Origin of the sequence: Wolbachia endosymbiont (group A) of Sympetrum striolatum (assembly GCF_947250715.1) — a bacterium.
Taxonomy (GTDB): domain Bacteria; phylum Pseudomonadota; class Alphaproteobacteria; order Rickettsiales; family Anaplasmataceae; genus Wolbachia.
Genome location: NZ_OX366342.1, coordinates 576,714 through 692,056, shown reverse-complemented (window position 1 = coordinate 692,056; position 115,343 = coordinate 576,714). Strand labels below are relative to the sequence as shown.

Here is a 115,343-nt window from a genome sequence, read left to right as displayed (position 1 = left end):
AGAAACAGAAGTAAAAAAATAGCAAAAGATCTAGGCATAGATGGCAGTATGTTAAGTAAATGGGTAAGAAAATATGATGGAAAAATGTCAGAAGCATACGCATTTCCAGACAAAGGCTCCTTATGACAAAGAAAGATTTGATCTAAAAAAAGAACTAGCAAGAGTAACAAGAGAAAGAGACATTTAAAAAAAAGCCCTGACCAAACAAAAAGAGTAAAGTATTCTTTTATATAGAAATTGCTATAAAATACAGGAACTATGTAGGGTTTTAGACATATCTGCTGGTGGTTATTATAAATGGGTTGCTAAGGGAAAAAGCAGTAAGGAATTAGCAAGAGATGGGCTTCTAGCAGATATTCAAAAAAAGCATCCAAATGCAGATCCCTAAAATTCATGCTGAATTAAAAGCTTTAGGCAAAAATTAAAACAGTACAAAGTGTTATGCAGAAAAATGGTATTCGGGCTATATTGAGAAGAAAATTTAAAACTAAGAAGCAACAAACGGACAATAGAGTCGTAGCTCTCAATATATTAGACCAAAACTTTATTGTCGATCAACCAAATAAAATATGGGATTACTTATATAAAAACCAAAGAAGGATGACTATATTTGGCAGGATCTATATTCACGCATGGTAGTTAATGAGCAGTTCAATAAATAAACAATTGGTTGTTGACTCTTTATTGATGGCCGTTAATAAGCGCAAACCCGATAAAAATCTGCTGTTACATAGCGATCAAGGGTCACAGTATACCTCTCAAAATTACCAATTTCTATTGAATACAAAAAACATCATTTCCAGCATGAGCCATAAGGTATGTTGTTACGATAACTCTGTTGCAGAAAAGTTCACTCAAAAGGGAGCTGCTTATTGATACTTCTCGCTCAACAAACCAGAACTGCCATATTTGAATACATAGAAATCTTTTATAACAAACAACGTAGGCATTCTACTATTAATTATTGCATTCCTGCACAATTTGATGCATCATTCTCATGACAAAAACGTCTTAATTTTCTTTCCACTTTTTCTGGGTAAGGTCAGTCTGAAAGAACGAGAAAATTAATAGAAAGTGTTGGATGTAAAGTTTTATTTTTGCCGCCATACTCGCCTGATTTAAATCCAATTGAGAAGTTCTGGTTTGCCATCAAGCATGCCATAAAAAAAAGCGCTGCCAAGCTTTTGGCCCGATATCAATTCGGCTATTGATTTTGTTTTTCAGCACTCGGGGAAACCTTACTTAGGTTAGCTATATACAGCATATTTATAAGTATAATAAGATTATATTAAAATTTACTTACTTATTAATATGCTTGATTAGATATAAGTAAAATGTCATATGGGATGGCTTTGTTAGCTGCTTTAGGTGGTGATAAATGGATAGTCAAGCAAAATTACATTTGTAACTTTACTTGACTTGTCCGTTTTTTTATATCTTTATTACAATCATAACCTCTAGCCCTAAATTACACCTCTTGCTGTATTAGATGGACGTAGAACAGGACCCAATTTTGTGTTTAGTTGTTCTGGAAGACTTTCTAAAAGATCCATAACTAGTTTTGGCTGCTCAGGCTCAGCAGAATCAAGATTACTGCTTGGTTGTGAATCTTTCGGTTGCACGGTAGAGCAAGCTTCTTCGTATGATGGTGGTTGTTGTACTTCTGAAAGATTTGGGTACAATCTTGGCTGCTTAGGTCCATCGTATGGTGGTGCCGAAGGTTTTTTACCATAATCGCCTACTTCTGTTTCTTCTTGTTCTAATTTCTTCACATCTTCAGTATTAGTTGCTTTATCTACATATTTTGGTCCTTCTATAAAGTCTTGCATTTCTTTTGCAAAACTATGCTCTAGATAACAACTTGCTAAGTAAGCTACACCTGCTATTATAAGCGTTAATGCCATAACAATGAAAGGTGAAACTGCTATATACCTAAAAACCGTTACTTCATGCATACTCATATGAGTGGGTGGGTTAATGGCTATTATTATTGGGAGAAAGAAGAATACAGAAGTAAGCATTAATATTATAGCAGTGATACCTAAACATCCTAATGCTACTTCTTTTAATAATCCTCCGTTTTTCTTTTTATTATTAAGGCTTTGATATATTTCATGAATGTTAGTGTTGTTAGTATAGTCTTCTAGTTCTTTTGAAATCTCAGCCTTTAATTCTTTAACCTCATTTTCTAGTATAGAATAGTATTTTTGCTTCAATTGATCACTCAATACTGATTTACCGTCACTAAGAACATTTAAAATTTCTTGTTTGCATACCTCAATTTTTTTAGAAATTTTAGAATTGTTTTGTAGCTCCGCTTCTTGTATATCTTGATCCATTTTGGCCTGTAATTTTTTACTGATCTCATCAAAATCTTTAGATAAATTCCTGTGAACAAGGTATTTTAATATAATAGGTAAAGCTAGTGCATTTCCTCTATAAAGTGAAGATAAAAGCTGCAAAGCGAAAGAATTAGGTATTGCTTCTCTTGGTAGAGTTAAAGTTTCATTGTATCCATGTTCGATAACTAACTTTACTGAAGGTTCTTTGAACCTTTTTCTATCATCTATATGAAATACCCCTTTAGCAAAGAAGTTTTCTAATTTCTCAAAAGGACAACAGTTTTTCTCTAATTTTACTTTTATAATACTGCTTAACATTGCAACCTCACTAATTATTTTATGCACGCAGTTTAACACTATTTTAATTATTTGTCAAAAGAGTGTAATTATTAACTATAATATTTAATTAATAAGGCTTTGTTTTTTTTAATAAGAAGCAATCTAAGATAGACGGCTGCTATAGCTAAAGTGGCTTAGGTTTACCGATAATTTGAAAAACAACAAATTTGTCATTCCGCTACTTGTTAGCGGAATCTATCCTTGGCGGTATGACGTAGGAAAACCTTTCTTGGGTTAGGTGTGCCGTAGAGACACAAAGAATGTTCAAGTAAGAGCAAACTAAGTGCAAAAGCTACGCAATAGATGAGGGTGGGCCCCTCGGAGCCGGTTTACAAGAGCAGGCTTCAAACAACTATAAGCTGCTTTGGCAAGGTAGTGAGCGTTATGGAAAAGGCACAATTATATGTCATGTAAGGAATGGAGAGATGAACGAAAGTGAACCACTGATGAAGTGTCGAAACCTTTTAAATGACGTCGAAACCAGGGGTCTAACTTAACCTGGGATAAATCTATCGGGAGCTTGTTTACCGGATAGGTGGCGTCCGGCATAGAGGTGGCGTGAATCTATTTTGGGCTATTGCGTGGAACTGCGGGAACCTGTCGTTTCGATGATAAGGGAGAAATCCAAGGAGCTAAACTCCAAGGGTGAGAGTACCGATGCGAAAAACAGGGGCGCGTAGTAGTGAAGAAGTCTCTGTAATGGAAATGGAGCGAAGGGATTTAGTTTTAATTGTTTTGTCAACCAGAAATGGGATGAGCAATTGATTAAAACAGAGTCCTTGATTATGCTATAATTAGTAGCAAGGGCCGAATAATGGGAGCTGTGTGAGTCGAGAGGGTGCGCCGTGGTACGCATTAAGAAATACTTAGCAGAGCTAAGCGGGGTTCAGAATAAATGGCCTCGAGGTGAACAACTAACTTTAACCCGAAAGGGAAGGAGGACAAGAGCATGTATGTAAAGCGAGAGTTATCTGAAGATGTGTAAGATAACGGCTTGCAACACCTGATCAATATGGTTAAAGCTAAACTGCTTGAATTCTAATCTTCAGGGGTGGGACTTCACATCCATGGGTATCGCATTTAAAACCCCATGTCTACGGTAAGCACAGATTAAACTTTCGTTTGTGTGACATTCTGGCTGTAGAACGATAAGTAGTGAACTTATTTAAGAGGATGAATGGAAAACCTAAGTTGATCTAGAACAGTTCTTAGTGACGGAACATGGGATGACCTAAGGAACGCGAGTTCTATGGTTACGGAGTCATCGTAGTAGTCGTGAAAGTAACGAATCACCGGGGAGCGTGGGAAAGCCACATACAGGGCAAAGGGTGACAGATAATTGAATGTTGAAATTGGGAGGTACGCAAGATGCGGAAAGCTGAAACAATACTTAACATTATACGTGAACGTGGACAAAGAAATTTGCCGGTTAAAAACGTATATCGCCTACTTTATCAGCGTGATCTTTACCTTCGAGCGTATGGCAAACTTTGTCGTAATAAAGGTGCTATGACAGAAGGTGTGACAACTGAAACAGTTGATGGTATGTCTTTGGAGAAAATCGATAAAATCATAGAGGATTTACGCTATGAGCGATATCGGTGGACACCAGTAAAACGTATCTATATTTTAAAGAAGAGTGGTAAACGCAGGCCGTTAGGATTGCCAACATGGTCAAATAAGTTACTTCAAGAAGTAATCCGATTAATATTGGAAGCCTACTATGAGCCTAAATTTAGTGAATGTTCACATGGATTTCGACCAAAGCGTGGATGCCACACTGCATTAAGAGCAGTAATGCAAAAAGGCAGAGGTACAAAATGGTTTATAGAGGGAGATCTCAGTGCATGTTATGACTCAATTGATCATACTATGTTGTTGAAAATACTGAGTGAAAGCTTCCAAGATAACCGTTTTATTCAGCTAATCAATCGACTGCTAAAAGCAGGATATATGGAAAATTGGAAGTACAATAAGAGTCATAGTGGGGTACCACAAGGTTCTATTATTGGTCCAATTTTGAGTAACATATTACTCGATCGGTTAGATAAACATGTGGAACATATACTAATACCAGCAAATAACCGAGGTAAGCGAAGAAAGACAAATCCAAAATATTTAAGGTTAACCATGCAAGTATCGATGATGAGAAAACAAGGGAACTGGGATCAAGCAAAACAACTGCGTCAATTAGTGCAGGGTATGCCATCTAAGGATTCTTGTGATCTAAATTATCGACGTCTTTGGTATGTTAGGTATGCTGATGATATTCTGGTAGGGTTTGCAGGACCAAAAAATGAAGCTGAACAAATTAAAAATGAGATTGCTAAATTCCTCAATGAGGAGCTCAAACTTATGCTTAATGAAGATAAAACGCTTATTACACACGCGTGTGATAGCAAAGCCAATTTTTTAGGTTATAAAATACACGTCTTGCATGCAGATGATAAACATGATCATCGGACACAACGATGTATTAACGGTAGTATTGGGTTACGTGTACCACATCATATAAAGCAGAAAAAGTGTTCTGAATATATGCGTTGTGGAAAGCCTATACATTTACCTCAACGTACACTTGATACAGCTTACAGTATTGTTGCTCAGTATCAAACTGAATATCGAGGAATTGTACAATATTACAAAATGGCCTACAACCTTCACACACTAAGTTATTTGAAGTATGTGATGGAAGTATCATTAGTAAAGACTTTAGCATCTAAATACAAAACAACTTGCAGGAAAATTTATAGAAAATTTGGTGCAATGATTGAAAACGACGAAGGTGAAAAACGAAAAGTCATCCAAGTCAGAGTAGATCGTTTACCATCAAAGATACCATTAATTACACACTTTGGTGCTGTGTCACTAAAATGGAATAAATGGGTAAGTATAAGTGATAACCTTATACCAATATGGAATAAGCGTAGTGAAATAGAGCAAAGACTATTGGCACAAACTTGTGAATTATGTAAATCACAAGAGCAGATTGAAGTACATCACGTACGTAAACTTGCTGATTTGCTAGGTAAACGTAATACTGAGCTACCGAAATGGAAAAAGAGAATGATTGAACGACAGAGGAAGACTCTTGTTGTTTGTCATGAATGCCATAAGAAAATCCAATATGGAAAATATGATGGTGACTCCTTAAAACGTTAGATTATTGGAGAGCCACGTGATACGGAAACTATCATGCGTGGTTCGGAGAGGGGTTGTTGGAAAAGTACTTAACAAGTAACTCGCTGGCTGCCCACTCTACCTCACGTAGGGTTCTGTGAGAGGCTGGCGGGGAAGGTCCGCTGGTCTACTCTCCCTATAGAAACTCTCATCGCTGCCTTTTTGTTAACAGTGGTATTAGACTTCAAGTTACTGCAAAAAATGTTTTAAAACATAATTGACTTTATCTAGTTAATACTCCAAATTATAAAAAACAGATAGTTCTATGATGACAAGTCTATTACAAGGCAAAAAGGGGTTAATAACTGGAATAACAAATAAGAGATCGATAGCATGCGGTATAGCAAAAGCTCTCTCAGAGCACGGGGCAGAACTTGCAATCACCTACCAGAATGAAATAATAAAAGAAAAACTATCACCAATAGCAGATGAATTAAATGTGGAGCTAATATTACACTGTGACGTTTCAAATGAAAAAATCATAGATAACGCTTTTGAAATAATAGAGAAAAAATGGGGTACTCTTGACTTTTTGGTGCATGCAATAGCATTCTCCGATAAAAATGAGTTAGATGGTAAATATGTCAATACTTCACTGAATAACTTCCTCAATGCAATGCATATATCGTGCTATTCTTTCACTGCTTTAGCGCAAAGAGCTGAAAAAATGATGTCAGGTGGTGGTAGTTTACTTACTTTATCTTATTATGGCGCTGAAAAAGTTATGCCAAATTATAACGTTATGGGTTTATGTAAAGCAGCACTTGAAGCAAGTGTAAAATATATAGCATGTGATCTCGGGCCACAAAATATCAGAGTAAATGCAATTTCCGCTGGTCCAATCAGAACTTTAGCATCTTCTGGAATAAGCGATTTTCACTTCATATCAGAATGGAATAGAAATAATTCTCCGCTTAGACGCAATGTTACAATAGAGGATGTTGGCAAGGCAGCGTTATACTTATTAAGCGACTTAAGTAGTGGCACTACTGGAGAAATTTTGCACGTCGATTCAGGATATAACGTTGTGGGAATGAAGGTGGTTGACTAACAAAGCACTAGTTCCTTCGGGTTCATACACAACTCTATCAGGAGTTTTGTGACTGTGATTGCAGAAAACATCGAACATAAAATTCCTATTGATAAAGTGACAGAAAAGCCTCTAATTGCTCCGCTGCCAATAATGAACATTATTCCTGCAGCAATGAGTGTTGTGATATTTGAATCCAGTATTGTCTTTATAGCGTTTTTAAACCCTTCTTCAATAGCACGTTCCACTCTCTTGCCAGATTTGATTTCCTCGCGAATTCGCTCAAATATTAAAACATTTGCATCCACCGCCATACCGACAGTGAGTGCAATACCTGCAATTCCAGGTAAAGTTAGAGTTGCTTCAAGCAGAGTGAGAATTGATAATATAAGAATTACATTAGAAAAAAGCGCAACAGAAGCTAATATACCTAATTTGCCGTAAGTGATAATTATAAATAAAGCCACGGCTATAATAGAGATTGTTGCTGCCATTTCCCCTGCCTTTATTGATTCTTCTCCAAGGCTTGGGCCAATGTTTTTTTCTTCAATTATTTTAAGTGGTGCTGGCAGTGCTCCAGATTTTAAAAGTATTGCAAGTTCGCTTGCTTGTTTTTCAGTGAAATTACCGCTAATTTCTCCCTCTCCATTTAAAATTGGCTCACGTATTGTAGGTACTGTTAAGACTGTGTTATCCAGAACAATTGCAAAAGGTTTTCCCACATTTTCTTTAGTGATTTTCGCGAATCTTTTACTCGCTATGCTGTCAAATTTAAAATGCACTGTTGGTTTACCTAAGTGACCAAATCTAACTGATGCGTTAACCAGCGAATCGCCACCTATTTCAGTTTTGCGGAATATTGGATAAGAATTACCTAAAGAATCCTTGAGCATGACAGTAGTTTCGTGATCTATATCCTGCACCTTGGCTATGTTAGTGTTTGCCAAATGAAAAGCTAGCTTAGCAGTTTTGCCAAGCAGAGATTTTATCTGCTCGGTGTCTTCTACTCCAGGCACCTGCACTAATATTTTATTCTGCCCTTGTTTTTGAACGCTGACTTCCTTTGTGCCAAGTTTGTCCAAACGGCGCTGGACATTTTTTATTGATTCTGCAGCTACTTCACTGATCAAAGAATTTTTATAATGGGGTTTATACGAAATGAGAATTGAAGAATCTTTTCTATTTAGCTCTAAATTTGGATTTATCGCATTAATCAACACAGATGCTTTTTTATAATCATCAATATTATTTAAAGTTACAATTACTTGTTCGCTATTTTGTACGTTAGATTCAATATTTTTTGTTAGCAATGTCTCTTTTATCTCACCTGCTAGCATGCCTAGCTTTTCCTTAAAATAGAAGTCTAAGTCTATGTTTAGAAGCAAAGATGCCCCTCCTTTCAGGTCAAGGCCTAAGTTTATTCTTTTTTTCGAAATAAAAAGCTTATTATCAAAGAAATTTGGCAGTGTTATGTATAAAGCAAATAAACAGATGCATAATACTGAAAAAGATTTGACTATAAGCCTGTTGTACATAAGTTGTAGGTTTAAAATTGCAGTGTAAGTTAAAAATAGATTTTTGTAAAATTCTCTATTGCCCAAATAACCTATCCAAGTAGCTATAAAAACAAAAAAACTTCCTTGACACACTCCGCCAGCCCCCTTATCATGGTACTGAAGGTATTCAGTTATCTTCATCTGTGCAGATTAAACAGCAAGAAAACAACGTAGTTGGCGTCTTATTTTTAATTTTTTGCACTATGTGCACCTTATGTCTTCACAACATTTCTAGGTTTTTACCCACACAAGCTGAAACGCGCTTATAAGTCGTTTAAGACAGTATAGTACGCCAATTTGCAGGATTAGAGAGTGAACACTAATTACCACGGGGTTTCTTTTGCCTTTTTTTCTGCTTAGTAAATTTCTTAAACATTTTAGTTAAGGTTAGTTGCACTTAAAAGCAGCTAAATTGCAGTGTTTAAGACTTAAAAAACGCCAATACTGAAAGTAGACAATGGCTAGGGCTTCTTTTGCCTTTTTTTTCGTTTGGTAAATTTCTTAAATATTTATGGCTAAACGACAACCGTCATCCCGCTACGTGTTAGCGGCTAAGAGATACCGCGGCGGTATGACGGTGTAGATAGTAATTCGTCATCCCGCTACGTGTTAGCGGGATCTCTTGTTAGCGGCTGAGATACCGCGAATGAATCGCGGTATGACGGTTAAGTAGGGTGTCATTCCAGTCTGGGATCCAGTCTTTATTATGCAGCCACTTGGTTAAAATTAAGTTTTCTGGATCCCAGTGTCTGGGCACTGGGATGACAAGAAAGAGGCTACTTGGATGACACCCTGACAATCGTCATCCCGCTGCTTGTTAGCGGGATCTATGTGAGATACCGCGGCGGTATGACGTAGGACTGCTGTCATGCAAGTACTAGAATCCAGTAAGCTTATTTATGCATATAAAAGGTTATTATTTTGTAAAGGCAAAGTTGCTTTTGGTTTTAAGTTAAAGTACAATAAATGCAAAGGCTCATATGATGAATTAAACTCGATCCAAGTAGTCAGCTACTCGGATGACATCAGAGAGATGGTAACCGAAGTTCATGCGATACACGCTACCAAAGTGTTTAAATAATTAATTAGGTTAAGGTTTGGTATTCAAACAGTCATACATATGCTAGTCAAAATAGGTACCAGAGGAAGCAAGCTTGCAGTTGCCCAGGCTTTGGAAGCAAAACAAAAGTTGCTGGACTCTTTTCCTAACTTATCTATTGAAATTGTTAAGATAAAAACTTCTGGAGATAAGTATGCAAACGCAAATCTTGCTGAAATAGGAGGTAAAGGATTATTCATTAAAGAAATTGAGGCTGAATTGCTCGAAAATAATATAGATATGGCAGTTCATTCGCTAAAGGATGTGCCTGCGTTTTTCTCAGGGGGTTTAACAATTCCTTGTGTTTTAGAAAGGCTAAGTCCATGCGATGCGTTTATTTCTCATAAACACAATAGCCTTGAGTCTTTGCCACAGCAGGCTACTATTGCCACTTCTTCAATAAGAAGAAAAGTTCAGTTGTTAAATGTTAGACCAGATCTAAATATAATATCGCTACGTGGAAATGTAACAACTAGATTGCAAAATCAAAGTTTTGATGGAATAATTCTAGCTGAAGCAGGACTCATAAGATTAGAAAAGAATCACTTAATTACAGAGGTATTGCCACCAAAAGTTATGTTAAGTGCAGTGGGACAGGGAGCGATTTGTATTCAATGTAGAAGGAATGATGTAAAAATTATCGATCTTGTAGAGAAAATTAATAATAATATGTCTTTTATAAGAGTGAAATCAGAGCGCAGTTTTATGAAGACAGTGAATGGTTCATGTTTTACACCACTTGCAGCTTTGGCTGAATATGTGAACGAAAATATGCTACACCTTTGTTGTATGTTAGCAAGTGGAAAAAATATATACTTCACTGAGCGCACTTCATTTATAGAAGATGCGGAGAAAATGGGTATGGATGCAGGACTAGAGTTGAAATCAAAATGCTTATAAGCTTACCTAAAGTACGTGGAATCTATCGTTATGACATCTTAATGTCTAAAGCGACATGGTTAAACGTCGGTGGACGAGCTGATGTGTTATTTAAACCATGTGATATTGAAGATTTAACATACTTGATTAAAAATACTGAACTGCCAGTTAGCGTTATTGGTGCAACATCCAACATAATAGTACGAGATAGTGGCATTCGAGGAATAACAATAAAATTAGGTAAGGAGTTTGCATATATTAAAAGTAAGGGTAACAACTCCATTGTTGCAGGTGGTGCTGCGCTGCTCAGGAACCTTGCTTACTTTGCAGGAGAGCAACAAATTAGTGGACTCGAGTTTCTAGTTGGAATTCCAGGAACAGTTGGTGGCGGAATAGAAATGAATGCAGGTGCGTATGGTAGTGACATCGCAAGCGTTGTACAATCCATAAAAGCAGTGAACCTAGAGGATGGAAACCTATATGAGTTCTCCAGCAAAGAAATGGGATATTTTTATCGTGGACATAGCTTAAAAGGAAATTGGATTTTTGTTGAAGCTGAGTTTAAAGGAGTAAACTCAGAGCATGAGCTTATATTGCAAAGGTTAAAAGAAATTGTTGAGAAAAAAAATAAAAGCCAGCCAATAAGAGGAAAAACTGCTGGGTGCATATTCAAAAATCCAAAAAACTACCGAGCATGGGAGTTAATTGATAAATCTGGCTGCCTAGGGTTAAATATTGGTGGAGCTAGAATCTCTAAGAAACATTGTAACTTCTTGCTCAATTACGATAATGCAACTGCATCTGACTTGGAAAACCTTGGCAACAGAGTAAAAGATGCAGTGAAGGATAAATTTAATGTTGAACTTGAGTGGGAAATAAGGGTTTTGGGTGGCTATTAAACAGTTTTTATAGCTGCTGTATATTCTAATCTTTCCTAATGACTCAGCATGATCGTAACCTTTCACACTTAATTAAACAGACTAAATTCTGTAATTTTGGGATGTTGAAAAATTTACCTTACGTTGTTATTCCAGCGCATAACGCTGAAATCCAGATTTATAGAAACGAAAAAACTTGCTTGACAAGTTTCGCCGGCCCCCTTATTATGACAATGAAGGTATTCAGTTATCTTCATCTTTGCAGATTAAACAGCAAGAAAACAACGTAGTTGGCGTCTTATTTTTAATTTTTTGCACTATGTCCACCTTATGTCTTCACAACATTTCTAGGTTTTTACCTATATAAGCTGAAACGCGCTTATAAGTCATTTAAGACAGTATAGTACGCCAATTTGCAGGATTAGGAAGTGAACACTAATTACCACGGGGTTTCTTTTGCCTTTTTTTCCATTTGGTAAGTTTCTTAATGTTTGTAGCTAAACGACAACCGTCATCCCGCTACGTGTTAGCGGGATCTCTTGTTAGCGGCTGAGATACCGCGAATGAATCGCGGTATGACGGTTAAGTATCCCGCTACGTGTTAGCGGCTAAGAGATACCGCGGCGGTATGACGGTTCGCGGCAGCATGACGATAAGCTCGTCATCCCGCTACTTGGATGACAGCAGATCACCTCTTCACAAAAATTTTATCAGTAATACGCATATCAATAATACTCCAATCGCTGAAAGTAAAATCAGTTGTATTGTGCAAGTGGTTTAAATAGTCCCATGCACTAGAAGGGTTATCTTCAGGCAGTTTCACTGTGGAATCGTTATCAAGTATGATATTCCATCTTCTATTCCCTATATAAGCAAAAGAAGAAATGTGGTTACTTAATTGAGTTTTACTCTCTAACACATCTCTAACAAATTCTAGGTTTGATAACGAGTTTTGTCCTGTAATTACAACAAGATCATCTACTGGATAGTCATCTACGATCACTTTGCCTTCGAAATCAATTACCGAGGTTTTGTTATTATCTTTCCAGAGAGCAAACGGTTTATGCTCATCTATATTAATATGTAGGGTATTGGGCAAAATTCTGTGAACTCCTACGTATTTTATCCATCTGCTTACGGATTGTATGTTACCGGCAAGTTTTGAAAGTGATATATACAGGATAGGTTGCGTTCTATCTGTCAAACTTAGAATGTCCTTTTTGTTTGTAAATTTGTTGCCGCTCACGACTACTTCATCGATTGAAAATCCATTGCTGAGTAATAAACTGGATAGGCACTCATTACACCAAGTAAAGTAGTAATTAAATCGATTTATTATTTTATCAAGTGAACTATAAAGTACTAATGTAAAAAAAAGCGCAGTTATAATAACGAAAGCGCACTTGCGCAAAAAACTCCTTTGGCTTCTAGTAATACTGCTCAACATGACTTAAATCCCTAATATTTTTGTGCTGCAAACTATCTTCAATAATAATTTTAACTAATTCATTAAAATTGATTCCTTTTGCCAATTTTGCAATTTCTGGCACTAACGATAACTCAGTAAAGCCAGGATGTGTATTAATCTCAAGCATTTTTAAAGTGTTATTTTTGGGATTATAACGGAAATCTGAGCGGGAAATAGTTTTACAGCCTAAAAATTGATGAATTTTCAGTGCGTGTTCCAAGGTCATTTTATATATATTGTCAGGAATTTCAGCAGGAAATATATGTTCTGCAAATCCATCTGTATACTTTGCTTCATAATCATAGAATTTATTTTTTGGTCGTATTTCCATAGTGCCAATTGCTTCATCTAGCAATACAGCAGTATGTAACTCTATTCCTGGGACATATTCTTCTATGATCATCAAGTCTCTTGTCATAGAGGTAGCTGACACTGGTTCTTTTTTCTGGATTCCAGTGTCAGCTACTTGAATGACATCAAGTATGATAGCGTCATTTTTAAATTTTAAATGGTCTTCATATGAGGAAACAATATGCACTCCGATGCTAGAACCTTCGTTAATTGGTTTTAAGACGTACGGATAATCGATTTTAATATTATTTTTTAGTAGATCTTCTTGGCTAATTACATAACCTTTTGGAGTGTCGATACTAAGGGATCGAAATATATGCTTTGACATCACTTTATTCATAGCAACAGCAGAAGCCATAACTCCTGAGTGTGTATATTTTATACCTAAGATTTCCAATAAACCTTGAATGCAACCATCTTCACCATAAGGTCCATGCAGAGCAATAAAAGTAAGCCCCGGATTAATCTTTTTAAGCTTTTCAACAATGTTGCTGTCAACATCTATTTCTATTGCATTATATGAAAGGCTATCAAGTGCCTTCTTTACGGCTTTTCCGCTCATAAGCGACACTTCTCTCTCGCAAGAAAATCCACCACTTAAAATTGCTATAGTTGGAATCATGGGCATTCTATGTTTTGCTATATAGCATATAGAAGATACTTTTATCTTCAATAAAAACCTGCTTCTATAGCTAAAAATTTATCAATGAATTAATATTAACTTAGTATTAAATAATATTAAAAACTTAACATTATGATTATTTTCAGCAATAAAAACTAAAGGTTGTGAGAACCGTTCATTTTGGAATCTGTATACCTATCCTCAAAAGATTATGAACAGGTTCTCACGACTATAATTCATCTGGCGAGTGATCAGATAACATCTTGCTCCCTCTAACCCTTTTTCCTGATTAATTTTTGCTAGCGCTACTTGCTAGCCTATTAAGTGATAATCATGATTATAATCATCTAGCGGGTGATCAGTAGTTGTTATAACATCTTGTTGATCAGATTCCTTTAATTCTTTTTCCTGTTTCTCCTGATTAATTGTTGTTTTAGGTCTCTCTTCTGTATTTAACTCTCCTTGATTATCGTCTAATCCAATGTTTTTTAATTCTTCTGCTACATCTCTTATAAATTCGCCTCTTGGGAAAGAAGTGCCGTAATTTTTCTCATTATACAAATTTAGAGTAACATAAATCATTGTTGTCAAATCATTAGCTATAGACTCACTGTGATAATGGTATTCGTGATAATCCGCGGTAATAGAATCATAATCATCGTCAGACAAATTTGCTAAGTTGTTATATGTAAAGCCTTTAACAGTATGATCTGTGTTCATATCTAAATCATATCTCTCTTGGTAGGCATGAAAAATATAATTAGCGTATTTTTCAATCGTAAGGAGATCTTTCTCATCTAATTGATCGTAATGTATTTCATACTTAAATTTTGTTCCTTCAATATTGATTGTTTTTGAGTTTGGTAATACTACTTTATGCTTTGTTGGGTTTATACTCTCTTTAGCGTGATTTTCCATTTTGATGCCTCTAAATTTTATAATACTGTCATCCTACTAAAAGTTATATAATAATTCGTTAATTCTATATTTAACATAATCTTTCGTTGTTTCCAAGTAGATTATTATTAATCTAATATTAAATATTACTAAAAACCTAAATAATGCGACCATTTTCAATAACCAAAGACAAACAGGATAAGATATAAAAGAAGTTTCTTCCTCTTCAGCAGTATTACTCTAAATTTTCATCAAAATAAGCTGTTTTATCCTTTTTTTCCTTATACTCTTCTGCAGTATAGAGAGGTTGCTTTTTAGCTGTAATGTTTGGCCATTTTTGTGAGTATTCTACATTTATATCGTAAAATAACTTGAAAGTTTTTTGTTCGCTGCTCAGTAATTCTTCATCTAATTCTAAAATATCTTTTATGGAATCATCAGTTACAATTGCATCTACTGGACACTCAGGTATGCACACTCCGCAATCAATACATTCATCTGGGTTAATCACGAGCATGTTTTTACCTTCATAGAAGCAGTCAACGGGACATACTTCCACACAGTCCGTATATTTACATTTTATGCATTTATCTGTAACAAAATGCGTCATAAAACACTGTATATTTGTATTATCTTGGGTACACTAAATTGATAAGAAATTCAAGCCTTTTATGAAGATAAATAAATTGAACAACAAAGAATTAGAAGTATGGTTAAGCTTGGCTAGAACTATAGGACCAATAAAGTTTTTTAGTATACTAAGAACACATGGATCGCTAGATGAGGTGCTAAAATATCTCAATAGGGTGGCTAATAATAAGGTGTATGGCATTCAAGATGCACGAGAAGAAATCAATAATGCAGAAAGAATTGGAGCTAAAATTATACCCGCATGTGACCCAGATTACCCTGATCTTTTAAGAAATATCTCTAGTTGTCCTCCTATAATAACTGCGTTTGGTAATATATCATTATTAAGCCGTGAGATAATTGCAATAATCGGTGGGCGCAACTCTTCGATGAATGGAAGAAATTTTGCCAGTAAACTAGCACTTGATTTAAGCGAAGCTGGTTTTGTTATCGTTTCTGGACTTGCAAAAGGAATCGATACCGCAGCAAACAGTGTAATATACAAAAATCATCCCACTATTGCTGTTACAGCAAGCGGAATTGATATGGTGTATCCAAAAGAGAATTTTGATCTATACAAAAAAATCACTGGGAACGGTGGTTTAGTAATTACTGAGCTTCCATTTGCTACTAAACCAAAGCCTCAGTATTTTCCTCAAAGGAATCGAATTATATCTGGTCTATCGCTGGGTGTTGTAGTGATTGAAGCATCGAAACGTTCTGGCTCTCTAATAACAGCAGATTTTGCTTTAAATCAAGGGAGAGAGGTATTTGCAGTTTCTGGTTTCCCTTTAGATTCACGCTGTAGTGGTAGTAATTATTTAATTAAAAACGGTGCTAAGCTTATCGAGTCCGCTGATGACATAATAGAAAGTGTTAGGTTTAGTTTACCTCCGCAGCAAAAAAACCTATTTAATGTTGAGCACTATGCTGTTAACCAAAAACAAGAAAAATTACAACAGGCAAAATCTGTTATAGTTGATCATATTAACTCTGTACCTGTTGATATAGATGAACTTATATTAGCAAGCGGACTTTCTGCCAACATAGCTCTAATGGCTCTTTTAGAACTAGAGTTGGAAAACAAAATAGAGCGTTCACCGGGGAATAAAATATCGTTAATTTTCTAGATTACTTTAGCTATAGCTAACCCAAGAAAGGTTTTCCTACGTCATACCGCCGCGGTATCTTGGCATAGATTCCGCTAACAAGTAGCGGAATGACGAATTTTTGTTTTTCAAATTATCGGTAAACCTAAGTCACTTTAGCTATAGGTCAGTATGTCGTTTTACTAGATGTTCGTACAGATATATGCTTGACACTGGAATGATGCCATTTGCTATAGGATTCTTAGTTGCTGATTTTAGAATTGATAAGAGAAAACTTTTTTTCAACTTGTTGTATGATTTTATAAAAGTGATCGAAATCTAAGCTTGCACTGCCAATTAAAACTCCTGATAAATTTGAAATATTTAACAAATTTTCTATATTTTCTGAACTGACTGAACCACCATATGTAATGTGTTTTTTACCAGTACACAATTTTATTACCTCTATCACCTCAGCAATTGCATCATTATTTGGCACATGACCTGTGCCTATTGCCCATATTGGCTCATATGCTACGGTATATTCACCTTGTGTTGGCAAACGGTTTTTGCATTGATATTCTATTACTTCTTTTGTTTTTTCATTCTTATAATCTTCTGAATTTTCACCTACACAGATAATTGGGTGTAAGCCTGATTCTATTGCTATTTCCGACTTAAGTTTTATTTCACTATCTGTTTCGTTAGCCCTTTCAGAATGCCCAAGTATTACGTAAGTACACCCTAATTCCTTTAACATTTCTGCGCTAATTTCACCTGTGTAAGAACCAGATTTTTTATAATGGCAATTCTGTGCTCCTATATTAATATTATCGCTCAACTCTATACTGTCTGAAAATGCGGTAAATGTTGGACAAATCACTAGTCTAGAAGTAATCTCATTGTTCTTGTTATTAAGTTTGCCTATAAAGTCAACAAATGAAGACCGTGTTCCATTCATCTTCCAATTTGCTACTATTAAAAAGGACATCAACTTTACTTATATGGGCGAGAGTGCCGGCTGTCGGACTTGAACTGACAACCTACTGATTACAAGTCAGTTGCTCTACCAATTGAGCTAAGCCGGCGTTAAACACATTAATAATATACAATTATCAATGGATTTTAGTCAACTGATTTTTAAAATACTGTATAATGAAAATAATATGAGAAAATTTTTACTGAAGCCAAAAAAGAGTCTAGGGCAAAATTTTATTTTATCGAGTGAGATAATAAAAAGAATAGTCGTTTTAGCTGGCAATCTAGAGAATTTTAACGTCATTGAGATTGGTCCTGGATATGGTGCATTAACAAGAGAAATATTGGTGCATAATCCAAAGTCTCTACTTTCTATAGAAAAAGATAGAGATTTAGTAAAACACCATGACCAACTGCTAAATGAGCATCAAGGAAAGTATAGAATTATAGAAGCGGATGCACTGCATGTTATAGAAGAAGAGCTGATAGAGCGCCCAGTCAAAGTTATTGCTAACTTGCCTTACAATATCTCGGTAGCGTTATTTTTAAATTGGTTAAATAATATAAAATTTTTTACGAACTTGACATTAATGTTTCAAAAAGAGGTAGCAGATCGCATTACGGCAAGACCCAATTCTAAAGATTATGGTTCCTTATCAGTGCTAAGCCAGTTACTATGTGATATAAAAAAGGAATTTGATATTGAACCTAAAGAGTTTTTTCCAAGGCCAAAAGTACATTCTTCAGTAATTACAGTAAATCCTTTGCCTACCCCAAAGTTTGCAGTAAATTTGGAAACCTTAACAAGATTAACACGTGCCGTTTTTGCTCAAAGAAGAAAGATGCTGAGAAATAGCTTGCAAAATATAACGAACCACGCTGAAACTGTCCTTGAAAACGCTAAATTGAGTGGAAACGAACGTCCAGAAAACTTAACTATTGAGCAGTTTTGTTTGCTGGCAAATAATGTAGAATGCTTATTTTGCAAAAGTCCTATTGCAATTTAATTAATTGGCGTATAAGCTTTAAATAAAGCCTATGAAAAAATGGAAGCTTGTTATTCGTTTGACGATATACTTCTTTTGCCAGCCTATTCTAATATATTGCCTTGCGATGCAGATACAAAAACTTATTTAACAAATAATATAGAACTAAATATCCCTCTCATATCCTCTGCAATGGATACTGTTACTGAATCGGGCTTTGCAATAGCTATTGCCCAACATGGAGGGATAGGTTGCATACATAAGAATTTATCAATAGATGAACAAGTTTTAGAAGTAAGAAGGGTGAAAAAATATGAAAGTTGGATCGTGTATAACCCAATTACGATTTCACCGGATAAAACAGTTGCGGAAGCAATTTCATTAATGAGAGAGCACAATTATTCTGGCATTCCTGTAGTCGATCAACTCAAGTTAGTTGGAATTTTAACTAACCGAGATGTGAGGTTTATTGAAGACCAGAACATGAATGTAAAAGTTTCCGAAGTGATGACAAAAGATAAGTTAGTGACAGTGCGGGAGCAGGGAGTGAATAGTGCCTCAGCAATGAAATTGTTGCATGAAAATAGAATAGAAAAGCTTTTGGTCGTAGATGAAAATTCTTGTTGTATAGGTTTAATTACGGTTAAAGACATTGAAAAATACAATAGATACCCAAATTCATGTAAAGACAGTAAAGGGCGGCTCAGAGTTGCCGCTGCAATTGGCACTGGTAAAAAAGATGGTATAGAAAGATGTGAAGCTTTGATCGGAGAAGAAGTTGATGTAGTTGTTGTGGATACTGCTCACGGTCATTCCGAAAACGTTATCAATACCATTAGGGAAATAAAAAAGATGTATCCTAATACGCAATTAATTGGCGGAAACATTGCAACAAAGGAGGCTGCTGAAGCGTTGATTGATGCGGGTGTTGATGCAGTGAAGGTCGGAATAGGACCAGGATCAATCTGTACAACCAGAATAGTTACAGGTGTTGGTGTGCCACAATTCTCTGCAATCAAGAATGTTGCAGAGACGTGTAGAGCAAGAAACGTCAGACTAATTGCTGATGGTGGGGTAAAATACTCAGGAGATGTTGCAAAAGCTATTGCAGCTGGTGCTGACTCTGTGATGATTGGTTCGATTTTTGCTGGCACTGACGAAAGCCCAGGTGAGATTATCATGTATAAGGGCAGAGCATATAAAGGCTATCGAGGAATGGGATCTATTAGTGCAATGAAACGAGGTTCAGCTAGCCGTTATTTTCAAGATAAAGATTCAAAACTAAAATTAGTTCCACAAGGAGTGGAAGGAAGAGTTCCATTCAAAGGTCCAGCTTCAGGAGTAATCCATCAGTTGATTGGCGGATTGCAAGCTGCAATGGGGTATACTGGTAATAGGAATATAGAAGAGATGAAAAAAAATTGTAAATTTGTTACTATTACTGCATCAGGATTAAGAGAGAGTCATGCTCATGATGTAGTCATTACACAAGAAGCTCCAAATTATGCTTATCAAGCGTCCAATTTGTCAACCGATTCAGAGTAGTGACCGTTTATTATTTTGCACCCCAGTCTTTTTCAAATATTGCTAGCCCTTGGTCAGTAAGTGGGTGATTAATTAATTGTCTAAGTACTTTTGCTGGCACAGTAATTGAATCAGCACCAAGCCTTGCAGCTTCTATTACATGTGCTGGGCTTCTCACTGATGCAACAAGAACTTTAGTATCAAAACCGTAATTAGAATATATAGTACATATATCTTCTATTAGCGATAAGCCATCATAGCTTATATCATCAAGGCGACCAACAAAGGGAGAAATAAAACAAGCACCGGCCTTAGCGGCAAGCAGTGCTTGTCCAGGAGAAAAACATAATGTGATGTTAACAGGTATTTTATGCTCTGTCCACAACTTTTTACAAGAAATTAATCCTTCATATGTAAGGGGCAATTTTACCACAACATTATCAGCGATTTTCGCTAACTTAAGGCCTTCTTTAACCATATCTGCATGGTTATTTGCAACAACTTCAACACTAACAGGCCCCTTGATAATAGAGCATATTTCACGCACTAAATCCTCGTATTTATCTTTACGCCCGGACTTTGCTATTAAAGAAGGATTAGTTGTTATGCCGTCAATGAACTCCTTTAGTTCTTTAATTTCATTTAAATCAACGCTATCAAGAAAAATTTCCATATTAATCTCCCATAAAAAAAATACCCTTGCAAAATCTTGTCATCCAAACGCCCTCCTTTGTCATCCAAGTAGCTGACACTGGGATCCATCTTTTTTTTATTATGAACATTATATGCTCCTAGAATCTATTACCCATTGCATAATTTACAAATATTTTTACACCTAGATCCCAGTGTCACGCACTGGGATGACAAAGATGAATACTGGGATGACAGGGAAGAGAATACTGAATGACAGAAAAAAAAGCACTTGGATGACAAAAGTTGGGCTACTTGGATGACAAGACCGACTTTTTGCCTAAAATAACTAAGAAAGAAATTTCTCATCAAGATAACTTAAATATATACTAATTCTCTTATTTTTAAACGATTTCTCATCATGAATTGCACGATCAAAAACCTGAATTTGACTTGTTATAATGCTACAATTATTATTTGCAACTTCTAATACGCCACTATCAATTACAACCTTCTTTTCTGTTTGGTTACTCATTTTAACAGTAATCATACCAGGCAATAAATAAATTAAGTAAGGAGCATGGTGAGCTAAAATCATAAGCTCCCCTTCGAGCCCAGTTACTGAAAGAGAAACCACTCCACTGAATGAAATTTGATCATCAGGAGAGAAAAATTGCACTTTAAAAGTATTCATAATCTTTAACTTTTATTTAGCTTCAGCTTGTATTAATTCAGCCTTTTTTATTGCTTCATCTATATTCCCCACCATATAAAAAGCAGCCTCTGGTAAGTGATCATATTTACCTTCAACAATCTCTTTAAAACTGGAAACAGTATCAGAAAGTGAAACAAATTTACCAGGCATACCAGTAAATATTTCTGCAACGTGAAAAGGTTGAGAAAGAAATTTCTGAATCTTACGAGCCCTATCAACAATAATTTTATCTTCATCAGATAGCTCATCCATACCAAGTATTGCGATAATATCCTGCAGTGATTTATAAGTTTGCAATATACGTTTCACCTCAGAAGCTACCTTATAATGTTCTTCACCAATGATTTCAGCAGATAAAGACTGAGAAGTTGAATCAAGTGGATCAACAGCAGGGTATATTCCCATTTCAGCTATTTGCCTTGACAACACTGTGGTGGCATCAAGATGAGAGAATGTAGTTGCTGGGGCTGGATCAGTTAAATCGTCCGCAGGAACATATATAGCTTGCACAGAAGTAATAGAGCCAGAAGTTGTTGAAGCTATTCTTTCTTGCATTGCACCCATATCAGTTGCAAGGGTTGGCTGATAACCAACAGCTGACGGTATTCTTCCAAGTAAAGCAGAAATTTCAGAACCAGCTTGTGTAAAACGGAAGATATTATCCACAAAAAATAGAACATCTTGGTTTTCACGGTCACGAAAATACTCTGCCATAGTAAGTGCTGTTAAAGCAACTCTAGCCCTTGCTCCAGGAGGCTCATTCATCTGACCATAAACCAAAACAGCTTGAGATTTTTCATGCTCATTTATATTTATTACATTTGAAGTGATCATCTCGTGGTAAAGATCGTTACCTTCACGCGTTCTCTCCCCTACCCCGGCAAACACAGAAAATCCTTTATGAGCTTTTGCTATATTATTAATTAATTCCATTATCAGGACTGTTTTACCAACACCGGCTCCACCAAATAAGCCAATTTTTCCTCCTTTAAGATAAGGTGCAAGAAGATCTATAACTTTTATTCCCGTAACTAAAACTTCTTCCTGTATTCTCTGTTCAGTAAAACTTGGAGGTGCTCTATGTATAGGCTCTAAGTTATATTTTCCCTTCAGTGGACCACACTCATCTATAAGCTCTCCAACAACATTAAAAATCCTTCCTAAAGTTGAACCCCCAACCGGAACTGATATTGGTGCGCCTGTATCAACAAATTCATCCCCCCTTGACATGCCATCTGTGCTATCCATAGCAATACAACGAACTATATTGTCACCTATATGCTGCGAAACTTCTAAAACCAGCTCCTTATCCTTATATTTTAGTTTGCTTTTTAAAGCATTAAATATTTTAGGCAATTCACCTTCAAATTTTATATCAACAACTGCTTGAGTTACCTTAATCGCTCTACCTATATTCATCTCTTTATTTTTATCACCCAACACTATAATTCCATAAAAGAACTTCTAAAGAAAATAAATCTTATATTATTAATAGAAATTTTGCAACATTAAAACGCTTACTAGTTACGCTTCATTACAAACAATGCAAATGCATTTAATAGCCAAGTAATAATAAACAATACTAAACTAAGCGCATAAGCAGCAAGAGTTTGTACACTATTGAAATCCTGATCTCCGGTAAGTAATGTAGCGATCTGCACGGTAATGGTAGTAACTGAATTAAGAGGGTTAAAAGTCAAATTTGCGTTGATTCCCACAGCCATTAGCACAATCATTGTTTCACCTATCACTCTTGAAATTGACAATAAAATTGCACTTAAAATTGTAGGCATTGCATAAGGTATTGTTATATGCCATATAGTTTCCGCTGGAGTTGCGCCAAGTGCCATGAAGCCATAACGCAAGCTTTTTGGAACAGATCTTATGGCATCTTCGAGTAAAGAAATAATAAAAGGAAGAATCATTATCCCAATCGATAAACCGGCAACTAAGGCACTTTCTGAGTGTATACTTAAACCAAAAAAATTTGCTACCTGCTTTATAAAGAAAGACAAGAACACAACCGCAAAATATCCATATACAACCGTAGGAATAGCAGATAAAACTTGCAAAGTTGTATTAACAATATAACGCACTTTCTCACTCGCATATTCACTAATATATATTGCAGAAAATAAACCAAGCGGAACGACAACTAACATTGCTATAATAGTTATAAGTAATGTACCTACTAAAAGCGGCGCTATACCAAAATATCCTATCTTCTCTTCATTGACAGTGACTACATTGTGGCCCCATTTCAAGCAAAACAAGAATTCTGAAATAGCTACTTTATTAAAAAAATTAATGGATTGAATAAAAATAGATAGCATTATAAATAAAGTGATAAAAAATGATATGGCCAAAGCCACAAATAACGAAAGTTTTATTATCTTATTTCTTTTATTTTTAAAGATAAAAGCAAGCATGAAAAAAAGTAACGCTATAGAAATAAAAGTTACAAAACAATTATTATAGAGTACTAACAACCAAGTTAGCATCCATACACAACTAAGATATAGATAAGATTTAACCTTATTTACTTCTTGAAACCTACTAAAACAAAATAAAAGGATTAGTAGGACAGGTATGACTATCACCGAATTCATTTTCCCATGCATCAAATTTTATTCTACGAAAATGTCATACAAGTTCACCATCATTTGACAATAAAGTAAAACAATTTAAAATAAATAATTATATTAATATAAAAACAATGAAGAGAACATTTCAACCAAAAAATTTGATAAGAAAGCGCAGACATGGATTTCGTTCACGTATGGCAACAAGAGCTGGAAGAAAAATCCTTAATAGGCGCCGTTCATTAGGGTGTAACAAATTATGCGCATAGTAAGTATAAAAAAAAAGATTTTTCCTTTGCTTTCAAAAATAAGTTAGCACTCAGCAGTCCTTTTTATCGTGGGCTTTATATATCACTGTACGCCATAAAAGAAAGAGAACCTGAAAAGTACACTCATACTATTAGAGTAGGTCTGGCTATCAGTAAAAAAGCCGGAAAAGCAGTAAAAAGAAATAAAATAAAAAGGCAATTACGAATGCTTGCTAAAATTAGCATTTTAAATATAAGCAATATAGGGCACTACTACATAATACTAACTCATAGAAACATTATGCAAGCAAATTATAAAAACTTACAAAAAGATCTAACTATTTGCTTAAAAAAGATAAAATAAAAAAAATCTCAATTAAGGTATTTACAACTATATTTTTTATGATAACATAAGTAAAATTTTTAAAATAAATTAACGGTTGTGGGTGTTTAATGGTAGAGAGTAGAAAAGAACAAGATAAAAATCTCAATATAAATACAAATAATGTTAAAGAAGATTTTTATAAATATAAAGAATTTAATTATCGTACACAATGGGAATTAGCATTTGAGCAAAGTCGATACTTAGAGCAGAATAAGAATAAGCCTAGACCACAATTATTAGATTTGAATATAGAAGCGACTTCTCGTAATAAAAGAATTATTAAAAGGCGATAAAAAGAAATTTTTATAAACTTGGCTGCGACCTACTCTCCCTTTTCAAGTACCATCAGCGCTAAAAAGTTTCACTTCCGAGTTCGAGATGAGATCGGGTGGTTCATTTTTGCTATAGCCACCAAGTCAATAAAAATTTCTAACTTAACAATTTTAACTTAATATTTAACACTGCATACACACATATAGAAAGCAAATAAATCAATCAGGCTATTAGTACTAGTTAGCTTCACATGTTACCATGCTTCCACACCTAGCCTATCAACGTGGTAGTCTTCCACGGCCTTAATTGGGAAATCTTTTTGAAGAGGGTTTCTTGCTTATATGCTTTCAGCAATTATCCCATCTATACATAGCCACCCAGCGATGCTATTGGCATAACAGCTGGTACACCAGAGGTATATCCATCTCGGTCCTCTCGTACTAGAGTCAGACCTTCTCAAATTTCCTTCACCCACGGCAGATAGAAACCGAACTGTCTCACGACGTTCTAAACCCAACTCACGTATCACTTTAATCGGCGAACAGCCGAACCCTTGGGACCTTCTTCAGCCCCAGGATGTGATGAGTCGACATCGAGGTGCCAAACGGTGTCGTCGCTATGAACGCTCGAACACCATCAGCCTGTTATCCCCGGCGTACCTTTTATCCGTTGAGCGATGACCCTTCCATACAGAATCACCGGATCACTATGACCGACTTTCGTCTCTGCTTGGCTTGTCAGCCTCGCAGTCAGGCAAGCTTATGCCATTATACTATCAAGCTGATTTCCGACCAGCTCTAGCTTACCTTCGCACGCCTCCGTTACTTTTTAGGAGGCGACCGCCCCAGTCAAACTACCCACCATACAATGTCCTAGTTCCAGATAATGAAACATAGTTAGATATCAAAAGTGTAAAGGGTGGTATCTCAAGGTTGACTCCATTATAGCTAGCGCCATAACTTCAAAGTCTCCCACCTATCCTGCACATCACACTTTTAATAGCAATGTAAAGCTATAGTAAAGGTGCACGGGGTCTCTTCGTCTAACCGCGGGTACCCCGCATCTGCACGGGGAATTCAATTTCGCTGAAGTGATGTTGGAGACAGTGGAGAAATCGTTACGCCATTCGTGCGGGTCGGAACTTACCCGACAAGGAATTTCGCTACCTTAGGACCGTCAGTGTTACGGCCGCCGTTTACTGGGGCTTCAATTTAGAGCTTGCACCCCTCCTATTAACCTTCCAGCACCGGGCAGGCGTCAGACCCTATACTTCCACTTACGTGTTTGCAGAGTCCTGTGTTTTTAGTAAACAGTCGCTACTCCCTATTTTGTGCCACCTACTCATAGTTGCCTAAAAGCAGGTTACCCTTCTTCCGAAGTTACAGGTATAATTTGCCGAGTTCCTTCAACATCATTCTTTCAACACCTTAGTATACTCTACTCATCCACCAGTGTCGGTTTGCGGTACGGCCTCATAAATATAAGTGCTATTTCCTGGAGCTTCTTTTAAGCATAGATCAATCCAATAAGATCTATACAAATACGAAACCCGTCACACTTAAGAGGTTTAGGAATATTAACCTAATTGCCATCGACTACTCCTTTACGGACTCGCCTTAGGAACCGACTAACCCTACGCAGATTAACTTAACGTAGGAACCCTTAGATTTTTGGTGAGAGTGTTTTTCACACTCTTTTACGCTACTTATGTCAGCATTCTCACTTCCGATATCTCCAGCAGTTTTCACAAACCACCTTCACAGACTTACGGAACGCTCCGCTACCGCGCCTATTGATCGAAATCAATAAGCACTCACATCTTCGGTATACAGCTTTAGCCCCGGTACATTTTCGGCGCAGAAAAACTTATTTAGACAAGTGAGCTGTTACGCTTTCTTTAAAGGATGGCTGCTTCCAAGCCAACCTCCTAGCTGTAATGGTTTTTCTACTTCCTTCCCCACTTAGCTGTAATTTTGGGACCTTAGATAGTGATCTGGGTTGTTTCCCTTTCCACCACGGACTTAGCACCCGTAGTGTGCCTGCTGTATAATTAATTGTTGGTATTCGGAGTTTAGTTAGATTTGGTAAGACGGTGAATCCCCCTAGTCTATCCAGTGCTCTACCCCCAACAACATACATACAACGCTCTACCTAAATAGATTTCGCGGAGAACCAGCTATTTCCAAGTTTGATTGGCCTTTCACCCCTAATCACAACTCATCCAATAATGTTGCAACATTAACTGGTTCGATCCTCCAGTGTGTTTTACCACACCTTCAATCTGGTCATGACTAGATCACTTGGTTTCGGGTCTAATCCATAAAACTAAAACGCCCTATTCAGACTTGCTTTCGCTACGCCTACACCTAACGGCTTAAGCTTGCTTCATAGATTAACTCGCTGACCCATTATGCAAAAGGTACGCTGTCACTCTAAATATCAATAAATTGATATAGAGCTCCAACTGTTTTTAAGCACTTGATTTCAGATTCTATTTCACTCCCCTCCCGGGGTTCTTTTCACCTTTCCCTCACGGTACTTGTTCACTATCGTTCGTTAAGGAGTATTTAGGCTTGGAGGATGGTCCCCCCATATTCAAACAGGATTTCACGTGCCCCGCTCTACTCAAGGATTTAAAAACTTTCTACTTATACAGGACTATCACCTTCTATGGTTACTATTTCCAGAGTATTCTAATTCTTATTCTTAAATCACTAGCCTTTTCCGCTTTCGCTCGTCACTACTAACAGAATCTCGGTTGATTTCTTTTCCTTTGGCTACTTAGATATTTCAGTTCACCAAGTTTGCTTTACATACTTAGTATGTAATAACTAGCCAAGCTAGTTGGGTTTCCCCATTCGGAAATCTGCGGATCAAAATTTGTTGACAATTCCCCACAGCTTATCGCAGCCTGCCACGTCCTTCATCGCCTCTTAACGCCAAGGCATCCATCAAGTGCTCTTAATAATTTATTTATCCGACTATATGCAGAATATGCAGAGTTAAATATTATTAAAATTGAATTGAGATTAAATTAATCTCTACCATAAAACTTGTCAAACATCTAAAAACTAAATTAATCTTTATATTATAACCTAATAAATAATATGTCAACGCCTTTTTGCACAAAACATTTACTTATATTATCAACAACAATATACTAGCAATCCTAAACAGTACAATCTGAGAAATATGCGGTAAACTTATATATACAGTAAAAATTAATAAAAAAGATATTTTGTAAGATAAAATGTGTTAAAATCAATTGCCTAAAAATGATAATGAACATTCGGAGTATTTCTCATGTATGAAAAGTAATCTCTCTTTTATAAAAAACGTTGCTTTAAATTGTATGTCTAAGCTCATTGGTGTATTAAATATTAAGAAAGTAAAACACTTCATTGTGAATAAATATAATACTCTTCATAAAGAAATGACAGTGCTTCTTAAAAAATCTAAGAACCTGTTAAATACCAACACTGAAATCGGTTTATATCACTTTTATAAAGGTAGCATATCAGATGCAAAGTTACGATTTTGGTTAATTAGCATATTTTACCCCCATTTACCCATAGTCTGGTATAACATCGGAAGGTGTCATTTTGCGGTAGGGAATACTAATAAAGCTTATAATTATTTAACACAGACACTAAAATTAGATAGTGATCACGAGGAGGCATCTTACTATATAAAAAAAATGACAAACTCAGCGCCTATTACAGAATTGCCAAAAAACCTCATAAGACAATATTTTGATTACACAGGTGAATATTTTGTTGAGCATTGGTTGATTGCTAAACAGTATAGAGGGCATGAACTTGTACACATGATAATTACAAAAATCTTCAACAACTCCACTTCTGAGCTCAATATACTTGACCTTGGTTGTGGGACTGGAATATGTGGTCATTTCTTGAAAATAAATAGTACTGGAAGCCACATAACAGGAATTGACATTTCAAGTAGAATGCTAAATATCGCAAGAGGATGCTTTATAAAAGGTAAGCCTGTTTACAATGAATTAATACATATGGAAATGAAAGAGTTTCTTAAACAAAAGAAAAACCAGCAGTATGATGTAATTATCTTTGCTGAAGTGCTACATTATCTACATGACTTTCAAGAAGAATTGGAATTAGCAAAAAGATCTACGAGCAAAAAAGGGGTTATTATATGTTTAATAAGAAGAAAGGAAGGTGAAGGTATTGACTTTGTAAACAAAGGAGACTATTTTCGTCACTCAGAAAGTTATGTTCAACATGTTGCAAAAAAAATAAATATGCAGATAAGTTATATGAGTTACTGTAAAATATATGGCAGTCAGGTTGACGGTATCTTGTTTGCATTACAGCATCAACAAGAAAATCCGAAAAACCTAACTTAAAAATCGCTCAAAGTGGCTTTTAAGTATCTATATATAATAAAAGAATAAAAGGAATTTTATGAATAACATTACTATTAATTACGCAAAGGATAGCAAATTAACCGATTTTGGAAAAGCAGTTCTATCAGACAGGTATTTAATAGAAAATGAAAGTTACCAAGACCTCTTTGCACGTATTGCTAATTACTATTCTGATAACAAAGAACATGCGCAGCGTCTTTATGACTACATGAGCAACTTGTGGTTCATGCCTTCAACACCAACACTCAGCAATGGTGGCACCAAGAGAGGGTTGCCTATCTCTTGCTTTCTTAATGAAACCGAAGACAGCTTGCAGGGAATAGTTGACTTATGGAATGAAAATGTTTGGCTTGCTGCACGTGGAGGAGGCATAGGTAGTTATTGGGGAAATTTACGTTCAATTGGTGAAAGTGTAAAAGGTAGTGGTAAAACATCAGGAATTGTACCATTTATTGTGGTGCAAAATGCTCTAACGCTCGCAATTAGTCAGGGATCCTTAAGGCGAGGAAGTTCAGCAGTCTATCTTCCTGTATCTCATCCGGAGATAGAAGAGTTTCTGGATTTGCGCAAGCCAACAGGCGGTGACCCAAATCGCAAAGCGTTAAATATACATCATGCTGTAATAGTAACAGATAAATTTATGCAGGCTGTTGAGAATGATCAAGAATGGAATTTAATAAGCCCTCACAACAATAAGGTTATTTCAACTGTAAAAGCGCGGGATATATGGATCAAAATATTAACAGCAAGAGTTGAAACTGGAGAACCTTACATTATTTTCCTTGATGCAACAAATAACAATAAGCCAGAATCTTACAAAAAGCTCAACTTAGACATCAAGATGTCAAATCTATGCAGTGAAATAACTTTAACTACAGGTTATGATCACCTGAATAAGTCACGCACTGCTGTGTGTTGTCTATCATCCGTAAACCTTGAGTACTACGAAGAATGGAAAGACAATAAACTCTTCATAGAAGATATAATGCGCTTTCTTGATAATGTATTGGAAGATTTCATAAATAAAGCACCGAATGAAATGCAGCGAGCAAAATATTCTGCAGCCAGAGAACGCAGTATTGGTCTTGGTGTGATGGGTTTTCATTCATTTTTACAAAGCAAAATGGTTCCTTTTGAATCAGTAATAGCACAACAATGGAATAAAAAAATATTTAAGTATTTACGTGAGCAAGCAGATATAGTTTCTAAAAAATTAGCAGAGGAAAAGGGGGCATGTCCTGATGCCAAAGAAGTTGATCTAATGGAAAGGTTTACACACAAGCTCGCTATTGCTCCAACTGCCTCAATCTCCATTATTGCAGGCAATACCTCTCCTGGAATAGAGCCATATGCAGCAAACGTATTCATACAAAAGACACTGACAGGCTCATTTGTAGTGCGAAATAAATTCTTGCAAAAACTATTAGCAGAAAAAAATCAAGACAATGATAAAATATGGTCTTCAATTTCGACAAACGAGGGTTCCGTTCAGCATTTAGATTTTCTTAGTGAGCATGAAAAATTGACATTTAAAACAGCGTACGAGCTTGATCAAAGATGGATTATAGAACATGCAAGTGATAGAACTCCGTATGTTTGTCAGTCTCAATCAGTCAATCTGTTCTTGCCTGCCAACATACACAAACGTTACTTGCATAAAATACACATGCTTGCCTGGAAAAAAGGATTGAAGAGCTTATATTACTGCAGATCACAATCAATGCAGAGAGCTGACAAGGTTTCGCATGACATATTCAAAAAAAGTGAAATATTGCAACACAAAACAGATATTGACTACGATGAATGTTTGTCATGCCAATAGTGACCTTATTCAAAAAAAGTAGAGAGAAAGTTAAGCAAATGGGTAAGGAAATATAATAGACTTCTTGCATAACCATATAACGAACTTTTCTTGGGAATAGAAACGAAAAAACTTCCTTGACAAACTCCGCCAGCCCCCTTATCATGATAGTGAAGGTATTCAGTTATCTTCATCTGTGCAGATTAAACAGCAAGAAAACAACGTAGTTGGCGTCTTATTTTTAATTTTTTGCACTATGTGCACCTTATGTCTTCACAACATTTCTGGGTTTTTACCTATATAAGCTGAAACACGCTTATAAGTCGTTTAAGACAGTATAGTACGCCAATTTGCAGGATTAGAGAGTGACAACTAGCTAACACGGGGTTTCTTTTGCCTTTTTTTCTGCTTAGTAAATTTCTTAAACATTTAAACTAAGGTGAGTTGCATTTAAAAGCAGCTAAATTGCGGTGTTTAAGACTTAAAAAACGCCAATACTGAAAATAGACAATGACTAGGGCTTCTTTTGCCTTTTTTTTCGTTTGGTAAATTTCTTAAATATTTATAGCTAAACGACAATCTTCATCTCGCTGCTTGTTAGCGGGATCTATGTTAAGAGATACCGCGAATGAATCGCGGTATGACGTAGGACTGCTGTCATCCCAGTGCCCAGACACTGGGATCCAGTTTTCTTTACAAATTCACCAAAAGTGCTTCATTTTATAACGCAAAACCCATACTCACCAAACCCAATGCATTACTTACAATTAAAATTCCTGGATCCCAGTGTCAAGCACTGGGATGACAGGAGATACCGTCTTGTTAGTCAACAAAAAAATTATAAAATTTCCCAAGTTGCATCATAAAATCAAAAAATACTTCCAATTGTGTAACAGTACACAGATTATAGTTAGTGGATATGTTGATAAGTAAATTAGTTTTATACGCACAAAACAGATGAAGTTTACTTATCAACATATCCACTAACCAACAACATTCAATAAATTTGTGTAAGATACCACTTTACATAAGATAGATAGGAAGCATTTTTGATTTTAAAGTACTAAACCTTCAGTCAACCTCCTAGCCCTGTAGTTTTTGATATGGTTAGGATCAAAAGCACTTTTGGATGTCAGAATACCGAAAATGATATGGAGTAGCTTACGCATTGCAGCACCAACGATGGCCATATTATGCTTACCCTTTTCCTTTAATCTTTGGCAAAAGCTCATAATGATAGGATTGTGATTCTTAGCTACTATGGCAGGAAAGAAAAGTGCCTTACGTAATGTTTGTGAACCGGATTTACTTAATCTGGGTTTGGCATATACAGAGGAACCTGACGTCATATTTCGTGGTATAACTCCTGTATATGCTGCCAATTGCCTGGCATCTCTAAAAACCTCTATATCAGAAACTTCAGCTAAAATAGCTATTGCTGATTCTTCTCCTATGCCTGGAATAGTCAATAGAAGTTGAAAATTTTCCAACAATTCTTTGTGTTGATTTAATAGTTCACGTACGGAGTTTTTTATTGTTTCTATTTTTTGAGCTATATTCATTGCAAGGTCTTCCCAAGCATTTGCAACTTCTTTAGGCAGTCTCTCTTTTTTTTCTAAGTGGTTATTTACTAATGTTAACTCATCTTTTAACGCAACTGAGCAACGATAAAGATGTTTTAATTTTTTCATTTCAGGAGAAGGTGGTGTCCAACTAGAAGGTTCCTGTCTTTGGCAATAATCAGCAATAACTTCTGCATCGGTCTGATCATTCTTTTGTCGTATCAGCTTACTCCTTGCATAAGATTTTATGCAATAAGGATTTACAACACTTACAAAATGTCCAGCATTGTGTAGAAATTCAGCCAGTGCTTCGCTATAACAACCATTAGATTCCATGCAGGTTTTTACTTTTTCTACATTATGTTTGTGTAGAAAATTCAGTAGACTTTGAAACCATCGTTCTTAAAGCTTCTTTTTCTAGTTTCACGCTTTCCTTTTTTGCTTATAAATGAGAGAAAAACATCAAAGCGATCTTTTGATATATCTATGCCCAAAAAGTTGTTGATCATATATAACCCCATACGTTACCATTAAAAATGAAAAGTAAGGCTAGTCTTGTGAATACAGAATTAGAACCATTCAGGTCTTTCTACGATACCGTCCAGCCTATACTTTTGAGAAGGGAATTCTTATCTCCTCTACAGATTTTATATCTAAGAAGAAGCACAGAGTTCCTCCCTTCTCCACCTAATGCTTAAGCTTAAAACATTAGATGCTTTTGACAAGATACAAGTAGAAGGCACTGGGATGACATCATAGAGGCGCTGGGATGACACCCGGACAATCGTCATCCCGCTGCTTGTTAGCGGGATCTAGAGATACCGCGGCGGTATGATGGTTCGTGGCGGTATAATGAAGCTTGAAAGCGGATCACCTTTCACGACCTGTATTTACTTCAGGAGTATTAACAGGTGTTATCGTTGGGTTTTCAAGCTTTGTTGCCTGCTTCAAACCCTCGCTTATACTTTGGTCCTGATTTAAAATTTTATCAAAGTGCTTACTCTTTTGTTGCTCTTCGTTATTTGACGTATCTCTTTGAGCATCTTCTTTTATGCCACGAGCATTTTCCATACTCTTTTCATCCTCACCTAAAAGTTTTTCTAATATTTTCTTAACAAAGCGCTTCAGAAGACTCAAAAACCCTTCTTCTTTTTGATTTTCTTGTGGTTGAGGTGTGGTATCTTTTTTGCCTGGCTCAGTGTTGGGCTTCTCTTTTACAGAACTCTTGCTCACTGAGGGACTAACGATGTGCTCTGATGGCTGTGTATCTGTTTGTACAGAAGCCTCAGAAGTCTTTTTTTGTCCACTCTGTTCAACGCTTTTACCTTCTGCTGTAGTTTCTCTAAGAGTGTTGGCTGCTTCTTGAAATTTTTTGTCATTTTTTGATTCTGCAACTTTTTCACTTGTGAAGATGCCCTTCCCTTTATATTGTTGGTCAAGCTCAGCAATTCTTTCAAAATCTTGACGTATTTTTTCATCTGTACGCCTTTTTTGACTTTCAAATTTCTGATTCAATTCTGCAACGCTTTTCATTTTGTTTTCGAGCTCTTTACTTTTCATAGCCTTTAGAGCCTTTGTTCCTTTTGCAATATAATTAACCTTCTCTTCTAACGGAGTACCTTCTGGAAAAGCACCTGGAGAACGTTCAAAGACACCTTTAAACTTTTTTTCAACACTTTCTTTAGATGTCTGGGCCATACCTGTTACCTATTAAAACATATCATATAACCAGTATATTAGCTAATTATATAAAAAACAGTTAACATAACTTGTGGTAAAGAGTAAGAGCGTCCTATTTATATTTTTTTTATTAAAATGCTATTTACTTATTAAGTTGAAATGTATAACCATATAAGAGATGAAGGATAGTCAATTAGCAGTAGTATTCGATTGGGATAATACCTTAGTTGACACTCAAGATAACATTTTTAATGCTATTAAGCATACCATAAACTCAATGGGGTATAGTAATAAAGCTGCTGATAGAAATTCCCATGAGTCGAGAAAGAGCTATATGGTCAATTTATTTGGCGATCAGTGGAAAAAAGCGAACCAGATATATCAACAATATTTAGACGATGCACTATTGCAAAACATTGCTCTGAATCAAGGAGTAGAGAAAATGTTGCAGACACTGAAAAGCCACAATATTTATCTAGCAATAGTAAGTAATAAGAAAAATACTAATTTACGTAAAGAAGTTGCCTATTTTAAACTAGATTCTTACTTTGAAAGAGTAGTTGGGTCATGCGATACCGCGGAAGATAAACCATCTGCAACCCCACTGCTATTTGCACTAGAAGAGAGTACGTTGCCTATAAATAGAGAAAATGTGTTTTTCGTTGGTGATAGCATCACAGATGTTCTGTGTGCACAAAATGCCAATTGTTTACCTATTATATACGGTCAATCAATAAGCGGTTATGAAGATTTGTCATGTTTTCAACATTTTGATAAACTTACAGATTTTATAATAAAGTATTTAGAAGATAGGTAATGACCGCTGTTACAGAGATTGCCAGTATACAAAGGCGCTTTTGCGCATATTTAATAGATGTAGCAATTTTATTAATTCCAACTTTATTAATTATACTGCTATTAGAGGATTCTCCGTTGATCTTACATCTATCATACATGTGTGTAAATTGTAGTTACTTCACATATTTTATATCTTCAAAGGCCCAAGCAACTCCAGGTCAACAGTTAATGAATATATGTACTATCAATTTAGATAATTCTAAAATAGACTTGAATTTAGCGTTTGACAGAAGCACTTCCCAGTTTTTTCTTCCTTTGTTAAACAGTGTAGTAGTTGTCCTTACTGAATTTTTGCAAGATCAGGAGGTATTAGTGAATGTCTTGAGTGCATTGAAAGTAATTATAATGCTGCTCACTCTCTGCTGGTATCTAGTTGCTTGTTTTTCTAAAAAGAAACAGACATACCACGACATGCTATTTAATACGGTTGTTATCAAAGGAACTATTAAATGAGTTGCTATAATCATCGTTATCATATAAATTATGCTGATAAATTGAACTAAGGGAAGATTATGAATGAAGAGATAGTAAAACATTTGAACAAATTATTGACCAATGAGCTGACTTCTGTACGTCAGTATCTTTTGCATTTTGCGGTTCTCAAAAACAATGGAATTAATAGACTTGCAGAAAAGGTAAAAAATGAGCTTAACGAAGAACTTGAACATGCAAACAAGTTGGCAGAAAGAATTTTATTGCTTAAAGGCGTACCAAATTTTCAAGATACAAATGAAATATCAAAGTATGATGGAAAGTTTGCAAAAGACACAATACAGAAAATCTTAGAGGCTAATTTAAAATTAGAGGGAAAAGGTATTAAGGATATCAAAGAAACGATTTCTATCGCTGAGAAAGAAAAAGATTTTGTTAGTGTAATGTTATTAGAAGAGATGTTAAAAAATGAAGAAGAGCACTTCCATTGGATTGAGAAACAGATAGACCTTATTGAACTAATGGGTGTTGAAAACTATTTAAGAACACAAATATAGAGTGTTAAAAAAAACAGTATTTATTTTAATTATACCTTGCTTGCTTCTTTTTTTATTAGGATTATGGCAAGTATTCAGGTTGAACTGGAAGAATAATATTATTAAAAGTATGAGTCTTCCAGTTGTTTATCTATTGCCCAATAACGACCTTGAAAAATTTAACTATAGGCATGTCAAGATCGATGGGATTCTAAGTGACATAGAACTATATGTTTTTGCAGGGCAACACGGCTATCACGTGCTGTCTCCTATGTTGCTCACCACTGGACGTTACATGTTGGTGAATAAAGGAATAGTCAGAGAAAAAAAGGAGAAAAAAGTAAAAATTGAAAAAGTAGTTGCAGATGGAACTTTATATTGCGATAGCAATAAAAGCAAAAATTGGTTCATCAAAAACGATACTGCTTCGAATACATGGTTTACCCTGAGTACAGAGGAAATTTCCAATGAGTTAGGTATTAAGCTAGAGAAGTGTGTATTGTGGCCGAACAATTTTGGCAGCAAAGTAGCTATACAGCCAATGAAGCATTTGGAATATGCAATCACTTGGTTTGCACTTTCCTTAACTTGGTTGATTATGTGCGTAATTTACTATAGGCAAAACCTCAATAAAGCTTGAAGCTTTCTGTACATAAAATTAGAAAAGTAGTTATTCATCTTTATCACTACCAAGGTCTTTTAACATACTGTAATTGCCTTTTCTAAATCTACTTTTTAAAGACGTAACTCCACTTTCGCTAATACCACTGAGGCTCAGTGCAGCTCCACCTAGCTGCAATCCTATCTCAGATGTTTCAGGAATAATTTTACTAGCTCCTAGATCTCTATAAACCTCCACATTACTCAGATCTGGTAAGCGTATTACAATATTTACATGCGGAAAATTTGCAGCAACTAAGGAAACAACTTTTTTTATAGTAACTTCATTCTTTATTGAAATAACGAGAGCTTGAGCTCTTTCTATTCCTACTGATTTTAAAATTTCACATCTTGTAACATCTCCAAGATATATAGGAAAACTATCACTTTTTCCTTCTTTGACTATTTTTGATTGAATATCTACAACAACGTAACTTAAATGCTCTGCAGTAAGCATTTTTGTTACCATATATCCCACTCTACCAAATCCAGCAACTATTACATGGTTATAAAGATCTTGTGTATCTGTTTCAACAGCTTCATCATCTAATATTATTTTCTCAGTGCTAAATGAGTTTGCTATCCAATCTCCAAGCCCCGATAAAAGAGGAGTGAAAGCCATGGTTACTGTAGTTACCATCATAAGTACTTGAGCGATTTCACTTGGTAGCACATTTAGTTCATTTGCTAAGCGAAATAAAATAAACGCAAATTCACCGCCTTGTGAAAGTAGTAACCCAGCTTGTATAGCAGGTGCACTCTTAAACCCAAAAAATCTACACAATATATATATGATAGATGTTTTTAAAACGATAAGGATAATCGATAATAAAGTAATTAGTGGTAACTTGTTGAGTAAAAGTTCGGTATTGATAGACATACCAACAGTCATGAAAAATAAGCCAAGAAACAAATCTTTAAATGGCAATACTGCGTGTTCTACTGAGTGTCTGTATTCTGTTTCTGCAACTAACAATCCAGCGACAAATGCACCTAATGCCAACGATAAATGGAATTGCTCAGTAATAAATGCTGCTCCTAATACTATTAAAAGCGTTGTTGATATAAAGACCTCATTACTTTCCATTTTAGCAATAACCGAAAATAAAGGTCTAAGCAATAATCTACCAGTTATAAATATCAGCACTAATGCAATAGCTGCTTGCACCAATGAACCTGCCAATGAGCTTATCAGGCTGTGCTCAGAATTGCCAGCAAGTAAAGGTACCAATACTATTAATGGTACCACTGCAAAATCTTGCATTAATAGTACTGCTATTGACAACCTACCAACCTGACTTGCTTGAGAACCTTTTTCTTGCAGAACCTGCAACACTATTGCTGTTGAGGATAGCGCAAGCCCACCACCAATAACTGTTGCTATATTCGTATTCACTCCGAAAGCAAGAGCGATGCACCATATTGCTACCATGGTAACTATAACTTGAAGAGAACCGAACCCAAATACATGAATACGCATAGCGATCAGGCGTTCAAATGTCAATTCAAGGCCTATAATGAATAATAGGAAAACTACACCAAATTCTGCAAGATTATCCATTGCTTCAGCTGAGTGTATCAGATTAAATCCATGAGAACCAATAACTGCACCTGCAACGAAGTAACCGAGCACTGGACTAATATTCATTTTCCAGAACGCTATGACTATAAACACAGCAGCAGAAAGTAAAATTATAATATCAAACAAATGCTGAGAGCCACTGTGCATGATATTTAACCTGTAGAATTAGACCATTTAATTGAGCAGCCAATACTTGATTTTTGGTCAATTGGAGAATTACCAGTTTCTGCAATAAATTTCATAGCTTTAAATAAGTCACTACTTCCTACTTCATAGCTTTGAACCTTTTTTTTTTTTGTGTCATTAAAACGTCCACGATAGCAAAGGTTTAAATTGGAATTAAAGCCAAAAAAGTCAGGAGTGCAAACAGCCCCGTATTCTTTAGCTATTTTCTGTGTACTATCAATTAAATATGGAAATGTAAACTTATTTTCCTTGGCAAAATTAATCATATTTTCAAAGGAATCTTCTGGATATTCATTTACATCATTTGACATTATTGCAACGGTGTTTACCTGATAATCTTTTTTCAATTGATCAACATCGCTTACCAGATTGCTAATAATTGACTGAACGTAAGGACAGTGATTGCATATAAACATTACAATAAGACCATTTTTTCCACAACAGTCACTTAATGTATAGTATTTATTGTCTACTCCCAAAAGATTAAAATCTTTTGCAGTAAAACTAAAATCGACTTTAGGAGTATTCAGAGCAACCATAGACTATTATTATACCATATGTAATTTACGGTCTTATTATTTAAATGTCAAACGGTTTCTATGTATACTGTTTGCATATTCTTTTTTAGTATTATAATTATAAAACTTATGTTCATAACTTTCGAAGGAATAGACGGCTCTGGTAAAACAACACAATCTAAGCTACTTGCAAATCATTTTAAGCAAATTCACGGCGAAAATAATGTAGTGTCGACTCGAGAACCAGGTGGCACTGATTTTGCAGAAAAGATAAGAGGAGTGTTGTTAACAAATAATATTGATCCTATTTCTGAACTCTTGCTACTTATCTCGATGAGGCACGAACATATGAAAAAATTAATATTACCAGCTCTTGCAGAAGGGAAAATAGTGATTTGTGATCGGTTTATTGATTCAACCATTGCATACCAAGGATATGGGTTTGGAGTTGATTTAAAACTAATAGAAGATTTGCACAGGTTGGCTGGAGTTAGATATCCAGATATTACATTTATTCTAGATATTGATGTTAAAGTTGGGTTAAGTAGAGCGAAAGACAAGAATAAATATGAAGAAATGGATGTTAATTTTTATAATAAAGTTGGAAAAGGGTTTAAAGAAATCGCCATAAAAGAGCCCGTTAGGTGCCATGTCATCACTGAAATTGAAACAAAAAATGATAATCAAGTACACACTAAGATTATTGATAAAATCACTATTGCAAAGACTTAACTATATTTATTTAACCTCTACTAATTTAAACCGAACCTTTAACTTGTGATAGAAAATTATTAATTTTAGGTAACATTATTTCACATGAATAACTTTTTGTTTGAGTAGCTAAAAAATCCTGTATTTTGTCTGGATCTTCTTCACTTATTATCTTATATGCCCTTGTGAGGTTCATTAATTCACTTCTATTTTTTTTATTACTTACTTCAGTAATAGTAAAAAATTGATCAAAATGGTCTAAGAGGTCTTTATTTTTTATTGAAGACACAATATCGTCAATTTCTTTCACAGATAATGCAAGTTCGTGTGCTTTACTACGATCTTCAAAACAAAGATTAACAAGCGCGTTGCAAAACCTATCTCTCGTAGTACTTCTCACTTCTGCTAATAAGGATTTAATATTTTCTTGGCAATACACTCTCTTTACTGATTCAGCTGGTTCAACCATACCAAGAACATTCTTTACCAAAGATTTTTTTTCACAACTAAATATGAACATGTAATAACCCATAGATAGAGTAAAGAACAAGAATACGGCTGGGAGCAAAAATGGCACTAGTACATTTTGTGATACAGGAAAGAGAAACCAGACAGCAGTTGCTGCTGATACAACAAGAAATAGCCCTAATAAAGTTAATTGCGCTCTTTTTTTATACTTATGATCAATGACTGCATTTACACCAATAGAAGCTACGTCAACCATTACTCATACCTCATTAAACAGTAATACTAACTGAATGATAGCATTATCGTGATGAAAATGCAACATTATGAATATTCTAATACAATTTATATTGACAGTTACAATTCTGAATGTTTTATTGCAGCGTTAGCTGATTAGCATTTTAAGCTAGGGTCAGATCTAATAGAGAGAGGATTTTTTTATTTTCTCATTCTTCTCATTTTCCTCTCTAACAATTTTTTTTCCGCTTAATATGTCCTTTATTTCATCTCCTGTTAAAGTTTCAAACTCCAGTAGATTTTCGGCAATGAGATCTAAGCCTTTCTTATGCTTGGTCAAAATGTCTTTCGCTTTTTCATAGCAAGAAGACACAACTTTCTTCACTTCTTCATCTATAAGTTTTAACGTATCTTCAGAAATTATCTCAGAACCATGCATAGTTTGTTCGCGATTGTGATAGATCGGACCTATTTTGTCGCTCATTCCCCATTTTGTTACCATAGAACGTGATAAATCTGATGCTAGTTTTATATCTGAAGATGCGCCGCTTGTGACTTTATCATAGCCAAAAATTAGCTCTTCTGCCACACGTCCACCCATTGCAACAGTTATATCTGCTAGTATCTTTTCTCTTGTGAGGGACACTCTATCTGTTTCTGGTAGTCTCATAACTAAACCGAGTGCCCTACCGCGTGGAATAATTGTTGCTTTGTGTATAGGATCAGAAGCAGGCATATTAACAGCAATCATCGCATGGCCAGCTTCATGGTATGCAGTCAGTCTCTTTTCCTCTTCTGTCATAATGAGAGATCGCCTTTCCACACCCATCATCACTTTATCACGTGCATATTCGAAATCATCCATGGTAACAATCTTCTTGTTTCTTCTTGCAGCAATAAGCGCAGATTCGTTCACTAAATTTGCTAAATCAGCCCCTGAAAAACCAGGTGTTCCTCTTGCAACTGTTTTCACATTTACATCAGGGGCCATTGATATTTTCTTTATATGCGTATTTAATATTTTCTCGCGCCCATTTATATCGGGTAAAGAAATAGTAATCTGCCGGTCAAAACGACCAGGCCTAAGCAGTGCTGGATCTAAGACATCCGGACGGTTAGTCGCAGCAATTATTATTACGCCCTCATTAGACTCAAAGCCATCCATCTCAACTAATAACTGATTTAATGTTTGTTCTCTTTCGTCATTACCACCACCAAGACCAATGCCACGATGTCTACCCACCGCATCTATCTCATCTATAAAAATTATACAAGGAGCATTTTTCTTGCCTTGATCAAACATATCACGAACACGGCTCGCACCAACACCAACAAACATCTCAACAAAATCAGATCCAGAAATGCTAAAGAATGTCACATTAGCTTCTCCTGCAATTGCACGAGCAAGTAAAGTTTTACCAGTTCCAGGAGAGCCAATTAAAAGGCACCCTTTTGGTATTTTTCCACCTAATATTTGAAATTTTTGCCTTTGTTTAAGGAAATCAACGATTTCTACTAGCTCTTCTTTTGCTTCATCAATTCCGGCAACATCATCAAATGTTACTTTTTTCCCACTAGTCATGAGTCTAGCCCTTGACTTGCCAAAGCTTATAGTTCTGTTGCCCCCCGCTTGTGTTTGTTTAAGAAAGAATAGCAAAAAGCCAATAAAGATAAATGTTGGGACCCATGAGATAAGTAATCTACCAATTACGCTCATGGCAGAATCTCCAGTTGAAAAGGAGAATCTCACTTTTCTATCATGTAAATTTTTTATTAGGTCGCTATATATAACACCGCTTGAGTTGAAACTTGAACCATCCCTAAACTTGCCCTCAATGCTCTGGTTTTTTATGACAATATTTTCTACATCATTGTCTTCTAGTCTAGTTAAAAATTCCGAAAAAGGTATGGTTGTTTTACTTTTACCTACATTTCCGCTGAACTGAATATAAACAACTGAAATAAGAACAATAATTACTAACCAGATCAATAAGCCTTCTAAAAATTTTTTCATTTCTATTTCTAACTAAGTACTAATCAAGCTTACCAAATTTTGTTTTATCGTGCTATTAATAATGCATTGAACCTTATCGTCATTGGTATTTTTTTCGTTATAATTTACATCAGGATAAGCAAGCACCTTTCCATCTTTTTGTACTGTAGGCAAAGAATAAAAGACTTCAGGGCAGCAGTTGTAAATTTAAAAGGTGTATTTAATTGTGACCACCACTCAGTGTGTTTTTTTTCATGAACAATAATTAACTTCATCTGCTATAAATTCACGTACTAGTAAGTCCATTAGAATTCCTTGGAGCTATACTAAAAAGAGTCTGTAACACATTTCCTACATTTGCTTCTTCATTCTCAGGCTTTTGAAATTCATCCTTAAGCTTTTCAAGTGCATTACTAACATCATTCATGGTAATAACGATTTCTTCTGTGTCCTCTTTTACAATACGATTTCTGGCAAAATCTTTTACAGAATTTACTAAATTAAATAAATCAGCTCCTGAAAAACCTTTAATTCTACCTGCAAGTTCTGTAAGATCTAGATCTTCTGTTCTTGGTGTGTCCTTCATATAAAGATTTAATATTTTCTCACGTAGGTTTTCGTCTGGTAAAGGAATATTAATGTGCTTGGACAAACGACCACTCCTAGTGAGTGCAGAATCTAAAACACCCATAAGATTAGTTGCAGCAATTACTATCACACCCTCTCTAGATTTGAAGCCATCCAATTCAGTCAATAACTGATTTAAAGTTTCTGTATACGCTTGATGACCATAACTGCTACCATCACAGCGCTTTTCACCAACAGAATCAATTTCATCTATAAAAACTATACAAGGAGCATTTTTTCTTGCTTTCTCAAAAAGCTTACGTATATTTCCTGGACCAGTGCCAACATACCGCTGAATAAACTCAGATGCAGAAACACTTATAAATGAAGATTTAGTTTCATTTGCAATTGCTTTAGCAAGCAAAGTTTTGCCAGTCCCCGGTGGACCATAAAAAATGTATCCTGTGTCTTGCGCATAATTTAGCTTTTCGTCTATTTCTATTTCCCTTTTTGACTGAAGTTTACAAATCTTTCTTAACTCTCGTCTTACATCGTCTGAAACTGCAACATCATCAAGTGTTACTTTTTGTTCATTCGTTACTTTAGGTGATGTCATTAGTTCATAAACAACAACACATATTGCCCCAAACACAAAAAGTACAGCTGCAGTACCTGCCACTACACAAGTTACTACAGCGGATTTTATAATGATAGGCATAAAAAGTATAGTGTCCGTAGCAGTCTTAATTCTAAGAAACAGAATATACATAAGATAAATAAAAGCAGCAATTGCTAAACATAACAAAGGGAAAATGAATTTAAAGAACTCTCGCCAAGTTATTTTCATTATAATCCCTCACTAAGATAAATTTTCATCATCGATCATACTATATCGATAATATAAGATTTTTTTGTATTATGCAACTAATAATGAATTGAACCTTATTACTATTGATGTCTTTTGTATCATGAATTACATCAGGATAAGCAAGTACCTTTCCATCTTTTTGTACTGTAGGCAAAGAATAAAAGACTTCAGGGCAGCAGTTGTAATCCTTCAGAAATTCAGGAACTTTTTGTGTTTTTTTTAATGGAGCGATGATAACTGAACACTCTTGATTTCCGAGTATTGTGCAGCTAAATCTGTTATCCCATTGAGTAGGTTCATTTAAAGGTAGGTTTACGGTAATTTCTTGTATCTTTGACGATTCTCTAATTATTAAGATATTTTCTCCATATTTTCTTATTTTGCACCCAGAAAGTGTACAGTTAACATTACTATCCTTTTGCAATATTTTATTAAATATCGCAATAAGGCTATTGTACCTTGGTTTATAATGTTTACTGGCAATTGCCATTATAGAGTAAAGAAGAAGCCTCAAGGCTATTTCCTCTGGCAATTGATAAAATTCACTTAGTTTAATTTCAATATAACCAAGATCATGAACATTAACACAGTCATTAAATGCAAGGCGTGTGTAGTGCATCAACGCTTTTGCAGCTCTTTTCATATGAAGGGCTGTGAGGCATATTCGCTCTGTTAAAATCTCTTGATTGTCACTTGCTTTAAGTAAGCTACGGTATAAAGTTCGCCTGTATTTTAAGTTATAGTTGCTTCTATCTTCGATCCATTTTAACCGGTGAAGCTTAGCGTACTTTTCTATTTCACTACGACTAAAATTTAACAATGGCCTAAATATATAAATACCATTTAAGAAAGATTTGTAATCCATTGATGATAATCCATCTACGCCACTACCTCGCTCCAATCTTAATAAGAACGTTTCTGCTTGATCATCTTTGTGATGAGCAACGAGCAAACATTTAACATTATTGTTTTTACAACACTCTGCTAGTAACTTATATCGTGCTTTTCGTGCCTGTAATTGAATATTACCTTTAATATTTTGCTTCTCCCAATTTAATATGAACGATTCCTTTGCTCCAAGTTCTTTTGCATAACTTGTAACAAAATCAGCTTCTTTTTGAGACTCTGAACGTAACCCATGATTTACTGTTAATGCTATAGGAAGTGAAAGCTTGTTTTTTTTTGCCCAGTTAGTCATTAAGTGCAGTAAGACTATACTATCTACACCACCTGATACTGCAACTGCGATTTGGTTATAGAAAGCAAAGCTATTAGCTATATTTTGAAATAATAACTCTAATTTCATTATGTTTCTTGATGGCAAGATAGTCTCTACGTCATACAGCGACTTATTTGTGGTATATATAGATCCCGCTAACAAGCAGCGGAATTGCTCTCTTTTGTCATCCCAGTGCTTGACACTGGGATCCAGGTTTTAATGCAAGAAACTATTTCTTTATTCCAGAAAATGAAAATTCCACTCTACGATTTTTAGCATGCTCTTTTTCATATTTAGAATTTCTAGAATCATCTTTTACATTAACCAAAGGCTCAGTTTCACCCTTAGAAGCAGTTTTTATTCTGTTTTCTATGTAGGGTGCACAACTAACCATAAATTTTTTAGCTGCATCTGCCCTTCTAGCGCCTAGCGCAAGATTATATTCATGAGAACCACGGTTGTCAGTATGACCAGTTAAAGTAACCTTCGCGTCAGGGTTATCTTGTAACACCTCCATTACGTTAAGTAATGCATCTGCGCTTACTTCAGTAATACTAGATTCATCATAACCAAAGAAAACTCTTTTATCACCTATCTGCTTAACAACAGAATTCATTTTATTTGTTGTATTTGCTCCTTTTTTTTGGCAAGAACTTACACCAGTAAGTAGCAAACAAAAACAGCACATTATAACCAGTCTACTCCACATTACTAAACCTCCATAAATTTTAAAATAGTGCGTAACTTTAATTTCAGTAGCTAATAATCTCTCCATATTGTAATATAGTCAAGAGAAATAAAATACTAAATACTTTTTCTACACCCTTACAATTAATTTTCTTATAATATGCTGGACTCTGAGTAGAAAAATCCAATAAAGGAATAAAAAGTACAATTTTTTATGTACTTTAAGCAAATATACTTTTAACTTTATTATTAATCTATTACGATATTAAAGAGATGTTTTCTAAAACAATGAACAAATTATGAAATCTTATAAGTTTTTAGAGGAAGTATTATATAGGGTAAAGAATATCGAAAATACGCTAAAAGTACTAAACCAAAGCCAATTGAATATAGAGGACAAAGTTGAACAAATGAGTCTTCTAGAAGAAATCAGACATGAAATTATCTCTCATGATGCAATAAAGGAATCATTAGCAGATGCTCTTGGTAACAAAAAAAGTGCAAATACTCAGCAGCTAAAGTTAATAGAGAGAATACATAAAAGCAACAGTGCTTTTCCTATTGATTTAGTAAAGTCTTTATCCAAAGCTAAGGTTGAATGCCAAAATTTATGGAAACTATCTCATTCTGAAACCAGTAACTTAGAAAAACTAAAAGAACGTTTTACTGATTTAATCACACTCATTCGCGAAGTAGCTTCTATAAAATCGCAGCAATTAAAATGCTCAAAATACGACTCACTGCTTGCTGACTATGACTCTGATATCACAGAAAAGAATATAAGGGAAGTATTCCCCAAGGTAGGCAAATTTTTTAGCGAAAATGTGGATGAAATAATTGAAAAGCAGAAAAAGGATAAGGTTACTAATATACAAAGAGTTGCTACTCAGAAGCAGATTGAACTTGGCTCGTTATGTTTACAGCAAATGGGTATTGCACTAAATGAGATTCGTACTTCTTATTACTACCCTATAGATTATGATGAATCTGATTTTTGTTATGGTTTATTTTCACTTTTACGGCATAGTGGTTATGCGATTTATCAAAAATGTTTAGCGCAAAATTCTATAAGTAGCCCAATTACGAGACATGTTATGTATGAAACTCAAGGGTTATTCATGGAAAGGATGATTGGAACATCCAGAGAATTTATTGAGTTCATTCAACCACACATAAAAGAGAAATTTGCTATAAAAGGCAAAACTAATAGCAGTGTTGAAAATTTGCACTTGGTTTTCAATGAAATAAACCTTTCCTCTTCTTTAAAGAACGCAGATGAATTTAGTCTGTTAGCTCATATTATGTTGAGAACTAGGTTAGAACAGGATATAATAAATGGTACACTGGAAGTTAAGGATCTGCACGATGCGTGGCTGGAAGGTATGAAGCACTATAAAATTCCAGTAAAAGCTAAAAATGAGCTGGACACTTATTTTCAAGATGAATATTGGGCAAGCGGTGTTATGGGCTACTTTCCTATAAAAATTATTGCTTTAATTGCTGCTGTGCAGATTTTCTCTTTCGTTAAAAAGAATCATTACGAATCATTAAGTGCTATAATAAAAGGAGATTTTAGTTTACTTATCAGTTGGTTATCTCAAAATATATACAGTGCAAAGTGTGGCCTGGAACTGCTAAAAAAAGTAACAGGCAAGGGTTTAGACGTTGAGTGTGTTACTTACTACCTATCTGAAAAGTATAATTTGTCTCAATAAATGGTTTTCTTGAGTTATGTATGAATTTTGTTCGAAAATTGACCGGAAAGTTTTATAGCCTTTTTACTTTCAAAGGTTTGTTTGCTAGCGATATTGCCATAGACCTTGGTACTGCAAACACTTTAGTTTATCAGAAAAATCAGGGAATAGTGCTTGATGAGCCTTCAGTTGTAGCAAGAGTAAAAGAAAAAGGAAGCTACGTTCCTTATGCTTTTGGTAAAAAAGCTAAAATGATGCTTGGAAAAACGCCTGGAGAAATAGAGGCGATAAGGCCCTTAAAGGATGGAGTTATTGCTGATTTTAAAAGTGCGGAAGAAATGCTAAAATATTTCATACGCAGTGCAAACACAAAATTCACTGTTAATAAACCTAATATTATCATATGCGTTCCATCTGGATCCACGCCAGTTGAAAGGCGTGCTATACAAGATGCAGCAGAAAGTGCTGGTGCAAATGAAGTATTTTTGATTGAAGAACCAATGGCTGCAGCAATCGGAGCTGGGCTCCCAGTTACTGAACCTGAGGGTTCTATGATCGTTGATATAGGAGGCGGTACAACTGAAGTTGCAATTATTTCTTTAAGCGGAATTGTTTATTCACGTTCTGCCAGAGTAGGTGGCGATATTATGGATGAAGCAATAAAATCGTATATTCGTGAAAATCATAAGTTATTAATCGGTGAAACAACTGCTGAAAAAATTAAGAAAAACGTAGGTTCAGCCAGTCTGCCAGGTGAAAATAACAAAGAGGGAATGATAATTAAAGGCAGGGATTTAGTGAGTGGCATGCCAAAAGAAATGCTTTTATCAGAATATCAAGTTGCAGAGAGTTTAATAGAGCCTGTACATCAGATAATTTCTGCTATTAGGACTGCACTGGAGAGCACTCCACCTGAACTTTCTTCTGATATAGTCGATAGAGGAATAATTTTATCCGGTGGTGGTGGATTATTGCGTAACTTGGGCAAAGTTATCAGTGAAACAACAAAATTACCAGTTCGTGTTGCAGATGACCCACTTTGTTGTGTTGCCTTGGGTAGTGGAAAAGTGCTTGAAAACATGGATTATTTTGGCCATGTTTTATTCAAGCAAGATTAAATTGTTTTTGAAGGTAGTTTATCGAATTGTTTTGATGGAATTATGTAATATAAATGAGATCCCAGTGTCACGCACCAAGTAATTTGAAGGCAACTTCCAGCAGGAAAGGGTGTCATCCGAGTAGCTGACACTGGGATCCAGGAAACTTAATTACAAATAAATATGCTGTTTTAATGAATTTGCATAAATAGACACTAGATTCCAGTGTCAGCTACTTTCATGACATCATCTACTATGTAAATTGCCCCCAAATCAAAACGTTTGCACAGTTGTATGTTGGAATGACACAAGATTTGCGTTTATAAATTAAGGCGATTATGCTAAAAGAATTTAAAATTGAACCTCTGCTAAAAGATAGAGCTCCGCACCAGACCAAGGCTATTGTTGCAATGTCCGGGGGAGTTGATAGCTCCGTTGCTGCAGCACTGCTATATAACTTTGGGTACCAGGTGATAGGTGTGACTCTTCAACTCTATGGCACCGACGGTAATGCTAACGCAAGAAAAGGTGCATGTTGTGCTGGACAGGATATTTACGACGCTAAGCGCGTGGCTGAAAGTGTTGGCTTTCCTCACTATATTTTAAACTACGAGGAAATATTCAAAAAGGAAGTAATAGAGGATTTTGCAAGTACCTATATGCGTGGGGAAACTCCCATACCATGCGTAAGATGTAACCAAACGGTAAAATTTCGTGATCTATTGCAAGTTACAAAAAATCTTGGTGCGGATGTGCTTGTAACAGGACATTACGTGAGAAGATTAGAAAAAAATGGTGAGGTAAAGTTGTGCAGAAGCATTGATAAAAGTAAAGATCAAAGCTATTTTCTATTTGCTACAACAAAGGAGCAGTTGAAGCTTTTGCGATTTCCACTAGGTGGGTTCTATAAAAGTGATATAAGAAAATTAGCAAAGTATTTCAGCTTACAAATTTCTGAAAAGCCGGACAGTCAAGATATATGCTTTGTTTCCGAAAGCTATAGTAAAACAATAGCTAAATTAGCTCCACAATCTGTACAGAAAGGTAAAATAGTGGATGTTAATGGAAAAGTGCTAGGCGAGCACAGTGGCATAGTAAATTTTACAGTGGGGCAAAGAAAGGGCTTCGGTATCGCACACAATGAACCTCTTTATGTGATAAAAATTAATACAGAAAATAATGAGGTTATAGTAGGTCCGATCAACGCATTAATGCAAAAAAAAATATTGATCAAGGAGTTAAATTGGTTAGAACAACCAAAGGAAGGTATGGAAGTAACTGTGAAGCTGAGATCATCACATGCGGGAAGTTTAGCAACAATACATTCAACTGACGAAAAAAATAAAGCCTGTGTCATTTTAAACGACGATTACTTTGGCATCAGTCCAGGTCAAGCCTGTGTGGCATATAAAGGTGAACAAGTTATCGGTGGAGGATGGATATGCTCTTAACTGGGTGGCTTAATTTTTTTATGCAGAATGTAAACGTACAATAATATTTATTGCTATTTTACCCTATATCGCTTATACTATAAAGTAGAACATTATAGGTTTTAGCAATGGTTAAGGAAGTTGAAGAACTAATAAAAATTGTTGGTAAGGGTAATTTATTAGAGACTTTGTTTATTTTTTTAGGTGGCTTTCAACATGCCGACTTAGATCGTAGTATGGACTGCAGAAATCATTTTGGTTTGTCTGTATTCATTAAAAAAGAGGGGGAGCCATTAGATGAATATTTTAACTTAAAGTTTAGTCTACAAGGGCTGTTTTTAATTTATGCTCAAGCTTATAAGATACTTAGTGAAAACAACAACCTGAATACTAAAGATGTCATAGATAAAATATATGAAGTTATTAAAGGGTCTGAGTTAAATAGAGATATAAATGAAGTAGTAGAAGTAGATGGAAGTAAATTAGATTTACTTAACATCTTAGCAAATCCAAAGAGAGAAGCAATATTTAAAACAGAAAAAGATTTTGAAAATAAAGTACTTATTGGTGTTAGAAAGTTACTAAATGAAAAAACTACATTAAACAAATATGACAGAGAATTTGCATTAAATAAGTGCATTATCAGCAGCTATTATTCCATTCATGACATAAAAGCAGATAAAGATATAGCATTGTTCTTTTCTTTGGGTGGTCACTATAAAGAACTTTCGTCATCTAACAAAACAGTAAAAAGAGAAGTATTAGAGATATGTGAGAATCAGTTAATAGCGCATTATACAATGTTCTTAGCTAAAGCACTACATATGATCAAGTTATCAAGTAGAGATAAATATACAATCGACCATGAGAATGTGGATCGACAAGAGAAAGAATTAAAAATGGATGGATTAATATATCCTATAAATACAAAAAACACCCTAGAGCAACTGTTAAAAAACCAAAATAGTGATGAATTTGAACAATTAGTAACGAGCCCTAAAAATATATACTACTCAGTGCCACAAGAAGAGAATAAATGTAGGCCAAATTTCATTGTCAGCAAGAAAAAAGAAAAAGACCATAAAAACACAATCTGTAAACTTATTTTGGGTATGTTTGTATTATCTGTTGGGTTATATGTTGCTGATTATTTCCTTATGGAGCAAAAATTGTTCAACTCAATAAAAAATGTTTTGCCACAAGACAACCTTACTAACTTGATAGTTGGTGCGGTGCTTACTATTGTAATAGTATATGCTTTATTTCAATTATCACAGAAACCACCACTTTCAACAGTCAATGGAATGACGAATGAAAATTTAGAATCGCTCCATGCAAAACAAGCTTAGAACTACATAAATGTAGCAACTTAAAAGTACATATTGTATAATGCTTATTCTTAAGTTAAGAAGGTAATTTATGGATTTAAGTAAAATAACAGCGGTACCAAATGCGGTGAATGTGGTAATTGAAATAAGTGCAAATGCTGAGCCTGTAAAGTATGAATTTAATAAAGAGCTTGGGTTGTTACAAGTTGACAGATTTTTGTCTACCTCAATGACTTATCCTTGCAATTATGGGTTTATACCAAATACCTGCGCAGGTGATGGTGATCCTGTGGATGTTTTGGTGCTAACTCAATTTCCCTTAGCATCTAGTGTTTTAATATCGGTGCGTCCAATAGGCGCATTACTCACTAAAGATGAAAAAGGAGAAGATGAAAAGATATTAGCTGTGCCTGTTTCCAGTGTTGATAGCTATTATGACAATATAAAGGACTATTCTGACTTATCTAAAAACCTACTAGATAAAATTGCTCATTTCTTTTCTCATTATAAAGATCTAGAAAAGGGAAAAACGGTAGCAGTTGGAGAATGGGTTGGTGTAGAAGAAGCAAAGAAAATCATTGAAAAAAGCAGAAATTAGTTTTTGTTGATTTATAGCTAAAGTGGCTTAGGTTTGCCTACAATTTGAAAAACAACAAATTCGTCATTCCGCTACTTGTTAGCGGAATCTATGCTGAGATACCGCGCACAACTGTACGAACATTCATTCTTGAAGGTAAACTGCACAGCAAATGGTGTCATTCCAGTGCTTGACACTGGAATCCAACCTTGCCGTAATCTCATCAAGAACGTTGTGTTTTAACATAAGACCAGCCACTTTTATGCTTACCAACTTAGTGCCCAATCAAAATTCCTGGATCCCAGTGTCTGGGCACTGGGATGACATTCTTCTGGTAGGCTCAAATTGTAATGTTCGTACAGTTGTGGAATGAATTGCGGTATGACGTAGGGAAACCTTTCTTGGGTTAGCTATAGATTTTTGTACCACAGATCTAAAAATTACAGTTGTTCGGAAAAATGTTGCTGTTAAAAGCATTAGACAGGCGTTAGAGGTCTTGGTATTATATAATCTTTAGGTTCTAAATTTGGAAGGGTGGCCGAGCGGCTGAAGGCGGCGGTTTGCTAAACCGTTATACGATTGAAAAGTCGTATCGAGGGTTCGAATCCCTCTCCTTCCGTATACTGTTTTAGCACGGTCTGAATTCGCTATATTGGCATGTTTTTAGCCTGTTTACCTGATCTTGTTGCAATGGTTTTTATTTCCGTCTTTGCTTAGATAGCTATTAAAAAGTTGGCTAGCGTTGACTCAGTATTTATTATAGAATTGGTTGTTAACCTTACTTATATGCATAAAATACTAATTTTACTGTTGATAGTGTTGCCACTTAGGTTGCTTGCAACCGAGATTGAAATTGTTGCAGATGTAAATGGTGAGCCAATTTCAAATTTAGATATCGAAAAACGCATCAACTTTATAAATTCATTGTTTGGCACTCAAAGTGTTAATCAAAAAGAAGCAAAACCTCAAATTCTTAGGGAGCTAATAGACGAAATTATCATTATCAATGAAGCACAGAGGCTGAATATAAAATTGAGCAACGAGGAGTTAGATAATGCTATCATATTATTTTTAACCCAAAGTTTTAAACTTAAGGCTAATGAAGTTGATCAATACATAAAAAAGCATAATATAGATCTTAGTATTTTAAGAAAACAAATAAAATGTCAGTTACTATGGAGCAAAATTATTGAAGTAAGAATTGTGCCATTTATTAATATAAGCGATAAAGAAGTAGATGATGTAAAAAGGCAAACAGAAAAGCCGGATTATCTTATCACGTTCCAAGAGTTTATAATTCCTGATCAAAAAGACAAGGATGTTTATGGCATAGCTGAAGATTTAGTAAAAAAATTACGTAATAGTAATAACCCGGAATCTCCAATAAAGATGCGTAAAGCAACAGTTAATTTAAGTCAGCTCAAAGATAAACTTAAGAGCGTTTTAGAAAGACTAGAAACCGGCGATATAGCAGGTCCATTCAGTTTCAGTGAAGGTTACTCTATTATAAAAGTCATAGACAAGGTACAACTTAATTATGCACTGCTGGAAAGCACTTTAAAATTAAAACAGATTGTGGTTGAGGGTTCAGAAAGTTTATTGGATAATTTTCAAGAGCAAAAGGTCAATTGTTTAAATTTTGACAAATTAGCAGATGATTTTAAGTTGCCAAACGCAAAAGAGTTTGAAATAAAAATGCGAGATTTAAATCCTGATTTACAGATTTTATTTAGTAAAACAAGTGTGAATGAAATAGTAGAATTAAGAGAAAATGGCACTGCAAAGTTAATGATGTTGTGTGATATCAAGAGTAATGCAGCGGATATAGAAGCAATTAAACAGCAGATGTACCAACAAAAGATTATGATACAAAGCAACTTGTTATTAGATGATATGCGTAAAAATTCAGCTGTCAGTTATCGGTATAGTTGAAGTCAGAGAGTGTCCTTGTCTCTGTCTTTGTGTACGAAAATTACTTTGTTCTATAAAATTTCAAAAAATTTGAACAAATATAGTTAAAATAGCACATGAAGAATATAATGCTAATTGGTGGTGGAGTTGGAAATGCAGTATTATTTTCGATAGGGAAGGCGTGTCTTGAAAATAATAATAAGGTTTTGTACTTTGCTGGCTATAAGAAATTAAGTGATGTATTTAAACGAGCACTGATAGAGCGTGCATCAAATGCAGTAGTTTGGGCATGTGAAGAAGGATTGATAGAAACAAGCAGAGATCAAGATAAATCCTTTCATGGTAATATAGTTGATGCAATAGTCTCTTATCAACAAGGAAGATTAGGTATTAATTTAAACACTATAGATAAAATTATCACTATTGGTTCTGATAAAATGATGAAAGCTGTGAATGAAGCTAGAAAAACAATTTTAAAGCCATATCTAAAGTCAAGTCACATAGCAATATCGTCAGTTAATTCTCCTATGCAGTGTATGATGAAAGAAATCTGCGCTCAGTGTGTTCAGCAACATATAAATACGGAAACAGGAGAAAGGAGTTTTGTTTATAGTTGCAGTAATCAAGACCAGGATATGGAATTTATTGACTTTGATTTTTTAAGTGAGCGCTTAAAGCAAAATAGTTTACAAGAAAAACTCACTGCGAAATGGATAGATCATGTTCAAAGATATTAAACAGCACAAAAAGGAAGTAAGAGAGCAATATAGAGCTATAAGAAAAGATATTGATGAAAGTTATTCCATTTATGCGGCAAGTTCCCTTATTAATCTCTTTAATCAGAACTTAAGTTACGTTAAAGGCAAAACAATTGCGGCTTACGTTCCAATGGATGGGGAAATAAATGTTGTCCCTTTGATGTGTCGTTTGCTCTATTTAGGTTATAAAGTAGCAATTCCTGATAAAAATCAGTTGCTAAGATTTGAGGGATGGAACGAAACAAATGAAGATGTAATTCCCGACACAATCATTACTCCTGTTGTTGCTTTTGATGATCATTTTAATAGATTATGTTTTGGCGGTGGTTGGTATGATACAATGATAAAAAAATTACGGCCGCTTGGAAAAATATTTATAGGTGTAGCCTATGAGAAACAATATTGTAAAGATTTACCTGTAGAAAAACATGATCAAAAATTGGATATTATAATCACTGAGATGTGTGTTAGATGTGGAGGTGGATTGCTCAAAAAAGTGGATAGAAAGGAGTAGCGTAACCCCACTTTCTGATAGTAATTTTTGCGTCAAAACGCTCCTCAAATGCATCAACCCGGTCCTGTGATTCCTTCTTCACTCACTCGTTCAGCACTTGAACTACCTAATTGAGAATCTGGCTTCATTTCCTGAGCTTTCTCATTAACTTTTTGTTCTACATCTTCTATTTTACCGTTACCAATAGCCATAATTGCAGGTTGAAATTTATTTATAAGATCATTAAGTGCTTTCATATCTGCTACATGAGTACTGAGGCCCTTTTCCAGAAGTCTGCTCATATCATCTTCTGAAAAATTTTGAATGGTTCCATTCTTTACTAACTCTTGTATAGCAGATCGCTGCCTTTCATTTTGAAGCATTTCTAATATTTTTTTCCCATCATCAAGACCTTTTTTAGCGTCAACGCCTTCGTTATCTTTAAGACTAATGTTTGCAATAGTTTCAAGCACGTTTGTTCTTAATCTACTAAAGTTATTCTCTCTTGCTTGAACTGTAGGTAATTTATCTATTAAATCCTTATATGAACTTTTCACTGCTTTTCCTGCTTCAATCGCTCCTTCTTTTATTTTTTCCCCTGCCTTTCCTATACCTATTCCTACATAACGCGCTCCAATAGCTACAAGCGCTATTAATGTAGCAAGCACAATAAGCGGAGAAAATGCTACTCCCAATACTATTGCTGTAGAAGCTATTCCAATTTTTTTATTTGCAGATGCTGATTTAAAATAATTGACTAGATTGTCCAGCGGACCTTTATTATTATTTATAACATTACTTATTGCTTGCTGATTAACAGATTTTAACGCCTCTTCTATTATTTTTGAGTCAACGTTTTCAGAAGTTAACCCTTTAAGTGCTTCTTCAATGAATTTTATAAATAATTCTTTGTTTACCTCCTTTTGCAAGCCTTGGTCATTAATCGCTAAACCTAAATCTTTGAGATTCATCCCTTTAACTTGTTCTGATAGGGCTTCAAACAACTTCCCTTTTTCTTCCTGTGGGAATTGTGCGATGCTTTCTATTATATCTGAAATAGCTTTTCTTAGTTCTTGGTAGTCAGTTTCATTATCAAAGAACTCAGCCACATTTTACTCCATTGACTGTAAATATGCCTAATTATACATACTAATTATTAATTATATCATAATTGATATAACATACCCCTTTCCAAATATAGAATTTGTATTAAAATATCTAGATTATATGAAATCAAGGTACTTTATGGGTGAAAAAAAATTAAAAGCTGCTGTGATTTTATCAGGGTGTGGTCACCTTGACGGTGCAGAGGTAAGAGAAGCGGTTTTAAGTCTGCTTGTGCTTGATCAGCAGGAAGTGGATGTTAAATGCTTTGCACCTGACATCAATATCACACAAGTTATGAATCATAAAACAAAGGAGGCAGTGAAAGAAAAAAGGAATGTACTTGTAGAAGCAGCAAGAATCGCAAGAGGCGAAATATATGACTTAAAAGAAGCCAAAGCTGAAAATTTTGACATGCTAGTCGTACCTGGTGGATACGGGGTTGCGAAAAATTTATCTGACTTAGCTGAAAATAAAGACATGGTGACAGTAATGCCTGAATTTGAAAGATTAGTTTCAGAATTTTTTGTCACAAAAAAGCCAATAGGAGCAATATGCATATCTCCAGCCGTAATTGTTTCAATTTTAAGTAGCAAGATAGGTAAAGAAGAAAGTGAGATTAAGGTAACTATAGGAGATGACAAAGAACAGTTGATAGAGAAGCTTGGCGGCAAACACATAAAGTGCGATACAGGGTTATCAATAGAAGACGAAGAGTATAATGTATTTTCCTGTTCTGCTTATATGCGTAGCGACGAAAGTACATACTCTGTATATCAAGGGATAAAGCATATGATTGACAGTATGGTAAAAAAGATTAACAAAAAAACTAAACAACCATTCCTCTAAGATGTAGTAATTTAGACTTCCTTACACAATTAACTGTTGAACTTTACATTCCTAGCTGTATTATGGTTATATAGCTAAGAGACCTAGGTTTACTGACTATTACTTGTTAGTGGTATGGCGTAGGGCTGCACTAGCTATATATATTTAGCTCTTTTTTTATAAACGTAAGGTATTTTATATGTCAGACCTTTTCTATATTGAAACTACGTGTTGTATGGACGGTCAGTGTGATGTCTATACAGGGGAAGTGAGTTTTAATGATGTTATGTTAGGCAAGTTCAGTCTAAATTCGTGCAGCGGGAAAGAAGCTATGATAAATCTAGACGTTATTACATTCGATATTAATATCGCTATTGATGGTCAAAATGGAAAGACAATAGAAAGAGACCTTAAAGGTCTTGAATTTGTAACTAAAGATGATGGTTCTTGGTATATTAATAAGAATTTTGGTAATGATAGATTTGAAGTTATAGTAAAGCAATCATAATTTTACATCTCAGGTGTAACATTTAGTATAGGTGCTATTCTATTTATAATGTTCTTTACTATAGGCGCAGCAATTATTCCCCCGGTATGGTGTATCCCTTGAGGTTCATCAATAGCAATTAGCACTATATACCTTGGGTCAAGCATGGTTAGCACTCCTATAAATGAAGCTATGTTTGCATCTTTGCTATATTTACCATCTACAACTTTTTCCGCCGATCCAGTCTTTCCCCCTATTGAATATGCCTTTATTTTTGCTCTGCTGCCAGTGCCATCCGTTACTGCTGCGCGTAATAATTTTCTCATTTCCCTGGAAGTTCTTCTTGAGATAATTTGCTCTCCTATACTTCTCTTATTCAACATCAAGGTTGCGTTATGAAATACCCCATTGTTGATTAATGCTGCTGCAGTTTGTGCAAGATGTATAGGAGTTACAGCTATGCCATAACCATAAGATGCTGTTATTAAAGTGTTTTCACTCCATTTATCCGGGATTATCGGTGTAGATTTTTCTGGTATTTCTATTTTCAAAGGAGAAAATAGCTTCATAGCTTTAAAGTATTCTACTTGTTTTTCAATACCTAATTTAACTGCAATTTTTGCTGCACCAATGTTGGATGATTTCACAAATATATCTCGCACAGTGATTTCCGGAATCTTAAATTCATGAAGATCATAAATTTTATATTTCCCAATAGTGATTGGCTTTGACACGTCATATAAATCATCAATTTTTACAACGTTTGCATCAAGCGCTGCGGCTATTGTAAAGAATTTTAATACCGACCCCATCTCATACACCCCAAGACTGGCGCGATTAAACTTTTGTACGTCTTCTGCCTTATTCTGTAGGTTGGGGTTAAAATCAGGCAGACTGACCATTGAGATGACTTCACTATTTCTCACATTTAAAACAATTCCTACTCCGCCGAGTGCCTGATATCTGCTTACAGCTTTAGTTAGCTCTTCATGCACTATGCTTTGCACTCGTGTATCTAAGGATAGTTGAATACCCTGGTAAGGTGTTATTCCAGCGCGTAATGCTGGAATCCACGTATTTTTTTTCTGGACCCCAGTGTCAGCTACTTGGATAACAGAATGTTGTTTGTTTTTACTTATATATGCCTCAACTCCTGCAATACCGTTGCCATCTATGTCAGTGTAACCAAGCACGTGTGAAAATAAATTACTGTGAGGATATATACGTTTTACATCGTTATAGAAGTTTATTCCTGGCACGCCGGCATTTTTTATTGCTAACAGTTCTTTTGGAGTCAAGTGCCGCTTTACCCAAGCAAATTTCTTTTTTGAAGTAAGTACTCTATATGAATTCTCGTATTCAAGATCATTCAAAATAGAACACAGTTGTGCTGCTATACTTTCCGGATTCTTTACTTTGGTTGCATCTGTATATAGTGATGTTGTGGGCACATTTGTTGCTATTACCACTCCATTTCTATCTAAAATATCAGGTTGTTTATATACTGTATTATCTTTTCTAAAATTTTCTGAAGTAGTAGGTTGATCAAATGTTAAAGAGAATATGCGAAAAATAATTATTATATAAAACGTAAATAATGGTACTATAAAACACAGTGAGCGGAGCTTATTTTTAAGTAATGCTTGCATATTTACTTGATTTGACAAAAATGGAAATTATCTTAGCTGAGCCGCGAGGTTTTTGTGCCGGGGTAAAAAGAGCTGTGGACATATTAGCTATTACTTTAGAAAAATACAAAAACAAGTGCCAAGTTTATGTGCTACACGAAATTGTTCACAATAAATATATAGTAGAGGACTTTAAGAGACAAGGAGTGGTTTTTGTGAACAGTATCGAGGAAATTGAAGATAATGGAGGAATACTGATCTTCAGCGCGCACGGAGTGTCAAAAAATATAGAAGATGAGGCAAAAAGAAAGGGTATTCAAGTGATTGATGCAACATGTCCTTTAGTCAGCAAAGTGCATAAAGAGGCAAAAAGGTATGAAAACGGTGGTAAAGAACTAATTCTCATTGGGCATGAAAACCATCCAGAAGTTAAGGGAATTAGAGGAAGAGTAAATAATCCTATCATTTTAGTGCAAACTGTGCAGGACGTACGCAATTTAAAAGTTAAAGATCCAGATAATTTATCTTATGTTACACAAACCACGTTAAGCATCGACGATACCCGTGAAATTATTGTTGCCCTGAAGCTCAGGTTTCCAAGCATAACAGGTCCAGATTTAAAGGACATATGCTATGCAACGCAAAACAGACAAAATGCTGTTAAAAAGCTAGCTGAAATTGTAGACATGGTGTTAGTTGTAGGAAGTAAAAATAGCTCAAATTCAAACCGCTTATTAGATCTGTGCACTGCCAGAGGAAAAAGAGCCTACTTAATTGATAATTACAGCTGTGTGAATAAAAGCTGGTTTCATGGCGTAGAAAAGATAGGAATCACTGCAGGTGCTTCTGCTCCTGACATATTGGTTGATGAATTAATGGACTACCTAAAAGTAAACCTGAGTGTAAAAATTTCAGTGATGCCAGGTGGTATTATTGAAAATGTTCAGTTTAAAATACCGAATTTGGTTTAAAACACAACTTATCTACTAAGCTTCTCTTGAAATCACACAAATCAGCATCTATAGCTAAGACGTCATACCGCGATTCATTAGACTTCTTGCATAACCTTATAACAAACTTTTATTGGGAATAGAAACGAAAAACTTCCTTGACAAACTCCGCCAGCCCCCTTATCATGATAGTGAAGGTATTCAGTTATCTTCATCTGTGCAGATTAAACAGCAAAAAAACAACGTAGTTGGCGTCTTATTTTTAATTTTTTGCACTATGTGCACCTTATGTCTTCACAATATTCTGGGTTTTTACCTATATAAGCTGAAACGCGCTTATAAGTCGTTTAAGACAGTATAGTACGCCAATTTGAAGGATTAGAGAGTGAACACTAATTACCACGGGGTTTCTTTTGCCTTTTTTTCTGCTTAGTAAATTTCTTAAACATTTGAGATAAGGTGAGTTGCATTTAAAAGCAGCCAAATTGCAGTGTTTAAGACTTAAAAAACGCCAATACTGAAAATAGATATTAACCGGGGCTTCTTTTGCCTTTTTTTCCGTTTGGTAAATTTCTTAAATATTTATAGCTAAACGACAATCGTCATCCCGCTGCTTGTTAGCGGGATCTAGAGATACCGTGACGGTATGACGAGGGAGAACAGTTAGCGGCTGAGATACCGCGAATGAATCGCGGTATGACGTAGGACTGCTGTCATTCCAGTACTCCTTTTTTTGTCATCCCAGTGCTTGACACTGGGATCCAGTTTTCCATATAATCTCATCGAAAACGTTGTATTTTAACGTAAAACATCTATTTTTATGCTTACCAACTTAATAAAATTCCTGGATCCCAGTGTCTGGGCACTGGGATGACACCATTCTTTTTTCTGGATTCCAGACTGGAATGACACCGTCTTGGATGGAAACCAGTGTCAGCTACTTTCATGACACCATCATAAGGTGAAACTGGATCCCAGTATCTGGGCACTGGGATGACAGGAGAAGGGGCTACTGCCGTCATAAAGGAACCAGTGTCAGCTACTCGGATGATACCTTTTTCTACTTAATTTGGGTTATGCAAGAAGTCTATTCGCGGTATCTCAGCATAGATTCCGCTAACGAGTAGCGGAATGATGGTTTTTTAAATCGTCGGTAAGCCTAAGTCAGTTTAGCTATATGCTTTTAATTTCCCCAAAAGGAGAATTAAATATGTGAAATTCTAGTTGATATGATTTAATGAATGGTTAGTTTAAATTACTAATTTATTTAAGAGATTTTAATAATATTTAACCCACTTACTTTTCTATTTTCCATATCACGATGGGCTTGAATTATTTCATCAAATTTATATTTTTTATTGATCCGTACAGTTAAAAGTTTTTTTCTTATCATCTCGAAGATTTCCATTGTGGTAAGCACTAATGTGAATCTATCATGCTTATAATGGTATATTGAGGTTCCAGTTGCAAATAACGAACGTGAACTAAGTAAAGAAAAACTAATAGGAGCGTTACCTGATATCTGCCCATAGGAAACGTATATGCCGAACCTGCCTAAAGATTCAAAAGAGAGCTTGCTTGTAGCGTAACCTATGGGGTCATACACTGCACCTACTCCTCTGTTTTGCGTAATCTCCATAATTTTAGAAACGAAGTCTTTATCATTGTAGTTTATTGCGTATGTACAGCCACTTTGTAAAGCTGTCTTCATTTTTTCATCAGAGCTTACAGAGCCTATCACTACACCTTTTTTATCCTTTGCCCATTGGCATATTATTTGTCCTAAACCACCATTAGCCCCATGAACTAGCACGAAAGCACCAGGCCTAACTTTATAAGATTGATTAACTAAATAGTGAGCTGTCATACCTTTAAACAGCACTGCAGCAGCAACTTCATCAGATATGTCATCTGGAATTTTTATCAGATATTTCTGGTGTATAATGCGCTTTTCACAATATGCCCCTGGAGGAGCTGTGCAATATCCAACTCTGTCTCCAACTTTGAATCCATCACTGATTTTTTTACCAAGTTTTTCAATAACCCCAACTGCTTCCACTCCAAGCACTGATGGTAAATTTTTAATTTTGCGTGTACCTTTTCTGTGCTCTAAATCATAACGATTTAAGCCGATAGTTGTGTGAAGTACTAAAACTTCCTCGCCTTTTGGCTCACTTATATTCTTATCTACAAATTCTAATACTTCTGGCCCCCCAGTTTTTTTAATTTGTATAGCTCTAACCATGATGAATGTAAGATAAAAACTTTGATTATGTTATCTAATAATTAATATTTTGCAAAGTTATTGTTTTCACAATCAATAGACTTCTTGCGTTACCTCCTGTCATTCCAGCGCGTGACGCTGGAATCCAGATACGATTTCATCATATAAATCTTTCCATTCTTGATTTGTTTTTTCAATTAAGTTTATTTTCCATTTTCTCTGCCAGCTTTTTAGAAGCTTTTCTTTACTAATTGCTAAATTTATGTCTTGAAACTCCTCAAAGTAGACTAATTTACTAACATTGTACTTTGACGTGAAACCGGAAATGGATTTGCTTTTATGCTCCCAAATTCGTTTAATTAAATTTGATGTTATACCTATATACAGGGTTCCATTTCGTTCACTTGCAAGTATATAAACATAATAACTTTTCATATATAGTAACCTGGATCCCAGTGTCAAGCACTGGGATGACACCATTTGTTGTAAACTCACTTTTACTCTATGGTTATACTACCTTGCCGCTATCCTGAACGGATACCTTCTTTCAGCTTTGGATGACAATAGGAAAAAGTTTGTTACTTAAGCTTAAAAAACGTGTATGATAGTGTTATTTCCCTCAAATCTTTTGTATTACTATCAAGCATTATCTCAGGATCTATATAGAAAGATACGGGCATAGCAGCTTTTTGTTTTGGTAGCAACATTTGTTCTTCAAAACAAAAGCATGCAACTTTATTAAAATACTTACCTGCTTTGAAAGGCGTAACGTTATATACTGCCATACCAAATGAAAGATGATCAGATAGATTTTTTGCGTAATAAAATGCTAAACTTTGTTCTCCTATGTTTACGTCAACGTAGTTAGTTTCTGATTTAAATTCCCAAGGTAGATCGGACATTATATCAGCATTGAAGTGGACCCTGATTTTTTGGTCAGTTGCACTTATTGTTGCATTAGTTACTTTTCTTGTTGTGCCACCATACCCGGTAGCTTTACAGAAAATGCTATATAGTGGCACCGATGCATATGCAAGACATAGCATCAACACGACTAAAGATATTAAAAAGAAAACTATAGAATTCTTACTACCTTTCCTTAAAAAGGAAAACATCTAGTCCCTATTATTGAACAAGTTAAGTAACCTGAGTAGATTGAGAAATATGTTAATAAAGTTAAAATAAAGATCAGTTGCACCCAGTATTGCCAATTTAGTAGTAGCGACTTCTGATCCGTCGTTATATTTATAATAAACGTCCTTGATTCTTTGAGCATCATACGCAGTCATTAAGGTAAAGACTATTACTGATATGAACGATATTGCAAAGTAGAGAGGACTACTTCCAAGGAATAAATTTACTATGGATGCTATAATTATCCCCAAGACTCCCATAATCAAGAAAGAGCCCATACTTGTAAGATCTCTTTTTGTGGTATTACCATATAAAGCCATAGAGCCAAACATAATTGATGTAATGAAAAACGCTCTTGCTATATTTTCTGCAGTATAAACTATAAAAATATAAGATAAGGAAAGCCCCATTAACACTGAGAACGAGAAAAATATAGTAACGGCAGACTGAGCACTTAGGTGTTGAATTCTATACCGCATATAGATCACCAATGCAGCTGGAGAGAATATTATCACAAGCGACAGAACAGGATTAGAATGAATTACCTGAAAAAGACCAGAAAATACCGTTAGAAACGCAACAAGCCCTGTAACGCCTAAAGCTAAAGCCATGTAATTATATACTTTAGTTAGGTAACTTCTGAGCCCAGCGCTATAATAAACGCCCTGAGAGCGGATATCCTGTTCATTTCTCATGTAAGACATAAATACAACTCCTTTTGTCCATTATTTAACACATTATAATATAAAACCACATTTTTATCAAGTATTTTTATTATAAACAGTTATGCGCTGGCATTTGTTTTAATATAAATAGAATATAGGCCTATTGCTGCTGCATTTGAAACATTTAAGCTGTCAATTACGTTTGACATTGGGATTTTTAAAAGATAATCACAATTTTCTTTAACTAACCTCCGCATTCCTTTCTCTTCAGAACCAAAAATGATTACTCTTTTTTTCTCAAAGCTCTTTATTTCATCTATATTTTCTTTAGCATTGCAATCAAACCCGTAACACCAGTAGCCGACCTTTTTTAAATACTGCATAGTTTTTACTATATTTGTAACGTATATTAGCGGAACAATATCTAAAGCTCCACTTGCTGCTTTTGCAATAGATGCATTTTCACTCGGTGAGTGGTTATGTGGTAAAACCAATGCGTTGACATTAAAACAAGCTGAAGTTCTTAAAATTGACCCAATATTGTGCGTGTCAGTGACTTGATCTAAAATGACTATAGTAGAGCTGTCGTTTGAGCTTTCAGCTACTTCTTCGATGCTTAAGTTACAAAGAATAGGGGCAACATTTAAAGCAATTCCTTGATGGTTAGCACCTTTAGATAAAACGTCATTAAGTATTTTGTTTTCTACTAATCGAACTTTAATGCCCTTACTATTTGCACATTGCCTAATTTCTTTTTCGTGTTCTCTATAGAAATTTTCTGTTGCTAATAGTTCTATACACCGCCTATTTTTATTCTTCAGTGCTGACATGCAGGTGTGCTTTCCATACAGCCAAAAATTCTCATTAGTTTTTGACGATTTCATCGTATTATCGAAAATCTGATTTTTATAGAATAAGCAACATTTTACTATGTTTGGATATTGTTGTAAAATTATACAATTCGATTAATGCGTTTATGTCGGACGATGAGTTGGATTGGCAAAAAAATGTTAAGCCAATAGAATGTGGAAAAGTTACTTTAAAAGTTAATCATAAAGTAAATATAAAGTCTATGGTTGATAAAGGTACCTCCGACTTACAAAGGAATTTTCTTAATACCAATAATGGTAACTCATCATTTTGTCTTGACCAAAACACAAAATCAAAAGTTGATAGGGGTAAATATTTTATAAGCGATAAGCTCGATTTGCACGGCTATAGTATAGAGGATGCTTACTGTAAATTGATAGATTTTATTATCAAAAATTATCGAGCAGGAAATAGATGTTTATTGGTAATTACGGGATACGGCAGTGCAACAAATAAAACAGACACTATAAAGAATAACTTAAATAAGTGGTTAAATGATACTAAAATCCAGCATATGGTTCTATACTACCAGCAAGCTACGAAAAAACATGGTGGTAAAGGGGCGTTTTATGTTTTATTAAAAAGGCTTAGGCCCTATTAGCTGCTTAAGTTTCCTTTTAAGCCTTAATTTTTCTTATATAGCCATATAAAAACCAGTGTTCGGCAGCGCGTTACGCACAATTGTACAAACATTGTAGCCGTTATTCAAGTAGCCCGCAGAAACGAAAAAACTTCCTTGACAAACTCCGCCAGCCCCCTTATTATGAGAATAAGGGTATTTATGACTCAAAACTTGTTTTTGACCTGCAGGCTCAATGACAAAATTCAGTAAAAAACTTAGGGTATTTTTTGGCGGATTACATAAAATTATAGCGGCTGCATGTCTTTTAAATTTTTTCTACATTCAGCCAAAACGCGCTTAAACTAAGCGTCAGCACATTATTACAGCGCCACTTACAGTAATATAGAGTCAAAAACTCGCACCACGGGAGTTCTTTGCCTTTTTTTTCATTTGGTAAATTTCTTAATGTTTGTAGCTAAAAGAGCCCAAGAGAGGTGTCATCCCGCTGCTTGTTAGCGGGATCTATGTTAAGAGATACCGCGAATGAATCGCGGTATGACGTAGGAATGAATCGCGTTATGACGTAGGACTGCTGTCATCCCAGTGCCCAGACACTGGGATCCAGTTTTCCATATAATCTCATCAAAAATGTTTATTTTCTAGCTACTTTTATACTTATCAACTCAGTATGCTTACTTACAATTAAAATTCCTGGATCCAAGTAGTCAAGCTACTCGGATGACACCCTCCTGATGGGACCAAATCACAATGTTCGTACAGTTGTGGGCGGTATGACAGCGTTAGCTATACTTTTATACTCACCAACTCAGCATCCAATCAAGTAGTCAAGCTACTTAGATCTGGTGGACTCAAATCACAATGTTCATACAGTTATGCTGTGCCCTATGGTGTGATGTTCTACGAGTTGGGTAACAGGAGGTAATGCAAGAAGTCTAATAGCGCAGCAACACGGAACCCCATGTGAGACCTGCACCTATTGCAATCAGCAGTACCAGATTTCCTGATTTTATTTTTGATTCTTGTATTGCATAGTCTAAGGCCAGTGGAATTGACGCTGCTGAGGTGTTTGCATGCTTATCAACGGTATTAATCACTTTCTCTATAGGAAAATCTAATTTCTTTACTACTGCTTCAATAATACGAATGTTTGCTTGATGGGGAATTAACCAGTCAATATCAGTGATTTTCAAATTATTGCATCTTAGTGTTTCCTCTACTGAGGCTGTTAACTTATCCACTGCATGTTTAAACACTTCTCTTCCATTCATGCATATTTTTCCAGAATCATCAGTAGAGGATACCCCTCCGTTCGTACATAATATGTCCACATTGCCATCAGAGTGTAAGTTTGTTGATATGATGACGCTGCTACCCATTTCCGATTTTATTATCACTGCACCAGCACCATCACCAAAGAGTACACAAGTTGACCTATCTTCCCAGTCAACAATCCTAGACATTATTTCAGCACCAATAACGAGCGCATATTTAATTCTATTGTTAGATTTTATGAGCGAATCAGCAACTGTAACTGCATATATAAAACCAGAGCATGCTGCTTGTACATCAAAAGAAAATGCGTTTTTACATTTTAACTTACTTTGTACAATCGTTGCACAGCTAGGCAAAGTTTTATCAGGCGTTGTTGTTGCAACTATAATCAAGTCAATTTCATCTACTGAAATTTTAGCTTTTTCTATAGCACTTTTTGCTGCATTTACAGCTAGATCTGACGTTAATTCTCCTTCATCTGCTATATGCCTTTGAACTATTCCTGTTCTCTGCCTTATCCATTTATCGCTTGTCTCAACTATCGATGCAATTTCGTTGTTACTCAACGTTTTTCTTGGTAGATAAGATCCAGTGCTTAATATGAAACTTTTATTCAATATGACTTACCCCGTTAATTATCTTTTGATTTAAATTTTCACTAATTGCATTTACTGCAAATTTTATAGCATGGGCAAAAGAAATAGCATCAGAATTTCCATGACTTTTAATGATGATACCATTCAGCCCTAAAAACATAGCTCCACTTCTAATTTTGGGATTAAAACGCGTTAATGCTTTATTTAGTTTAGATTTTAACAATATACCAATAAGCATTTTCGCTATCCACGAGTTGAATACTTCCTGCTTTATTAGATTGATAAAAGTACTAGCGGTTGCCTCAGCTGTTTTGAGCATTACATTGCCAACAAAACCATCAGCAACAATCACATCTATATTACCCTCTAAAAATTCACTTGCCTCTATATACCCTTTGAAATTAATGCCTGGAGCGTTTTTAAGCAACTCAAAAGCGCCGCGCACTGAGTCATTACCTTTAACTTCTTCTGTACCGATATTTAGCAAAGCAACCTCAGGATTGTCAATTTTTAGCGCTACTTTTGCAAATATACTTCCCATTAATGCAAATTGGAATAACGAATCGGCATTACAATCGACATTTGCACCAAGGTCAAGCAAAGCGAAGCTTTTTGTCTTAGTTGGACAGATAGAGACAATAGCAGGACGATAAATATTTGGTAATGTTCCTAAAATAAATCTGGAAATTGCCATCAACGCCCCGGTGTTGCCTGAAGATACCACTCCGAAAGCTTTAACTTCTTTCACTGCAACAATTGCAGCTTTCATACTTGAGTCTTTACGATGTCTCAGCGCAAAAGATGGCTTATCATTTGCAAGGACATTGTCAGAACAATGAGTAAACTCAGAATTGTTACTTACTTTTTTATATTTCAAAAGCAAAGGAGATACTTTTTCCTTATCTCCATAAATATGAAAAAGAACTTTAATGCCTGGGTCAACAAGATTATCCAAAAAAAAACCAGCACCCTGAATTACGGAAAGAGGCGCAAAATCGCCCCCCATAGCGTCAAGTGCAATAACTATGTGATTATTGACCGTAGGTAACATACCATAATAGTCATTCTGCCTGTTGCTTAATGAAAACTCGTTTTCCTTTGTAACTGCCATCTACTGCTACATTGTGAGGCAACATGAATTCTCCAGTTGTTGAACATACCACAACATTCTTAGGCTCAATAGCATGATGAGAACGATGCATATTACGCCTTGACTTCGACTTTTTTCTTTTTGGAACTGCCAAAACTTCCTCCATTCTACTACAAAATTCAATTCATTAATAACATGTTTTTTACAAGAAGTAAACAGGGATAATAAAATAAGTAAGGTTTGCTTATGTAATTGAGTCCTATAGCTAAAGTGGCTTAGGTTTACCTACAATTTGAAAAACCGTCATTCCGCTACTAGTTAGCGCCGCGGCGGTATGACGTAGGGAAACCTTTCTTGGGTTAAGCTTTAAATTAAAACATCAAGTATGTTGAACTTAAAACATATCTCAGCTATACTTTGCGATAAAGTTAATAAAAATTTTAATAAAATCAGTAAGACTAACCTCTAGCTAAAATGAATACAAAGTGAGCTTTTTTGATATAAATAGTGTTAGAATAATTGGTAGGTACTTTATCAATTTTTTGTTAAGGCTTGGTAGTGCATTCATATTTTTTATTCAATCTCTATACCACTGCTTTGTGCCACCATATTATTTTAGCAACGTAGCAAAACAAATTATAGAGATAGGCTTTTTCTCTCTGCCAATTGTTGGGCTCACTGGAGTTTTTATAGGAGCGGCGATAGTTTTACAAAGCAGCTTGAGTGACTCATTAATTAACCAAGAGCAGATAATACCCAAACTTGTTACGATCACTATCATTAAAGAGTTAGGACCAGTTTTGATCAGCTTAATAATGGTAGGGAAGGTTGGATCATCAATTGCAGCAGAAATTGGTACAATGCGCATCACCGAGCAAATAGATGCCCTTACAACTTTGAACATCAACCCTTTCAAGTATTTAATTGCACCAAGGATTTTAGCGTCAATCATAGTATTTCCCATACTTACAGTATGTGCAGATCTAATAGGAATATTTGGAGGATGTATCACTGCAGTCTTCGAATTTAACCACAATTTAAATATATACATTAAATACACAGCTCAGTTCTTTAATATGTACGATTTTATTGTTGGGCTAATAAAAGCAATTGCTTTTGGCGCCATAATTTCTGTCTCAAGTTGCTATTACGGTTATCATTGCAAAGAAGGTGCACAAGGAGTAGGTGTTGCTACAACATCAACTGTTGTTTTATCGTCCATACTGATCATTTTAGCAAACTACATGATTACTTTGATACATGCGTAACCCCATAATATCAATATTGAACTTAAGCTTATCTTTTGATGATAGGACAGTACTAAAAGATCTAAGTTTCGATATATTAAAAGGGGAATCATTAGTCATACTTGGCGGCTCAGGAAGCGGCAAATCTGTACTAACAAAAACAATTATCGGCTTGCTTGCTCCAGACTCAGGGTCTGTTAAAATAAATAGTAAAAGCAAAAATAAATTTGGGGTTTTATTTCAAAATTCCGCTTTATTTGACTACGTTACAGTGTGGGAAAATATATCTTTTAATTATAAAAAGCGCTTTAATATCAGCAAAAAGGAGGCAAAACAGCTAGCAATCGAGAAGTTAAATGATGTTGGACTGGAGGAAAGCATAGCAGATATGTTTCCAATAGAGCTATCAGGTGGAATGAAAAAAAGAGTAGCACTTGCAAGGGCGATTGCACACAATCCAGAAATCATCGTATTAGATGAGCCAACTTCAGGATTGGACCCAATTATGTCAGATATAGTAAACGAGATAATAATAAAATTATCTAAAGATCTTAACACTACAATTATCACGATTACACATGATATTCATAGCGCATTTAAAATAGCTGATAAAATAGCAGTATTACATGAAGGGGAGATCATTTCCCATGGAACTGTTCAGGAAATACAAAATACTAATAACGAATATATAAAGAAATTCATTCGTTATATAAGGTAGCAGACATTGGAATTCGGATTTTTTCAAACTGGATCCTATAGCTGACCCAAGCAACACGTCATACCGCGATTCATTCGCGGTATCTCGGCATAGATTCCGCTAACTAGTAGCGGAATGACGAATTTGTCGTTTTTCAAATTGTCGTAAGTCAGTTTAGCTATATATAGGATGACAGAAATTGTTTGTATTAGCTATATTCAAAAGCTCTATTGATATTTTGCAATATTTGTGATAAAATAATAGCTTAAGGTTGAGAGTAAAAATTTATGAGTGAAGCTCAAGGTCCAAATATTGCAGAATGGCAAGCGCAGCAGCAACACCAAGAGGCTGCTGGTGAGAAAAGTGGTTTTGGTCTTGGTCATAGCGACTCTGTTTCAACAGTCGTGGATGGAATGAAATGGTTGTTCAACTTTCATGAAGGAGCAATTGCTGCTTATAGTAACGTGTTTGAAAGTTTGGTAAGTGGCAGTAGTTTAGTAACACTGTTTGGAAAATCAGGTAATATGTTTGGCATAAAATTTCTTGAAAGCCTTGGAGAACATTTTTCAGGTGGAGGTGGGGAAGATATGCCATCAGAAGGAATGGATATGGCTCATGGTGATGAGGGACCTCACTCAGATGATTACCCTCATGCCAATAATGAAATAGCTCATAATGCTGATGGTTTGCAAGACATGCATGATGCAGGTGATCACCATGGTCAATCTTTTTCACCTGGTCCTTCACCATCTGTTGGCGATGACCACGGACATGAACTTGGTTAAACGCTTAAAAACTGCTGAATAGTATGCGAGAAGACCTAATAAGAAAAGTTGCTATTGTTGTGAGTTTGTCTTAGTGAAAAAGGTTTCAGTTTTAGGATCAACAGGAAGTGTTGGAAAAAAGACTGTAGATTTGCTCTCAAGGAGAAAAGAAGAATACCAAGTGGAAGCACTAAGTGCCCACTCAGACTTTGCTCTACTGGCACACCAAGCAAAACTGCTGAATGCAAAATACGTTGCTATCTCCGATGAAAGGTTTTACAAAGATTTAAGAGAAAACCTACTTGGTACAGATGTAAAAATAGCAATTGGCGCTGAAGGTCTAGTAAATGTTGCTTCCCTACCCGTTGATCTCTCAGTTATTGCAATAGTTGGTATCGCAGGCCTTGGGCCAGTTATAGAAGTCATAGAAAGTGGCACTAAAGTCATTGCACTAGCGAACAAAGAAAGCATTGTTTGCGGTGGAAAGTTATTACTTAAAAAAGCTAAAGAAAAAAACGTACAAATAATCCCTATTGACTCTGAACACAACGCAATTTTTCAAGTTTTGCAAAATGACGACAAATGCGTAGAAAAGATCATACTTACTGTTTCTGGTGGACCATTCTTAAACTATAGTTCTGAGCAATTAAGAAATGTCACGGTAGATCAGGCGCTTAGTCACCCCACTTGGAATATGGGAAGGAAAATCTCAGTTGATAGTGCAACAATGATGAATAAGGCACTAGAGATAATAGAAGCACATAACTTGTTTAACATCAGCCCGGATAAAATTGAAGCAATAGTGCATCCTGAGTCAATAGTACATGGAATTGTAACTTATAAGGATGGGTTCAACTTTGCTGTGCTTGCAGAAACTGACATGGCAATTCCTATTTCATATGCTTTGTCTTGGCCGGAAAGATCAGCTTTAAATCGTAAATTAGATTTAACAAAGCAAGGAAAATTGACCTTTCAAGAACCAGACCATAAGCGTTTTCCTGCGCTAAAGCTTAGCATGGCAGTGTTAAACTCTTCTGCTCCACAAACAAACAGTATTGTGCTCAATACTGCAAATGAAATAGCTGTTAATGAATTTTTGAAGTCACGAATTGGCTTTTTAAAAATAGTAGAGGTAGTGGAATCAACAATGGAAAGTTTTGATAGTTACACTGATATTAATTCACTATCTGATATAATAAATATTGATTGTGAAAGTCGTATTATTGCTAATAAAATTGTTGAAAGTAAAGTTGTTGCGTATAGCTAGAGTAATGTAACCAGACTGCATTCTGTGATTTTAGCAAAACACGATCTTTCATTTGAGCTTTCTTCAATTTAAAATAAATAAAGAAACTAGCTATCTTCAAAAATATGGTTGAATAATTGTATCCGTTCAGGCAATGGCATCAACTTAAGGGATGTTAAGGAGTAAAATACTACAAGAGACAGCACTTTTGTTTCTATTTTATTGCAACAAAAAAGTTTAAAATGTGTCATTTTTAGGTGAGGCATGCAAAAAGGAAAAGATCTTATCTTACAAATTAAAAATGCAATATACTCGAAAACTTTTCAGAAAATCCATTGTGTTGAGTTTTACACGAACAAGAAAACTTCTTTTTTCGACAGTATTTTCTATAGTTAGTTAAAAAAAGTTTGGGAATAGAATGTGAACTTATGGAGCCATTGACATGTACCCTCAAAGCAAGCTTTTTCTAAAGCAAGGTATAAGATTTGCCATACAGGCTTTCAAGAATTTAAGCATCCAAACAGCCTATCAGGATGAACCTGAGTTGGAGAGGCTATAGACTTATTGCAGCAGATGGTTCTGGTATTCAGCTCTGAGGAAATTGTATCCGAGTTTGAACCAAATGGAACAACAGGCACCATTGGCAATTTGTTTGTTGATTTGTGTACTTCGCTGATTTGTAGTGCTCGTTTTACGGCTTGGAATATAGGTGAACAAACGTTGGCGGAAGAGCAATTACCCGAAGTTATCACTCAAATGCGTTCATTAAATCAAGAGAAATTATTATTTATCTATGATCGTCTTCAGTAAAATTCATTCAGCAGCATGATGATTTGGAAGTAGATTTTATTTTTCGCTTGCAAAAAAGAAATTATAGCAAGCTATGGGAACGCTGGCGAATTAGATTTTGATTTTATATTGGAAAATGAAAAGCTAAAAAATAAAATGAAAGGACAGAAAGTAAGAGCTAACATTAGCCAACGGAGAAACAGAGTTTTTGATCGAGACTTTGGAGTAAAGCTTATGTATTAAGGTGGCACATAGAGGAGTGCTATAAACGACTCAAAGTAGGAGCAGAGTTAGAGAATTTTTCTGGAGAGGCTGTATTACAAGAATTTTGGGCAAACTTGGTCATGTGCAATATATTATCGCTTCATATGTGTGATGCACAAGGGCCTTCCCAGATCAAATTGCTGAGAAATTTTTCAGTTTTATTTGGTGTGATGAGGCAATCAAGTGCTTGTTGCACCAAAAAACTTTCAAGCCCTTTTTAAGTATACGCACTAAAGTTAAGATCCGACCGGGAAGATTGTATAGCCGCGATAAAGTAGATAAGCCTAAACGCCATCATGTCTTTAGGAGAGTTTGCTAATGTATGCTCTTAAGTTGACGCCATTGACTGTTCTCCCTCGTCATACCGCCGCGGTATCTCTAGATCCCGCTAACAAGTAGCGGGATGACGAGGTTATCGTCATGCCACCGCAGACCGTCATACCGCCGCGGTATCTCATCAGCTAACAAGCAGCGGGACGACAGCAGTACTACGTCATACTACCGCAAACCGTCATACCGCCGCGGTATCTCTAGATCCCGCTAACAAGTAGCGGGATGACGGTTGTCAGGCTAGCTGTCATCCCAGTGCCCAGACACTGGGATCTCATTTTACTCTATAATGGCAGTGCCTCTATGATGTAAGGAATCCAGTTTTTATGCAATCTCATCAAGAACGTTGTGTTTTAACGTAAGGTTGGCTACTTTTACACTCACTAACTTAGCTGGATCCCAGTGTCTGGGCACTGGGATGACGAGAAAGGAGCACTGGAATGACACCCTCCTGATGGGCCCAAATCACAATGTTCGTACAGTTGTGGGTTTAGTACGCCTTATAATTCTCAAACTGCTGTTCCGAATTAGAATTATTAAATTCACTATAAGGAGGAGCGCTTGGAGGAGAGTAAGGAGGAGGTGGTCCATAATTCCTAACTGCTTCTTTAGCCTTCTCAATATTATCTGATTCTTTCTCATGCTTCATATGAAAAGCTAAACCACCAGCAAAACATACGAGAGAATTAACGCCAAGGATAACTAAACCCCACACTGGTAACACTGGATAAACAGCACAAGCTACCAAAGCCGCTAAAGAAACAGCGCCAACCGCAAATTCTATATTCCTAAGCATCTTAAGCTTATTATCAAGATAATCTATTTTTTCTTCTTTTCTAGCCGCTTTTCTGCTGCTGTTATACCAAAAACACATACCAGCATGGAAAGCAACACACACAACTGCAGCTACCATACCTAAAGCTAATAGCTTTCTACTGTCTTCCGAGTCTTTTTTCTTATCTTCTCTGCTTTGATGGCTACCACTACTGAAACCAGGGTTATTTATAACTGTAGTATGACCACCAAACAGGCTGCGAAGTAGTAAATAATCCCAAAAATCTAAACCTCTATCATTGTGTACATGTACTTGTGTAACCTGAGGGCCTTTAGGTTGCCTGTTATTCCCTGCGTTATATTGATTATTTCTGCTTCCTGTATCGTGCCTATTGCTTGAATTTGGATGTGTAAATTTTTCATACGCATTTTTAAAATTCTCCTCACTCCAATTTGTGGTGTTTTGCGTATTACAAAATTGTAAAAACTCTTTAACATTACTGTTACTACCAGATTTTTTTATATAGGCTAACGCATACCTTTTTAAAACACTATCACTTGCTACCATAAATACCCTCTTAAGTTAAGACTAAATTAATAAATACTTATTATAACAAAGTAACGTCTTCTTGTCAAATCAACCATAACTTAATACCCAGTTAATATCCTTTCCACCAGCTCTTTTACTGTCGGTACGTAGCCATTCTCATAAAACGGATCTTGCTTAAATTTGTACACATTGTGCCCGGAAAACATGAGTTCATTTTCAATATCGCCGTCATGTATAATGTTTTGCAGTGTTTTTTGTATACAAAAACTCCGTGGATCTGGCTTTCGTCCTGTTGAATGGTCGCCGTGATCCTTCCAATTGCTAAACAAACAATGACTTAAGCATCCCATACAATTGATTTGATCTTGTCTTATCTCTGCAAATTTGCCTGGCGTCACAAAAATAACAGTTGTATCTGGAGTTTTCATTGCTTCTGTATACCCTGCTTTAGTCCATGTATTTGCCAGCTCTTTGTCTTTTGAAGTAAGGTAGATCTTCCTACCTCTGCTACCCATTGCAAATTCACTACTAAATTCTTCGCTGGCATTTTCTGAAAACTTTATTTGACGTGAATTCCGTTTCTGCAACTCACGTATGAAGTTATTTTTTACTGCAGATGAGTAAAACCCTGTTGGACTGAATTTATTTAAAAATACATCACCTTCTTCTAAAGTGAGTAGCTTCTTTTTCCACTCTGCAGAAATTGGGCTTTCTTTCGTCAAAAGTGGACGAGTGCCAAACTGAAAAGCTATTGGTCCAATTTGCAGATTGTCAAACCAATGTTCCCAATCTTTCAAATGCCACACTCCTCCTGCCATAACAATTGGTGTTTCTGAAAGACCGATCTCGTTCATGAAAGATCTAAGCTCTGCAACTCTTTCAAATGGAGCCTGTGGTAGCTCTGGGTCTTCACTGTTACTGAGTCCATTGTGCCCTCCAGCAAGCCATGGATCTTCATACACTACTCCACCAAGCAAACAGGAAGATATTCTTTGGTAAGTACGCTTCCATAATGCTTTAAAAGCACGCACCGATGAGACAATAGGGTAATAATAAACCTGATATTTAGCTGCAATTTCTCCAAGCCTATAAGGCATACCAGCACCGCAGGTAATACCATGAACTAAGCCTTTTGCTTTTTCTAATATGCCATGAAGCACGCGTTCTGCTGCTCCCATCTCCCAAAGCACATTCATATGTATTCTTCCATGACCTTTTGATATTTCATTCGCTATTTTTGCCTGACTGATTCCAGCTTTAATACTATACTCAATCAATTCACTGTGTTTTTCATTTCTTGTTTTGCCTTTGTAAATCAGCGGCACTAACTCACCATTATCATCAATAAGCTTAGCATTTGCACCAGAAAACGTACCCACAGCATCTGCTGCAGCAAATGCTCCACTTGACCTTCCATCACTGATTGCGATGCCTTTGCCGCCCTCAATGATTGGCCACACTTCCTTTCCTGAAATTACTATCTTTTTTATTTTATTTTTCAAAACTTCCTCGCAATTTTTCACTCTATTTTACTTAATTACTAAAAAAATAATAGCTGTTTATTTTTTCTTTTATCATCAGAGCCTCTGCATAGCCAAATTTGGGTTTTGAGTAGACACAGCAGCTACTGTAATATAGTTTCGAAAGAAGTATAATGTATTTTGCTATATGATCATAGGTCTAACAGGCGGAATTGGGGTAGGAAAGAGCTTTGTAGCTAATTGCTTTCAAGAGTTTGGTGCTGCTGTGTTTGATGCTGATTCTGTTGTACACCAACTTTATAAAGTGGATAAAAGCATAATAAGTTATGCAGAAAAAAATTTTCCTGGAGTGGTAGTAAATGGTGAAATAGGTAGAACAGTACTGTCTAAATATTTCTTAGCCTACGATGAAAATTGGAAACAATTTCAATCTTTGGTTCACTCTGCTGTGCTGCGTGAATTAGAATTTTTTATTGCCAAGGAAAAAAAGATCGATAGAAAGCTTTTAGTTTTAGATGTGCCACTTCTATTAGAAACAAAATTTCATTCATACTGTGACCTTATTATTTTTATCTATGCAGATAGCGTTGTGCAAGCTCAAAGACTTAACGAACGCAACATAGATAAAGAAAAGCTAAATTTAATCTTCAATGTTCAGTTATCTATTGAGGAGAAAAGGAAGATGAGTGACTTTATTATCGACACCAGTGTAAGCAAAGAGTATGTTTTTTCTCAAATAAAAAAAATAGTGGATTCATTAAACCTCAACACGTAGCTCTACGTCATACCGTCACGGTATCTCTTATACCAAACTTCGTTATTGGGAAGACAAATAGAATATACGATAAATTCACTTAAACCTCCAGTTATAGGCGGAAAGCACTCTTTTTTATTTGTCTCATTATTATTGAGAATTGGTATTAGCATAGATCCCGCTAACAAGCAGCGGGATGACGAAGTTATCTTCATACTGCCGCGAACCGTCATACCGCGATTCATTCGCGGTATCTCTAGATCCCGCTAACAAGCAGCGGGATGACGAGGTTATCTTCATACTGCCGCGAACCGTCATACCGCCGCGGCGCTAACAAGCAGCGGAATGACGATTGTCGATAAATCTAAGTTACTTTAGCAACAGTTATTCTCCACTAAATTACTCTGAATTTTGGTTATATTATTTGCGGATTTCACTGCTGAAATCTCAAATTTTGAGCTTGTGTTCAAAAATGATTCAACTGACCTGCCAAAAAAATCGTATCTCCACCCCTTGGATAGTTTATCTATCTGCCCAGATATTGACCCGGTTAACTCATCTTTTGAAGAAACTAATTTCCTTGATATGTTACTTTCTTTACATTTACTATCTAAAATAATTGAGAGTATATCGAATACAGATTTGTCATAATTATTCGGTAAGATGTTGTTTTGCTGCATCCAATTTTTTTCATTTTCATTAAAAATATTCACAAACTCTAGTAAATCTGCATCTTTTATATTTTTTGCATTCCTCTTGAGATCATCTAAAATCTCATCAACATGCTCTACATTTTTTTCAATAAAACCAGCTATTACAGCATTATTAATTACTTTATTACGATTCATATTATAGCGCTGTGCTAAGGTCTCTTGCCATTCACTAACTGCTTTAACAGTTAATACCAATCTTGGATTTGCTTCATAATTAAATTTAATTCTCTTCCATGCATCTTTTGGACTATGTAAATACTTATTTATATTAACTATTGATTCCATCTCTTCTTGAAACCAACACATCCTATTATTTTCTTCAAGTTTATTGCACAATATTTGGTATAAGTCATATAGGTGTACCACGTCGTTTATTGCATAGTCTAACTGATCCTCGGACAACGGACGCCTTAACCAATCTGAATTTTTAGCTTTAATTTTATCCAGCACTACTCCTTGATATTGCTCTACTACTTTTGAGTAACCAATAAAGTCATGATAATAATGACAAAACATAGCGGCAACTTGGGTATCAAAAATGGGAGTGGGAATACATTTAAACACAGTGAGTAAGGATTCTATATCCTGCCGGCAGCTATGAAACACTTTGGTTATCCCCTGATTTAGCATTATTTTCTTAATGAATGATAAATCAATTTCTGGCACTAATGCGTCTACAATAAAACTCTTCTCTCCGTAAGAAATTTGAATTAACGATAATTTTGGGTAGTAGGTTAAATTATTTCTAATGAACTCCGTGTCAACTGCTATAAATTTCGGCTTTTTTGCTATTAATTCTTCACACGTATCTTCCAGCTCTGATGTTGTACTAATTAGCATATATTTTTCACTTGGTGGTTCTACTTTATCTGACCTTACCCAGAAAAAGTAGAGAGAAAGTTAAGACGTTTTTGTCATGAGAATGATGCATCAAATTGTGCAGGAATGCAATAATTAATAGTAGAATGCCTACGTTGTTTGTTATAAAAGATTTCTATGTATTCAAATATGGCAGTTCTGGTTTGTTGAGCGAGAAGTATCAATAAGCAGCTCCCTTTTGAGTGAACTTTTCTGCAACAGAGTTATCGTAACAACATACCTTATGGCTCATGCTGGAAATGATGTTTTTTGTATTCAATAGAAATTGGTAATTTTGAGAGGTATACTGTGACCCTTGATCGCTATGTAACAGCAGATTTTTATCGGGTTTGCGCTTATTAACGGCCATCAATAAAGAGTCAACAACCAATTGTTTATTTATTGAACTGCTCATTAACTACCATGCGTGAATATAGATCCTGCCAAATATAGTCATCCTTCTTTGGTTTTTATATAAGTAATCCCATATTTTATTTGGTTGATCGACAATAAAGTTTTGGTCTAATATATTGAGAGCTACGACTCTATTGTCCGTTTGTTGCTTCTTAGTTTTAAATTTTCTTCTCAATATAGCCCGAATACCATTTTTCTGCATAACACTTTGTACTGTTTTAATTTTTGCCTAAAGCTTTTAATTCAGCATGAATTTTAGGGATCTGCATTTGGATGCTTTTTTTGAATATCTGCTAGAAGCCCATCTCTTGCTAATTCCTTACTGCTTTTTCCCTTAGCAACCCATTTATAATAACCACCAGCAGATATGTCTAAAACCCTACATAGTTCCTGTATTTTATAGCAATTTCTATATAAAAGAATACTTTACTCTTTTTGTTTGGTCAGGGCTTTTTTTTAAATGTCTCTTTCTCTTGTTACTCTTGCTAGTTCTTTTTTTAGATCAAATCTTTCTTTGTCATAAGGAGCCTTTGTCTGGAAATGCGTATGCTTCTGACATTTTTCCATCATATTTTCTTACCCATTTACTTAACATACTGCCATCTATGCCTAGATCTTTTGCTATTTTTTTACTTCTGTTTCTTTAACCAGCTTAACAGCTTCTAATTTGAATCCTGCTGCTTCTATTTGCCATATTTTGAAAAAACGTTTTATTTTACTCCAAAAACGTCTTAACTTTCTCTCTACTTTTTCTGGGTAAGGTCAGAGTATCCACTTTAACCTCTCTAAATTTGCTCATAACCTCTTAACTTGACGCGTATGACTCCCTACTTGGATGACAGATAGTAGTGCGAAAGCCTCTTACAACTTACTTTTAATTAGTCTAACCCATGCGTGCCAATCCCTCTCACCAAGATTGCTTTCAAAAGATAGGAGATCCTTTACAGCTTTTGAGCAAATTTCTTCACTTGGAATTGATAACTCCCTATTCATTGCTAACGTTAAACATTGAGTTTTGCACGCTCGTTCTAAATGATACGTGTAAAACATTGCTTCTTGTATAGTCCGACCACACGTTATAGATCCATGATTGCGCATTAACATGACAAAATTTTCTTTCAGATCAGCTATTAACCTCTTTCCTTCTGTATTGCTAAGTGCTAGGGAATTATAATTATGGTAAGAGATTTTATTGTAAAAGTGCAGTGCCCATTGACTTATTGGAAGTAGTCCATCTTTTAGAGAAGAAACTGCTACAATAGAAGGTGTATGCAGGTGAAAAATTGCTTGAATGTCTTTCCTTGCTTGATAAACAAAACCATGAATTATATAGCCAGTTTTATTATATTGATATTCTGTACCCTCAATCACATTTCCATCTAGTGATACTCTCATCAATGAATTTTCATTCACTTCGTCAAAGCGTATACCAAATGGGTAAATATAAAACGACTTTTGATCTTCAGAACATACCGAGAGGTGAGTATATGTATGATCATCCAGTTTAAGGTAAGACAAAATCTGATAGGCATAGACTAGATCCCTTTTTTACTCTGCTCTTTGTTAACAACACAATCCTCTGTTAGAATCTTCTGAAGATTTATACACGAAAAAAGGCTTGTAGTAAACTAATAAGTCTATGCCACTCTGTCTTGCTTTCTGAATACCAAACACTTTTGTGTTGTAGCTTGCTTAAAAATAGTTATCGTTATTATAGAGTTTATATACAGAATTTATGTTTCTAAATTACATAATATCTTAACTATAAAAATAATTTTCTATGTAATATTTCATATGTTTTAAAGCTTTGTTTTTATGTTATTATAAATGTAAGTTTCAAGATTGAAAATAATATGGTAAGTATTAACACAAAAAAACAGCCAGCAGGATTTTTCATATATCTCTCTGGTCTTTCAGGAAGTGGTAAACTTTCCACAGCAATAGAATTGTCCAATATGATAGACGCATTAATTGTAAATAGTAAGTTCTATAACAATGTTCAAGTTTGCTCTATATACAATGGTGTCTTTGAACGTGATCAAATACCTAAAGAAGTTCAAGATAGAATATATGACATTATGCAAATTATGCTTCAGGCAATAGAAAATTATCCGATTCACTCAAAAAATTACATATTTATTGATGAGTTGATGGAAAATAATGACCAGAACATGAGGATGTATGATTCAATAGTAAGGCTTAGTAAAAAAATGAACACAGAAATCCTTCCTGTGGTACTTAGGTGTGATCTACCGACATTACAAAAGCGTATTGCATTAAAAAGGCAAAGAAAAAATAGGAAGGTGACTAATGTAAATAGCATGATAGAGCAATTTAGGATTAACAATTTATTTATACCACCGAGTGCCATAGAGATAGAAAATTCAGATATGAGTATAAAAGAAGTAGCTCAAGAGATAGTAAACCAGATGCACAGGCTTAGCCACATTGTATGTACGCGAAAGAATAGTCTATAATGATTTCATATACTGAGGCTCATTTAAATATAGAGCCTCAACTTCATTTAATTTTTGCTTGTTCTTCAGTCTATAATGAACCAATAGTCCTGCATGGCTAGCATTTAAATTGCAATCCATATGTGTAATGCAGTCACTGCTTGTAGCGTGACACTTGGATCCAGGTTCACGTGCTGCAGTTGGACCAGATAGCGGCAATAAATTGAAATCAAATAACTGCGTATAAAACCCTTGAGCATTTTTGATTATAGCTCTGATATTTTTTTTGCTATTCGTACAAAGCAAAGATATTGTGTAAGCTTGAACTTCCAGCGCATTAACTCCGTATAATGGCTTATTTGTAGCAAGATTTATACCTTGTGCTGCTGATATACCAACTCTAATTCCAGTGAAACTTCCTGGTCCAACTACTACCGCTAAATGATCTATTTTATCATAATTATAATTGTGCTTATCAAACAAAGTATTCAGAATTTGAAAAAATGATTCTACATGATTGTTGCTGGCGGAATTGCGCTCTACAAAACAATTACCATCATAATCAACTATTGCTATTGAACTACCAGTACCTACAGTATCAATCGCTAAAATAGACATTACTTAAGCTTATCATAGAGTTTTGTAAACATCATAGTAAAGGCACCATTACCCATAACATTTGCTGAAGTGATTATTGGATCAAACACTATATACAAGGCTGTGATTAACGAAAGCATTTCTGGAGAAAATTTGAGGTATTTCTCAAGAATAGGTAGCATTACCATAATTCCTCCTGCCGGCACTGCAACGATAGCAAACTTAAATAACAAAAAATAGAGAAGAAAAGTTACATAGTCCGTTGTGGACAATAAATAACCAGAAGTAATTACCATTGATAATATTATAACAAAAAAGCAATCACCTACTAAATGGAAGCTAGCAGTTATTGGTATAACAGACGATGCTATATCAGGTTGCTTTACATTTTTTTTGCTTCCTTCAAGAGTAAGCGGCATAGTTGCATTACTAGACATTGTGCTCATCGCAGTAATAAATGCCGGTATCATATTGCCTATACTAGCTATCCAGCTTGTGATCTTGAATGAATTTGCTGCTCCATATAAGAGGAAAACATAAAGGTAGGTTGCAGATGCTATAATAATGAAAATTATTGAGTAATCCTTAAATATTATAGATAAAACTTGATCATGCTGCATTTTTAAAGCAAGCCCAAGTACAAATATTGGAATAATCGGCGTCAAAAACGTCTTCAAAATAAAGAGAGTTAAATCTAACATTTTGTTCGAAAGCTCTTTGCTTTTCTTGGGTAGCAGTGTGGACACTACTATGCTGGACACAAATCCACAGGCAAGGGCATAAAAATTAGAAAGCAATGCAGGCAGCCTAAACGACCATAAAGGAACAATTGTTTCTTCATACGTTATATCTTGTATTGAATAAGTGTTTTGTATGATAAAATGCCCAACAGAATAAGCTATTAAACTTGAAGCCAGATTCGATAAGAAGATCATTATAATAAGTAACAATATAAACTTTATAGCTGACTGCTTAAGATTGTTAACACTGCTAAAGATTAACGCAAAAATAATAAAAGGCATTATAAATAGCAAAACCTCTTTTATACTCAGGCTCGTTGAGTACAAGAAGGTTTTTGCTTCCATTGGAACTAAATGACCAAAGAATGCAACTGAAGTGATGACCGTGAGTAAGATTAATAGTTGTAGCACGTTCTTATATACCAATGTCCTATGGACATATATATGGTAAGTTGGTTGTTAAGTAAAGCAAAACTGCCTATTGCTACGAAACATTATGAAAGACAAGCAGCTTTTGTTACTCCCGCGCGTACTGCACGAATATTATCTATTAGATCCCAGTGCCTTGACTACTTCGATCCAGGAAAATTGATTATGCACTATACAACATTCTCGATCAAAAAACTGATTCCAGTGTCAGCTACTTGCATGACAAAGAAGAGTGAAATTAGCACTCACCTATTATTCGTGTCGTTTTCAGTAAAAGCCTCCTCCCATGTGCCTTGAGTTGCTGCACGACTATACTCTGTTACTCTATTTTCAAAGAAATTCGTATGTTCAACGCCATTTAGTATTTCATCGAGCCATGGAATAGGATTATCATTGACATCATATATGGACTCAAGACCTAATTGCATTAACCGTCTGTTTGCTACGTAGCGTATGTAATTGCGCACTTCTTCTGCGGATAGTCCTTCAACATCTCCTAAATCAAAGGCAAGCTTTATGAATTCGTCCTCAAGCTCAACAATAGTGCGGCATGCAGAATATAATTCCTCTTTAAACTCGTTGTCCCAAATTTCATTATTCTCTTTAATAAATGTATTAAATAACATAATAATTGAATTGGTGTGCAAAGTTTCATCACGGGCTGACCAGGCGATTATCTGCCCCATGCCTTTCATTTTTCCAAAGCGTTGGAAATTGAGCAAAATTGCAAACGATGCGAATAACTGCAACCCCTCGGTAAATGCACCAAACACTGCTAGAGTTTTAGCTACATGTTTTTTATCGTGTTTTTTGCTTTCCTCAAATTCCAGCATGTATTCATATTTCTTTCTCATAGCATCATACTTTAAAAATGCTTGATACTCGCTTTCTGGCATGCCAATTGTGTCTAAAAGATAAGAATAAGCTGCAATGTGTATGGTTTCCATATTGGAAAAACTTGCAAGCATCATGCATATCTCTGTTGGCTTAAATATATTTGAATAATGCCTCATATAGCAGTTATTTACTTCAATGTCCGCTTGAGTAAAGAATCTAAAAATCTGAGTTAGTAGATTTTTCTCTACGTTTGAAAGTTTAGTTTTCCAATCCTTCACGTCATCAGCAAGCGGAACTTCCTCAGGTATCCAATGGATTCTTTGTTGCTGCAGCCACGCATCATACGCCCAAGGGTAATTAAAAGGTTTGTATATTGGATCTGCTTCTAACAATGACATAAGACACCTATTATTTTCTAAAGTAAATATTATATTAAGTGATATTGAGAATCAGTCAATTTAACTTTTTGAAATTTGACGGCAGGTAATTTATTAGTGTATTATAGCTTCAAGTAATTTATCAACAGAAATGCGAGTATTAATATCTTTTATTTTATTATTTACAGTGAGCTGCACACACACTATTCACAACCACGGAGCTCCTGGCATTAGTGTTGAATTGTGGAGCAAGATAAAAGCAGGTGACGATAAAGAAAAAGTGGTTCACACTTTAGGATCACCAATATTAGTATCAAAGTTCGATGACAATGTTTGGTACTATGTCTCATATAAAATTAAACAAGCTAACTTCTTAGGAAAAAGGAAGTATAGCAGTAAGTCCCTGCAAATTTCATTCGATCAGGACGGTAAAGTTGCAGATACAAAAGAAACTGACATCTTAGAGAGATCTTTGGCTGTTCCTGATTGAAAATCTGCTGACTACAGAGTTTTTCCCGCCCTTCTTTGTCATCCAAGAACCGTATTACGTCATCCCAGTGCCCAGACACTGGGATCTATTTTTTTTCTGGATGCCAGTGTCACGCACTGGCATGACAAGAAAGGAGCGCTGGAATGATAATGTGAAGTGTCTACTTCTGTCATCCAAGTAGCCTGACTACTTGGATGACAGAAGGTAATATAAGAGGTCTATTGTAAGATTTTACCCATTTAGAATAAAGTCTAGTGTTACTTCACGCCAAATGTGGTGGTGCTGAGTAGGCAAGCCAGTCAATGGGCTACATTTATATACTGCACGCATTGCATTATCTGCTATCGACCTGAAAAGTGGATTATTTCGATAGGAATCACTGTCTGCTACATCGGACATAATTATCTCGCCTTGACTGGATAATAATAAGTTAATTTTTATATTAAAATTTTCTTTGTAAGCTATGCTTTCAGGAATGCTCCAGCATTTTGTAAGTTTGTCTCTTATAGAGTTAATAATTTCTGTTACAACTAATTCATCCTTTTTATTCTCAACGCTTTTTTCGTTTCCTATTTCATTTTTTGCCTCTCTAACATCCCTTCTTAGTTTCTTCCCTACACTTTTTTTTCTTTTTGGAACTGGAATGAATTCTTTACCCTCGTTAATAATGACTTCTTCTTGCATTTCGATAATTTGCCTCGGTTGTGCTACAACAGTGTGCTCAACTGTTTCTTTTTTCCTTTGTGGTATAGGAACAACTGACGTATCATTCGTTTGGGCTTTTGTTGAAGGTAACGAAAAAAGCAGAAAACAACATAAAGATAAAAAAAGAATGTAATTAGAATAGAAAAAACGCATATGTTAAGCAGTTTGTTTTACTGGTTTAAAGCTAATATTGCACATAAAGTCAATATATTTTAGTTGATTTAAGCTCAAAGACGTAGTTTTTGCTGTACTAATTTTACTATTTCTATAATATCATACGGTCAATACGGTCAATATACTCTAAATGAGATGGAAAGATGAAGGCATCATTATAGCTGCTAAAAAATACGGCGATAAAAACTTAATTCTTTCTCTGTTTACAAAAAATCATGGAAAGCGCAGGGGATTAACTAAGCTAACAAACAATAGCAATTATAAGTTTCAGATAAGTAATCTATTACATGCAGAATGGAGTGCTAAGTTACCTGAAAATCTGGGTTTTTTAAAGTGCGAATTAATCGAATCTCCATTCCATCATTTCTTTCAAGATAGGTTAAAAAGCATTACTATTGTCTCTTTCTCCTCTATTTTAGAAAAAGTGCTTCCAGAAAGTGAACCCTGTGCCATGCTGTATGACAATTTTCGATATTTCATCGATGTAATTAAACACAACAATCAGTCTTGGCAAAGCCATTATCTTAACTTAGAGCTTCTGCTTCTTACGCAATTGGGATTCAAGTTAGACTTATCCAAATGTGCTGTAACAGGTGTTAAGGAAAACTTACAATTTATTTCTCCAAAAACTGGTAGAGCAGTGTCAAAAAAAGCAGGAGATTATTATGCAGATAAACTCCTACCTTTTCCACAAATGTTGCATGATGTATACAATAATAACCTACAAAACAGCTACTCATTCCAAGAATTTCAGTTAGGACTGAAAGTCACAGGATATTTTTTAAATAAGTATCTATTTTTGCAGTTAAACATGAAATTTCCAGAGCTGAGAAACCTCATGTTGTCGCTTTAACCTTAGTTATCATTTTTTTGAAATCATTTCAGAAATCTATAGCTAACCCAAGCAACACGTCATACCGCGATTCATTCGCGGTATCTCAGCATAGATTCCGCTAACGAGTAGCGGAATGACGGTTGTCGGTAAACTTAAGCCACTTTAGCTATAGCCAGTAACCACTCTATTTCTACCACTGTTTTTTGCCTTATATAAATATTTGTCAGCACGTACTATAAATTTTTTAATATCGTCAAGGTCAGATCCTTGCATTTCTGCAATTCCAATGCTAACAGTTATGTTATGGGTTGTATTTTTGTCCGCAAGTATAAAAGGTTCTTTAGCAATAATTTTTCGTATTCTCTCCGCAATAGTGTACGCATCTGATACATTGGTATCTGGCATTACAACAACAAACTCCTCACCACCAAACCTAGCTAGTAAATCTGTCACTCTGATATTTTCAGAAATTCTTTTCTGTACTTGCTTTAAAAGTTCATCTCCAGCACTATGCCCAAAACTGTCATTCACCATCTTAAAATAGTCTATATCAAGTATCATAAGAGACAACCTTCTATCCTTTTCCACAGAGTCCTTAACAATGTTTCTTAAGTGTGCATCAAAATATCTTCTATTATAACAGTTAGTTAATGGGTCCTTTATAGACATTTCCGCATTATTAAATAAATTCATTCTCAAGGCATCTTGATATCTTTTGCGTTTTACTTGCGAATTAACCCTTGCTATTAACTCACCCTCATCCAAAGGTACTGTTAAATAATCATTAGCACCTACATCAAGTGCTTTTACTAAATTGTTTTTATCATAATCCTCAGAAAGAATCAGAATTGGTGTATAGCGTGTTTCTACTTTACTACGAAACTCAGAACACAAACGCAGGCCGTCAGTTTTTGAAAACTGCATATCAGAAATGATCAGGTCGTAATTATTCTTAATACCAACCTTTAATGCCTCCACTGGATCACTCAGTATTTTAATTGACCTAAAGCGGTGCTTTAGTACATTATATATCTGCTCTGCTTGAAAGACATCTTCATCTACAACAAGTATGTTAGCATCAAAAATCTGATTAGAATAATCCATAATACTGTTTCCTGCTACTCCGCCAATCTCAGCGTTGGTTTCTCCTCTCAAACGCAATTCGTCGATAATCATCTTTAAGCGTGTGAGAGACTTAATTCTCGCAGATAAAGCAGTTTCGTTTATTGGTTTAGTCAGAAAGTCATCTGCACCAGCATTAATGCCTTGTACTCTATTGTGAGTATCATGCAGTGCAGTTACCATAATTATTGGAATATGGGTTGTCAAGGGATCACTCTTTAGCTCCTTACAAACTTGAAAGCCATTCATCTTTGGCATCATGATATCAAGTAATATAATATCAGGCTGCTGCTTTGCTACTAAATCTATAGCTTCTTCACCATCATGAGCTACGATAACCGTATAGTACTCTGCTTTTAGTCGAGCTTCTAAAAGCTTGACATTAGATAGTACATCATCTACTACTAGAATCTTCGCTGTCATTATCTTTAGATGTATTATCTATATCGTAAGTAGGATAAAGCTTACCATTTTTACCAACTATGTAATTTACTTTCTCAGTATTACACTCTTTATATAAGTCTTCAATTCCTGCGTCTTTCAATAAGCTCCTAGCTTTTGATTTTATAATCATAAGATACCTATATGTATTCCTAATAAGATCAATAAATACAGGCACCTTATTTCTATCAAGAACAATTATGCTCACTAAAGCAACGACCAAAATTTCTGAAAGACCTATATTAAACATTTTTCCTATGAAGCAAGTACTTTAATCCTCCTGATTATAAATATTAATTTGCTTAAATCAAGTTTAGAAGCAACTATCTCATCTAAAAAACTATTATAACGTTCTATGTAGTCCTTATCATTACAAGCCCAGGTTTGAACCTTATCTTCGGTGTTATCAGTAGCTTTTATGACTTTAACAGCTAGCTTGTGATGGTAATTGCTTAAATCGTCCAATAAATCATTAACTAAGCTGCGATCCCAATAAGAAGAGCGGCTTTTCATCTTGATGGCAATTGTTCTAATCAGATCGAATCTTAACAGCGACTTTAACTCAAAGTATATTTTACCAGCATCAAGAATGGACAAAGATGTCTGTTCAGCAACAGATATAATGTCCAGTGCATAAGCAAGAACGTATAGATCAGCAACTTTTTTTGCTAGATCTTTATTTATATTAAGTTCTACTAAAGAAGTTGATCCATGGCTACAGACCTTTAATAGGTGTTCATCTAAAACATCAGTTAAGTTCTGGCCTAAAGTTTCAATTGCATCTTTAAATTTTGTAACATCATCCAACTCTACAAAGCTAAGCTTGCCAAGATTTTTCACTAACCAAAACGATACTCTGCCAATAAATTTCTGCACGTTCCTCACTATTTGTAAGTATGAGTTAACATCAATTTTTCCATCCAATTCATCAATTTTCTGCCACAGGCTGTTTAAATCATACAGGTGGTTAACAACAATATATATGTTAACCGCTTCTTGTACCTTAATTCCAGTGTTCTCAGCCAAATTATTGATGAATATACAGCCCATTCTATTCACTACATCATTTGCAATGCAAGTAGAGATAATTTCTCTACGAAGTTGGTGTTTTAATATGAAATCCTTAAACTTTGTTATCATCTTTTTAGGAAAATAACCTAGCAAGTAGTCATTAGATATAAGATCTTTTTCAGGCAGATCGGAATGTATAATGTCATTTTTCATTGCCGTTCTAGCATAAGACATTAGAATAGAAAGCTGAGGAGAACTGAAACCTTCTGCACCAGTTAACATCCTTGCTATCTCTTCTTCAGTTGGAAGAAATTCTACGCTTCGGTTTAACAGCCCAGATTTTTCTAAACTGAGCAGTAACCTGTGGTGCTGCTCCAATCTCTCTTTAGCTTGCAAACACTCAAGAAGTAATGCTTTTGTTTCAATTCCGTTGTGGTTCTCAAGCACTTTGGATGCAACTTCGTCCACCATACTTGCCAGTATTTCATTCCTTTTTTCTAAAGAAACACCCCCTGCTTTCATAGCTGAAACAAATGCAATCTTGATGTTAACTTCAAGGTCCGAACATATCACTCCGGCTGAATTATCAACAAAATCTGCATTTATATATCCACCTCTTTCAGCATATTCTATTCTTCCAAGCTGTGTGCATCCCAAATTTCCGCCTTCTATAAACATAGAAGCTCTAATATCTTTACCATTTACTCTTAACTCATCGTTTGCTTTGTCACCGACCATGCTATGATTTTCACTCTTTGCCTTAACAAACGTGCCAATTCCTCCATTCCATATGAAGTCCACTTCTGCTTTGAGTAGATATCTAATCAAATCACTTGGAGGTAGCATATCTTCTGTTATATCAAAGCATTTTTTTATTTCTTGAGAAATGTTTACTTGCTTGCTGCTACGCTCAAATACTCCTCCACCCTTAGAAATCAAATCTTTGTTATAATCCATCCAAGTTGAAAATGGTAACTCAAAGAGACGTTTACGCTCTGTGAAACTCTTTTCTGCACTAGGATTTGGATCAATAAAAATATGCATATGGTTAAATGCGCCGATTAAATGTATATTTTTTGAAAGCAGCATACCGTTTCCAAATAGATCGCCAGCCATATCTCCAATTCCAATAACAGTTGCATCTTGGTAAATATCCTTATTCATTTTCCAAAAATGCCTCTGCGCTGCAATCCATGCACCTCTGGCTGTAATACCCATTTTTTTGTGATCATAACCTGCTGATCCACCAGATGCAAATGCATCGCCAAGCCAAAAATTGTATTCAGAGGCTATTTGGTTTGCATAGTCAGAAAAAGAAGCAGTGCCTTTATCTGCTGCAACTACCAAGTATGGATCATCCTCATCATACCTAATCACATTCTCTGGTGGAATTATTTTGCCATTAACTACATTATCAGTAATGTCAAGCATTCCCCTGATAAAACTCTTATAGCATTCAACACCTTTCTCTCTTAAAATATCTTTGTCTTTATAAACTTGCTTAATTACAAACCCACCCTTTGCGCCAACAGGTACAATAACCGCATTTTTTTTCATCTGAGCTTTCATGAGCCCCAAAACTTCAGTGCGAAAATCTTCCGTCCTATCCGACCACCTTAAGCCACCACGGGCCAATTTCCCTCCTCTTAGATGTATTCCCTCAAAAAGATTTGAATAAATATACAATTCACGATATGGACGAGGATCAGGCAAACCATTTATTTTATTTGAGTCAAATTTTGTAGATAAATATGGTTTATCGTCTTGATAATAACTGGTCCTTAAAATAGCCATTATCAAGTTAAATATCGAGCGCAAAACGTAATCATGTGAAACATTGCTGATCTCTTTTAGAAGTTCCTCAATTTTTTCTATGAAAATGTCCGTGGTTTCTGCTCTATCAATGTCTATGCTAGGATCAAATCTTGCATGAAATAGTTGTATCAAATACTTTACTATTTTTGGATACTCTGAGACTACCTTTTGGATATATTCTGGATTGTAGTTAAATGACGTCTGCTTTAGGTAAGCACTGAGCGCTCTAACCAGAAGCACTTCTTTCCACTCCAGTCCAGCAATAATGACCAAACTATTGAAATAATCATTTTTAATTTCCTTTCTAAACACTTTCGCAAGTGTTATTTCAAATTGCTCTTTTAGAGTAATGTTGTCTATTAATTCATCGACTCTTGACAACACAAAATGGTGTATCCATATTCCGCCGTTAATTTCTATGTAATAGCCATTATGAGATAGAATCTTAGCTCCCAAATTCTTAGTGATCCTTAATATCTTCGATAATTCAAGGCCTCTATTGCTTGGAGTATAAACCTTTAATTGATAATTAAGATTATCACAAGTAAGTCTTAAATCGACCTCGCTAACTCCTTTTTTCCTCACTATCTCCAATTTTTTCATATCGTAATATGCGTCATGAGGTTCGAAACTCTCTTGATAGCTTATTGGAAATGCCTTGCAATAACGGATGAATATATCCTCAACAGTACTAAAAGTATTATATAAATTGTCTATAAAACGATCTTCCCACTTTTCCGTAATGTTCCTCAATTTGTTTTCGATACGCAAAACTTCGTCATCAGGAACACTAGCATTTTTGGTCTTTAGCACTACATGCAATTTCATCAAATCATATTCATTGATAATGTGATTGTTATAAATATCTGAACTTTCTGCACTTGTCTCATCCTTCAATATGTCACGTATCTTGAACATTAGCCTAGCGCTAGCATAACGCATTGGTATCAGCACTATGCAACTAATAAAATCCCTTACTCTTCTTAAAAATAATCTGACCCTTGGCCTAATCGCAAGAGACATGATCGAAATGCAAATTTTAAATAATTCGTCTTCATTTGATTGGAATAATTCATCACAAGAGAATGCTTGTAAAATAGAAATTAAAGCTTTGTTATTGTGGCACCCGGTTACAAACCCTGCATTTTTTTCTATAACTTTAACTTTATCTCTTATTATTGGAATAGTTCGAATATCTTGGACCTCCGCTACAGAAGTAAATAGCCCGAAAAAACGCCGTTCCTTTACTACATTACCCTGGTCATCAAATTCTTTTACTCCTATACAATTCATGTATGTACGCCGATGGACTATTGAGATTAGATCTGATCTCAATATGTATAGGGAATCAAGGTTTGCAGAAGGAATCAACGTACTTTGACCTACTCTTATCAGGCCAAGGTCCTTTTTGCTATCACAGACGAGTTTTTCATCTTTACCAGCAATATATTCTTGATAACCTAGAAATACAAAATTATTGTTTTTTAGCCAATCTAAGAAATCTTTTCCTGGTGTCACTCCAGCGTTCGACGCTGGCTGCTCGATGGCAAAAAGAAGACTTTTTGCTTCATCAAGTTTCTTGAGCATTAAGTGCCAATCTTTCACAACGCAATTAACTGCTTTCAGCGTTTTTTGTAGAGATTCTTTTAATGTATCAACAAAACTGTCACTTATACCTTTGATAATTACATATATAACTGATTCTTTGACTCCATTGCTTTCTTCCAAGGAGTAAATCTCATCTATTAGGCCATCTTTTCTTTTAATGTTAATTATGCTGTTGCTGTAATAGCATATGGTTAAATTGTGCGATTTAATAGTTGCAATAACAGAATCAACCAAAAATGGCATATCATCGTTTGTTATCTTAATCGTGGTAAAATCGCCTTCTATTCCTGGTATATCATCTATATTGCTTACTACTAACTTACTTTCATCTTTCTCTTTTTGAGAAACAAAATTGTAAGCATCGTTTACAATATATAGCAAAAACTTATCGTTGGCTTTTAGGTCGCTTTTATAAACAAAACTATAAAAATACTTAATAAATTTTTTAATTTTTTCTTTATCTTGCTGATTTTCTTGATCAACTAACTCAAATAAAGACTCAGTGTCAACATTATGATCTATACACATTTTTTTAACAAAAATACACAGTGAACTTAAACCTTTTTAACTAAGATTTCATTATCAAGAGCGTACACTATTAGCTCATCATTTTCTACTACTTCCCCTGATAAAACTAATTTAGCTAAATTATTTTGAATACACTCTTGTATAACCCTTTTTAGGGGCCTTGCTCCATATTCAGGGTCATAGCCAGTTTGTGCTATTAGTTCTTTAGCTTCCTGCGACAAACTTATACTCAGTTTACGCTTAGCAAGTGTTTTTTGTAAATAAGAAAATTGAACATCTATAATTTTATAGATGTCATCTCTGGTTAAACTGTGGAATATAATAATTTCATCCAGCCTGTTTAAAAATTCTGGACGAAATGCTGATTTAACTATTTGCATCACTTCGCTTTTTACAGAGTTAGCAACTCCTCCTTCCGATGTCATTCCAGCGCGTGAAGCTGGAATCTGCATCTGGATTCCAGTGTCAGCTACTTGGATGACAGGAGGTAGAGTCTCATTTTCTGTAACTCCCTTAAGCATTATCTCTGCACCAAGGTTAGAAGTTAAGATCAGTATGGTGTTGCGAAAATCAACTAATTTGCCATGACTATCAGTGAGTCTACCCTCATCCAAGATTTGCAGCAATAGATTAAATATATCTGGATTTGCCTTCTCTATTTCATCAAACAGAATAACCTGATATGGCCTTCTTCTTACTGCTTCGGTTAATCTGCCACCTTGCTCATAGCCAACATACCCTGGAGGCGCGCCAATTAGCTTTGAAACAGAATGTTTTTCCATATATTCTGACATATCAAAACGCAAAAGCGCTGATTGATCGTCAAACAGAAATTCAGCAAGGGCTTTTGCCAGTTCTGTTTTTCCAACCCCGGTTGGGCCTAAGAATAAAAATGAACCGAAAGGTCGATTAGTATCTTGCACACCAGAGCGAGAGCGCCTAACTGCATTACTTATTGCTTCTATCGCGCCTTTTTGCCCTATTACTCTTCTTCCTATTTCATTCTCCATGTTAAGAAGTTTTTCCTTTTCGCTGTGCATCATGTTATCAACTGGAATTCCTGTCCACTTTGAAACAATGTTTGCAATATCATCTCCAGTCACTTCTTTCTTTAAGAAACTATCAGTAACCTTTTCCTGATTTTTTAATTCATTCTCAAGCTGAGGGATCACACCATACATCAGCTCTCCTGCTTTTCCTAAATTTCCACTCCGCTGAGCCAATTCCAGCTCTTTTCTGGCGTTATCTAATTTTTCAACTGTTTCTTGTATTCTAGCTATTTTATTCTTTTCCATCTGCCATTTGCTGTTCAAGTCAGCAAATTTACTGTTTAGATTTTCGATCTCTTCATTTATCTTTTTTAAACGCTGTTTAGAATTTTCATCACTTTCTTTTTTTAGAGCTTCTGCTTCAATCTTTAGCTGTATAACCTTTCTCTCAAGTTCATCAATAACTTCAGGCTTGCTATCCATTTCAATTCTCACCCTACTTGCTGCTTCATCAATCAAATCAATTGCTTTATCAGGTAAAAACCTATCTGTTATATATCTATTGGACAACGTTGCAGCAGCAATTATTGCACCGTCTGTAATTCTTATACCATGATGCACTTCATATCTTTCCTTCAAACCCCTGAGTATTGAAATGGTATCAGTTTCAGTTGGTTGAGAGATAAACACAGGCTGAAAACGCCTTGCAAGTGCAGGATCTTTTTCTATATGCTGACGATATTCATCTAAAGTTGTGGCTCCTATACAGCGAATTTCTCCACGCGCAAGAGCAGGCTTTAGCAAATTTGAAGCATCCATTGCACCACTTATTGCTCCTGCTCCAACTAAAGTATGAAGCTCATCTATAAACAAGATAACTTTTCCCTCCGCTTTCGAAAGCTCATTAATAACTGCTTTTAACCTTTCTTCAAATTCTCCTCTAAATTTTGTTCCAGCAATTAATGCGCCAAGATCGAGGGCTAAAACTTTTGCATCACGCAAACCAAGTGGCACGTCATTTGCAACGATTCTATTTGCAAGCCCCTCAACTATTGCAGTTTTTCCAACACCAGGTTCACCGATCAGCACTGGATTATTTTTTGTCCGCCTAAGTGATACCTGCATAGTTCTTCTGATCTCTTCATCACGACCAATTACAGGATCAAGCTTGCCTTGCATAGCAAGCTCTGTAATATCCTTTGTATATCTCTTAGCCGCGTTCAATTTTTCCTCACTGTTTGGCGAGTCTGCACTGCTACCTTTCCTCATGTCTGTAACAACTGAATTTAATTTTTGCGGTGTAACACCATTCTCTGCCAGAATTTTGCCTACAGTATCATCTTTTTGTGCAGTGAGGCCCTGCAGTAAACGCTCAACAGCAACAAATGAATCTTTATTTCTCTTTGCAATACCAATTGAATCTTCAAAAACTTTTGCTATTTCTCTTGAAAGTTGAAGGCCCCCACTTCCTGGACCTTCAATTACTGGCAACTTTTTTATTGCGCTATCCACAGCATCAGAAATACTTTGCACATTTCCACCACAAGCGTTTATCAAATCCTGAACTAAACCTAATTCATCCTCAAGCATCACTTTGAGTAAATGCTCAGGCATAAAAATCTGATGCCCAGCTCCCAACGCTTTCATCTGAGCACTTTGAATTAGACTTTTTGCTTTTTCGGTAAATTTATTTAAGTCCATAACACCAGTTAAATTCGTATTTGCTGATGTATATAACAACTGATTTCATAAATTTAAACCTAAAGTTGTTTATTGTTAGGTATGGTCTGCAAAAATTTAAAACTTTCTTAAGAACCTATTTAAAATCTTCGTAATAGGAGAGAAATGAAGGAAAGGACAATCATTTGCAAGCTGGTATTGAGTTTACGTTCGCAATTTTTCCACAACTGCCTACACTTTTCCAACCAAGCAAAAGAGCGCTCAACGACCCATCTCTTTGGCAATACAACAAAGGTCACTGGGATCCAGAAAAGTTTGCTTGTTTATAAGCAAACTAGCATGGAAAGTAGCTGATCTTATACTAAATGAATGTTTTTGATGAGGTTGCATAGAAGCTGGATTCCAGTGTCAAGCACTGGAATGACAGCAGTCCTACGTCATACCACCGCGAACCGTCATACCGGCCGCGGTATTTCTAGATCCCGCTAACAAGTAGCGGGATGACGATTGTCAGGGTGTCATTCCAGCGCCCCTATGATGTCATCCAAGTAGCCAACACTGGGATCCAGGAAACTTAACTCTACACCAAGTAAATGTACAATAAGAACTAGATTCCAGACTGGAATGACAGCAGTCCTACGTCATACCACCGCGAACCGTCATACCGCCGCGGTATTTCTAGATCCCGCTAACAAGTAGCGGGATGACGATTGTCAGGGTGTCATTCCAGCGCCCCTATGATGTCATCCAAGTAGCCAACACTGGGATCCAGGAAACTTAACTCTACACCAAGTAAATGTACAATAAGAACTAGATTCCAGACTGGAATGACAGCAGTCCTACGTCATACCATCGCGAACCGTCATACCGCCGTGAATTAACCGTCATACCGTGATTCATTCACGGTATCTCTTAGCCGCTAACAAGCAGCGGGACGACGATTCTTCAAATCGTCAAGGTGTCATCCGAGTAGCTTGACTACTTGGATCCAGAAAACTTAACTTTAAACAAGTGGCTGCATAATAAAGACTAGATTCCAGCGTCACGCGCTGGAATGACACCATTTTCGGTCTCTTAAATTGCTTTAGCTAGAAACATTAAGAAATTTACCAAATAAAAAAAAAAGGCAAAAGAAGCCCCGTGGTGCGAGTTTTGACTCTATATTACTGTAAGTGGCGCTGTAATAATGTGCTAACGCTTAAAATAAGCGCGATTTGGCTGAATGTAGAAAAAATAAAAAAGACATGCAGCCGCTATAATTTTATCTAATCCGCCAAAAAATACCCTGAGTTTTTTACTGAATTTTGTCATTGAGCCTGCAGGTCAAAAACAAGTTTTGAGTCATAAATACCCTTATTGTCATAATAAGGGGGCTGGCGGAGTTTGTCAAGCAACTTTCTATATAATATTTTCTAAAATAAATGGACTTCTCGCATCCAATTTCGGCAGCGCATGACACACAACTGCAATGACAAGGTGTTGTAAGATATTACCACAAACATCATATTCACACGAAATACTTGACTTCACTTGTACTAAGAAGCATTTTATATATATTGTGTGCCCGTAGCTCAGCTGGATAGAGCAACAGCCTTCTAAGCTGTGGGTCGTAGGTTCGAATCCTACCGGGCACACTCTTCTATCAATACTTTCTATAAATCTTCAAGTATTCTGGCACCACATTTTCAATTGCTAATGGTCGAACCTTCATTGTTTCAAGGTCAGCTGACTTTTCGATTGAGCTATTCATCATAACTTTCACCTGATCTTGAGTAAGCACAGGGTTCGTATCTCCAGTTATTGGTTTTAGCAGCATAGAAATAATTTTATTTTCTAAAAAGAAAGCTATTAACTTTGCCATTGGAAAAGATACATTGATCAACAAACACTTTCTGTTAGTAACATTCAGAATAAACTTCAATAAGCTTTTGAAAGAGTAAACCTTTGGTCCACCCATGTTATAAATTTTCTTGTCTTGCTTATTAAAACTGATAACACGATATACCACTTCAGCTAAGTCTGTTACACATATTGGCTGAAATTTAGTCGTTCCATTGCCAATTAGCGGCAAAAAAGGAAGAACAGTTGCTAATCTTGCAAATTTATTAAAGAAGTTATCTTCTTTACCAAATACAAGGCTTGGCCTAATTATTATTGCTTCTTGAAATGCTGAAGTTACAGCTTTTTCACCTTCCAATTTACTTTTGGCATATTTTGACAACTTGCTATTTTCTATTCCCATAGCGGAAAAATGTATCATCATAGGTACATTTTTCATTTTTGCAGCTTTTGCTATCCTTTCAGCTATTTTAACGTGAACAGCGTAAAAATCGTGCTTTTTTGCTTCATATAATATTCCCACTAAGTTTATGGCTACATCACATTCTTCCATACCCTCTAGAACTGATTTTTCATCAAAAAAATCGCCTTTAAATATTGACATTTGTCCCAAATTGCCACACAATTTTAAACAAGCAGCTTTTTCCTGATTACGAGTGAATATCTTTATTAAATATCCTTCTGCTGCCAAGCGTCTTACGATGTGTTTCCCTATAAACCCCGTTCCACCAAAAATAATTACACGTTTTGTCACGATTAAAGTTCCTAATAATTTGTTACTGTAAATTAATACAATGATTTTGCTTAATATTCTATTATGAATTCCCGTACAATAAGATCCATTTTCATTCTTCGTGAGCCTTTAACTAGAATTGCGTCATTATTCTGAATAATGTTAGCTAAATCACTTTTCAATTGATTAGAATCATTAAAATGCGCGCCTCTTATATTATCTGGCAAAAGCTCATGCAATTCTAACATAAATTTACCAACTGTATAAATTTTATCTATATTATTTTCTGTGACAATCTTAACCAAATCTGTATGAAATTCTATGCTTTTATCACCAAGTTCCAACATATCACCAAGCAAAGCTACTTTTCTCTGATTAGAATATGTACTCAAAGTTTTTATTGCAGTTTTCATCGAAGCAGGGCTGGCGTTATAGGAGTCATCAATTAAATGTATATATTTTTTATTGTATTTGACCTTATGAATATTGCCTCTACCTTTCGTTACACTAAAATTCTTAAGTGCAAGTGGTAATTTTGATAAATCAAGTCCGAGGCTCTGCACAACTGCTGCAACAACAAGTAGCGAATAAGCAAAATGCTCACCTTGTACACGTAAATTACAGTTTATAATTTGATTATCACTCAGCCTGATTTTTAAACTTAATCTATTAGTAACTCGGTTTGATGTCATTCCAGCGCGTGACGCTGGAATCCAGTCTTTATTATACAACCGTCTGATATGCTCATTTGCAATTGAACTTCCTGGATCCCAGTGTCTGGGCACTGGGATGACAGAAGATAGTGCTGAAATGACAGAAGATTCATCGTTTCTTATTAAGTTTAGTAAACAAACTTCAGCATTTTTATCTTTACCGAGGCTTATTACATTTCTATTGGCGCGTGATGAGAGATAATCATAATATTTATTATCTCTGTTCAAGACCAAAGTACCATTACTTTTCATACCATATAGAATTTCTAACTTCGCTTGTGCAACGTCAAATAGTGATGAAAAATTTTCAGTATGTGCAGGTTCGATGTTGGTAATAACTGCAATATTTGGATTACTAATCTTTGATAATTCTTTTATTTCACCAGCTTTATTCATTCCCATTTCAAGGATTAAGTACTGGCAGTTTTTTGGAGCTTTTAGAATTGTCAAAGGCAATCCTATATTATTATTTAAGTTACCTTTGTTTGCATGGGACACTCCATATTGCGATAAAACAGTGTGCAGCATATCCTTTGTAGTGGTTTTCCCGACACTGCCTGTAATTGCAATAATTTTAGCATCAACAAGAATATTTCTAATATAGTATGATGCCATATCGTGCAAAGCTTTCAGGGTATCTCGTACAATAATGAGAGGGAAATTTTTATATTTACCCTCACTTACTATTGCAGCGGCAGCCCCTTTTAAAAACGCTTCATGCAAAAAATTATGGCCATCAAAATTCTTTCCCTTGAGTGCAATAAATAAATCACCTTTTTTTATGCTTCTTGTGTCCGTTGAAATATTTGAGCTATGTGTCCAATTACAACCATTTACGCCTCTTCCGCCAGTTGCATCAATGATATTATTTGTATTCCATTTAAACATAATTTAGAGAGTACTCTTTAAAGTAAATTGAATAAAGTAGCAAATACCACATGTTTTAGACAATGTATAAATAATGGTTGCAATCCCTATAATTCTATCTTATAATGGATATAGAAGTTTAAATTTTTTCGTCTATAATTAAAATGTATTTAGTTGTAGAAAGTAACTTGGAGGTGTGTATGCCAAAAAACGACCAAAATGAAGAATCTAAAGTTGGTAATGCAGCTTCGGGAGTAGGAAATTTTCTGGGTAGAGGTATAGGAGCTCTATTTGGGGGTATAATATATCCTATACAGCCAAAAAACTGGTTTAAGTCTCGGGGCGAAATGTGGCACGACATAAAAAATGGCGGGCGTTATATTATTGGCAGCCCACTTGAAGAGTATGACCCACCTATAGAAACCACACAAGCTAGTGAGAATCTTGGTGTAGAAATAACAGAGCAAAAGAAAGGGAAAGGAAAGGTAGCTTTTTTAGCGTCAAGGACTCTGACGGGAGATATACCTTATTTGAACGATGAACAATTAGGTCAAATAAAGAAAAACCTGCCAAATGTAACTATTTTTAGAGAAGAAAACAAAATTGTAATTGAAATTAACGTTGAGGAAATAGCTAACACTATTAAAACTAATCCTGATAATAAAGGCAAGAGCAAGAAAGAAATAGAAGAGCTTGTTCTTAAAGGAATTGCTAATAAAGTTGACGAAGACCTTAAGAAGCTTGCAGGAATTACTGGTGGAGAATTTAAAATTCATACAGACTTAAAATTGCTGAATGGTATTGCAGAAAAATTGTATCGAGAATATGATAACCAGAACAAACCATCAAAAACTCCAGGGCCAGCACAAACTGGAAAGTCACCAGGGCAGTCTTCAGAAACTGTTACAAGTACAGATGAATTAGTAAAATCTTTTAACATTACTAATCCTAACGAGTTTCCTTTTGGTAAAAGTAAAGAAGCTATTTCTCCTATAAAAAATATGCAGTTATCAGAACGAGATATCAAAAAGCAAGCAGAAGGATTGGGAAGTACTTTTTTGAATTTTGAAGATGCCTCTTGTGAAGTAATAAAACCACTATCTACGCCTGATGTAGAAAGAAATAAAGGAAGAGGGAAAGGTCGCTCTTAAAATATGAGCAATGAAGTTTATGATAGCAATAACATCTTTGCTCAAATATTAAGAGGTGAGTTACCTTGTGAGAAGGTACATGAAAATGAAAATGTACTAGCTTTTCGTGATAAGTACCCTGACGCACCAGTTCACATTTTAGTTATACCAAAAAATCAATATATTTCATACGATGATTTTATTCTAAAAGCTTCTGAAGAGGAGATAGTAAGTTTTTTCAAAATTGTCAGAGAAATAGCACATAAATATAATTTAGAAAAAACAGGATATAGATTAGTCACTAACTACGGTGAAAATGGAGAGCAGGTTGTACCACACTTTCACGTGCATATTTTAGGTGGTAAAAAGTTAGGAAAGCATGTAAACTCATAGTGTTATATGTTTTGTTAAATGAGCGAATATCTAACCATAGTAATCTTTATCTGCGTATCAATTGTAGTATCTTTTGCTTTAGGTATATTGCCTATGTTTCTTGCAGTGAGTAAGCCAGATGGTGAAAAACTTTCCACATATGAGTGTGGCTTCAATCCACTATCCAGTGCAAGAAAAAATTTTGACATTAAATTTTACCTAGTTTCAATATTATTTATAATATTTGACTTAGAAATCGCTTTTCTTTTTCCTTGGGCTGTTTCTTTATCTAAGATAAGCTATGGTGGATTTTGGTCTATGATGGTATTTCTTGCAATACTCACTATAGGTTTTATCTATGAATGGTGTAAAGGTGCATTAGAGTGGGAGTAGTTTATGACAAATCAAATTCTATCTAATGATGACTGGGGTCGTTATAAAAAAGAAGGGTTTCTTGTTACTAAATTTGGTGATTTAATAGATTATGTAATGAATTGGGCAAGGTCTGGTTCATTGTGGCCAATGACATTTGGTCTTGCATGTTGCGCAGTTGAGATGATGCATACTGCATCCAGCCGTTATGATCTTGATAGATATGGCATAATGTTTCGTGCAAGCCCACGTCAATCAGATGTGATGATTGTTGCTGGCACACTAACTAATAAAATGGCAGCAGCATTGCGCAAGGTTTATGATCAAATGGCAGACCCGAAGTATGTTATTTCTATGGGAAGTTGTGCAAATGGTGGTGGTTATTACCATTATTCTTATTCAGTAGTCCGAGGCTGTGATAGAATTGTGCCAGTTGACGTGTATGTCCCTGGATGCCCACCAACCGCTGAGGCGTTGCTATATGGAATGCTATGCCTACAAAACAAAATAAAACGAACTCAGAATATAAAGCATGGATAAAACTGCAAGGCATATACAAAAAAAGACCAAGTGTGAGTGCATTCAAAAAGATGATGGCATTATTGTAATATATTCAACTTTAGATGAAATTGAAAAGCACCTATCCTTTCTACGTGATGATGAAAAGTGTAGGTTTGAACTATTAGTTGATATTTTTGGGGTTGACTATCCAGATCGAGAAAAGCGCTTTGAGTTAGTGTACAATTTACTCAGCATTGTGCATAATATTAGAGTACACATAAAACTTCAATTATGTGAGGGCGATATGCCTCCAAGCATAGCAAAGGTATTTAGCACAGCTTCGTGGTTTGAGCGTGAAGTGTTTGATATGTATGGAATAGAATTCTCTGATCACCCTGATTTGCGTAGGATTCTAACAGACTATGGATTCAAAGGTCATCCAATGTTAAAAGATTTCCCTCTCACTGGTTATGAGGAAGTAAGATACGATATAGAGGCAAAAAAGGTTGTATATAATCCTATAGATTTATCGCAAGATTTTCGTATGCTTGATAGCCTATCGCCTTGGGAAGGTAAAACCATAAAAGTAAATACAAAGGAGTAGAAAATGACAGTACAAAGAAAAAAAATATCTTTAATCGGTGCAGGAAATATCGGTGGAACTCTTGCCCATATGATTGCACTAAGGGAACTCGGCAATGTTGTTTTACTTGATATTAGTGATGGAATACCGCAAGGTAAAGCACTCGACATAGCAGAATCATCCCCTATTGATGGATTTAATTCTGGTTTAACTGGAACTAATCAATACAAAGATATAGAAAATTCTGATGCAATCATCATAACAGCAGGCATTGCTAGAAAACCTGGAATGAGCAGGGATGACCTCCTGCAAACCAATGCTAAAGTAATGAAGGAGGTTGGTGAAAATATTAAGAAGTATTCTCCAAATGCGTTTGTAATAGTGGTTACCAACCCTTTGGATGCCATGGTTTCAGTGGTGCATAAATTTTCAAACCTTCCAACTAATATGGTTGTTGGAATGGCAGGAGTGCTTGATTCTTCCCGTTTCCGTTATTTTCTTGCAAGTGAATTAAATATTTCAGTTGAAGATATATCTGCTTTTGTGCTTGGAGGACATGGTGACACTATGGTACCACTCATTAATTGCACTTCTATCGCTGGCATTCCACTTACCCAAGTTATCGATATGGGTCTCATTACGCAGAAAAAAGTTGATGAAATAGTTGAACGCACTCGCAATGGCGGTAAAGAAATAGTTGATCTGCTTAAGTCTGGATCTGCATACTACGCTCCTGCATCTTCAGCTATATGCATGTTAGAGTCATATTTAAAAGATAAAAGGCGTATATTACCATGTGCTGCTTACCTTAATGGTGAATATGGTGTAAAAGATTTGTTTATTGGTGTTCCTGTAATTATTGGAAAAAATGGAGTTGAAAAGGTCCTAGAAGTTAAGATGGATAATAGTGAACGAGAAATGTTCGATAAATCTGTGAATGCAGTGAAAGAACTATTTAGGCTCATAAGCAAATCAATGGTTTTATAGAACTTCCTTGTAGCTCAAGTTTCGTAAACAGCCTAAAAAAGTTGCTTGTGGTTATTTCTGCTACTTTGTCGGGTGACTCATTCCATAACTCTGCCAAACAATCCACAACATATTTTACCATTGCTGGTTCGTTCTTTTTTCCTCTGTAAGGCTCAGGTGATAGATACGGTGCATCAGTTTCAACCAAAACACGTTCGCGTGGTACACCTTGTGCAATTCCTCTGAGTAAGCTCGCATTTTTAAAAGTAATGATTCCAGAAAATGAAATATATAACCCTAAATCTATAGATTGATAAGCAAGCTCTTTAGAGGAAGCAAAGCAGTGCATTACTCCACTAAAAGCACAGGTTTTCATTTCTGACTTTAACATATCGATCATCTCACTATCAGCACTCCTAGTGTGAATAACTAAAGGTAACCCTGTTATTCTTGCTGCTTCTATGTGTGATGCAAAACTTTTTTTCTGATTGTCTTTGTTGTCAGATTTATAAAAATCTAACCCGGTTTCACCGATACTAATTACCTTTTGATTCTTAGTAAATTCAACTAATTCATCAGCATGTATACACTCACCGTTTTCTATAGCAGCATCAAGTGGATGTATACCAACAGAGAAGTAGACTTGATCGTAGGATGAAGAAATTTTTAATAATTTAGGGATATCATCAATGCTTACGCATATGTTATGCAAAATTTTTACACCATTTTGCTCTGCCCTTGAAATTACTTTTGGTATTTCATCATCGGAAAAATAAATCAAGTGGCAATGAGAATCTACTATCATGAGCTTATTGTAAATTTTACTCAATAATAGAGGTTTTTATTATAGAAGAAAACTCTTCTATCACTGTCTTATAAACTTCTTTTTTAAATGATATAGCATTGGCTACTAAATCATCTATACTTTGCCAACGCCACTCTTTGAACTCTGGATGATCAGTATAATTAATATCAATATCCTTATCCTCTCCATAAAATTTCATTAAGAACCACCTTTGCTTTTGACCAGAATATTTCCCATTCCAGCACTTTGGTATAACTTCTTCAGGCAAGTTGTAGTATATCCAATCCTTGCTTTTAGTTATAACCTTTACTTTATTAGTACCAACTTCCTCTAGCAACTCACGTAACGCTGCTTGTTCCAGTTCCTCACCATCATCAACACCTCCTTGTGGCATCTGCCAGTAAGAGTCGCTATCAAAGCGTTTTCCAATAAAGGCATGTCCTTGTCTGTTAAATAGCATTATGCCAACACAAGGACGATACTTATCTTTCTGCTCAACCACGAGTACGCTCTGTTTTTAAATGATTTGTTACAGAAGTTTTAATTAATTTTCCATTTTTTTCTTCCTTCATCTCTTCAACAATTTTCTTTGCAACTTCCTTTGCACTTAAGTTTGAGTTATCAATTTCAAGTGTACCTTCCGGTATAAATAGCCTTTTCCCTTCAATTCTTTTCATAACAAAATCCGAATCAATAATTTTATTTTTCCGGCATCTCTCCTTTGAGTGAATACGCCTTGCTAGTTCTTCGTCATTACAATGTAACACTACAGGAAGAATTTCCATATCCATTTTTTTACTTAAATTTACCACAGAGTTGTATATTCTCTGATCATAGGGGTCACCCTCTATCAATTCATTTGTAAATATATAATGTTTTGATTTTATGTAGTGTTTTTCTAGTATTGCTAATATATTTTCCCTAACTGCAAAAATTTTTTCCCATAGTTCATCTGGAACTTCAGCATCCTGCAATTTAACAATATCAAATATAATATTATTGAATAGATTATTGCTTACTATTACTGCATCAATGATTTTACACAGTTCCTTTGCAGTAGTAAACTTACCACTGCCTGGAAAGCCGATTAAGTAGATGAGAGTCTTGTCCATAATGAATACTAGTAGAAAGCTATTTTCAATTATATATAAAAGTATATCATTGTACATGCTAAAAACATGATGATAAAATAGATGCAGGTAATACCTTTTTAACGAACAGTCGCGTTGAAAATAGTTCATATTTAGAGATTTTGAGTGTATAATTATAAGTAAATTAAATAATTTAAGATGATGACTAATGTATCCAGTGATACAGAATCAATAAAAAGCATGATTGTAAGTATAATAGATCAAAATAAAGGTCACGATATAGTTACTCTCGATGTGCAGAATAGAACCATTATTGCAAAATATATGATTATTGCATCTGGTGATTCAAGTCGCCATGTGAAAGCGTTAGCTGAACACGTAATAAAAAGTCTCGAGCGACATGATAAAATAGATGTAGAAGGTATGGATGAAGGCAATTGGGTGATTTTGAATTTTCAAGGCATAATGGTTCACATATTCAGGTCAGAAGTAAGGGAGTATTATAAAATAGAAGAGTTATGGAACTGATTGCCTGGATAGCTGGTGCACAACTGAACAAACGTTGTAATTTTGAAGGCAACTCCTGCACAGGTAGTGGTGTCATGAAAGTAGCTGACACTGGAATCCAGTTTTTCATGCAATTTCATCGAAAACGTTGTATAGTGTGCTTGTTTATAATTAAGTTTTCTGGATCCCAGTGTTGGCTACTTGGATGACATCTTTCCCTATTAGGGTTACCTTCGGCATTAATGACAGGATAGACTGGGGTTTATAAAATGAAATACAAGTCCGAGTTTTTAAATTTTATCCAAGAAAGAGGGTACCTATACCAATGTACAAATATTGAAGAGTTAGATCAGCTATTATCCGAAAATAATCATATAGTCGCATACATTGGGTTTGACTGCACAGCACCAAGTCTTCATGCTGGTCACCTAATTCAGATTATGATGCTCCGTCACCTGCAGAAATTTGGTTATAAGCCGATAGTCTTACTTGGAGGTGGCACAACAAAAATTGGTGACCCATCCTTCAAAGATAAAGCAAGAAGCATCTTGCCCGTAGAGAACATCAATCAAAATACATCCAGCATAAGGAGAATATTAGAGAAAATGGTGTCTTTTAATGACAGCAAGACTGGTGCAATGATAGTAAATAACGCAGATTGGTTGGATAACATAAAATACATAGATTTTTTGCGTGATATAGGAGCTTATTTTTCTGTAAATCGTATGCTAAGTTTTGATAGTGTGAAAACCAGGCTGGATAGAGAGCAAACCTTAAGCTTTCTGGAATTTAATTACATGCTATTGCAGGCTTATGATTTTGTTGAGTTGAATAAAAAGCATGGCTGTCGTCTGCAGATTGGAGGGTCAGACCAGTGGGGAAATATAGTAAACGGAATTGAGCTTGGAAAAAAGTTGAATTTACCTGAGCTGTTTGGCCTTACTGCCCCTCTTTTATTGAATGCTCAAGGGGTAAAAATGGGCAAAACTGAAAGTGGAGCAGTGTGGCTTGATGATAATATGCTAAAGCCTTACGACTACTGGCAATATTTTCGCAACGTTGATGATCAAGATGTTGGACGTTTTTTGAGATTGCTCACTGATGTGTCAATTGATGAGATCAAAAAGTTAGAATCCTTAAAAGATCAGGAAATAAATGAAGCAAAAAAAGTTTTAGCAACAGAGGTGACAAAAATATGTCATGGTGAAAAAGAAGCGGAACTTGCACTATCTGCTGCAGTCTCTGCTTTTGAGAATGAAGATAGCTCACTACTTCCTGATTACATCATAAAAAAAGCACAAGTTGCAAGCGGCATATCCTTAGTAAACCTACTGCGTGACACCGGTTTTGAACCTTCAAAAGGCGCAGCAAAGCGTTTAATACAGGGCAACGGGTGCAAAGTTAATGATAATATTATAAATGACGTTAACTATATAATAAATTTCGAGAGCTTTAAAGGTCAGCCATTTATAAAATTATCTGCAGGAAAGAAGCGCCATATTAAAGTTGTGGTAGATTAGGTCTCGAAGTAAGAAAACAAATTTTATACAAGTGAGAAATTAGATAATGATGATATGAATGACTTAAATCAAATATATTTATCTAATCATAAGCCTATATCGAATCTCTTTTTAAATTTGGATATTATTACGTTACGTGAAGCATTAGAATATGTACATGAGCTGCCTTATGGACGCAATTTTGACCGCACAGATTGTATATCAGTATTCAATGAAAGACGAGGAACGTGTAGTACAAAACATGCTCTGATTTATAAGTTAGGTTGCGAATGTGAAATCGACATAACGCTACACATAGCTGTCTTTATGATGAATAAAGTGAACACTCCGAAAGCTTCTGCAATTCTAAATGAGTATAACTTACTACACATTCCAGAAATGCATTGCTATCTTCGTTACGAAAGCCGAATTATTGACATAACTTTTCCAGGAAATAACATGTTATTAAAACTGACAGAGGAAGAAAAAATTGAGCCAGAACACCTTGGAAGCTATAAAATAGAAAAGCATAAACAATTTATTGAGAGCTGGCTGATCAGTAACCCAACCATACCGTATAACATGGAGCAAATTTTCAAAATTCGAGAATTATGTATAAAGCGATTGGAAAGATAGTAGAAAGCGAAATTCTATTATATATAGCTAAAGTGGCTTAGGTTTACCTACAATTTGAAAAACAACAAATTCGTCATTCCGCTACTCGTTAGCGGAATCTATGCTGAGATACCGCGAATGAATCCATAGCTGTACGAACATTCATTTTTGAAGGTAAATTGCACAGCAAATGGTGTCATTCCAGTGCTTGACACTGGAATCCAGGAATTTTGCTTATAACTGAGCTGATGAGCTAAAGGTAGTTGTCTTACGCTAAAACAAACGTTTTTAATTAAGTTGCATAGAAGCTGGATCCCAGTGTCTGGGCACTGGGATGACACACCACTGGTGGCCCAAACTACAACGTTCGTACAGTTGTGGAATGAATCGCGGTATGACGTAGGGAAACCTTTCTTGAGTTAGCTATAGCACTATAAAGTTGTCCGCAGGGCCATATAAAAGTTGTGGTGGGTTAATAAATTTTTATGGAAGAAAGGATATATTAGAAAATTGAGGGCTTTATATATGAAATAAGGAGGCAAAAATGAGACTGTATTATAAAGATATCACAGTTCTTATCAAAGAACCCTACCTCTCTAGCGGAAGAGATTATTTTAACAAAGGAAAGGTACAGATTATATCTGTTAATGAATCTCAAGCTAAATCAAAGGTAGTTGGATCAAATGTATATCGAGTAACACTAAAGCACGATGGTCCTCTTTTCAGTGGAACATGTTCCTGCCCTGCATTCTGTTACTTTGGTCCATGTAAGCATATGGCTGCAACAGGTTTTGCTTTGATTGATCTTGACAGAGAGGAGTATCGGTCGTCTGCGCGCCCAGATGAACAGACTCTCTTTGAAAGGTTTTTACTTAAAAAAACAAAGCAAGAGCTAATTTCAATAATTATTCGTTCCAGTGAACATTATCCTGAGATTTTTGAAGAACTAGAGGATAAAGAATATGAGCAATTCACTCAAAGTAAGTTTTCAAAATCCGAGAATTATGTATAAAGTGATTGGAAAGATGGTGAGATCAGGTAATCTATAGCTGATCCAAGGAAGACATCATACCGCCGCGGCGCTAACAAGTAGCGGGATGACGAGGTTATCGTCATGCCACCGCGAACCGTCATACCGCCGCGGTATCTCTTAGCCGCTAACAAGTAGCGGGATGACGGTTGTCGTTTAGCCATAAATGTTTAAGAAATTTACCAAACGAAAAAAAAGGCAAAAGAAGCCTTAGTCATTGTCTATTTTCAGTATTGGCGTTTTTTAAGTCTTAAACACTGCAATTTAGCTGCTTTTAAATGCAACTCACCTTTGTTTAAATGTTTAAGAAATTTACTAAGCAGAAAAAAAGGCAAAAGAAACCCCGTGTTAGCTAGTTGTCACTTTCTAATCCTGCAAATTGGCGTTCTCTACTGTCTTAAACGCTTTGTAAGCGCGTTTCGTCTTATATAGCTAGAAATGTTGTGAAGACATAAGGTGCACATAGTGCGAAAAATTAAAAATAAGACGCCAAGTACGTTGTTTTTTTGCTGTTTAATCTGCACAGATGAAGATAACTGAATACCTTCAGTACCATGATAAGGGGGCTGGCGAAGGGTGTCAAGTAAGTTTTTTCGTTTCTGAGGGCTACTGAATAACGGCTACAATGTTTGTACAGCTATGTACATAGTGCTGGAACCAAAAAAAGAACCAAGTAGCTTGGCTACTTGGATGACAAAAGGTAATACAAGAAATCTATTGGCTCTCGTATACCTTAGTGAAACTTAACAAGTTTATCTATAGTTTTAGTGATGATTCTTGGAGTATCCGGAGAAACTGCTGAGCTCAGCCTATTTAACCTTTCTATAGCAAACTCGCTGTTCTCATTTGCTATGAAATCACATAAAATATTTTCTATATCCTTAGTAACACTTTCATGCTTCCTCAGAGGATGATTATGTGGATACCTATTGATGGTTCTGATGCTAGAATACTCAACAAAAGCTTGATCCTTAAAAGCAAGTTGTCTCAATTTCTCTTTGAATTTTCCTTCTTCCTCTTTTGCTAAAAGGCGGGACTTTATCAGTGATTTTATAATCAAATTTATAGCTTGATGTATTTCAGAATGCACTATAACTTTAATAGTATTTTCCTCTACTATACAATCATAAATACTTTTTTCGCTCTTTAATGACTCTATAAGCGTTCTGCTATTTTGTGAATTCAATTCCAAATTCTCTTCACTCATAGGAGTTATTATAAAGGTATTCTTATTTACTCTGATGTTAAATTGTGGAGAGCCTTCAGAAAAAGAAAATGCTACATTCTTAGATTCAAGTGCGTGATTGTATGCAGCAAAAAGGGTATGTGCTATAACACTGCTGGGCACCTTCATTTCATGTTTACTCAGGTGGTTCAATACATTTTCAACCTCATGATATGTAAAGTCTGTATCTTTTAGCAATTCAACAACTTCTCCGCCGTTGTGCTGTTTATACTCTATTCTCACTTCTTCTGTAAAAAGTGTTTTAGCTGCTATATGTTTATCAAGCACTGTGAAAATCTTGATGAAATTCTCTAAATCTTGTTTGTTAACTAATTCGATACTAATTAAGTTTCTGCTAATAATTGAAATATTTTTTGTCATTTTTTCCCACTAAAAAAACTCACTAAATGAATTGTATTTTTAATTCATTAAGAATTGTTTAAAGTGAGCATACTAGTTTTCATTTACGTATTACACGACAAAACAAGATAAAAAGTTACATAAAATCATCATGTGGTATAACACACTTTCCACATTCATCATTGCTGTTTGTGTAGGTTGTGACATCAGTGTGATTGTCATTATTATTTAGCATATCATCCAACTTTCCTTCTTTTTCAAGATCCATCAATTTGTCACACCCCCCCATGTGCTTATCGTTAATAAAGATCTGTGGAACTGTTCTAACGTTATACTTTGATTTTATGTCGTTAAATAGATCTGAGTTTTTGAGCACATCGATTTCTTCATATTTCACCCCTTTTTTATCCAGTAACTCTTTTGCTTTTTTGCAGAATGGGCAGTGATGCTTTACATATATTATAACTTTTCCTTTAGTATTTTTCACAATTTATCTCCGTAGCTTGCTAAAATATAGTTATTATATATAAGAAACATGTAAAAATATCAAATTGTATGAAAATTATTTATAATTGTGAGCAAGGGATAGAAAATAATATAGCACTAACCTTCGGAAATTTCGATGGCATTCATTTAGGACATGAATTTGCAATTTCCACTCTAAAGAAGGTAGCACAAGAAAGAGGATTACCCTCTGCAGTTTTAACTTTTGAGCCTCACCCATCAACTGTTTTATTTGGTAGAAACAATTTTAGGTTAATAGACCAAGAACAAAAAAAGGAACTAATCAGCAGCTATGGTATAGATTACTTGTATATTATTAATTTTAGTAGAGGTTTTTCTGAGGTTAGCTGCGATGACTTTATCAGTGAGATTTTAATAGATAAATATGGCGCTAAACACATAATTGTCGGAGAAAATTGTACTTTTGGTCATAAACGATTGGGTGATATATTAACTCTAGAGAAATATTCTGAAACATATGGATACTCTTTGACTAAATTAGAGCCATTAATAATTGACGGCAAAATTTGCTCTTCTTCTTCAATCAGAGAGTATGTACAGAAAGGTGAAATAGACATTGCTAATAAATTACTTGGTAGACCTTATCAAGTTTCTGGTGTTGTGACAAAGGGTGCGTGTAGAGGTAGAGAAATAGGATTCCCAACCATAAATATTCCTATAGAAGATTGCATGATAAAACCAAAATTTGGTACATATTACGCTAAAGTGATGTTTTCTTATAATAACCCAAACTGGTTATATGGAGTAGTCAATATTGGTATGAGACCTACATTTAAGGATCTGAAAAAGCCTATAATAGAAATGCACATATTCGATTTTGATGAAGACTTATATAATCATAAAGTTAATATACAACTTTTAAAATTCATAAGGTCAGAAAAAAAATTCCATAGTATTGAGGAGTTAACAAAACAGATAAATTATGATATACTTAAAATTTATAGGTTAAAGGCAAATTTATGAAAAAGTTATGCTTAATTGTTATATTAATTATAGTATTGATTGACCAAACGAGCAAATTGTACATAAACTCATTGATTGATGAGGGAGAATCAATTGAGATCGCTAGCTTTATAAAGCTAGTTGAAGTTTGGAATTCAGGCATTAGTTTTGGAATGTGTAGCGCTTTACCGCATGGCGGTTTCTTTTTTTCAGCATTTTCAATACTAATAATTGGTATACTTGCATACTTGATATACAAGTCTGATGATCAGTCAACTTACCTTGGGTTTTCTCTGATGATTGGTGGAGCAATCGGAAACGTAGTTGATAGGATTTATTGGGGAGCTGTATATGATTTCATATATTTTCATATTGATGATTGGTATTGGCCAGCTTTTAATTTAGCGGATTTATCTATAGTTTGTGGAATGTTTACATTGTTATATAAGTGGTATATATACGATATGTTTATTTCCAAACAAAATGAGGAATAAAATAATTGTTTTTATATTAGGTCGAAATAATGCTTCATAAGTTTTTTAGTTTTCTTATACTACCTGCACTCTTTTTTACTTACCCAATTTCTTTGAAGGCTTTAAGCATAGAGCACGACATAAAACATGCTAAACTCAGTAACGGACTAGATGTCTATGTTGTTCCTAATCATCGGATTCCAGCCGTTTTACATGCAGTAATGTACAAAGTTGGGGGAATGGATGATCCAATTGGCAAAGCAGGATTGGCTCACTACTTTGAACATTTAATGTTTGAAACTACAGGGAAGTTCACAGATATAGAAGCCACTATGAGTAGCATTGGGGGGGCCCAGTTTAATGCGTTTACTACTAAGGAATATACCTGTTACTACGAATTAGCCCTTAAAAATGACTTACCACTGGCAATGGAAGTTGAAGCAGACAGAATGGGCAATTTTAATGTTACTCAAGATAAAATAGAAAGAGAAAAAAACATTGTACTGGAAGAGAGGAAGATGAGATTTGATAATCATCCTAACAACTTATTACGGGAAGAAATGAATAGTGCATTTTACCGTAATGGCTATGGTAGATCTGTTATTGGCTGGGAGAGCGATATTAAAACTTACAATCAGGATGACATAGTGAGGTTTCATAATAACTATTATCACCCCGGCAATGCAATATTATTGATTGTTGGTGATGTGGAATTTGATGAAGTTGTGAAGCTAGCAGAAGAAAAATATGGTGACATTAAGTCTAAGGCAGTAATTAGGCATTATCCAAATCAGGATCCAGTGCATAATGCAGGCTTATCGGTGATTTTAGAGAGCACTGAAGTAAAAGAACCAGTTTTATATTTTCGTTATCGTGTTCCCTTATTTGATCACATAAATGAAGCCTCTGCTGCTCATTTAGCGGTTGACATTTTAGGTGGCGGCAAATCCAGCAAACTGTATAAAGATTTGGTTCTAGATAAAGATGTGGCAGTATCAGTATCTGCTTATTACAATAGTTTAACTTTTAGTGATGGCTATATTGATATTCAGGTCATTCCAAAAAGTGGGGTTAATTTAGGCACTGTTGAAAGAGAATTAGAAAATTCTATTAGTAATTTTATGTCCACAGGAATAACAAGCGAGGAATTGCAAAACTCGAAGTATAGGTACAAGGCAGCAAAGTTTGACAATTTATCCAGTTTAAATAGTATAGCATTTTTTTATGGCTCACACTTAGCGCTTGGTATTCCACTTGATGAAATAGATATTTCATATAGCAAGATTAATGATGTCAATCTAGAGGATGTAAATAATAAAATCTGTGCTATTTTTTCTGCTAATAAGTTAATTGGTCGTTTGTTGCCAAAAGGAGATGATAATGAGAATAAGTAAATTTGTACTCCTATTTTTTTTCTGTCTAGGCTTTAATTTACAAGCAAGTGGTAACCTAAATATAGAGGAGGTCACTACCCGTAAAGGATTTAAGTTTCTATTTGTTGAAAACCACGATTTACCAAAAATTTCACTTAATATATCATTCAAAGATGCAGGTTATGCATATGAAAATGTAGAAAAACAAGGACTTACCTGGTTTACTTCTCTTATAATTCAAGAAGGGGCAGGAAAAAATGATGCCAAAGATTTTGCAAAAAGGCTAGAAGATAAAGGGATTAGTTTAAATTTTATTGCTGGTTTAGAAGCATTTAGAGTTTCATTAGATGCTTTATCAGAAAATCTTGAAGAAGGTATTTCATTATTGAGCGACGCTATAATGCGTCCTAAAGTTGACCCTGAAGGGTTGAATAGAGTTTTCGAGAAAGCCAAAGTTGATTTTAATAATCTTGAAAAAAATCCTTTTTTTGTTGCTGGAAAAGAATTGAATATGTTATTGTTTAAAAAACATCCTTACTCAAAAAGTGAATATGGAACTCTTGACACTGTAATGAGCATTACTAGAGATGATGTTTTAACATACATAAAGCGTAATTTTGCTAAAGATAACATAGTTATCAGTGTTGCTGGTTGTGCAAAAAAAGAAGAAATTATTACATTATTAGATAAATATTTATCTAAATTGCCGTCAAAAAGATCAAAAGTTAGAAAAATACCTGT

At 35.3% G+C, this 115,343-nt stretch carries 108 protein-coding genes, 3 tRNA genes, 2 rRNA genes and 8 pseudogenes (2 of these 121 cut by a window edge); 59 read left to right on the top strand and 62 right to left on the bottom strand.

Features of this window, described 5'->3' with window-relative positions:
- Window positions 1–1,001: pseudogene (locus OOK87_RS07515) on the top strand (IS3 family transposase); it begins 53 nt to the left of the window's first position.
- A gap of 57 nt (window positions 1,002–1,058) precedes the next feature.
- A pseudogene (locus OOK87_RS03400) lies at window positions 1,059–1,211 on the top strand (transposase); the annotation flags it as partial.
- A 252-nt stretch (window positions 1,212–1,463) separates the two neighbouring features.
- On the opposite strand, the gene OOK87_RS03395 reads toward OOK87_RS03400, so the two are convergent.
- Window positions 1,464–2,660 carry a hypothetical protein gene (locus tag OOK87_RS03395; protein WP_264688059.1) on the bottom strand — a complete coding sequence of 399 codons (1,197 nt, stop codon included), beginning with the start codon at window positions 2,658–2,660 and terminating at the stop codon, window positions 1,464–1,466.
- 1,389 nt (window positions 2,661–4,049) lie between these two features.
- On the opposite strand from OOK87_RS03395, the gene OOK87_RS03390 reads away from it, so the two are divergent.
- Window positions 4,050–5,843 (top strand): reverse transcriptase/maturase family protein, encoded by a 1,794-nt coding sequence (locus OOK87_RS03390; RefSeq protein ID WP_253309139.1) that lies wholly within the window; start codon window positions 4,050–4,052, stop codon window positions 5,841–5,843.
- 283 nt (window positions 5,844–6,126) lie between these two features.
- Window positions 6,127–6,912, top strand: a complete 786-nt coding sequence (locus OOK87_RS03385) for an enoyl-ACP reductase FabI (RefSeq protein WP_253309140.1) — start codon at window positions 6,127–6,129, stop codon at window positions 6,910–6,912.
- Here OOK87_RS03385 and secD read toward each other — a convergent pair.
- Window positions 6,909–8,426 (bottom strand): protein translocase subunit SecD, encoded by a 1,518-nt coding sequence (gene secD / locus OOK87_RS03380; protein ID WP_264688475.1) that lies wholly within the window; start codon window positions 8,424–8,426, stop codon window positions 6,909–6,911. The genes OOK87_RS03385 and secD overlap by 4 nt on opposite strands.
- 889 nt (window positions 8,427–9,315) lie before the next feature.
- Between secD and OOK87_RS03370 the strand changes: the two genes are divergently transcribed.
- From OOK87_RS03370 to murB, 3 genes are read left to right on the top strand one after another with little or no spacing between them, the layout of a single operon-like run.
- The gene (locus OOK87_RS03370) at window positions 9,316–9,528 is read left to right on the top strand and encodes a hypothetical protein (protein ID WP_253309142.1); all 213 of its coding nucleotides are present in this window, start codon (window positions 9,316–9,318) and stop codon (window positions 9,526–9,528) included.
- A 39-nt stretch (window positions 9,529–9,567) separates the two neighbouring features.
- Window positions 9,568–10,446 (top strand): hydroxymethylbilane synthase, encoded by an 879-nt coding sequence (gene hemC, locus OOK87_RS03365; protein ID WP_264688058.1) that lies wholly within the window; start codon window positions 9,568–9,570, stop codon window positions 10,444–10,446.
- Entirely contained in the window at window positions 10,437–11,324 is an 888-nt protein-coding gene (gene murB / locus OOK87_RS03360; RefSeq protein WP_253309144.1) for a UDP-N-acetylmuramate dehydrogenase, read from the top strand. The genes hemC and murB overlap by 10 nt, the downstream gene beginning before the upstream one ends.
- 667 nt (window positions 11,325–11,991) lie before the next feature.
- On the opposite strand, the gene OOK87_RS03355 is transcribed toward murB, so the two are convergent.
- From OOK87_RS03355 to OOK87_RS03340, 4 genes are all read right to left on the bottom strand, one after another.
- Window positions 11,992–12,750, bottom strand: coding sequence for a cell division protein FtsQ/DivIB (locus OOK87_RS03355; protein ID WP_253309145.1), 759 nt, complete (start codon window positions 12,748–12,750; stop codon window positions 11,992–11,994).
- Complete coding sequence (locus OOK87_RS03350) at window positions 12,731–13,750, bottom strand: D-alanine--D-alanine ligase (protein WP_253309944.1); 1,020 nt, start codon at window positions 13,748–13,750, stop codon at window positions 12,731–12,733. Before OOK87_RS03350 ends, OOK87_RS03355 begins: the two co-directional genes overlap by 20 nt.
- 306 nt (window positions 13,751–14,056) lie before the next feature.
- On the bottom strand, window positions 14,057–14,662 hold the full coding sequence (locus tag OOK87_RS03345) for a hypothetical protein (RefSeq protein WP_253309146.1): 606 nt from the start codon (window positions 14,660–14,662) through the stop codon (window positions 14,057–14,059).
- A gap of 214 nt (window positions 14,663–14,876) precedes the next feature.
- Window positions 14,877–15,251: a ferredoxin family protein gene (locus tag OOK87_RS03340; RefSeq protein ID WP_010082601.1), complete on the bottom strand. Its 375-nt coding sequence runs from the start codon at window positions 15,249–15,251 to the stop codon at window positions 14,877–14,879.
- A 61-nt stretch (window positions 15,252–15,312) separates the two neighbouring features.
- Between OOK87_RS03340 and dprA the strand changes: the two genes are divergently transcribed.
- Complete coding sequence (gene dprA / locus OOK87_RS03335; RefSeq protein ID WP_264688057.1) at window positions 15,313–16,401, top strand: DNA-processing protein DprA; 1,089 nt, start codon at window positions 15,313–15,315, stop codon at window positions 16,399–16,401.
- A 220-nt stretch (window positions 16,402–16,621) separates the two neighbouring features.
- Here dprA and OOK87_RS03330 read toward each other — a convergent pair whose 3' ends face one another.
- Window positions 16,622–17,350 (bottom strand): triosephosphate isomerase, encoded by a 729-nt coding sequence (locus tag OOK87_RS03330; RefSeq protein WP_264688056.1) that lies wholly within the window; start codon window positions 17,348–17,350, stop codon window positions 16,622–16,624.
- A gap of 24 nt (window positions 17,351–17,374) precedes the next feature.
- Window positions 17,375–17,447: transfer RNA gene (locus OOK87_RS03325), tRNA-Thr, on the bottom strand.
- 78 nt (window positions 17,448–17,525) lie between these two features.
- Between OOK87_RS03325 and rsmA the strand changes: the two genes are divergently transcribed.
- Both rsmA and guaB read left to right on the top strand, forming a co-directional pair.
- A complete protein-coding gene (gene rsmA, locus OOK87_RS03320; protein WP_253309945.1) occupies window positions 17,526–18,344 on the top strand; it encodes a 16S rRNA (adenine(1518)-N(6)/adenine(1519)-N(6))-dimethyltransferase RsmA in 819 nt (272 codons plus the stop codon).
- 39 nt (window positions 18,345–18,383) lie between these two features.
- Window positions 18,384–19,868 (top strand): IMP dehydrogenase, encoded by a 1,485-nt coding sequence (guaB, locus tag OOK87_RS03315; RefSeq protein ID WP_264688055.1) that lies wholly within the window; start codon window positions 18,384–18,386, stop codon window positions 19,866–19,868.
- A gap of 10 nt (window positions 19,869–19,878) precedes the next feature.
- Here guaB and fsa read toward each other — a convergent pair whose 3' ends face one another.
- From fsa to pstC, 4 genes are all read right to left on the bottom strand, one after another.
- A complete protein-coding gene (gene fsa / locus OOK87_RS03310) occupies window positions 19,879–20,520 on the bottom strand; it encodes a fructose-6-phosphate aldolase (RefSeq protein WP_253309151.1) in 642 nt (213 codons plus the stop codon).
- Window positions 20,521–20,826: 306 nt separating this feature from the next.
- Window positions 20,827–21,171: a F0F1 ATP synthase subunit epsilon gene (locus tag OOK87_RS03305; protein ID WP_006279902.1), complete on the bottom strand. Its 345-nt coding sequence runs from the start codon at window positions 21,169–21,171 to the stop codon at window positions 20,827–20,829.
- Window positions 21,172–21,183: 12 nt separating this feature from the next.
- Window positions 21,184–22,611: a F0F1 ATP synthase subunit beta gene (gene atpD, locus OOK87_RS03300; RefSeq protein ID WP_264688054.1), complete on the bottom strand. Its 1,428-nt coding sequence runs from the start codon at window positions 22,609–22,611 to the stop codon at window positions 21,184–21,186.
- A 101-nt stretch (window positions 22,612–22,712) separates the two neighbouring features.
- Window positions 22,713–23,801: a phosphate ABC transporter permease subunit PstC gene (pstC, locus tag OOK87_RS03295; RefSeq protein WP_264688474.1), complete on the bottom strand. Its 1,089-nt coding sequence runs from the start codon at window positions 23,799–23,801 to the stop codon at window positions 22,713–22,715.
- Window positions 23,802–23,908: 107 nt separating this feature from the next.
- On the opposite strand from pstC, the gene rpmH reads away from it, so the two are divergent.
- From rpmH to OOK87_RS03280, 3 genes and pseudogenes are all read left to right on the top strand, one after another.
- Window positions 23,909–24,043 (top strand): 50S ribosomal protein L34, encoded by a 135-nt coding sequence (gene rpmH, locus OOK87_RS03290; RefSeq protein ID WP_006279898.1) that lies wholly within the window; start codon window positions 23,909–23,911, stop codon window positions 24,041–24,043.
- Between the two features lie 19 nt (window positions 24,044–24,062).
- Window positions 24,063–24,386 (top strand): annotated as a pseudogene (gene rnpA, locus OOK87_RS03285) (ribonuclease P protein component); the annotation flags it as partial.
- A gap of 89 nt (window positions 24,387–24,475) precedes the next feature.
- Window positions 24,476–24,700, top strand: coding sequence for a hypothetical protein (locus OOK87_RS03280; protein ID WP_264688053.1), 225 nt, complete (start codon window positions 24,476–24,478; stop codon window positions 24,698–24,700).
- A gap of 16 nt (window positions 24,701–24,716) precedes the next feature.
- On the opposite strand, the gene rrf is transcribed toward OOK87_RS03280, so the two are convergent.
- Window positions 24,717–24,823: ribosomal RNA gene (gene rrf, locus OOK87_RS03275) — 5S ribosomal RNA — on the bottom strand.
- Window positions 24,824–24,889: 66 nt separating this feature from the next.
- Window positions 24,890–27,655: ribosomal RNA gene (locus OOK87_RS03270) — 23S ribosomal RNA — on the bottom strand.
- A 332-nt stretch (window positions 27,656–27,987) separates the two neighbouring features.
- Here OOK87_RS03270 and OOK87_RS03265 point away from each other — a divergent pair.
- The 3 genes from OOK87_RS03265 (at window position 27,988) to OOK87_RS03255 (ending at window position 31,819) form a co-directional block, all read left to right on the top strand.
- On the top strand, window positions 27,988–29,064 hold the full coding sequence (locus OOK87_RS03265; RefSeq protein ID WP_264688473.1) for a methyltransferase domain-containing protein: 1,077 nt from the start codon (window positions 27,988–27,990) through the stop codon (window positions 29,062–29,064).
- 58 nt (window positions 29,065–29,122) lie between these two features.
- Window positions 29,123–30,907, top strand: a complete 1,785-nt coding sequence (locus OOK87_RS03260) for a ribonucleoside-diphosphate reductase subunit alpha (RefSeq protein WP_264688052.1) — start codon at window positions 29,123–29,125, stop codon at window positions 30,905–30,907.
- A 765-nt stretch (window positions 30,908–31,672) separates the two neighbouring features.
- Window positions 31,673–31,819 (top strand): hypothetical protein, encoded by a 147-nt coding sequence (locus tag OOK87_RS03255; protein WP_264687913.1) that lies wholly within the window; start codon window positions 31,673–31,675, stop codon window positions 31,817–31,819.
- Between the two features lie 122 nt (window positions 31,820–31,941).
- Here OOK87_RS03255 and OOK87_RS03250 read toward each other — a convergent pair.
- The 3 genes and pseudogenes from OOK87_RS03250 to OOK87_RS03240 all read right to left on the bottom strand — a co-directional run bounded on the left by OOK87_RS03250 (window position 31,942) and on the right by OOK87_RS03240 (window position 34,146).
- Window positions 31,942–32,957 (bottom strand): annotated as a pseudogene (locus OOK87_RS03250) (IS110 family RNA-guided transposase).
- A gap of 144 nt (window positions 32,958–33,101) precedes the next feature.
- A complete protein-coding gene (locus OOK87_RS03245) occupies window positions 33,102–33,239 on the bottom strand; it encodes a hypothetical protein (protein WP_264688051.1) in 138 nt (45 codons plus the stop codon).
- A gap of 79 nt (window positions 33,240–33,318) precedes the next feature.
- Entirely contained in the window at window positions 33,319–34,146 is an 828-nt protein-coding gene (locus tag OOK87_RS03240) for a hypothetical protein (RefSeq protein WP_264688050.1), read from the bottom strand.
- A gap of 160 nt (window positions 34,147–34,306) precedes the next feature.
- Here OOK87_RS03240 and OOK87_RS03235 point away from each other — a divergent pair, with 160 nt between their 5' ends.
- From OOK87_RS03235 to OOK87_RS03220, 4 genes are read left to right on the top strand one after another with little or no spacing between them, the layout of a single operon-like run.
- Complete coding sequence (locus OOK87_RS03235; protein ID WP_253309895.1) at window positions 34,307–34,945, top strand: HAD family hydrolase; 639 nt, start codon at window positions 34,307–34,309, stop codon at window positions 34,943–34,945.
- On the top strand, window positions 34,945–35,439 hold the full coding sequence (locus OOK87_RS03230) for an RDD family protein (protein ID WP_253309894.1): 495 nt from the start codon (window positions 34,945–34,947) through the stop codon (window positions 35,437–35,439). The genes OOK87_RS03235 and OOK87_RS03230 overlap by 1 nt, the downstream gene beginning before the upstream one ends.
- Window positions 35,440–35,498: 59 nt before the next feature.
- Complete coding sequence (bfr, locus tag OOK87_RS03225; RefSeq protein ID WP_253309893.1) at window positions 35,499–35,975, top strand: bacterioferritin; 477 nt, start codon at window positions 35,499–35,501, stop codon at window positions 35,973–35,975.
- Between the two features lies 1 nt (window position 35,976).
- Entirely contained in the window at window positions 35,977–36,594 is a 618-nt protein-coding gene (locus OOK87_RS03220) for an SURF1 family protein (RefSeq protein ID WP_264688049.1), read from the top strand.
- Window positions 36,595–36,624: 30 nt separating this feature from the next.
- Here OOK87_RS03220 and OOK87_RS03215 read toward each other — a convergent pair whose 3' ends face one another.
- Together OOK87_RS03215 and OOK87_RS03210 are read right to left on the bottom strand one after the other, a co-directional pair.
- Window positions 36,625–38,343: a monovalent cation:proton antiporter-2 (CPA2) family protein gene (locus tag OOK87_RS03215; RefSeq protein WP_264688048.1), complete on the bottom strand. Its 1,719-nt coding sequence runs from the start codon at window positions 38,341–38,343 to the stop codon at window positions 36,625–36,627.
- Window positions 38,344–38,348: 5 nt separating this feature from the next.
- Window positions 38,349–38,921, bottom strand: a complete 573-nt coding sequence (locus OOK87_RS03210; RefSeq protein ID WP_264688047.1) for a thioredoxin family protein — start codon at window positions 38,919–38,921, stop codon at window positions 38,349–38,351.
- Window positions 38,922–39,029: 108 nt separating this feature from the next.
- On the opposite strand from OOK87_RS03210, the gene tmk reads away from it, so the two are divergent.
- The gene (gene tmk / locus OOK87_RS03205; RefSeq protein ID WP_253302246.1) at window positions 39,030–39,632 is read left to right on the top strand and encodes a dTMP kinase; all 603 of its coding nucleotides are present in this window, start codon (window positions 39,030–39,032) and stop codon (window positions 39,630–39,632) included.
- Between the two features lie 25 nt (window positions 39,633–39,657).
- Here tmk and OOK87_RS03200 read toward each other — a convergent pair whose 3' ends face one another.
- The 6 genes and pseudogenes from OOK87_RS03200 to OOK87_RS03175 form a co-directional block, all read right to left on the bottom strand.
- Window positions 39,658–40,335 (bottom strand): hypothetical protein, encoded by a 678-nt coding sequence (locus OOK87_RS03200; protein WP_264688046.1) that lies wholly within the window; start codon window positions 40,333–40,335, stop codon window positions 39,658–39,660.
- A 159-nt stretch (window positions 40,336–40,494) separates the two neighbouring features.
- Window positions 40,495–42,327 carry an ATP-dependent zinc metalloprotease FtsH gene (gene ftsH, locus OOK87_RS03195; protein WP_264688045.1) on the bottom strand — a complete coding sequence of 611 codons (1,833 nt, stop codon included), beginning with the start codon at window positions 42,325–42,327 and terminating at the stop codon, window positions 40,495–40,497.
- Window positions 42,328–42,339: 12 nt separating this feature from the next.
- Window positions 42,340–42,510: pseudogene (locus OOK87_RS03190) on the bottom strand (tRNA lysidine(34) synthetase TilS); the annotation flags it as partial.
- 82 nt (window positions 42,511–42,592) lie between these two features.
- Window positions 42,593–43,552: an ATP-binding protein gene (locus OOK87_RS03185; protein WP_264688044.1), complete on the bottom strand. Its 960-nt coding sequence runs from the start codon at window positions 43,550–43,552 to the stop codon at window positions 42,593–42,595.
- A gap of 208 nt (window positions 43,553–43,760) precedes the next feature.
- Window positions 43,761–45,047: a tRNA lysidine(34) synthetase TilS gene (gene tilS / locus OOK87_RS03180; protein ID WP_264688043.1), complete on the bottom strand. Its 1,287-nt coding sequence runs from the start codon at window positions 45,045–45,047 to the stop codon at window positions 43,761–43,763.
- A gap of 142 nt (window positions 45,048–45,189) precedes the next feature.
- Window positions 45,190–45,669, bottom strand: coding sequence for an OmpA family protein (locus OOK87_RS03175; protein ID WP_319803106.1), 480 nt, complete (start codon window positions 45,667–45,669; stop codon window positions 45,190–45,192).
- A gap of 277 nt (window positions 45,670–45,946) precedes the next feature.
- On the opposite strand from OOK87_RS03175, the gene OOK87_RS03170 reads away from it, so the two are divergent.
- The 5 genes from OOK87_RS03170 (at window position 45,947) to ppa (ending at window position 51,794) form a co-directional block, all read left to right on the top strand.
- On the top strand, window positions 45,947–47,362 hold the full coding sequence (locus OOK87_RS03170) for a gluzincin family metallopeptidase (protein WP_264688041.1): 1,416 nt from the start codon (window positions 45,947–45,949) through the stop codon (window positions 47,360–47,362).
- Between the two features lie 20 nt (window positions 47,363–47,382).
- Window positions 47,383–48,459: a rod shape-determining protein gene (locus OOK87_RS03165; RefSeq protein ID WP_264688040.1), complete on the top strand. Its 1,077-nt coding sequence runs from the start codon at window positions 47,383–47,385 to the stop codon at window positions 48,457–48,459.
- Between the two features lie 317 nt (window positions 48,460–48,776).
- Window positions 48,777–49,889 (top strand): tRNA 2-thiouridine(34) synthase MnmA, encoded by a 1,113-nt coding sequence (gene mnmA, locus OOK87_RS03160; protein ID WP_264688039.1) that lies wholly within the window; start codon window positions 48,777–48,779, stop codon window positions 49,887–49,889.
- 107 nt (window positions 49,890–49,996) lie between these two features.
- Entirely contained in the window at window positions 49,997–51,217 is a 1,221-nt protein-coding gene (locus OOK87_RS03155; RefSeq protein WP_264688038.1) for a WD1261 family protein, read from the top strand.
- Between the two features lie 70 nt (window positions 51,218–51,287).
- Window positions 51,288–51,794 carry an inorganic diphosphatase gene (gene ppa / locus OOK87_RS03150; RefSeq protein WP_182183735.1) on the top strand — a complete coding sequence of 169 codons (507 nt, stop codon included), beginning with the start codon at window positions 51,288–51,290 and terminating at the stop codon, window positions 51,792–51,794.
- Window positions 51,795–51,865: 71 nt separating this feature from the next.
- Here the strand turns inward: ppa and OOK87_RS03145 are convergent, their stop codons facing one another.
- The gene (locus OOK87_RS03145) at window positions 51,866–51,997 is read right to left on the bottom strand and encodes a hypothetical protein (protein WP_264688037.1); all 132 of its coding nucleotides are present in this window, start codon (window positions 51,995–51,997) and stop codon (window positions 51,866–51,868) included.
- A 61-nt stretch (window positions 51,998–52,058) separates the two neighbouring features.
- Window positions 52,059–52,202: a hypothetical protein gene (locus tag OOK87_RS03140; RefSeq protein WP_264688036.1), complete on the bottom strand. Its 144-nt coding sequence runs from the start codon at window positions 52,200–52,202 to the stop codon at window positions 52,059–52,061.
- A gap of 99 nt (window positions 52,203–52,301) precedes the next feature.
- On the opposite strand from OOK87_RS03140, the gene OOK87_RS03135 reads away from it, so the two are divergent.
- From OOK87_RS03135 to OOK87_RS03120, 4 genes are all read left to right on the top strand, one after another.
- A tRNA-Ser gene (locus OOK87_RS03135) sits at window positions 52,302–52,392 on the top strand.
- Between the two features lie 167 nt (window positions 52,393–52,559).
- Window positions 52,560–53,705: a SurA N-terminal domain-containing protein gene (locus OOK87_RS03130; RefSeq protein WP_264688035.1), complete on the top strand. Its 1,146-nt coding sequence runs from the start codon at window positions 52,560–52,562 to the stop codon at window positions 53,703–53,705.
- A 95-nt stretch (window positions 53,706–53,800) separates the two neighbouring features.
- A complete protein-coding gene (locus tag OOK87_RS03125; RefSeq protein WP_253309835.1) occupies window positions 53,801–54,421 on the top strand; it encodes a ferredoxin reductase domain-containing protein in 621 nt (206 codons plus the stop codon).
- On the top strand, window positions 54,405–54,956 hold the full coding sequence (locus OOK87_RS03120; RefSeq protein WP_264688034.1) for a 5-formyltetrahydrofolate cyclo-ligase: 552 nt from the start codon (window positions 54,405–54,407) through the stop codon (window positions 54,954–54,956). Before OOK87_RS03125 ends, OOK87_RS03120 begins: the two co-directional genes overlap by 17 nt.
- Before the next feature lie 53 nt (window positions 54,957–55,009).
- Here OOK87_RS03120 and OOK87_RS03115 read toward each other — a convergent pair whose 3' ends face one another.
- On the bottom strand, window positions 55,010–55,906 hold the full coding sequence (locus OOK87_RS03115; RefSeq protein WP_373457559.1) for a hypothetical protein: 897 nt from the start codon (window positions 55,904–55,906) through the stop codon (window positions 55,010–55,012).
- A gap of 256 nt (window positions 55,907–56,162) precedes the next feature.
- Here OOK87_RS03115 and elbB point away from each other — a divergent pair, with 256 nt between their 5' ends.
- Together elbB and OOK87_RS03105 are read left to right on the top strand one after the other, a co-directional pair.
- Entirely contained in the window at window positions 56,163–56,888 is a 726-nt protein-coding gene (elbB, locus tag OOK87_RS03110; RefSeq protein ID WP_264688033.1) for an isoprenoid biosynthesis glyoxalase ElbB, read from the top strand.
- A 178-nt stretch (window positions 56,889–57,066) separates the two neighbouring features.
- Entirely contained in the window at window positions 57,067–57,375 is a 309-nt protein-coding gene (locus tag OOK87_RS03105) for a hypothetical protein (protein ID WP_253307278.1), read from the top strand.
- 2 nt (window positions 57,376–57,377) lie between these two features.
- On the opposite strand, the gene OOK87_RS03100 is transcribed toward OOK87_RS03105, so the two are convergent.
- A complete protein-coding gene (locus tag OOK87_RS03100) occupies window positions 57,378–59,003 on the bottom strand; it encodes a peptidoglycan D,D-transpeptidase FtsI family protein (protein WP_253307277.1) in 1,626 nt (541 codons plus the stop codon).
- Window positions 59,004–59,023: 20 nt separating this feature from the next.
- Between OOK87_RS03100 and ispH the strand changes: the two genes are divergently transcribed.
- Complete coding sequence (gene ispH / locus OOK87_RS03095) at window positions 59,024–59,953, top strand: 4-hydroxy-3-methylbut-2-enyl diphosphate reductase (RefSeq protein WP_253310009.1); 930 nt, start codon at window positions 59,024–59,026, stop codon at window positions 59,951–59,953.
- A gap of 803 nt (window positions 59,954–60,756) precedes the next feature.
- On the opposite strand, the gene OOK87_RS03090 is transcribed toward ispH, so the two are convergent.
- The 6 genes from OOK87_RS03090 to rlmB form a co-directional block, all read right to left on the bottom strand.
- Complete coding sequence (locus tag OOK87_RS03090) at window positions 60,757–60,954, bottom strand: hypothetical protein (protein ID WP_264688032.1); 198 nt, start codon at window positions 60,952–60,954, stop codon at window positions 60,757–60,759.
- Window positions 60,955–61,199: 245 nt separating this feature from the next.
- Window positions 61,200–62,177 (bottom strand): quinone oxidoreductase family protein, encoded by a 978-nt coding sequence (locus OOK87_RS03085; protein ID WP_264688031.1) that lies wholly within the window; start codon window positions 62,175–62,177, stop codon window positions 61,200–61,202.
- A 99-nt stretch (window positions 62,178–62,276) separates the two neighbouring features.
- Window positions 62,277–62,591 (bottom strand): GIY-YIG nuclease family protein, encoded by a 315-nt coding sequence (locus tag OOK87_RS03080; RefSeq protein ID WP_264688472.1) that lies wholly within the window; start codon window positions 62,589–62,591, stop codon window positions 62,277–62,279.
- A gap of 143 nt (window positions 62,592–62,734) precedes the next feature.
- A complete protein-coding gene (locus OOK87_RS03075; protein ID WP_264688030.1) occupies window positions 62,735–63,271 on the bottom strand; it encodes a cytochrome c oxidase assembly protein in 537 nt (178 codons plus the stop codon).
- Window positions 63,272–63,994: a Bax inhibitor-1/YccA family protein gene (locus OOK87_RS03070; protein ID WP_264688029.1), complete on the bottom strand. Its 723-nt coding sequence runs from the start codon at window positions 63,992–63,994 to the stop codon at window positions 63,272–63,274. It lies immediately after the preceding gene.
- Between the two features lie 80 nt (window positions 63,995–64,074).
- Complete coding sequence (rlmB, locus tag OOK87_RS03065; RefSeq protein WP_253307272.1) at window positions 64,075–64,839, bottom strand: 23S rRNA (guanosine(2251)-2'-O)-methyltransferase RlmB; 765 nt, start codon at window positions 64,837–64,839, stop codon at window positions 64,075–64,077.
- A gap of 92 nt (window positions 64,840–64,931) precedes the next feature.
- Here rlmB and OOK87_RS03060 point away from each other — a divergent pair, with 92 nt between their 5' ends.
- On the top strand, window positions 64,932–65,426 hold the full coding sequence (locus OOK87_RS03060) for a Smr/MutS family protein (RefSeq protein ID WP_264688028.1): 495 nt from the start codon (window positions 64,932–64,934) through the stop codon (window positions 65,424–65,426).
- 914 nt (window positions 65,427–66,340) lie between these two features.
- Here the strand turns inward: OOK87_RS03060 and OOK87_RS03055 are convergent.
- The 3 genes from OOK87_RS03055 to rpmF are packed head-to-tail and all read right to left on the bottom strand — an operon-like array spanning window position 66,341 to window position 68,520.
- Entirely contained in the window at window positions 66,341–67,297 is a 957-nt protein-coding gene (locus OOK87_RS03055) for a beta-ketoacyl-ACP synthase III (RefSeq protein ID WP_264688027.1), read from the bottom strand.
- Complete coding sequence (gene plsX, locus OOK87_RS03050; RefSeq protein ID WP_264688471.1) at window positions 67,290–68,327, bottom strand: phosphate acyltransferase PlsX; 1,038 nt, start codon at window positions 68,325–68,327, stop codon at window positions 67,290–67,292. Before plsX ends, OOK87_RS03055 begins: the two co-directional genes overlap by 8 nt.
- A gap of 10 nt (window positions 68,328–68,337) precedes the next feature.
- Window positions 68,338–68,520: a 50S ribosomal protein L32 gene (gene rpmF / locus OOK87_RS03045; protein WP_010962967.1), complete on the bottom strand. Its 183-nt coding sequence runs from the start codon at window positions 68,518–68,520 to the stop codon at window positions 68,338–68,340.
- A 331-nt stretch (window positions 68,521–68,851) separates the two neighbouring features.
- On the opposite strand from rpmF, the gene OOK87_RS03040 reads away from it, so the two are divergent.
- The 5 genes and pseudogenes from OOK87_RS03040 (at window position 68,852) to OOK87_RS03020 (ending at window position 73,692) form a co-directional block, all read left to right on the top strand.
- The gene (locus tag OOK87_RS03040) at window positions 68,852–69,634 is read left to right on the top strand and encodes an MlaE family ABC transporter permease (protein ID WP_264688026.1); all 783 of its coding nucleotides are present in this window, start codon (window positions 68,852–68,854) and stop codon (window positions 69,632–69,634) included.
- Window positions 69,627–70,331: an ABC transporter ATP-binding protein gene (locus OOK87_RS03035; protein WP_264688025.1), complete on the top strand. Its 705-nt coding sequence runs from the start codon at window positions 69,627–69,629 to the stop codon at window positions 70,329–70,331. The genes OOK87_RS03040 and OOK87_RS03035 overlap by 8 nt, the downstream gene beginning before the upstream one ends.
- A 266-nt stretch (window positions 70,332–70,597) precedes the next feature.
- Window positions 70,598–71,095, top strand: coding sequence for a hypothetical protein (locus OOK87_RS03030; RefSeq protein WP_264688024.1), 498 nt, complete (start codon window positions 70,598–70,600; stop codon window positions 71,093–71,095).
- Between the two features lie 73 nt (window positions 71,096–71,168).
- Window positions 71,169–72,341, top strand: a complete 1,173-nt coding sequence (gene dxr, locus OOK87_RS03025) for a 1-deoxy-D-xylulose-5-phosphate reductoisomerase (RefSeq protein ID WP_264688023.1) — start codon at window positions 71,169–71,171, stop codon at window positions 72,339–72,341.
- A 243-nt stretch (window positions 72,342–72,584) separates the two neighbouring features.
- Window positions 72,585–73,692 (top strand): annotated as a pseudogene (locus tag OOK87_RS03020) (transposase).
- Between the two features lie 335 nt (window positions 73,693–74,027).
- On the opposite strand, the gene OOK87_RS03015 reads toward OOK87_RS03020, so the two are convergent.
- From OOK87_RS03015 to OOK87_RS03005, 3 genes are all read right to left on the bottom strand, one after another.
- Window positions 74,028–74,150, bottom strand: coding sequence for a hypothetical protein (locus OOK87_RS03015; RefSeq protein WP_264688022.1), 123 nt, complete (start codon window positions 74,148–74,150; stop codon window positions 74,028–74,030).
- A 43-nt stretch (window positions 74,151–74,193) separates the two neighbouring features.
- Window positions 74,194–75,045, bottom strand: a complete 852-nt coding sequence (locus tag OOK87_RS03010) for a hypothetical protein (protein ID WP_264688021.1) — start codon at window positions 75,043–75,045, stop codon at window positions 74,194–74,196.
- An 80-nt stretch (window positions 75,046–75,125) separates the two neighbouring features.
- Window positions 75,126–76,529, bottom strand: a complete 1,404-nt coding sequence (locus tag OOK87_RS03005) for an NAD(P)H-dependent flavin oxidoreductase (RefSeq protein WP_264688020.1) — start codon at window positions 76,527–76,529, stop codon at window positions 75,126–75,128.
- A 166-nt stretch (window positions 76,530–76,695) separates the two neighbouring features.
- On the opposite strand from OOK87_RS03005, the gene coaE reads away from it, so the two are divergent.
- Entirely contained in the window at window positions 76,696–77,283 is a 588-nt protein-coding gene (gene coaE / locus OOK87_RS03000; protein WP_253307192.1) for a dephospho-CoA kinase, read from the top strand.
- A gap of 353 nt (window positions 77,284–77,636) precedes the next feature.
- Here coaE and OOK87_RS02995 read toward each other — a convergent pair whose 3' ends face one another.
- From OOK87_RS02995 to OOK87_RS02980, 3 genes and pseudogenes are all read right to left on the bottom strand, one after another.
- Window positions 77,637–78,815, bottom strand: coding sequence for a ribonuclease D (locus OOK87_RS02995; RefSeq protein WP_264688019.1), 1,179 nt, complete (start codon window positions 78,813–78,815; stop codon window positions 77,637–77,639).
- A 74-nt stretch (window positions 78,816–78,889) separates the two neighbouring features.
- Window positions 78,890–79,943: pseudogene (locus OOK87_RS07510) on the bottom strand (IS3 family transposase).
- 165 nt (window positions 79,944–80,108) lie between these two features.
- Window positions 80,109–80,768, bottom strand: coding sequence for a class II aldolase/adducin family protein (locus tag OOK87_RS02980; protein WP_264688470.1), 660 nt, complete (start codon window positions 80,766–80,768; stop codon window positions 80,109–80,111).
- 332 nt (window positions 80,769–81,100) lie between these two features.
- On the opposite strand from OOK87_RS02980, the gene OOK87_RS02975 reads away from it, so the two are divergent.
- A complete protein-coding gene (locus OOK87_RS02975; protein WP_264688016.1) occupies window positions 81,101–81,724 on the top strand; it encodes an AAA family ATPase in 624 nt (207 codons plus the stop codon).
- On the opposite strand, the gene tsaB is transcribed toward OOK87_RS02975, so the two are convergent.
- The 3 genes from tsaB to OOK87_RS02960 all read right to left on the bottom strand — a co-directional run bounded on the left by tsaB (window position 81,719) and on the right by OOK87_RS02960 (window position 84,704).
- Window positions 81,719–82,321, bottom strand: coding sequence for a tRNA (adenosine(37)-N6)-threonylcarbamoyltransferase complex dimerization subunit type 1 TsaB (gene tsaB, locus OOK87_RS02970; RefSeq protein WP_264688015.1), 603 nt, complete (start codon window positions 82,319–82,321; stop codon window positions 81,719–81,721). The two genes, OOK87_RS02975 and tsaB, sit on opposite strands and share 6 nt — an antisense overlap.
- Complete coding sequence (locus OOK87_RS02965; protein WP_253307199.1) at window positions 82,321–83,451, bottom strand: cation:dicarboxylate symporter family transporter; 1,131 nt, start codon at window positions 83,449–83,451, stop codon at window positions 82,321–82,323. Before OOK87_RS02965 ends, tsaB begins: the two co-directional genes overlap by 1 nt.
- A gap of 263 nt (window positions 83,452–83,714) precedes the next feature.
- Window positions 83,715–84,704, bottom strand: a complete 990-nt coding sequence (locus OOK87_RS02960; protein ID WP_253307200.1) for a ribonucleotide-diphosphate reductase subunit beta — start codon at window positions 84,702–84,704, stop codon at window positions 83,715–83,717.
- Between the two features lie 130 nt (window positions 84,705–84,834).
- Between OOK87_RS02960 and OOK87_RS02955 the strand changes: the two genes are divergently transcribed.
- Window positions 84,835–85,173: an outer membrane protein assembly factor BamE gene (locus OOK87_RS02955; protein WP_253307201.1), complete on the top strand. Its 339-nt coding sequence runs from the start codon at window positions 84,835–84,837 to the stop codon at window positions 85,171–85,173.
- Between the two features lie 54 nt (window positions 85,174–85,227).
- Here the strand turns inward: OOK87_RS02955 and OOK87_RS02950 are convergent, their stop codons facing one another.
- Window positions 85,228–85,350 carry a hypothetical protein gene (locus OOK87_RS02950; protein WP_264688014.1) on the bottom strand — a complete coding sequence of 41 codons (123 nt, stop codon included), beginning with the start codon at window positions 85,348–85,350 and terminating at the stop codon, window positions 85,228–85,230.
- Between the two features lie 54 nt (window positions 85,351–85,404).
- Window positions 85,405–86,031: a hypothetical protein gene (locus OOK87_RS02945; protein WP_264688013.1), complete on the bottom strand. Its 627-nt coding sequence runs from the start codon at window positions 86,029–86,031 to the stop codon at window positions 85,405–85,407.
- A gap of 151 nt (window positions 86,032–86,182) precedes the next feature.
- Between OOK87_RS02945 and recO the strand changes: the two genes are divergently transcribed.
- Window positions 86,183–86,905: a DNA repair protein RecO gene (gene recO, locus OOK87_RS02940; protein WP_253307186.1), complete on the top strand. Its 723-nt coding sequence runs from the start codon at window positions 86,183–86,185 to the stop codon at window positions 86,903–86,905.
- A gap of 144 nt (window positions 86,906–87,049) precedes the next feature.
- On the opposite strand, the gene OOK87_RS02935 is transcribed toward recO, so the two are convergent.
- The 5 genes and pseudogenes from OOK87_RS02935 to OOK87_RS02915 all read right to left on the bottom strand — a co-directional run.
- Window positions 87,050–88,432, bottom strand: a complete 1,383-nt coding sequence (locus OOK87_RS02935; RefSeq protein WP_264688012.1) for a PleD family two-component system response regulator — start codon at window positions 88,430–88,432, stop codon at window positions 87,050–87,052.
- Window positions 88,404–88,700 (bottom strand): Sec-independent protein translocase subunit TatB, encoded by a 297-nt coding sequence (gene tatB / locus OOK87_RS02930; RefSeq protein ID WP_264688011.1) that lies wholly within the window; start codon window positions 88,698–88,700, stop codon window positions 88,404–88,406. Before tatB ends, OOK87_RS02935 begins: the two co-directional genes overlap by 29 nt.
- A gap of 5 nt (window positions 88,701–88,705) precedes the next feature.
- On the bottom strand, window positions 88,706–93,412 hold the full coding sequence (locus tag OOK87_RS02925; RefSeq protein ID WP_264688010.1) for an NAD-glutamate dehydrogenase: 4,707 nt from the start codon (window positions 93,410–93,412) through the stop codon (window positions 88,706–88,708).
- A gap of 26 nt (window positions 93,413–93,438) precedes the next feature.
- Entirely contained in the window at window positions 93,439–96,102 is a 2,664-nt protein-coding gene (clpB, locus tag OOK87_RS02920; RefSeq protein ID WP_253309998.1) for an ATP-dependent chaperone ClpB, read from the bottom strand.
- A gap of 119 nt (window positions 96,103–96,221) precedes the next feature.
- A pseudogene (locus OOK87_RS02915) lies at window positions 96,222–96,377 on the bottom strand (transposase); the annotation flags it as partial.
- Between the two features lie 1,264 nt (window positions 96,378–97,641).
- On the opposite strand from OOK87_RS02915, the gene OOK87_RS02910 reads away from it, so the two are divergent.
- Window positions 97,642–97,715 (top strand) — tRNA-Arg (locus tag OOK87_RS02910).
- Between the two features lie 8 nt (window positions 97,716–97,723).
- Here the strand turns inward: OOK87_RS02910 and OOK87_RS02905 are convergent.
- Complete coding sequence (locus tag OOK87_RS02905) at window positions 97,724–98,674, bottom strand: complex I NDUFA9 subunit family protein (RefSeq protein WP_264688009.1); 951 nt, start codon at window positions 98,672–98,674, stop codon at window positions 97,724–97,726.
- A gap of 50 nt (window positions 98,675–98,724) precedes the next feature.
- Window positions 98,725–100,254 (bottom strand): UDP-N-acetylmuramoyl-tripeptide--D-alanyl-D-alanine ligase, encoded by a 1,530-nt coding sequence (locus OOK87_RS02900; protein WP_264688008.1) that lies wholly within the window; start codon window positions 100,252–100,254, stop codon window positions 98,725–98,727.
- 179 nt (window positions 100,255–100,433) lie between these two features.
- Here OOK87_RS02900 and OOK87_RS02895 point away from each other — a divergent pair, with 179 nt between their 5' ends.
- Genes OOK87_RS02895 through mdh form a run of 6 tightly spaced genes read left to right on the top strand, consistent with a single transcriptional unit; the run spans window position 100,434 to window position 104,178 of the window.
- Complete coding sequence (locus OOK87_RS02895; protein ID WP_264688007.1) at window positions 100,434–101,384, top strand: hypothetical protein; 951 nt, start codon at window positions 100,434–100,436, stop codon at window positions 101,382–101,384.
- Between the two features lie 3 nt (window positions 101,385–101,387).
- Complete coding sequence (locus OOK87_RS02890; RefSeq protein ID WP_164224547.1) at window positions 101,388–101,756, top strand: HIT domain-containing protein; 369 nt, start codon at window positions 101,388–101,390, stop codon at window positions 101,754–101,756.
- 18 nt (window positions 101,757–101,774) lie between these two features.
- A complete protein-coding gene (locus OOK87_RS02885; RefSeq protein WP_006279576.1) occupies window positions 101,775–102,128 on the top strand; it encodes an NADH-quinone oxidoreductase subunit A in 354 nt (117 codons plus the stop codon).
- Between the two features lie 3 nt (window positions 102,129–102,131).
- A complete protein-coding gene (locus OOK87_RS02880; RefSeq protein ID WP_164224545.1) occupies window positions 102,132–102,647 on the top strand; it encodes a NuoB/complex I 20 kDa subunit family protein in 516 nt (171 codons plus the stop codon).
- The gene (locus tag OOK87_RS02875) at window positions 102,640–103,212 is read left to right on the top strand and encodes an NADH-quinone oxidoreductase subunit C (protein WP_253307178.1); all 573 of its coding nucleotides are present in this window, start codon (window positions 102,640–102,642) and stop codon (window positions 103,210–103,212) included. Before OOK87_RS02880 ends, OOK87_RS02875 begins: the two co-directional genes overlap by 8 nt.
- Before the next feature lie 3 nt (window positions 103,213–103,215).
- On the top strand, window positions 103,216–104,178 hold the full coding sequence (gene mdh, locus OOK87_RS02870) for a malate dehydrogenase (protein ID WP_264688006.1): 963 nt from the start codon (window positions 103,216–103,218) through the stop codon (window positions 104,176–104,178).
- Here mdh and OOK87_RS02865 read toward each other — a convergent pair.
- The 3 genes from OOK87_RS02865 to OOK87_RS02855 are packed head-to-tail and all read right to left on the bottom strand — an operon-like array spanning window position 104,153 to window position 106,074.
- Window positions 104,153–104,962, bottom strand: coding sequence for a TatD family hydrolase (locus tag OOK87_RS02865; RefSeq protein WP_253307176.1), 810 nt, complete (start codon window positions 104,960–104,962; stop codon window positions 104,153–104,155). The two genes, mdh and OOK87_RS02865, sit on opposite strands and share 26 nt — an antisense overlap.
- Window positions 104,963–104,978: 16 nt before the next feature.
- Window positions 104,979–105,464 carry an RNA pyrophosphohydrolase gene (locus tag OOK87_RS02860; RefSeq protein ID WP_253307175.1) on the bottom strand — a complete coding sequence of 162 codons (486 nt, stop codon included), beginning with the start codon at window positions 105,462–105,464 and terminating at the stop codon, window positions 104,979–104,981.
- Window positions 105,457–106,074 carry an AAA family ATPase gene (locus tag OOK87_RS02855; RefSeq protein ID WP_253307174.1) on the bottom strand — a complete coding sequence of 206 codons (618 nt, stop codon included), beginning with the start codon at window positions 106,072–106,074 and terminating at the stop codon, window positions 105,457–105,459. Before OOK87_RS02855 ends, OOK87_RS02860 begins: the two co-directional genes overlap by 8 nt.
- 180 nt (window positions 106,075–106,254) lie before the next feature.
- Between OOK87_RS02855 and rsfS the strand changes: the two genes are divergently transcribed.
- Genes rsfS through OOK87_RS02835 form a run of 4 tightly spaced genes read left to right on the top strand, consistent with a single transcriptional unit; the run spans window position 106,255 to window position 108,695 of the window.
- On the top strand, window positions 106,255–106,581 hold the full coding sequence (gene rsfS, locus OOK87_RS02850; RefSeq protein ID WP_253309997.1) for a ribosome silencing factor: 327 nt from the start codon (window positions 106,255–106,257) through the stop codon (window positions 106,579–106,581).
- Entirely contained in the window at window positions 106,572–106,769 is a 198-nt protein-coding gene (locus OOK87_RS02845; RefSeq protein ID WP_264688005.1) for a hypothetical protein, read from the top strand. Before rsfS ends, OOK87_RS02845 begins: the two co-directional genes overlap by 10 nt.
- Before the next feature lie 60 nt (window positions 106,770–106,829).
- Window positions 106,830–108,080, top strand: coding sequence for a tyrosine--tRNA ligase (gene tyrS / locus OOK87_RS02840; protein ID WP_264688004.1), 1,251 nt, complete (start codon window positions 106,830–106,832; stop codon window positions 108,078–108,080).
- 54 nt (window positions 108,081–108,134) lie between these two features.
- Window positions 108,135–108,695, top strand: coding sequence for a hypothetical protein (locus OOK87_RS02835; RefSeq protein ID WP_253307172.1), 561 nt, complete (start codon window positions 108,135–108,137; stop codon window positions 108,693–108,695).
- 98 nt (window positions 108,696–108,793) lie between these two features.
- On the opposite strand, the gene OOK87_RS02830 is transcribed toward OOK87_RS02835, so the two are convergent.
- Complete coding sequence (locus tag OOK87_RS02830) at window positions 108,794–109,015, bottom strand: hypothetical protein (RefSeq protein WP_264688003.1); 222 nt, start codon at window positions 109,013–109,015, stop codon at window positions 108,794–108,796.
- Window positions 109,016–109,218: 203 nt separating this feature from the next.
- On the opposite strand from OOK87_RS02830, the gene OOK87_RS02825 reads away from it, so the two are divergent.
- A complete protein-coding gene (locus tag OOK87_RS02825) occupies window positions 109,219–109,686 on the top strand; it encodes an SWIM zinc finger family protein (RefSeq protein WP_264688002.1) in 468 nt (155 codons plus the stop codon).
- Window positions 109,687–110,437: 751 nt separating this feature from the next.
- Here the strand turns inward: OOK87_RS02825 and OOK87_RS02820 are convergent.
- A complete protein-coding gene (locus OOK87_RS02820) occupies window positions 110,438–111,310 on the bottom strand; it encodes a hypothetical protein (protein ID WP_264688001.1) in 873 nt (290 codons plus the stop codon).
- Between the two features lie 115 nt (window positions 111,311–111,425).
- Entirely contained in the window at window positions 111,426–111,776 is a 351-nt protein-coding gene (grxC, locus tag OOK87_RS02815) for a glutaredoxin 3 (RefSeq protein ID WP_264688000.1), read from the bottom strand.
- 68 nt (window positions 111,777–111,844) lie between these two features.
- On the opposite strand from grxC, the gene ribF reads away from it, so the two are divergent.
- The 4 genes in view from ribF to OOK87_RS02795 are tightly spaced (at most 29 nt apart) and all read left to right on the top strand, a layout consistent with a single transcriptional unit that may run on beyond the window.
- Window positions 111,845–112,777, top strand: a complete 933-nt coding sequence (gene ribF / locus OOK87_RS02810) for a riboflavin biosynthesis protein RibF (protein ID WP_264687999.1) — start codon at window positions 111,845–111,847, stop codon at window positions 112,775–112,777.
- Window positions 112,774–113,250, top strand: coding sequence for a signal peptidase II (lspA, locus tag OOK87_RS02805; RefSeq protein WP_096617753.1), 477 nt, complete (start codon window positions 112,774–112,776; stop codon window positions 113,248–113,250). Before ribF ends, lspA begins: the two co-directional genes overlap by 4 nt.
- Window positions 113,251–113,279: 29 nt before the next feature.
- The gene (locus tag OOK87_RS02800; RefSeq protein WP_264687998.1) at window positions 113,280–114,623 is read left to right on the top strand and encodes a M16 family metallopeptidase; all 1,344 of its coding nucleotides are present in this window, start codon (window positions 113,280–113,282) and stop codon (window positions 114,621–114,623) included.
- On the top strand, window positions 114,610–115,343 hold the 5' portion of the coding sequence (locus tag OOK87_RS02795; protein WP_264687997.1) for a M16 family metallopeptidase. 577 nt of this gene lie beyond the right edge of the window; the window shows 734 of its 1,311 coding nt (coding positions 1–734); its start codon is at window positions 114,610–114,612; the stop codon falls past the right edge of the window. Before OOK87_RS02800 ends, OOK87_RS02795 begins: the two co-directional genes overlap by 14 nt.

What these genes read in the sequence shown, in the direction of transcription:
- bfr (WP_253309893.1), top strand. Translation starts at nt 35,499, where the DNA reads ATGAATGAAGAGATAGTAAAACATTTGAACAAATTATTGACCAATGAG.
- OOK87_RS03100 (WP_253307277.1), bottom strand. Translation starts at nt 59,003, where the DNA reads ATGCAAGCATTACTTAAAAATAAGCTCCGCTCACTGTGTTTTATAGTA.
- ispH (WP_253310009.1), top strand. Translation starts at nt 59,024, where the DNA reads ATGGAAATTATCTTAGCTGAGCCGCGAGGTTTTTGTGCCGGGGTAAAA.
- OOK87_RS03230 (WP_253309894.1), top strand. Translation starts at nt 34,945, where the DNA reads ATGACCGCTGTTACAGAGATTGCCAGTATACAAAGGCGCTTTTGCGCA.
- OOK87_RS02835 (WP_253307172.1), top strand. Translation starts at nt 108,135, where the DNA reads ATGAATGACTTAAATCAAATATATTTATCTAATCATAAGCCTATATCG.
- OOK87_RS02945 (WP_264688013.1), bottom strand. Translation starts at nt 86,031, where the DNA reads ATGCGTTTTTTCTATTCTAATTACATTCTTTTTTTATCTTTATGTTGT.
- tatB (WP_264688011.1), bottom strand. Translation starts at nt 88,700, where the DNA reads ATGTTTAATATAGGTCTTTCAGAAATTTTGGTCGTTGCTTTAGTGAGC.
- OOK87_RS02935 (WP_264688012.1), bottom strand. Translation starts at nt 88,432, where the DNA reads ATGACAGCGAAGATTCTAGTAGTAGATGATGTACTATCTAATGTCAAG.
- OOK87_RS03240 (WP_264688050.1), bottom strand. Translation starts at nt 34,146, where the DNA reads ATGGCCCAGACATCTAAAGAAAGTGTTGAAAAAAAGTTTAAAGGTGTC.
- secD (WP_264688475.1), bottom strand. Translation starts at nt 8,426, where the DNA reads ATGTACAACAGGCTTATAGTCAAATCTTTTTCAGTATTATGCATCTGT.
- tsaB (WP_264688015.1), bottom strand. Translation starts at nt 82,321, where the DNA reads ATGTCTATTTTAGCGATTGATACTGTAGGTACTGGTAGTTCAATAGCA.
- ftsH (WP_264688045.1), bottom strand. Translation starts at nt 42,327, where the DNA reads ATGAAAAAATTTTTAGAAGGCTTATTGATCTGGTTAGTAATTATTGTT.
- OOK87_RS02925 (WP_264688010.1), bottom strand. Translation starts at nt 93,412, where the DNA reads ATGTGTATAGATCATAATGTTGACACTGAGTCTTTATTTGAGTTAGTT.
- rpmH (WP_006279898.1), top strand. Translation starts at nt 23,909, where the DNA reads ATGAAGAGAACATTTCAACCAAAAAATTTGATAAGAAAGCGCAGACAT.
- fsa (WP_253309151.1), bottom strand. Translation starts at nt 20,520, where the DNA reads ATGGAAATTTTTCTTGATAGCGTTGATTTAAATGAAATTAAAGAACTA.
- OOK87_RS03125 (WP_253309835.1), top strand. Translation starts at nt 53,801, where the DNA reads ATGAAGAATATAATGCTAATTGGTGGTGGAGTTGGAAATGCAGTATTA.
- OOK87_RS03200 (WP_264688046.1), bottom strand. Translation starts at nt 40,335, where the DNA reads ATGGTTGACGTAGCTTCTATTGGTGTAAATGCAGTCATTGATCATAAG.
- OOK87_RS03235 (WP_253309895.1), top strand. Translation starts at nt 34,307, where the DNA reads ATGAAGGATAGTCAATTAGCAGTAGTATTCGATTGGGATAATACCTTA.
- tyrS (WP_264688004.1), top strand. Translation starts at nt 106,830, where the DNA reads ATGAAATACAAGTCCGAGTTTTTAAATTTTATCCAAGAAAGAGGGTAC.
- coaE (WP_253307192.1), top strand. Translation starts at nt 76,696, where the DNA reads ATGATCATAGGTCTAACAGGCGGAATTGGGGTAGGAAAGAGCTTTGTA.
- OOK87_RS03115 (WP_373457559.1), bottom strand. Translation starts at nt 55,906, where the DNA reads ATGAATCTCAAAGATTTAGGTTTAGCGATTAATGACCAAGGCTTGCAA.
- OOK87_RS03145 (WP_264688037.1), bottom strand. Translation starts at nt 51,997, where the DNA reads ATGAGATTACGGCAAGGTTGGATTCCAGTGTCAAGCACTGGAATGACA.
- OOK87_RS03175 (WP_319803106.1), bottom strand. Translation starts at nt 45,669, where the DNA reads ATGTGGAGTAGACTGGTTATAATGTGCTGTTTTTGTTTGCTACTTACT.
- OOK87_RS03035 (WP_264688025.1), top strand. Translation starts at nt 69,627, where the DNA reads ATGCGTAACCCCATAATATCAATATTGAACTTAAGCTTATCTTTTGAT.
- OOK87_RS03345 (WP_253309146.1), bottom strand. Translation starts at nt 14,662, where the DNA reads ATGGAAAATCACGCTAAAGAGAGTATAAACCCAACAAAGCATAAAGTA.
- clpB (WP_253309998.1), bottom strand. Translation starts at nt 96,102, where the DNA reads ATGGACTTAAATAAATTTACCGAAAAAGCAAAAAGTCTAATTCAAAGT.
- OOK87_RS03080 (WP_264688472.1), bottom strand. Translation starts at nt 62,591, where the DNA reads ATGAAAAGTTATTATGTTTATATACTTGCAAGTGAACGAAATGGAACC.
- OOK87_RS03155 (WP_264688038.1), top strand. Translation starts at nt 49,997, where the DNA reads ATGGTTAAGGAAGTTGAAGAACTAATAAAAATTGTTGGTAAGGGTAAT.
- OOK87_RS02955 (WP_253307201.1), top strand. Translation starts at nt 84,835, where the DNA reads ATGCGAGTATTAATATCTTTTATTTTATTATTTACAGTGAGCTGCACA.
- OOK87_RS02880 (WP_164224545.1), top strand. Translation starts at nt 102,132, where the DNA reads ATGACAAATCAAATTCTATCTAATGATGACTGGGGTCGTTATAAAAAA.
- murB (WP_253309144.1), top strand. Translation starts at nt 10,437, where the DNA reads ATGCTTATAAGCTTACCTAAAGTACGTGGAATCTATCGTTATGACATC.
- OOK87_RS02900 (WP_264688008.1), bottom strand. Translation starts at nt 100,254, where the DNA reads ATGTTTAAATGGAATACAAATAATATCATTGATGCAACTGGCGGAAGA.
- OOK87_RS02995 (WP_264688019.1), bottom strand. Translation starts at nt 78,815, where the DNA reads ATGCTAATTAGTACAACATCAGAGCTGGAAGATACGTGTGAAGAATTA.
- rsmA (WP_253309945.1), top strand. Translation starts at nt 17,526, where the DNA reads ATGAGAAAATTTTTACTGAAGCCAAAAAAGAGTCTAGGGCAAAATTTT.
- hemC (WP_264688058.1), top strand. Translation starts at nt 9,568, where the DNA reads ATGCTAGTCAAAATAGGTACCAGAGGAAGCAAGCTTGCAGTTGCCCAG.
- OOK87_RS03355 (WP_253309145.1), bottom strand. Translation starts at nt 12,750, where the DNA reads ATGTTGAGCAGTATTACTAGAAGCCAAAGGAGTTTTTTGCGCAAGTGC.
- mdh (WP_264688006.1), top strand. Translation starts at nt 103,216, where the DNA reads ATGACAGTACAAAGAAAAAAAATATCTTTAATCGGTGCAGGAAATATC.
- OOK87_RS03370 (WP_253309142.1), top strand. Translation starts at nt 9,316, where the DNA reads ATGCAAGTACTAGAATCCAGTAAGCTTATTTATGCATATAAAAGGTTA.
- OOK87_RS02885 (WP_006279576.1), top strand. Translation starts at nt 101,775, where the DNA reads ATGAGCGAATATCTAACCATAGTAATCTTTATCTGCGTATCAATTGTA.
- rlmB (WP_253307272.1), bottom strand. Translation starts at nt 64,839, where the DNA reads ATGAAATCGTCAAAAACTAATGAGAATTTTTGGCTGTATGGAAAGCAC.
- OOK87_RS02975 (WP_264688016.1), top strand. Translation starts at nt 81,101, where the DNA reads ATGGTAAGTATTAACACAAAAAAACAGCCAGCAGGATTTTTCATATAT.
- OOK87_RS02890 (WP_164224547.1), top strand. Translation starts at nt 101,388, where the DNA reads ATGAGCAATGAAGTTTATGATAGCAATAACATCTTTGCTCAAATATTA.
- OOK87_RS03070 (WP_264688029.1), bottom strand. Translation starts at nt 63,994, where the DNA reads ATGTCTTACATGAGAAATGAACAGGATATCCGCTCTCAGGGCGTTTAT.
- OOK87_RS02855 (WP_253307174.1), bottom strand. Translation starts at nt 106,074, where the DNA reads ATGGACAAGACTCTCATCTACTTAATCGGCTTTCCAGGCAGTGGTAAG.
- tilS (WP_264688043.1), bottom strand. Translation starts at nt 45,047, where the DNA reads ATGAAATTAGAGTTATTATTTCAAAATATAGCTAATAGCTTTGCTTTC.
- OOK87_RS03120 (WP_264688034.1), top strand. Translation starts at nt 54,405, where the DNA reads ATGTTCAAAGATATTAAACAGCACAAAAAGGAAGTAAGAGAGCAATAT.
- OOK87_RS03010 (WP_264688021.1), bottom strand. Translation starts at nt 75,045, where the DNA reads ATGGTAGCAAGTGATAGTGTTTTAAAAAGGTATGCGTTAGCCTATATA.
- OOK87_RS03210 (WP_264688047.1), bottom strand. Translation starts at nt 38,921, where the DNA reads ATGGTTGCTCTGAATACTCCTAAAGTCGATTTTAGTTTTACTGCAAAA.
- dprA (WP_264688057.1), top strand. Translation starts at nt 15,313, where the DNA reads ATGAAGATAAATAAATTGAACAACAAAGAATTAGAAGTATGGTTAAGC.
- OOK87_RS03305 (WP_006279902.1), bottom strand. Translation starts at nt 21,171, where the DNA reads ATGAATACTTTTAAAGTGCAATTTTTCTCTCCTGATGATCAAATTTCA.
- lspA (WP_096617753.1), top strand. Translation starts at nt 112,774, where the DNA reads ATGAAAAAGTTATGCTTAATTGTTATATTAATTATAGTATTGATTGAC.
- OOK87_RS02820 (WP_264688001.1), bottom strand. Translation starts at nt 111,310, where the DNA reads ATGACAAAAAATATTTCAATTATTAGCAGAAACTTAATTAGTATCGAA.
- OOK87_RS03245 (WP_264688051.1), bottom strand. Translation starts at nt 33,239, where the DNA reads ATGACGATTGTCCGGGTGTCATCCCAGCGCCTCTATGATGTCATCCCA.
- OOK87_RS03060 (WP_264688028.1), top strand. Translation starts at nt 64,932, where the DNA reads ATGTCGGACGATGAGTTGGATTGGCAAAAAAATGTTAAGCCAATAGAA.
- OOK87_RS03030 (WP_264688024.1), top strand. Translation starts at nt 70,598, where the DNA reads ATGAGTGAAGCTCAAGGTCCAAATATTGCAGAATGGCAAGCGCAGCAG.
- OOK87_RS03090 (WP_264688032.1), bottom strand. Translation starts at nt 60,954, where the DNA reads ATGACGGCAGTAGCCCCTTCTCCTGTCATCCCAGTGCCCAGATACTGG.
- OOK87_RS03130 (WP_264688035.1), top strand. Translation starts at nt 52,560, where the DNA reads ATGCATAAAATACTAATTTTACTGTTGATAGTGTTGCCACTTAGGTTG.
- OOK87_RS03165 (WP_264688040.1), top strand. Translation starts at nt 47,383, where the DNA reads ATGAATTTTGTTCGAAAATTGACCGGAAAGTTTTATAGCCTTTTTACT.
- OOK87_RS02865 (WP_253307176.1), bottom strand. Translation starts at nt 104,962, where the DNA reads ATGATAGTAGATTCTCATTGCCACTTGATTTATTTTTCCGATGATGAA.
- OOK87_RS03340 (WP_010082601.1), bottom strand. Translation starts at nt 15,251, where the DNA reads ATGACGCATTTTGTTACAGATAAATGCATAAAATGTAAATATACGGAC.
- OOK87_RS03350 (WP_253309944.1), bottom strand. Translation starts at nt 13,750, where the DNA reads ATGCCCATGATTCCAACTATAGCAATTTTAAGTGGTGGATTTTCTTGC.
- OOK87_RS03265 (WP_264688473.1), top strand. Translation starts at nt 27,988, where the DNA reads ATGAAAAGTAATCTCTCTTTTATAAAAAACGTTGCTTTAAATTGTATG.
- elbB (WP_264688033.1), top strand. Translation starts at nt 56,163, where the DNA reads ATGAAATCAAGGTACTTTATGGGTGAAAAAAAATTAAAAGCTGCTGTG.
- OOK87_RS03395 (WP_264688059.1), bottom strand. Translation starts at nt 2,660, where the DNA reads ATGTTAAGCAGTATTATAAAAGTAAAATTAGAGAAAAACTGTTGTCCT.
- plsX (WP_264688471.1), bottom strand. Translation starts at nt 68,327, where the DNA reads ATGTTACCTACGGTCAATAATCACATAGTTATTGCACTTGACGCTATG.
- guaB (WP_264688055.1), top strand. Translation starts at nt 18,384, where the DNA reads ATGGAAGCTTGTTATTCGTTTGACGATATACTTCTTTTGCCAGCCTAT.
- ppa (WP_182183735.1), top strand. Translation starts at nt 51,288, where the DNA reads ATGGATTTAAGTAAAATAACAGCGGTACCAAATGCGGTGAATGTGGTA.
- rsfS (WP_253309997.1), top strand. Translation starts at nt 106,255, where the DNA reads ATGACTAATGTATCCAGTGATACAGAATCAATAAAAAGCATGATTGTA.
- OOK87_RS03085 (WP_264688031.1), bottom strand. Translation starts at nt 62,177, where the DNA reads ATGGTTAGAGCTATACAAATTAAAAAAACTGGGGGGCCAGAAGTATTA.
- OOK87_RS03260 (WP_264688052.1), top strand. Translation starts at nt 29,123, where the DNA reads ATGAATAACATTACTATTAATTACGCAAAGGATAGCAAATTAACCGAT.
- OOK87_RS03215 (WP_264688048.1), bottom strand. Translation starts at nt 38,343, where the DNA reads ATGCACAGTGGCTCTCAGCATTTGTTTGATATTATAATTTTACTTTCT.
- tmk (WP_253302246.1), top strand. Translation starts at nt 39,030, where the DNA reads ATGTTCATAACTTTCGAAGGAATAGACGGCTCTGGTAAAACAACACAA.
- OOK87_RS03390 (WP_253309139.1), top strand. Translation starts at nt 4,050, where the DNA reads ATGCGGAAAGCTGAAACAATACTTAACATTATACGTGAACGTGGACAA.
- OOK87_RS03330 (WP_264688056.1), bottom strand. Translation starts at nt 17,350, where the DNA reads ATGTCCTTTTTAATAGTAGCAAATTGGAAGATGAATGGAACACGGTCT.
- OOK87_RS02895 (WP_264688007.1), top strand. Translation starts at nt 100,434, where the DNA reads ATGCCAAAAAACGACCAAAATGAAGAATCTAAAGTTGGTAATGCAGCT.
- OOK87_RS02825 (WP_264688002.1), top strand. Translation starts at nt 109,219, where the DNA reads ATGAGACTGTATTATAAAGATATCACAGTTCTTATCAAAGAACCCTAC.
- recO (WP_253307186.1), top strand. Translation starts at nt 86,183, where the DNA reads ATGAGATGGAAAGATGAAGGCATCATTATAGCTGCTAAAAAATACGGC.
- OOK87_RS03170 (WP_264688041.1), top strand. Translation starts at nt 45,947, where the DNA reads ATGAAATCTTATAAGTTTTTAGAGGAAGTATTATATAGGGTAAAGAAT.
- OOK87_RS03105 (WP_253307278.1), top strand. Translation starts at nt 57,067, where the DNA reads ATGTCAGACCTTTTCTATATTGAAACTACGTGTTGTATGGACGGTCAG.
- OOK87_RS02845 (WP_264688005.1), top strand. Translation starts at nt 106,572, where the DNA reads ATGGAACTGATTGCCTGGATAGCTGGTGCACAACTGAACAAACGTTGT.
- mnmA (WP_264688039.1), top strand. Translation starts at nt 48,777, where the DNA reads ATGCTAAAAGAATTTAAAATTGAACCTCTGCTAAAAGATAGAGCTCCG.
- OOK87_RS03280 (WP_264688053.1), top strand. Translation starts at nt 24,476, where the DNA reads ATGGTAGAGAGTAGAAAAGAACAAGATAAAAATCTCAATATAAATACA.
- ribF (WP_264687999.1), top strand. Translation starts at nt 111,845, where the DNA reads ATGAAAATTATTTATAATTGTGAGCAAGGGATAGAAAATAATATAGCA.
- OOK87_RS02960 (WP_253307200.1), bottom strand. Translation starts at nt 84,704, where the DNA reads ATGTCATTGTTAGAAGCAGATCCAATATACAAACCTTTTAATTACCCT.
- OOK87_RS02875 (WP_253307178.1), top strand. Translation starts at nt 102,640, where the DNA reads ATGGATAAAACTGCAAGGCATATACAAAAAAAGACCAAGTGTGAGTGC.
- OOK87_RS03385 (WP_253309140.1), top strand. Translation starts at nt 6,127, where the DNA reads ATGATGACAAGTCTATTACAAGGCAAAAAGGGGTTAATAACTGGAATA.
- pstC (WP_264688474.1), bottom strand. Translation starts at nt 23,801, where the DNA reads ATGAATTCGGTGATAGTCATACCTGTCCTACTAATCCTTTTATTTTGT.
- OOK87_RS03075 (WP_264688030.1), bottom strand. Translation starts at nt 63,271, where the DNA reads ATGTTTTCCTTTTTAAGGAAAGGTAGTAAGAATTCTATAGTTTTCTTT.
- OOK87_RS02800 (WP_264687998.1), top strand. Translation starts at nt 113,280, where the DNA reads ATGCTTCATAAGTTTTTTAGTTTTCTTATACTACCTGCACTCTTTTTT.
- atpD (WP_264688054.1), bottom strand. Translation starts at nt 22,611, where the DNA reads ATGAATATAGGTAGAGCGATTAAGGTAACTCAAGCAGTTGTTGATATA.